Here is an 89,112-nt window from a genome sequence, read left to right on the forward strand (position 1 = left end):
GCCTGCCGCTAGCGTTCATCCTGAGCCAGGATCAAACTCTCCATTGTAAAAAAATGTTTAGTTATAAATCTTTAGCTCTAATCTCAAAGGTATTGTTTGAAATCACTCTCTTGCGAGAGTGGAAAAAACTTTTAGCTGCTCAAATACTTCAAAGAACGCCGTTCCGTATATTACTATAAGAACAATTTCTTTTATTTTGCCGGGATTCGCCCTTCGGCTTCACCCGTCGTTCTGACCGCAACTTTTCAGCGGAAAGTGGTGCAAAGATAAGTGTTTATTTTCGAACCACCAAATCTTTTTGAAAGAATTTTTCAGAAATTTTTCAGAACCTTTTTTCGTATCGTTTCGAACCGTGTGTTGCATTCGAAGCGGGTGCAAAGGTAAGCCTTTTTTCTGAACTTCCAAAGGATTTCGGAACTTTTTTTCAAAATTTTTCAGAACCTGTTTTTTGTCGCTTTCAAGAGGTGTTTCTCTCAGGAAGCGGATGCAAAGATAAGAACTTTTCCTGTCAACTTCCAAATTATTCGAAAACTTTTTTCAAACTATTTTCACACCAAATTCACACCCGACTATGGATCAACAAGTTAGTTGTGAAAATATTTTAATATCTTTGCACCTGTAATCTCAAAACAAACGTCATGAGGTCTTTATTATATATAGGTATCCTATTATCCGGCTTTTCCTGCGCCCGAAACACCCCTTGCCTGCACCCGGGAGATCTACTGTTTCAGGTCGGAAAAACATCGGAAATGACCGGAGCGATCACGGCCGCGACTGGCCAAGAGCGCCAACTGAACTACACGCACGTGGGCATAGCCGTGCAAACGGGCGGGGTCGACTCGGTATTGGAGGCCACGAGCGACGGAGGCGTTCGCCTGACGGCGTTGGGTGATTTTCTGGAACGCACCGCCCAAATCGACGGGCGGCCTGCCGTTACGGTAATGCGTCTGCGCGACACGACAGGCGTCGCAGCAGCTGTAGAGCGGGCACGAAAATTCATCGGACAACCCTACGATTACTCGTTCCGACCGGATAACGGCAAGATGTATTGCAGCGAACTGGTGCGGGAAAGCTACCTCACCCCGGAGGGCTGCCGACGTTTTCCGGCCCGGCCGATGAATTTTCGCGCGGCGGACGGATCACTACCCCGCTTTTGGGCAGAGCTGTTTGCCGAATTGGGCGAGGAGGTTCCCCAGGATATCCCCGGAACGAACCCCAACGACATGGCACACGATCCGCAGCTCAAGGAGGTCGCCCGCTACTATTGACAGGGTTTTCCCCGAAAGGGAAGACCGACTGCTGCCCGGGCGCCATGACCGCAGCAAAGCGCAAACGACAGAATGGCCACAGACGCAATAGCGACAGGACGGCTACCGGATCGGAAAAGCCCCCAACGCCGTACGCAAAGTCCCGGAATGAGCCAACGAATCAAAGGTTCAGCCCGACGGGCCAAGCTTTTGCAGGTAACCGGCAGAACAGAAAAGCGAGAAGATCGCCCCCCTCCAGCATAGGCCCGAGCAAGGAAATGGCGCAATCGGAATCGGTTCAAGGTAAGACATGTTACCCATCCATTGTCCCGATCTATCGCATCCCCGTTTTTCCCTGACAATCAAACCGACTTCTACAACTTCCTGCCCTTTGGAAGGAACCGCCACCTCCGATTAATGGTGTGGCACATGAGCCTACGGCAAACAAACTCCGTTTTTTGCCAGCTCAGGGAGTGGAATCCACCCCACTTCCCAATTCCCAAACATCCCCTCTTTTTCCCGAAACAGCCTCCATGCAAAGCTCGGAGAGACTGTTTGTTAACATCATAACGCCAAAGCCTGACATGGTCGTCAAAAGATCAAAGCAAAAAAGAAATAAAAAACTTATTTCCCAAATAAGGGCTTTATTAAAAAAAGATTATTCAATAAATTCACTTTATAGTAATTATATTTAAATCCAAACAACTCAATAGGTTATATCGATTACTATCATTCCCCGAGTTCAGTAAATAAAAAAGTAGCTTTTTTAAATAATTTTACGCTCCAAATTATCTGGCTCATTGGAGAATACTTTCTATTTTTGTTTTGAAAAGTGAAATCAAACCGGACAAAAGCATCCTATCCCAAATTATGAATCTTTAAAATGCACCAAAAAGACGTCCGTTCCCAAATCAATGTCAACAGAAAGATGAAACTTAAAATCCTTGGCTTCACCCTGCTTGCTGCCAGCCTATGCAGCGTGTGCAGCATATGCTGCAGCGATTCGAAAACACCCGACTACGAATTCCCCGAAGGCCCTGATCCCGCCCCTCAGCAAGGCGATTATCCGCCGGGACTGACCGTAACCGAGTTTACAGACAATCTGCCCGGCGGAAAACAATGCCTTGGATTCGTGGCCGTAGCCGACCTGAAAGCCAATCCCAAACTGCGCTTCAACGCTGTGTACCTGCCTCGTCAGAAAACGCCGTCGCGCATTCATGCCGAATTTGCCTCGGCCAACCGAGGAACGGCCTATGTGACGACCAACGCCGGCTATTGGTGGTCCAGAAAATCGCTGAGCCTGCTCGTTAGTGGCAGCGTCGTTGAGTCGATCGAGAATCAAACAGTCGAGCGCAACAACCAGACAGTCTACCCCGTGCGTTCCTCGTTCGGGCAGATGGCGTCCGGAGAATTCGAGACGCGCTGGGTCTACTGCGTTCTCGACGACGGCAACAAGCCTTATGCCTTCCCGTCTGCCCTCAACAACGACGAACGCACGAATACGTACATGTCCGCACCGCCGACTTCGAAGACGCCCGGTGCCGAGTTTTGGACTCCGCAGGAGGCCGTCGGAGGAGGTCCGATGCTGGTCAAGGAGGGAAAGAACGTCGCCGTGGAGAATTACTGGAAAGAGGTGTTCGACGGCGGCGGCGTTGCCGGGACTTCGCGCCAGCCGCGGACCGCAATCGGAGCCACAGCGGACGGAAAACTGATTCTACTCGTGTGTGACGGGCGCAATATGCGGCATAGCGCCGGATTTACGCTGGCGGAACTGGCCGACAAGCTGATCGCACTGGGGGCTGTCGAAGCGATCAACCTCGACGGCGGCGGCTCTTCGACCATGGTCGGCAGCAACGGCAAGGTACTCAACCGACCCAGCGATACGGGCAGCGCCGAAGTGATCATCGAGCGCAAGATTCCGACAGCCGTCGTCATCTCCGAAGTGAACTAACCCATAAAGAACCTGTATGAAATGAAAAAACTTCTCCTTCTCTGTCTCACGGTCTTTGCAGCGGCCTCCTGCACACACGAAAAACAGCAGTCGAAGCCACTCTACATGTGGTTCGACTGCCAAGGCAATTATGCGACACTGAGTCATCCCGATTCGATCCGTTACTACGTGGCCAAGCTCCATGACATGGGCTTTACCGATGTCGTCGTAGATATGAAGTCGATCATGGGCGAAACGCTCTACAAGAGCGGCATAGCACCTTACATGGGCGAATGGAAAGGCGTAACCCGTCCCGAGGACTACGACCTGCTGGGCCATTTCATTGAGGAAGGCCACAGGCTGGGCATGCGCGTGCACGGATCGCTCAATGTGTTCGCCGGCGGTCACAACTATTTTGATCGGGGAATCATCTATGGCGATCATGCCGACTGGCAGTCGCAGGTATACACCGAAGGTAAGATCAGGCCCATCAGCGAGATAAAGAGCAACTACAACGGCATGCTCAATCCGGCGAATCAAGAAGTGCAGGAATACGAGCAGGCGATCCTGAGGGAGTTCGTCAAAAAGTATCCCGATGTGGACGGCATCATTTTCGACCGGGTGCGTTTCGACAATATCACCTCCGACTTCAGTCTGCTGTCGAAGGAACTTTTCGAAGCTTATGCCGGGACGCAAGTCGCCGATTATCCCGATGATATTCTCCGCTGGGCGCAGGATGCCGATGGCAAGTGGGAATGGTCGCAGGGCCCCCTTTTCCGCAAATGGATCGAATGGCGCGCTTCGGTGATCAAGGACTTCATGACCACAACCCACAGGCAGCTTAAGGAGATCAATCCCCGACTGCTGATCGGCGACTATACGGGCGCATGGTATCCGACCTATTATTACGTGGGCGTCAACTGGGCCAGCGAGCAGTTCGATCCCTCCCGCTATTTCGATTGGGCGACACCCGAATACAAGAACACGGGTTATGCCGACCTGCTTGACATCTATATGACGGGCCTTTACTATACACTGGTAACCAAAACCGAAGTCGACCAGGCAAACAGAGCCGTAGGACAGCGCACCGAAGCGGGGATGTCCGACGAACAGAATTACTGGTACTGCATCGAAGGCGGCGCCGAATGGGCGAAAAAAATCACCTGCGGCGTGGTCCCCGTGACGGGTTCGATCTACGTCGAGCAGTACGAGGGCGACGCAGAGCAATTCACCCGAGCCGTGGCACAGACGCTCCGCGATACCGACGGTCTGATGATCTTCGATATTATCCATATCATCAACCGCAACTGGTGGTCGGAGTTGGCGGCCGGAATCGCCGAAGGACGCAAATGAACTGCAACCAATATAAAACATCAAAAAACTTAACTTAAATGTAATTCTATGAAAGACTTCAAGAATTCCCTGACAAGGAAGTGCATGGCGCTTCTGATGTCATTGCTTGTTGTCGGTACGGCTTCCGCCCAGACACAGGTGACGGGAACTGTTACGGACGAAAGCGGGCAGCCTCTGCTGGGTGTAACTGTTATTGTCATAGGGACAAATACGGGAACCATCACCGACTCCCAGGGCAAATATTCGATCACCGCCAAGTCTGGCAATATACTTGAGTTCCAATTTTTAGGCATGAAATCCGAGCAAAGGACCGTGGGAGGTGGAGTTTCTGCCATTGATGTCTCCCTCAAGGAAGACTCAGCCAAAGTAGATGAGGTCGTTGTCGTCGGTTACGGTACGATGAAACGTGCAAGCATTACGGGCGCCATTTCTCAAATCGACGGTAAGGAACTGCTCAAGGCGCCGATGGGAAATGTGACGAATATGTTGGGCGGACGTGTCGCCGGCGTGGTGGCCCTGCAGCAGTCGGGACAGCCCGGCAGCGACGGCGCCAGCATTTTGGTACGAGGCAGCGGCGCAAAGTATATTGTGGACGGCGTGGCCCGCGATTTCAGCCAGATTGACCCCAACGATATTGAAAGTATTTCGGTGCTCAAGGACGCATCGTCGGCTGCGATCTACGGCATGGATGCTTCGGCCGTTATCATCGTGACGACCAAAAGGGGAAAGGCCGCTCCGGCCAAAATCTCCTACACCGGCACTTTCGCTTTGAGCCAGAACGCCGTAATGCTCGAAATGCTCGATGGCCCGGGGTATGGCTATTGGTATAACAAAGCCCGCGAAATGGACGGAGACACTCCGATTTTCACACAGCGCCAGATCGACATGATGCTCAACGGCGATCCGAGCGACGGCTGGGGCAACACAAACTGGTACGAAAAGACTTTCGGCACGGGATACAACCAGTCGCACAACCTCAACGTGACGGGCGGAAATGAGCGAATCAAGTATTTTTCTTCGATCGGTTACTTCGATCAAGAGGGTAATGTGGAGAATTTTTCATTCGACCGTATCAATATCCGTTCGAACATCGAAGCCAAAATCGCCAAGAACTGGACCCTTGCCGTGGATCTGTCCGGTCGTGTGCAGCGCAGCAATCGCCCCGGATTTTCGGGCGATCCCAGCGATTGGAACAACATCGCGCAGCAGGCCATGCGCGCACACCCCTATGTCCCCGAAAAATATAACGGGCTCCCTGTTTCGACCAATACATCGAGCGCTATCGTAAATCCGCTCGCTTCATCCGAGGAGTCGGGCTATGCGAAAAACAATACATTCTATTTCCAGTCGAATGTTTCGCTTAAATATGATTTCCCGTTCCTGAAGGGTCTGTCGGCCAAATTCATGGTGGCCTATGACTATGCGCAGACCTATTCCAAGATTTATTCCACACCCTTCCGAACAATGGTCGCCACGCTTCCCACGACTCTTGACGGCGATATTTCCTATACCGAGAGCTGGGATTCGCGTAAAAAATCAGAAAATTCGCTGATGGAGGGACTCACGCGCAACACGCAGATTACGACAAACGCTTCGCTCAATTATGCCAATACCTTTGGGAAGCATAATGTTTCTGCAATCCTGCTGATGGAGACCTACTCTAACGACGGCAATAATTTCAGCGCCTACGGAGAAGGATTTTCGATCAAGGAACTTGCCGAACTCAAATACGCCTCTATTCCTGACAAGATGACGATCAACGGCATGAGTTCCGTTTCGCGCAAAGCCGGTTTCGCGGCCCGTATCAATTACGATTATGGCAATAAGTATCTTGTCGAATTATCGTGCCGGTATGACGGCAGTTATCTGTTCGGCGGGATGGTTTCGGGAAAACGCTGGTCTCCCTTCCCCGCCGCATCGGTCGGATGGAGAATATCGAATGAGCCCTGGTTCGATTCCAAGGCCATCGACAACTTGAAATTGCGTGCAAGTATTGGTCTCACGGGGACAACGGGCGGCATCAGTGCTTACTCGTACCTGAATACATTAGGTTTTCTGAACACTCCGGGCGTTGTACTGGGAGGCATCGGAGCCAACGGCCTGCTCACATCGAGTTTGGCGAATGAGAATCTGACATGGGCAAAGAACCTGCAGTATAACGGGGGATTCGACCTAAGCATGTGGGGCGGCAGACTGGGCGTCGAATTCGATGTATTCTACAAATATATCTATGACATTCTGAGCGGAGTGACAGCCACCTATCCCAGTTCTTTCGGCGGTTATTACCCAAAGTATGAAAATAGCAACAAACAGGCTCACAAGGGTTTTGAGATCACGTTGAGCCATCGCAACCGCATCGGTGATTTCAATTACAACGTGAGTCTGACCGGTACATACACCAAACGCAAATGGCTGCACTATAACGATGCCGCCAATACGCCCGATTGGCTCAAACTTACAGGCAAGGAAGTCGATGCCCAGGTCGGCTTCATCTCCGCAGGATTGTTCCAGAGTCAGGACGAAATCGACAATTCTCCGACAATTGTGGGCAAAGCCGTTCGTGTAGGCGATATCAAGTACGTCGATCGCAACGGCGACGGAGTGATTTCCTACGAACAGGACCGCGGTTATGTCGGGGCTGCCGCCTATCCCAAATTTGTAGGAGGCCTCTCTTTTTCGGGTGATTGGAAAGGCATCGACCTCTCGTTCCTGTTCCAGGCCGGCCTTGGCCGGGATGTGGCTCTGACGGGTGTATACAGTGGAGGAATCATGGACAACACCCAGATGACCAAGCCGTTCTACCACGGAGGCAACTCGCCCAAATACCTTGTGGAGAACTCGTGGCGAGAGGATCACACCAATGCCGAATTCCCGCGTCTGAGCATCGTTCAGGCCAGTTCGAATAATGCCTATTCGTCGACATTCTGGTACCGAAGCGGCGATTATCTGCGTCTGAAGAATTTGCAGATCGGATACACTTTCCCGCAGAAATGGATGGGCCGAATCGGCATCGACCGTCTGCGCATCTATTTCGAAGGACAGAACCTCTGGACCGTCAGCGAACTGACCAAATTCAACATTGATCCTGAACAGCCCGGAGTGTCGAACGGTTACTATCCGCAGCAACGCATCTTCTCGTTCGGAGTAAACTTGGCATTCTAACATGAAAAACGAAGCAACAATGAAAACAGGAATCAAAATAGCCATGATATCGTTACTGACGTTCTCTTCAGTCGGTTGCAACGATTTCCTCGACACCACGCCGCATGACAGCATTTCGGACAAGGTGGTCTGGAACGACCTACAAACGGCGACGCTCTACCTCAACGGATTTTATCCGTACATTGACCGTTACGGACAGTTTGGCTCCGCTCAGTTTCAGGGCAATCTGACCGAGGGACTTACCGAAACGTTCAAATACGGTTCGTACGTTCCGGGTAATAAGGCCGGAGACTCCAATAATTATGTGTTTACTCCTGAAACGATGTCGTCGACGGGCAACCTGCTCGATGCCTGGACGAGTGGATATGAGCGTATTCGCCGTATCAATGAGTTTTTGGAATCCATGCGGAAGCATTCGACTTTCCCAGCAGAGGAGAATGCCAAACTTGAGGCTCAGGCTCGCTTTTTCCGCGCATTCGTCTATTTCCAGTTGGCCAAACGGCATGGAGGGGTAATCCTCTATACGGACATGAATCTCCAGAAGAATAAGGACCGAAGCACTGCCGCTGAAACCTGGGATTTGATTGCCTCGGACCTCAAATATGCCGCATCGGTATTGCCGGTGCACTGGGACGCGGCCAACAAGGAGCGCATAACGTGCGGTGCAGCTTGGGCCATGCTTGCACGGGCCATGCTTTATGCCGAACGCTGGCAGGATGCCAAAGATGCGGCGGACAAGGTTTTCGAACTGCAGGTCTATTCCCTGACCGACAAGTACGAGGATGCCTTCAGAGGAGGAAACAGCGAGTCGATTCTCGAATACAACTATCTGGTAACAGGCCCCAATCATACTTTCGATAATGACTACGTTCCTTACGGCGACATGGACAACGACGGCGGCAAAGGCTGTCCGACGCAGGAGATGGTCGAATCGTATCAATCGAAAGACGGAAAAACCGTAGATTGGAGCAAATGGCACGCCGAGACGACCGAGTTGCCTCCCTACGATCAGCTGGAGCCGCGTTTTGCCGCAACTATTCTTTACCACGGAGCGCAATGGAAGGGGCATACAATGACCAACAGCGTTGGAGGCACCCATGGGCAGTATATGGATTATCGCAGTGACACCTACCCGAAGGGACGCACCACTACCGGATATTATCTGCGCAAATACCTCGATGAAAGCCACACCGATTTTTCGGTCATCAAGACCAGCACGCAGACTTGGGTAGAACTTCGCCTGGCCGAAATCTACCTCATCCGCGCCGAGGCCAATTATCATTTGGGCGATTCGGGAGCCGCCTTGGAGGATATCAATGCCGTAAGGCAGCGTCCGGGAGTGAATCTGCCGGCTCTTTCGGGCCTTTCGGGGAAAGATCTTTTCACGGCCATACGCCTGGAACGCAAGATCGAACTGGCTTACGAAGGGCACCTCTATTGGGATATGCGCCGCTGGAAACTTGCCGACAAGAAGTACAACGGTTACCGTGTACACGGTCTGAAGATCTCGCCGCATCAGGGCGCTTTTAAATTCGAGTATGTCGACTGTGACTTGCAGGACCGTAAATTTCTGGCAAAGAGCTACGTATTCCCGATTCCATACGATGAGTTGGCGAACAATTCGGCGATCGAACAGTATGACGAGTGGAAATAAACATTGAACTACAATTATGAAAAATAGCATATTTTCTTTTCTGACGGCGACCAGCCTGCTCTTTGCTGGGTGTCACCAGCCTGACGAGCTGTTACCATCCGTGTCGCGTAACGGCATCAACAGCATAACAGCCCAATTCGTAAAGAACAATAGCGCAGGAGCAGCCGAATTTTACGGCGAATTCAAAGGCTATCCAGCAGAGGGCTGTGACGAGATCACGATCGAGATTCCGTGGTTTTATCCGGAGAACAGCGATAATGTCGTGAGCGACCGGATGCTCGACAAAATGCGTATCAGTCTCAACCTCGACGACAATGTTACGATAGAGCCGGCTGTCCTATACATGAATTTGAACGAGGATAACAGCATTACGGTTACCGATCAACTCAAGCAAAAGAAGGTTTATAAAGTCAGGGGGCAGATCGTGAAGAGCAAGGAGTGCCTGCTGGAGGAGTTGTCGCTCCCGTCTCAGGGGCTGAGTGCCATCATCGACCAGGAAACCAAAGAGGTGTCGCTGATCGCAACCGACAATATCGAGCCCTGTACAGGAACCTATCTGCTTTCGCATCATGCTACGATTTCACCCGATCCAGCAACGACGCCCATCGACTGGAATGCATCGCCCAAGCTGACGGTTACCGCATATGACGGAGTAAGCAAAACGGTTTACACCGTGAAGAAAGAGGTCCCGGCAAAGGTTCCAACCGGCATTCGTTCAGGCAGCCAGAAGAACCTGTTTGCTTCCGAATCATTCAAGACAAGTTACGGGATGAGCGAAAAGACGAATTATACACTGGGCATTTTAGACGATTATCTGCTGATCTGTTCTGGAGAGAGCGAGGTCGTTTATGTCAACAAACTAACCGGCATTAAGGCCGGAACGGTCAACATGGGCGGCATCAACCTCGGAGGAGGCGCCATTACATCAGACGAAGCCAACCACATCGTGATGTGTTCGATTGCCGCCAACGGTGCGTCGCAGACCATTTATCGTCTGGATCATGTTACCGACACCCCGAAGGAAGTCATGACCTGGTCCAATGCCACGGGCGGCAAGATCGGCAGCAAAATTTCGATCAAGGGCAATATCGATACGGACGCCGTCGTCACGATCAACAGCTGGGCTTGGGCAAGTCCCGCAACATGGAGTTCGTTCGTCCGCATCATCGTGACCGATGGTGTCTGGGGCACTCCCGAAAAAGTCACGATTGCGGGTTGCGGACTCTGGAACGGCGGCAATGTCGATGTGGAATATCTGTCGACGAATATTTCCGGACCTTATTTTAAAGCCAGCTATTCGACCAATGGGGCCGAGTGGATCGACGGAGCGACCAATTCGCGTGTGGCATTCATCGACAAAGGCACGAACGACGCCAATTCCAACTTTGCCAACGTATCGTGTATCGTATTCAACAACAGCCCGTTCGTCGCTGTATTCGGCGGTGCACACTTTGCCTACAGCGCATCGCGTGCCATCCTGCTCGATGTCGGAGACCGCAATCTCTTCGCCGGAACGTTCGACGACACAAAAGCCCAAATTTATACATCGACGCCTAAATATCTGGCTGTTGCCGGAACGGCAAGCTGTGACATCCTGCTGAGCCAGTCGACCGACGGTTATTATCTCTATCTTTACTGGATCGACGGAAATACCAACTTTATCCGTGCCGAACAGTGGGATTGCGTCGATAAGTAATCACCCTTTTGCCTGCATCCCTCTGACCAGGGATGCAGGTCCTGAAACAGAGATAATTTTGAAGATGAAAAAGAAGATCATTTGGTTTGCAGCGGCTCTGACGCTGGGATACGGGAGTGTTTCGTGCAGCCCGGATTCAAAAAATCCCGAATGGGAGTGGCCCGATCCTGATCCTAATCCGAAGCCGGGGGTGGAGAAGCCCCGGTTTATCTGGGTTGACGCCGCCGCCAACTTCCCCGATTTCGCCAACAGCAAGGAGAACATACGGCGCGATCTGAGCAAAGCCAAGGAGGCCGGATTCACCGACGTTGTAGTCGATGTACGGCCTACTACCGGCGATGTGCTTTTCCGTACGTCGGTGGTCGATCAGGTGAAGTGGCTCGGCGCATGGTTACCGGGGGGATATTCCAAAGTAGAACGCACGGCCACATGGGACTACCTGCAGGCGTTCATCGACGCCGGGAAGTCGCTCGACCTGCGCATTCACGCCGCGATCAATACCTTTACAGGCGGCAATCAGACTTCGCTGGGCAATGCCGGAGTCGTTTTCCGGGATGAGGTCAAGCGGTCATGGACGACCGATCTGAATTTGGCGAACGGCATCACGAACATCATGTCCACGTCGCAGCCTGCCAAGTTCTTCAATCCGGTATTGCCCGAAGTGCAAGAATATCTCTGTTCGATGCTCAAGGACCTTGCGGCCTACGACGGACTGGCGGGAATCTTTCTCGACCGGGGACGCTTCGACGGTTTTACCAGCGATTTTTCGAATTATACACGCAGAGAATTCGAGAAGTACATCGGCCGGTCGGTAGCGGCTTTTCCCTCCGACATTCTGCCTGCCGGCCATACTTCGGGCATACCCTCGCCGGAGCCCACACACATGAAGCAGTGGCTCGAATTCCGGGCGAAGGTGATGCACGACTTTATGGAGAAGGCACGCGCCGCCGTCAAATCGGTCAATCCGTCGCTCAAGTTCGGTGTATACGTCGGGGGCTGGTATACCAGCTACTATGAGGTGGGAGTCAATTGGGCCAGCCCCAATTACGACACTTCGGCCACATTTTCATGGGCTACGAAAAAATACATGAACTACGGCTATGCCGACCTGATGGACCAGATGCTGATCGGCGCCTACGCCTCTCCGACACATGTTTACGGCACGTCTGAATGGACCATGCAGGGATTCTGCCTGCTGGCGAAGGAACGTACGATGGGCGCATGCCCGATGGTGGCCGGCGGCCCCGACATCGGAAACTGGGATGCCGACAACAAGGTGCCCCAGGAGGAGGAGAACCGCGCCGTCACCGCCTCGGTCGCAGCCTGCATCAATGCCTGCGACGGTTATTTCCTGTTCGATATGATCCATCTGAAAAAAGCCGATCAATGGTCCTGCGTCAAGATCGGGATCGACCGAACAAAGAGCTCGAACCGCCTCGCTCCTGCAGGAAATACACCCTGCAGCGATTCGTACAAGGATCCCGAAAACCTGAAATAATACGCCAAGCAGATGGCAAAACGAGCTTATACGATTGATTTGCTACGAGGTTTGGCGATCGTAGGAATGGTGCTATCAGGCCAGATCCTGTGGCATGCCGAACTTCCGGCATGGTTGTTCCATGCACAGATACCACCACCGTCGTTTCGCTTCGACCCGTCGGTGCCGGGAATTACATGGGTCGATCTGGTCTTTCCGTTTTTCCTCTTCTCGATGGGGGCTGCTATTCCGCTGGCCCTACGCAAGAGGCTGGAACAACGAGGCGAATCGGAAACCCAGATCCTGACGGTCGTAGTGCGCAGGTGGGCCTTGCTGGCACTTTTCGCCATTGCCCTTGCCAATCTGCGTTCCGGAGTTACGGGAACACTGCCGGGATGGGGCTCCTCGCTGCTGCAACTGGCGGGCTGGGGCTGTTTTTGTGCACTCTTTATGCGCTTCGCCCGTCTTTCGGCTCTACAAAACCGCTTGGTTTGTCTGGCCGGTGCCGCCGGCATCGCAGCCTTGCTGTTGGCTGCCCGATGGGGCTTGGGGCTGCCCGTCTCGGCGAAACAGAGCGACATCATCATTCTGATCCTTGCAAACATGGCGCTGTTCGGCAGTCTGGTGTGGCTCTACACGCGAAACAACCTGCTGGCGCGGCTGGGCATACTGGCTCTGCTGGCAGCACTGCGTTTGGGCAGCGACATCGCAGGTTCGTGGAACGAAGCGTTGTGGAACTGGTCGCCCGCGCCGTGGCTTTTCCGCTTCGACTTCCTACAATACCTCTGCATCATCATTCCGGGAACGATTACGGGAGACCGCATCTACGAATGGATGACGCAGGAGGGGGAAGATACACCGGGAATATCCCGGCAGCTGGAGGTTTGGACATTCCTCCTGCTCGTGACGCTGATATGCCTAAACATGTGGGGGCTTTTCGCACGGTTTCTGGTCGTGAATCTCACAGCGAGCATCCTGATATGCCTCCAGCTCCGGCATCTGTTGCGCGGAGACGGCTCCGCAACCGGAAGCCTGCACCGTTTTCTTTTCAACTGGGCCTTTTTCTGGCTGGTCCTGGGATTGACACTGGAAGCCTTCGAAGGAGGTATCAAGAAGGATTACGCGACGTTCAGTTATTTTTTCATCACCTCCGGGCTGGCTTCATTTGTTCTGCTCGCCGCCGGAATCGCGATGCACCGACTGAATGTACATTTTCCAACGTTGATCAAATGCGGACAAAACCCAATGGTGGCCTATACGGCGGCCGGATTCCTCATCATGCCCCTGCTGACGCTGTTGCATCTGTCTTCCTGTTTGCAAACCTTTGCCGAACTATGCCCGTGGATGGGCGTGGTGCGGGGTGTGCTGGTCACGGCTACAGTTATGGCCGTTACGATCTTTTTTACGGACCACAGGCTTTTTTGGAGATCATAAACGGAAGTTCCGACAAAGCCACCTCTTGGCGTGTCACGCCGTCCGAAGGATCAAAGCACGTCAAGGTCCCGGCTACGGACTGCTTCGGGCCGATCATCCGGACCGCATGGAAGGGATTTGATCTTCGAGAAGTTCGATTGTTTCGAAGGGATGATCCCCCGGAGGACACAGGCCCCACGATTACACACCCCGCCAGCCCGGCGACATCTCCGGGACAAGTTCCAGCCCGAACCCACCATCGGGACGAGAAATCGAAGAAAAATGCCCGGATTGCGAAGAATTTTCGACGGGAAGGTTGCACTGTGGGAAAAAATTCGTATTTTTGCAGGCTATGTTTAACTAATTAACTATTTACAACAATGCCGAAAATGAAAACCAATGCCGCTGCGAAGAAGCGTTTTACCTTCACCGGCACAGGAAAGATCAAGCGCAAACACGCTTATCACAGTCACATCCTGACCAAAAAGACGACGAAACAGAAGCGCAACCTCTGCTATTCGGGAACCGTTTCTGCGGCCGACGAGGCCAAAATCAAGAACCTGCTCGTTAAGTAATTAACCCGCAGCATTTTATTAATCGGGACGAACCAGCCCCAAAGAATGCGGGAGAACCGTATCGCTGGCAGTCCTCAAAAAACTTTACAATATGCCACGTTCAGTAAACGCTGTCGCGTCACGCGCACGTCGAAAGAAAGTTTTGAAACTTGCCAAAGGTAACTTTGGTTCAAGGGGAAACGTTTGGACCGTTGCGAAAAATACGGTCGAGAAGGGTCTGTGCTATGCTTATGCACACCGCGCCCTCAAGAAGCGGACATTCCGTTCGCTGTGGATCACGCGTATCAACGCCGCCGTCCGCGCCCAGGGAATGACCTATTCACAATTTATCGGCAAACTCAACGCCAAGGGAATCGTCCTCAACCGCAAGGTAATGGCCGACTTGGCAATGAACGAGCCGAAGGCATTCGAGGCAATAGTTAAAGCAGTTAAATAGCCCTTCACCAGAAGGGTTTAGCGCGGCGGATACCCTTGGTATCCGCCTTTTTTCTTCGGGGCCATCCGGGGAAAGCCATCGGGTAAAACGCTCCCGCATGCCCCCTGGTTCCACCCCTGTCGACAAGCTCTAAGCCGCGACACCCATTCGGTTCTCCGGAAAGCAACCAGATCGACGCCGCCGAACGCAGCCCCGACAGCCAAACAACGGGCAACAGCCCCGGCAGGCAAGCAACGGACAACAGCCCCGGCAACCAAGCGGCGAAACGCGCAGGCCCCCACCGTCCCGGAGCCCATACCAACAGGCGGCAGACCCAAACCCCATACCGCCGAACACAGCCCCGACAGCCAAGCGGCGGAACGCGTAGGAACCCCTCCGTCCCGGTGCCCATGCCGACAGGCGGCAGACCCAAACCCCATACCGCCGGGTGGCAGCCCCGACAGCCAAGCAACGGGCAGCAGCCGAGCGGCCGAGCGGCGGAACGCGCAGGAACACTGCCGACCCGCCCCCCAAATTCTAAAAAGAGAGACCACACCGTGGAAAGCTGGAAAAGAACATTCGCCGTCATCTGGAGCGGACAGCTGGCCTCGATCCTCAGCAGCGAGGTCGTGGCCTACTCGATCATCTTCTGGATGAGCCTCGAAACCGGTTCGGTCGAAGCGCTGGCCCTTGCAGCCATTGCCGGGATGCTGCCCCAGTCGCTGCTGGGGCCCTTCGTCGGGATCTACGTCGACCGCTGGAACCGCAAGCGCACGATGATCCTCGCCGACAGCTTCATCGCCCTCTGCACGCTGGCGCTGACGGTGCTCTTCTGGCTCGGCATTGCCCGGATGTGGCACCTCTACATCCTGCTGGCCTGCCGCTCGGCCTGCGCGGCCTTCCACATGCCCGCCATGCAGGCGTCGGTCCCGCTGCTGGCCCCCACGTCGAAGCTCACGCGCATCGCCGGAGTCAACCAGATCATCGTCTCGCTGTCGAGCATCGCAGGCCCGGCCCTCGGGGCACTGCTGCTCAACCTCTCCTCGATCGGCAACATCCTGCTGCTGGACGTGGCGGGAGCCGCCATCGCCTGCATCTCGCTGCTGTGGGTTCGAATTCCCAACCCGACACGCGACACGATGCGCAAACCCGAGCTGTGGCGCGAGTTCCGCGAGGGATTTGCAGCCATGTACGCCATTCCGGGCATGGGCTGGTTTTTCTTGCTGGCTGTCGTCGCGTGGTTCTTCATCATGCCCGTCGGGGTGATGTTCCCGCTGATGACGCTCCAACACTTCGGCGGGGGTGCCTTCGAAATGAGCCTGATCGAAATCGTCTGGGGCGGCGGAGCACTCGTCGGAGGCGCCGTCATGGGCGCCCGCACCTATCGCGTCAGCCGCATCGTGCTGGTCAACCTGATGTACCTCGTCGTGGGGCTCTCGTTCGTGCTGTCGGGGCTCCTGCCGCCTGAGGGATTCTTCTGGTTCGCACTCTTCACGGCGGCGGCAGGAGTCTCCAGCAGTGTGTTCAATGCCTCGTTCGTCTCCGTGGTCCAGACCCGGATCGAAGCGGGCATGCTGGGACGCGTCATGTCGCTCCAACACAGTTTCGGACTGCTGCCAGCAACCCTCGGGCTGCTGGGCTCGGGATTCCTGGCCGGGAACGTGGGACTCTCCGAGACCTTCATCGCCGCCGGAGCACTCATCGTCGCGGTGGGCACAACGGGATTCTTCATCCCCTCCGTCATGCGTCTCGACGACAAAGACCGCAAAGACTGATCGCCCGCCCGAGCCCGCACTTCCGACTTCCCGCCCGAATCCCGTGCCCCGCACATCCAAACCCGCATATCCGACACCCCGCACTTCCGGCACACCGCACTTCCGGCACACCGCCCGAATCCCGACACCGGCACTTCCGGCACCGCGCCCCGCATATCCAACTCCGGCATACCCGGCTCCGGCATATCCGACACACCGCCCGAATCGTCCGCCCCCATACATCCGGCTCCGGCAAAAAAGGAGAGGCGCAAATGGAACAACCTCCATTCGCGCCTCTCAAGCAAGTCGGAACGCCCGTTTCTCAACCCCTCGGATAAATGGATCCGTTATAGCTAATCCTCCGGGAGACCGTATTGGACGAACTGTCGTACATCCATTCGTAGGTCACCGACGCGGCGGGGAACTGGGTCGTATCATACTCCAGCGGGGAGAGGAACTTACACTCCTGCGTTCCGCCGATAATCTGAATCCCGCGGTAAACGCCATTGTTCACTTCATAGCCCATCTGTACCGAGCGCGCCAATTCGGACGAATAGACAGTCGGACCCGAAGCGCTGCCGTCGACCTTGAAATCCTTGCCCGCGCAGAGCGAATAGGCCAGACTCGAATCTTCGGCACGCAACGTATAATCTCCGTTCCAGTTGGAGTACGCATCCACGTTGTCAATGTGGATTCTGAACATCGAGAGCCTGATTCTGTAGGAATCAACGTCGTCGAAATAGAGCGAAGTCTCACCGCTATCGAAATTGAATGCCTGCTGCAGACCGGTATCCGAGGGAACGATCACCTTGAGGTCCCGCATCTCGACCGTCCAGGGAGCAGAATGCGTGGCTTCGTTCAGCACCTTTGCCCCGTTGGTTTTGACCAGCACGGACCCCCTCATGAAGAAACCGTCGGGCAACTGGGTCTCGCCGCTGTAAGTGATCAGATAATCTCCGTTCTGCCGTTCGAGTTTTGTGTTCGTACCGAACAACGTGTCCCAGACCTTGACCGAGACTTCGCCCTTCTTGACCACAATCTCTGTCAGATCCACAGATGCCAGGTCCTTGCCCTGCTTCTCCGCTTCGGCCAGCACCATTGCCAGACGCAGAGCGGCATTGGCCGGCCGCATGGAGAGTTTATCCTGATTCGTCGCCAGTTGATAGATGTACATTCCGGGTTGCACGGGACTCATCTCCTTCCAGGTGTCGTTTTCATTGATACACCCCGTGAATGCGAGAGCCGCCAGTGCGATTGTTGCAATAAGTTTATTCATACGCTGTGTTTGGTTAATTTATTCAAATAAACGGACCCGACAGGGATATACTGCACGGCAGCCGTAAAAAAATTTGCCTTCATCCGATTTCCGCCCGACAGCCCCAACTGGCCCATCAGACCCAAATGGCCCGACTGACCCATCAGACCCGACAAGCCCCGACCGCAGAAACCCGCGTCAAGCCTCCGGCCCACCGCATCGGGATTTCCAGCCCCGGTTCGGAAGCCTCATCGGGATTCAGCTACCACAAAGATAGATTTTTTTTTCGCGGATGCGAAATCTATTTTGCCGTTTCGCAGCAAATTTGTACCTTTATTCCATAATGCTCCGACTGACGACGCTCCTTTTTGCCGGACTGCCGGTCAAATCCCCGCAGAGGGCAGATTTCGCGCGCAGACGGTCATGACCACCAACAACCATCCGTACTTATTCTTATGTCACTACTCTCCATTTTCGGCTACGGCCGCACCAAAGCCCCCGAATATCCCGCCGACCGGCTCTCCGCCCGCGACGGGTCCGAATTCACGATCACCTTTTTTAAGCATGCCTCGCTCGCCGTCTCCGTGGGCGACAAACACATCTACGTCGACCCCGTGAGCGCCAATGCCGACTACGGTGCACTACCGAAGGCCGATGTCGTGCTGATCACCCACTCGCACTACGACCACCTCGACGTGGAGGCCGTCGAGAAACTGCTCACCGCCGACACCGAGATTCTCTGCGACCGGACTTCGGCCGAGGCTTTCGAGATGAACTGCTACACGATGCGCCCGGGCAGCGTCGCCACGCCGCGCGACTACCTGAAGGTCGAGGCCGTCGCGGCCCACAACACCACGCCGGGACACCTCCAATTCCACCCCCGGGAGCGTGAGGACTGCGGCTATGTACTGACCATCGGCGGCACGCGCATCTACATCGCGGGCGACACGGAACCCACCCCCGAACTGAAGGCGCTCCGCAAGATCGACATCGCCTTTCTGCCCGTGAACCAGCCCTACACGATGACCGTCGACCAGGCCGTCGAAGCGGTGAAAGCGCTGAAACCCGGGATCTTCTACCCCTACCACTACGGCGAGGTGGACGAAAAGACCGACATCGACCGCCTGGCACGCGAGTTGGAAACCGTGACCGAGGTCCGCATCCGGCCGATGGAATAGCCGGCCGGCCCGCAACATGGCTGGTCCGCACGACATGCCGCCCCGCACGGCATGCCGGCCCGCAACACGGCCGACCCGCACAACACGGCCGACCCGCACAACACGGCGTCCCGCACGATACGGCCGGTCCGCAACATGGCCGACCCGCACAACATGCCGGCCCGCACAACATGCCGGCCCGCACGCCGGCTGCACGCCCCACCCGAAGCGGGGAGAAGACCCAAGTAGCGACGCATCGTCTCCTCCCGGAACAGAAAAACGGGGGAACCTTCCCAAGGAGGTTCCCCCGTTTCCGATAACAAACCCGCCGAAGCTATCTCTTCGCAGGGGCTTTCTTGGGTTCGGCCTTCACCTTGATCGTGGCGAATCCCCGGATGATGTTCTCGTCGTTGTTCTTCGAAGCATCGTACACCACGGTGACCTCCTTCTTGGGCAAGTCCACCTTCACGTCCTTGATGCCCTTTCCGAGCGACGGAACATTGTTCATGATCTTCTTCACACAGTGCTCGCAGTCGATATCCGTAACAAACACCGTCGTCACCTCCTTTTTCTGCGCCGGTTTGCTGGCCGCAGCGCACATGCCGAAGCCCATCACCAGAGCCAGGCAGAACATAAACAGCTTTTTCATCTTTTTTTATTTTAAGGTTTTACAATTTTCCCGTCTTTTGACACGGGGCGCAGCTCCGCGCCGGACTCTCCCCGGCCTGCCGCCCCCGAACCGCGGAGGATCAATAAAGGTTGAACCGCAACCCGGCATAGAACTTGCGTCCCATGAGCGGTCCCCAGACATTCATCGAGTTGAACTTGTAGTCGTAGGGATCCTGCGCATGGAGGATCGGATTCTTCTGGCGGTAGTCGGCGATATTCTCACACCCGACATAGATGTCGAACTTGCCCACCTTGCGGCTCACCTGGGCAAAGAACATCGGATAGCGGGGCGAATAGTAGCTGTCGTCGAGGTTGCCCGTCTGCGTGGGGATACGTGCCGGACCGTTGAGCTGCGCCGTCGCGTCGAATACCCAGCGGCGGAACTTCGTGGCATACTGAATGTTGAACAGCGTTTTATACTGGCTCACCAGCGGACGTTCCACACGGGCCGTCGCGCCGCCGTCGCGCCGGATCGTCATTTCGCTGTCCGTGTAGCGGAACGTGGCGAAGATGTCGAGCCGCTCGACCGGCGACCACGAAAAGTCGATCTGGTAGGTGTCGGTGTACGAACGGCCGTCGGTGTTGTAGAAGACGATCCGGTCGGCATACATCTCCTGATCGGCCACGACCGAGTTGTAGAACTGCGTGCGGAAGTAGTCGAAGCTCAACGTCGCATCGCCGGGATTCACCAGCCCGAAGGTCTGCGTGAGGCTTCCGCCGACGGTCAGGGCCTTCTCCATACGGTCGAATTTGCGGAAATCGCTCCACCCCGTTCCCTTGTCGAGGAACGAGATGGCCCGGCCCGTGGCCAGAATGCCGATATTGTCGGTGATGACGTTCGTCGAACGGTAGCCCAGACCCGCCGAGCCGCGGAGCGTCGTCGAGGGGGTGATGTTCCATTTCAGATGGCCGCGGGGCGTAAGGAAAAAGCGGTCGTAATAGTGGTTGTAGTCGCCGCGCAATCCGGCCACGATCGAGAACTTGTCCTTGATGGCATAGGTATACTCGGCATAGGCTCCGGCCTCGCGCTCGCTGCGGTCGAAATCGTAGTTGCGGAGGCTGTTGGCGGCGATCCACGGCGTCGGATTGCGCAGTTTCTCGCGGTAGTAGTCCAAATGCCCCTGCACGCCGACGATGAGCGACGAGCGGTAGGTGAAATAGTGGTTGTACATCAGGTTCAGCGCCAGCGAATTCTGGGATCCCGTGTAGTCGTTCAGACCGAAATAGGCGTCTTCGTCGAAGTGGTCGAAGTCGGCGACGAAAGCCAGGTTCGAACGCATCTCGTCCTGCTCGTCGGGGTCGTATACCCCCGGACCGACCGGCATGCCGATTTTAAAATAACCGTTGGCGTTGCGGTTGCGGATGTGCGAACCGTAGAGCGGCATCTTCTTGTCGCCGGCCTTCCAGTCCCAATCCTGCTCCATCGCCTCGCGCATGGCGCGGGTATCCTTGAAGTCGAGCATGCCGCCCAGACGGTTCTCCTGCACGAACTTCCAGCCCCAGCGGATCTGCGTGCCGTTTTCGGCAGCATAGAGCCACTTGTTGGCCACATTGATCTGGTCGGATTTCGGCAGGTCGCGGAATCCGTCGTGGTTGTGGTCCATCTTCCGGGCGTCAGTGTCCATCGAACCGTGGAGCAGGATGACGCTCGACAGTTTCTTGTCCTTCGTCACGGGGAAAGCCGTCGAAATATTGGCCTCGGGACGCAGTTCGTCGTCGAGGTAGAGGTTGACAAACAGCCGCTCGGAATCAGTGGGCTTGCGGTGTTCGAGGTTGATCTGCCCCGTGATAGCCTCGTGGCCCGCCGTCACCGAAGCCACACCCTTCGACACCTGGATCGAGTTGAGCCACATGCCGGGCGTGTAGCTCAATCCGTAGGGAGCGCTCAGACCGTGCATGATCGTGCGGTTCTCGTCGAGAATCTGCGTGTAGGTTCCGGCCAGCCCCAGCATCTTGATCTGGCGGGCTCCCGAAATGGCGTCGCTGTAACCAACGGTCACCGAGGCCGAATTCTCGAACGACTCGGCCAGATTGCAGCAGGCCATCTTGCACAGACCCGCAAAGGAGATCATCTCTCCCTTGACGATTCCGTCGCGCTTAACGAAGTTGCCGCTTAAATTACCCGCGACGACAACGTCTTCGAGCGCCACTCCCTCCGAACGGAGTGCGAATGCGACCTGATCGACGTCGTTTTTCACGTCCAGCGTATCGTTGACAAAGCCCAGATACGAAGCCACGAGTCGGTCGTAGCCCTTTACACGATGGAGGAGGAATGCACCCCGGGCGTCGGTGCTGGCTCCGATGGTCGTCCCGGCCCAGTAGACCGAGGCACCGACAAGCGGTTGGTTATCGGCATCGCGGACCACACCCCGCAAATCCTGTGCGTTCAGCGAACCGCACACGGCAAGGGCCGAAAAAGCTAAAAATGAGATTTTCAGAAAATGCATGTAAATTCCGTTATTGGTTAAAACCGATTACAGACCGATGTACACACGACACCGGTCCCGAAAAAGAGTCTTAAGCCAATACGGGAGGACCTCGGAAGCCGACGGGGAGTACCGTGGTCTTCCGGATGAAAGGCGTGCGCCTCTCGGCAACCGCCTCACGCAGAAGAGGTACATGCGCGGGGCACGGACACTCTGCGGCCAATGCGGACGGCAGGTCGATGACGACGCAACGGGTATAGCGTTCGTTGTTGTCGGAAAAGGTGGAGATGTAGAGTCCGATTTCGGTCGAATGGCGGTTGCCGCAGCAGGGTGCGCGCATCTCCCCGTCCGCCGGAGCCGGAAGGTCCGCCACATGGAGGCAATGGCAGCAGCAGACATGCTCCGTGCGGGCCCTCATGGCCACGCACTTGCACGTCAGCGACGCCAAAGCCGCCCCGGCCGTCGCTAAAAGATAGACGGCAAACAGCAGCAGCGATATGGACCTTTTCAATTTCATCTACTCTTCCACGATTCCACATGCGGAGAGGTCGGCAATCCAACGCCCGGCATCCTTGCGGGCCGTTTCGGCATCGACCTCGTAACGTTCAGTGAGCAGCAGCGCGACATCCGCAACCGTAAATTCGCGTTCCCGCAGCTTCTCCCACAGATACAGCGACGAAAGATTGAGCGACACGACGCGTGTCCCGTCAGCGGTCTCTCCGCCGCCCGGCAGCACGATCACATGCCCGCCGGCCATCTCCCGAACTTTGAAATCTTCGCGTAACTTCATTCGTCGAACGTTCTGATTTTTGCAAAAGTATAAAAAATTCTCCAAACCGCCTAATTTTTCCCGAAAACGGCCCGCAAGCGGCTCTTGCCTCCGTGCGCTCTTTTTTATACCTTTGTATCATGAATCCCGAACCGGACAGGATATACGACACACTGAAACGCTACTGGGGCTTCACGGAATTCCGTCCCGTGCAGCTGGAGATCATCCGCTCCACCCTGGAGGGGCGCGACACACTGGCGCTGATGCCCACAGGCGGCGGGAAGTCGCTCACCTATCAGGTCCCGACCCTTAGCCGCGAGGGGTTGTGCATCGTCGTCACGCCACTCATCGCCCTGATGAAGGACCAGGTCGACCACCTCCGGGCACGGGGAGTCCCGGCCGTCGCCATCCATTCGGGTCTTTCGCCGCGTCAGATCGACATCGCACTGGACAACTGCACCTACGGCGACGTGAAATTCCTCTACGTGGCCCCCGAGCGGCTGGCGACCGAGGCGTTCCGTCTGCGTGTCGTGCGCATGAACGTCTCGCTGATCGCCGTCGACGAGGCGCACTGTATCTCGCAGTGGGGCTACGACTTCCGACCCTCGTACCTGCGCATCGCCGAGCTGCGCGAAAAGCTCCCCGGCGTCCCCGTGCTGGCGCTCACGGCCTCGGCCACACACCCTGTGGCCGACGACATCATGCGCCACCTGAAATTCCCCGAACCGCACATTCTGCGCAGCAGTTTCGCGCGTCCCAACCTCTCGTACAGCGTCCGCCGCACCGACGACAAGAACGGACAGCTGCTGCGCCTGGTCCGCAACGTCCCCGGCACGGGCATCGTCTACGTCCGCACCCGGGAGGGTACCGAGCAGATCGCCGACTTCCTGCGTCAGGAGGGCATCCCGGCCGCTGCCTACCACGGCGGACTGGGTCACGCCGAGCGGTCGCTGCGCCAGGAGAAGTGGCTCTCGGGCAAGACTCGCGTGATGGTGGCCACCAACGCCTTCGGCATGGGCATCGACAAACCCGACGTGCGCTTCGTGGTCCACTATTCGATGTGCGACTCGCTCGAAAGCTACTACCAGGAGGCGGGCCGCGCGGGCCGCGACGGACAGCGGGCCTATGCCCTGCTGCTCGTGGCTTCGGACGACAGCGACCGCATCGCGCGGCGCTTCGAGCAGGAGTTCCCGCCGCTGGACAAGATCAAGGAGATCTACGAACGGATCTGTTCCTACCTGCAAATCGGCATCGGCGACGGCGGCGAAGCGTCGTTTCTGTTCAACCTCCACGACTTCTGCGCCCGCGAGCACCTCTATTCGGGGACCGTCACGAGCGCCCTGAAGCTGCTCCAGCAGAACGGCTACATGTCCCTCACCGACGCACAGGAGAACCCCGCGCGGGTGATGTTCTGCGTCAGCCGCGACGAACTGTACAAACTCCGCGTGCAGCGCGACGAACTCGACCACTTCATCCGCACCCTGCTGCGGCTCTACAACGGGGTCTTCACCGAATTCCGCCCCATCAACGAGGGTGAACTGGCCACCTGGAGCGGCTACACCGTCGAGCGGGTCAAGGAGCTGCTCAAACGGCTCTGGCAGCTGCGCGTGATCCGCTATATCCCCTCGAACCGCTCGCCGATCCTCTTCATGAACGAGGAACGCCTCCCGCGCGCCGACCTCTACATCGCCCCCGAGACCTACAAGCGGCGACAGGAGCTGATGCGCGAACGCTTCGAACAGATGATCGCCTACGCAACCAACGAGCAGGAGTGCCGCAGTGCCGCGCTGGAGCGCTATTTCGGCGAGGAGAACCCCGCGCCGTGCGGAGTCTGCGACATCTGCCTGGCCCGCAGAAGGGCTGCGAAAGCCGCCGCCCGGGCGGCCGGACCGGCATCCGGGAGCCCGAATCCCGGAGCATCGGGCGATGCACCCGGCGCCGCAATCTCCCTGCGCAAAAAAATTCGGACACGCCTGGCCTGCTCCCCGGCCGACCCGCACCGGCTCTCCGACGAACTGGCCTGCCCGCCCGAGCGCCTGGCCGAAACGGTGCGCGAACTGCTCGCCGAGGGCACGGTCCGCACCTGCGCCGACGGATGCATCGCGCTCTGCAACACGTCCGCCAGCCCCGACGAGGCAAAATAGCACCCCGAAGAGCCTCTTTTCTGAAAATAAATACCTAAATTTGTGGGAATTTTCACCGCATGACCACAGTAAACAATTTCATCGATAAAATCAGCAACGAGCAGACCGCCCTGCTCCCGGCCGTAGAGTTCCGGGGGGAGATCCGCATCGTCGAACACGAACGCGACATCGAGGCGGCCTGCAAAACGCTCGCCGAGCAGCCCGTCATCGGCTTCGACACCGAGACGCGTCCCTCGTTCCGCCCGGGCGTCACGTTCCGCGTGTCGCTGCTGCAACTCTCCACGCCGACGGTCTGCTACCTGTTCCGGCTCAACAAGATTCCGCTGGCCAAGCCCATCCTGCAGCTGCTCGAAGACAAGCGGGTGCTCAAGATCGGCGCCGACGTGACGGGCGACCTGCGCTCGCTGCGCCAGATCCGCCACTTCCGCGACGGGGGCTTCGTCGACCTTCAGGTCATCGCCCCCGAGTGGGGCATCGCGGAAAAGAGCCTGCGCAAACTCTCGGCCATCGTGCTGGGTCAGCGCGTCTCGAAAGCCCAGCGTCTGAGCAACTGGGAGGCAACGACGCTCACCGACAAACAGCAGCTCTACGCCGCTACCGACGCATGGGTCTGCACGTGCATTTACCGGAAACTGCTCCGTACACCGAAAAAAACGATCCGCAAATGATACCGCAAATTTACCTGCGCAAAGGCAAGGAGGAATCGCTTCTGCGCCGCCACCCGTGGATTTTCTCGGGCGCCATCGATCACATCAAAGCCGAGGAGGAGTCCGATTTCGCCGAAGGGACGCTCGTCGAGGTCTACACGCGTCAAGGCGAATTCATGGCCCAGGGCCACTATCAGGTGGGGTCGATCGCCGTGCGTGTGCTCTCGTTCGAGCGCGAGACGATCGACCAGACGTGGTGGAACCGCCGAATCGCCATTGCCCACGACGTGCGCCGCACACTCGGCCTGACGGACAACCCCGCGACGACCTGCTATCGACTGATCCACGGCGAAGGCGATTCGCTGCCGGGTCTCGTCGTCGACATCTACGGCCCGGTTGCCGTCATCCAGTGCCACTCGGTGGGCATGTACCACGCACGGATGCTGATCGCCGAGGCGCTGCGCACGGTCTACGGCACACACCTGACGGCCATCTACGACAAATCCTCGCAGACGCTCCCCTTCAAGGCCAGCCTCGGAGCCGTCGACGGCTACCTGTGGGGAACCTCGGACCATGCGTCGCACATCGTTCTGGAAAACGGCGAACAGTTCTACGTCAACTGGGAGAAGGGGCAGAAAACGGGCTTCTTCCTCGACCAGCGCGAAAACCGCCAGCTGGTCAAACGCTATGCCAAGGGCCGCACCGTGCTCAATACCTTCTGCTACACGGGCGGATTCTCGGTCTACGCCCTCTCGGGCGGTGCCGCCGAGGTCTGCTCGGTGGACTCCTCCGAACGGGCCGTGGCTCTGGCCACGGAGAACATGCAGCTCAACTTCGGCGACAAGGCCCCCCACACGGAGGTCGCGGCCGATGCGGTGGACTACCTGAAGGAGATCGGCGACAAATACGACCTGATCATCCTCGACCCGCCGGCCTTCGCCAAACACCACAAGGTGCTGGGCAATGCCATGCAGGGCTACAAGCGGCTCAATGCCCGTGCCTTGTCGCAGATCCGCCCCGGAGGCATCCTCTTCACATTCTCCTGCTCACAGGCCGTGTCGAAGGAGCTGTTCCGCACGACAGTTTTCTCCGCCGCCGCCATCGCGGGCCGCAAGGTGCGCATCCTGCACCAGCTGACCCAGCCCGCCGACCACCCGATCAACATCTACCACCCCGAAGGCGAATACCTCAAGGGGCTGGTACTGTACGTGGAATAAGCCGGGGCGCAGGCGACACTACCCGATACCGCCGCCGTTTGCCAATATCGCTGTTGTCGCCGTTCACTGCCGCCATCCGCCGCCATTCGTCGCCGCCTGCGCCTGCGCCTGCGCCTGCGGATCCGAATCTTTGAAACCGCCAATCCCCTCCTCCCCCCCAAGGGGTGGACCTAACTGAACCCACGATGAAAAAACCGCTCATTACCACCCTGTTTGCACTCGCCGCAGTGCTGACGTCCGGCGCGCAGAGCCGCACCGAAACATACACCTTCGCGAGTGCGATCCTCGGAGCCGAAAAGAGTTGCACGGTCTACCTGCCCGACGGCTACGACAACACACCGGAGTCCTACCCCGTGCTCTACCTGCTGCACGGCGCCAGCGGCTGCCACACCGACTGGACCCGGAAAGGCGACCTGCGCCGCATTGCCGACGAAGCCATCGCCGCAGGCATGGCCCGCCCGATGATCGTCGTCATGCCCGACGCCTCGGGCGAAGGTCCGGACCTCACGGACAAGCACATGGGCTATTTCGACATTCCGGGCTGGGCCTACGAGCGCTTCTTCTTCGAGGAGTTCCTGCCCGCCGTCGAAAAGCACTACCGCATTGTCTCCGACAAGGCACACCGCGCCATTGCGGGGTTGTCGATGGGCGGCGGCGGCACGGCGGTCTACGCCCTGCGCCACCCCGAGCTGTTCGGCTCGGCCTGCTCGATGAGCGGCCTGCTGGACACCTTTCCCGGCAGCCGAAGCAACGACAACACCTTCCGTCAATCCGTCGCGGAGAACTCGCCCGTCGAGTTGCTGCGCCGAATGAGCGACCAGCAGCTCGACGGCGTGCGCTCGGTCCGCTGGTGGGTCGACTGCGGCGACGACGATTTCCTCTGGAAGTGCAACGTCGCCTTCTACACGCTCCTGCGCGAGCGCAACATTCCCCTGCAATACCGCATGCGCGACGGCGGCCACACCTGGCGCTACTGGCAGACAGTGCTGCCCGATGCTCTGACATTCGTTTCGACCGGATTCGGCAAATAGCCGCGCCAGCCCCACCCTCCCCTCAAAAAAAAGATGTGTCCAATTTTCCAATTGGACACATCTTTTTCTCCTTTCCGAATTTTACTTCACCTTCTCGAAGACGTAGACTTCGTGCACCTCGCCGTCATAGCCCGGGTAGAAGCCCCGGGGCATGCCCAGCACGATCCGCGCCCCGCGGTTGGCCAGCACCAGCAGTTCGCCCGTCGCAGGATCCACGGCCAGCCCCTCGATTTCGCCCGGACGGCGGAAATCGTCCATCGAACGGAACGGCAGCACCGTGGCATAGGATTTTCCGTCGCGCAGATCCGCGACGTAGAGGTTGTCCGGTTCATCGAGGTCGGCATCCCCGTCGTCCGCAGCGATCAACATGCGTCCGCCGACCATGAAAATCCCCTGCTGCCACTGGGGCACGGGACGCAGGTGGACCTTGCGGACATACTGCCCCGTCTTCCGGTTGTAGCCGTAGACATAGCGTCCGTCGACCCAGTCGGCCATCCAGATCATGTCGCCGTCGCGGTCCACTGCCAACCCGCACACCTCGACCTGCCCCGACGAAGGTTCCCAGTCGATCGAACGTTTCCACTTCAACGTGTTGGCATCATAGACCGCCACCTGGATATTCTCCCCGCGGCCGTCGTTGAAGGATTCGATCCCGGCGTAAATCTCCCCGTCCCACACGTCGATGTCGCCGATGTGGTTGGCCTCCAGGGGCAGCCCCTCGAACGGCTGTTCGTTTTTGGCCACCAGCCGCCCCTGCTTGTCGTACTTGTAGAGCGCCGTGCTCCCCGAGACGTAGTAGCAGGCCGAATCGGCGGCCACCCCCTGCCGTCCCTCGACGGGAATCACACGTTTCAGTCGGTACTCCGACCCCAACTCCTGCGCCCCGAGCGGCATTCCTGCCGCCAGCAAAAGCGCCAGCATCAAAATTCGTTTCATCACGATATCGTTTTTCATACGCTTCCCAAACAAAAAAGGGGCCGGAGCGTTCCCAATCCGGAATCCGCTCCGCCCCGAGTTCAAAGCGGTGGGTGTTCCGCCTATTTTCTCTTCGCGTTCTGCCGCGCCTCCTGCTGACGCATCAGCTCTTCGTAGCGCTGCTGGAATTTCGATTTCTTGCCTTTCGACTTCTTCGCGGCGTTCGCCTGCATGATCGCGTGGATCTTGTTGTCGTCGACCATGCGTCGGATGACGAGCGTCTGCCCGATGGTGAAGAGGTTCGACAGCAGGTAGTAGTAGCAGAGACCGCTCGAATAGCTGTTGAACCAGAAAAGCATCATGATCGGCATCATGTAGACCATCATGAACTTCATGCCGGCCATCTGGGGCTGCGACGAAGCCGTCTGCTGGTAGTTGAACCAGGAGTATCCGAACATCGACAGGGCCATCAGCAGGGCGAACAGCGAAACGTGATCGCCGTAGAAGGGGATCGAGAAGGGCAGATTCAGCACACTGTCATACGACGAGAGGTCGTCGGCCCACAGGAAGGGCTGCTCGCGCAGCTCGATCGAGGCGGGGAAGAAGCGGAACATGGCGATCAGGATCGGCATCTGAATCAGCAGCGGAATACAGCCGCCCATGGGGTTGATGCCGACCTTCTTGTAGAGTTCCATCATCGCCTGCTGCTTTTTCATGGCATCCTCCGGCTTGGGATACTTCTTCGCCAGTTCGTCGACCTGAGGTTTGACCAGACGCATCTTGGCCATCGAGACGTAGCTCTTGTAGGTCAGCGGCGAGATCACCAGCTTCACGAGGAGCACCAGGATGAAGATGATGATGCCGAAGCTGCCGATGTAGTTACGCAGGAAGTCGAAAACCGGAATCACACACCAGCGGTTGACCCATCCGAAGATGCCCCATCCCAGCGGCACGAGCCGCTCCAGATAGATGTCCGTACCGCTCGGCTCGTCGACCTTCTTAAGGATCGAGTACTTGTTGGGACCGAAATAGAATGCGAAGTTATATCCCTCGGTCTGCGGCGTATAGGGCAGTCCCATCTGAGCCGTGAAGGTCTTGAGCAGCGTCGACTCGGGAGCCGCCGTGTCGAAGGCCAGGTTGGCATAGGCCACGTTGTCCGGAGCGATGAACACCGACGAGAAGAACTGCTGCTTGAAAGCCACCCAGTTGACCTGCGTGGTGATGTTCTTCGACTTGGCGCCCTCGCTCATGCCCAGCTCCTCGATCGACGATTCGTCGGGGAATCGGTACGAGAGCGTGGTGTACATGTTCTCGTTCTGGAATCCCTTCTCGTTCTGGAAGGTGGTGTTCGCCCAGTCGATCAGAATCTGCGTCTGGTTGGCCATCTCCGGGGCCATGTTCACCATCCGCACGTCGAAGTCGACCAGATAGTCCCGCTCGGGCGCCTGCGTATCATAGATCAGGTAACGATATTCCAGATAGGCCCCCTCCGCGACCGGAAGACGCATCACGACACTCTTGGCACCGTCCGCCTCCCCGACCACGGGCTGGGGCGTGAACACATAATCCAGCGTGTTGACCGGCACGTTCTTCAGCCCCTTCTTCAGGTAGAACGAAAGTCCGAAACGCGCCGTGGCCGGGTCCATCATCTCGATCTTCCGGTCTCGTTTTCCGCGCGGTCCGTATTGGGTATAATCCTTCAGCGTAACGCCCTTGATCTGGCCGCCTCGGGTGGAGAAGAGCACCGCTATCACGTCGTTCTCCACGACGAATTCTTCGGCCTCGGCCTCGCGGGCCGCCGTCAGCGACTCGCCCAGCGTCTCCACCTGGCGCTCGCGTACCGCCGCCGCAGCCTCGGCTGCCGTCACTGCGGCCTGCAGGCCGTTGGCCGACACCAGCGAATCGACCGCGGGAGCCGTCGCCCGAGCCGCTGCGGCTACCGAATCGACATAGGCCTCGTATGCGGCTTTCTGGTCGAGATACTCTTTCTGCTGCTTGCTGTTGAAGTAGGCGAATCCCAGAAAAAGAACCGCTACGATGGCAATGCCGATGATTGATTTTTTATCCATTAAACTGTCTTGCTTTTTTATCTTTTCAGAAGATGATTACTTCGTCTCCGCATACGCCAGTGCGGCCTTCACAAAGGCTACGAACAGCGGCGAGGGGCTCAATACGGTGCTCTTGTATTCGGGATGGTACTGCGTACCGACGAACCAGGGATGGTTCTCGATCTCGACGACCTCGACCAGGTTCGTGTCGGGATTCACACCCACGGCCTTCATCCCGGCCGCCTCGAACTGCTCCAGATAGTCGCTGTTGAACTCGTAGCGGTGGCGGTGGCGCTCCGAAATGTTGAGTTTGCCGTAGGCGGCAGCGGTCTTCGATCCCTTTTTCAGCACACAGGGATAGGCCCCCAGACGCATCGTGCCGCCTTTGGCCGTAACCCCCTTCTGCTCCTCCATCAGGTCGATGACCGGATGCGGCGTCTGCTCCATCTCGCTCGAATTGGCATCGGCCAGCCCCAGCACGTGACGCGCGAACTCGATCACCGCACACTGCATGCCCAGACAGATGCCCAGGAAGGGAATGTTGTTCTCGCGGGCGAAGCGCACGGCCTCGATCTTCCCCTCGATGCCACGGTTGCCGAAGCCCGGGGCCACCAGGATGCCGGACATCTTGCCCAGCAGCGCAGCCACACTCTCGCGGGTGATCTTCTCCGAATTGACATAGTGCAACTTGACCTTACAGTCGTTGACCGCCCCGGCGTGGATGAACGATTCGCAGATCGACTTGTAGGCGTCGGGCAGCTCGGTATACTTGCCGACCAGCGCGATCTCGATCTTCTTCGAGGGGTGCTTCACCTTCTCGACGAATGCGCTCCAGGCGGCCATGTCCGGCTCCTTGTCGGCCGGGAGTTCCAGTTTGTCCAGCACGACCTCGTCCAGATGCTGTTCGTGCATTTTCAGCGGCACTTCGTAGATCGTCGGCACGTCGATCGACTCCATCACGGCATTGGCGTCGACGTTGCAGAACAGGGCCACCTTGCGCTTGAGGGCCGCCGACAGCGGATGGTCGGCGCGCAGCACGAGAATCTCGGGCTGAAGACCGTTCTCCAGCAGGGCCTTCACCGAGTGCTGCGTGGGCTTTGTCTTCAACTCGCCCGAAGCGGCCATGTAGGGGATCAGCGTCAGATGTACCAGCGCCGTATTCCGATACCCCAGCGAGTAGCGCAGCTGGCGCACCGACTCGATGAAGGGCTGCGACTCGATGTCACCCACCGTGCCGCCGATCTCCGTAATGATCACGTCGTATTTCTTGGTCTGCCCCAGCAGCTGAATGCGGCGTTTGATCTCGTCGGTGATGTGGGGAATGACCTGCACGGTCTTGCCCAGGTACTCGCCCTTGCGCTCCTTCTCGATGACGCTCTTGTAGATACGGCCCGTCGTGACGTTATTGGCCTTCGACGTGGGCTGGTTCGTGAAGCGCTCGTAGTGTCCCAGGTCGAGGTCCGTTTCGGCGCCGTCCTCGGTGACGTAGCACTCTCCGTGCTCATAGGGATTGAGCGTTCCGGGATCCACGTTGATGTAGGGGTCGAGTTTCTGAATGGTCACCGAGTAACCGCGGGCCTGCAGCAGGCGGGCGATCGAAGCCGAAATAATACCCTTACCGAGCGACGAGGCCACGCCGCCCGTTACGAATATGTACTTGGGTTTGGAAAGTTTCATTACTGTTCTATTTATAAATTTCGTTGTAACACCGTTCAGGGCTTTTTCCGCCACATCCGCCTCGGCGGCTGTGACCCGGGGGACGGCTTGGGCCCGGCTGCGCGCCCTTGCGCCGCGGCCCGTCCTCCGGAGCGACCGGGCGATCCGATCGTCAGGCGTTGCTGTTTTCGTCCTGCTCCTGCCTGTCGATCAGCTTCACCTTCTCGATCGTCGCGGCCATCTCCTCGCGGGCGCGGTTGATCTTGGCACGCACGTCGGCCACCAGGGCCTCGGCATTCTTCGACTTGGCAAAGAAGCCGATGTTGTTCTCCAGCAGCCCGATCTCCTGCTCCAGCTGACGCACCTTGTTGTAGAGGCGCTCGCGTTCCGAACGCAGCCGGCGGTCGCCCGAAGCCTTGATCGACGAGAGTTTCTCGCGGAAGCGGCCCATCGAACGGTCGCGCTCCGAGCCGCGCAGCGTGTCGAAGAGCCCGTCCACGGCGGCCTTGTATTTTTTCTGGATGGCATCCTTCTGTCTGATGGGCACAAAACCGATCTCACCCCAGCGGCGCTGGAATTCGCGGATCACCTCATAGCCTCCGGCCTTCACGTCGGCCGCAGCCATCTCTTCCAGCAGGGCGAGTTTCTTCCGCAGGTTCTCCTCGTGCTCGCCGTCGACGCTCGCGAAGTGTGCCGCCTTGCGCTCGAAGAACTTGTCGCAGGCATGGCGGAAACGCTTCCAAATGGCGTCCGAATGGCGCCGCGACACGGCACCGATCTGCTTCCAGCGGGCCTGCAGGGCGATCAGCTCGTCGGTGGCCTTCTTCCACTCCTCGCTGTTCATCAGCGACTCGGCGGCCTCGCAGATCTCGACCTTCAACTGGAGGTTGTGCTCCATCTCGGTCTTCATTCCGGCATAGAACAGCCGCTTGGCCTCGAAGAACCGGTCGCACGCCGTGCGGAAACGTTCGTAGATGCGGTTGTTGTCTTTCTTCGGCGCGAAACCGATGGTCTTCCAGGTCTTCTGAATCTCCAGCAGGCGGTCGCTCGCCCGGTTCCACTCCTTGCGGGTGGTGAGCGGCTGGGCCGAGAGTTCCTCCGTGGCGACACACAAGCCGGTCTTGAGTTCGAGGTTCTTCACCTGCTCGTTCTTCAGGGCTTCGAAATACTCCTGATGCTGCTTGTTGATGCGGCTCGACGCGGCCTTGAAACGCTCCCAGAGCACCTCCTTGTACTCGTTGGCTACGGGACCCGTCTCGCGCCACTCGTCGTGGAGTTTTTGCAGCTTGTGGAACGCCTCGACGACAGAAGGCTCCAGCACCAGCGCCTCGGCCTGCTCGCAGAGGGCCACCTTCTGCTCGTAGTTCTTCTTCAGATCGAGGTCGCGCAACTCCTTGTTTATCTTGATGAAGCTGTAAAAATTCTCGACATGCAGGTTGTAGGTCTCCCACAAATCCTTAACATGCTGCTGCGGCACGATGCCGGTATCCTTCCAGCGCTGCTGCAATTCGCGGAACTTGTTGAACGTATGGTTGAGCGTCTCGTCCGAATCGACCAGCTCCTTGAGCTCCTCGATGATCGCCTGCTTGACCTTGAGATTCGCCTCCTTCTCGGCTTCGAGATTGGCGATGAACACGTCGCGGCGGTGGCGGTACTCCTTGAACAGCTCCTTGAGCTGCGTCTCGGCGCCGTCTACCGAAGGAGCGAAATTCTCCTCGGCGCCGCCCTCCTCGATGAAGCGGCGGCGTGCAGCCTCGACCTCGGTGCGGCGGATGCGGTAAAAGGCGATCTTCAAAGCCTCCACATCCCGGCGGATCGACTGCACGGGCTGCTCCTCGAGCATCCGCGCGAACAGGGCCACCAACTCCTCCTTGCTCTTCCCGGCGAACTTGTCCGCCTCGGGCTTCTGCGCGGCGAGTTCCTCCGCGGCCTCCTCCTCGGGCGTCGCGTCCTCGATCTCCAGCCCGGCATGCTGCGCCACGAGTGCAGCCTCCTCATCGGCAAAGTCCACCGCCATGTCCCGGGGTGCCTCCTCATCCTCCGCTTCGGCCGGCACCGACTCGGCGGCCGGCTTGATCCGGGCACGCTTGGCACGAGGTGCAGCCTCCTCCCCGGGGATCGGCTCCCCGACGGGCTCCTCCGCAGACATCCCTGCAGCGGACTGCTCCGCACCGGCAGACACTTCGGCAACTCCGGCAGACGCTTCGACAGACGCTTCGGCGGCGGGCTCCTGCGTCACGGCCGATTCCGCGGACGCATCCGCAACCTCCGCAACAGGTTCTTCCGCAGCAGCGGACGCCTCCGCATCCGGTTCGGCAGCGGGCATTTCGGGTTCAGGAACTCGGGCAGTCACGGCAGAATTCGCTTGCTTATCTTCAGCCGCAGGGCTGACTCGCTGCTCGGGAGCAGGAAGTGTCGGTTTTTCAGTAGCCATTTCAGTACACGTTTTTGGTTCCCGCATATGCGGGAGCATATAAATCTCGCAAATATAACCATTTTATGCGGAACGCCGAAAAGATTTCGTCAAAACATGCAACCGCGCCGCCCTCCGGGAGTGCGAAATGGCTGCATCCCGATACGGCGGCGCGATTTTTCAGTCCGTTGCGGCCCCTCGTCAGCGCTTGCGGCCCTTTGCGGCAATGCGCCTGGGTGCAGCCTGACGGCCCGTCGTCACGGGACGGCCGCTGCGGCGGACGCTCCGGGTTCCGCCGCGCTTGGGCTTCTCCCACGCCGCGGCATCGTCGTAACGCTGAAAAGCCTCCCAGTCGAAGCCGTCGTTGCCGCCCGTCGGAGGCGTACTCCAGTCGTTTTCAGCCTTTTTGCGGCTCCGTTTCGCGGGAGCCCGCTCCCCGGCCTCCTCCGCCGGTTCCGCATCGTCCCTGCGCGGCCGCCGTTCGGAGCGCAACTCCCCGGCGCCTTCCGGTCGTTCCGACCACTCCGACCGCTTGCGTCCCCGCACGCCGGGACGCCACTCGCCGGCCGATTCGCCGCCGGACACGCCCTCGCCGCCTTCCTCAACAGCCGGCCGGTTCCGCTTCCCGCCGCCGTTCTTCGCGTCGGAACCGTCGATCTTGGCGATGCGCCGACGGCCTCCCGAAGCGTTGAGCTGTCCCACGACCGCCTCGGCGTCGCTGAACGGCACACTCACCAGCGAATAGTTCTCGAAAACGCGCACGTCGTCGATATGTTTGTCCCGCAGCCCGCACTTGCGCTTGAGCATCTCCACAATCCGGCGGGCCGTATATCCGTCGCGGCCTCCAAGGGCCAGGAACAACCGCGCCTTCCCCTTGCGGTCGACCGAGAACGAGCGGATTTCGGGGTAGCTGTTCTGATCCAGCTCACTGCGGAAAGCCAGCCGCAACAAGGCCCCCAGCGCCACTTCGGGCGCATAGCTTTCGAGCAGTTCGGCCGCGATGTCGGCATAGTCGCCGTAACTCTCATTGGCCACGATCTCCTGCAAATCCTCCTTGATTCTGGCGCGCTTCATCGCCACAATATCCTGCGGCGACGGCAGCGTCTCCCGCTTGATGTCGGCTTTGATGTCGCGCATCATCCAGTTGAAACGGCGCAGTTCGGCCCCCGAGATAAAGGTGATGGCCGTGCCCTGATTCCCGGCGCGGCCCGTGCGGCCGATGCGGTGGACATAGCTCTCCGAATCCTGCGGCAGCGAGTAGTTGATCACGTGCGAAAGGTTCGACACGTCGATACCCCGCGCCGCCACATCGGTGGCCACCAGGATGTTGACCACCTTGTCGCGGAACTTGCGGAGGATCTTCTCGCGCTGGGCCTGCGACACGTCGCCGTGCAGCCCCTCGGCCGAATAGCCCTGGGCCACCAGACGCGTCGCCACCTCGTCCACACTGATCTTCGTGCGGCAGAAGACGATGCCGTAAAAGTCCGGCTCGATGTCGATGATGCGTGTCATGGCGTCGAACTTGTCGGCCTCGCGCACCTCGAAATAGATCTGATTCGTAAGGTCGGTGATCAGGTGCTGCGACTCCACGCGCAGCATCTCCGTATTGCGCATGTAAGCCTCCGAAAGACGGACGATCCGCTCGGGCATCGTGGCCGAAAAGAGCAGCACGCGGCGGTCCTCCCCCGTGTGTCCCATGATCTCCTCGACATCCTCCACGAAGCCCATGTTGAGCATTTCGTCGGCTTCGTCCAGAACCAGGAAGCGGACCTTGTCCAGGTGGAGCGTTCCGCGGCGGATGTGGTCCAGCACACGGCCCGGCGTGCCGACGACGATGTCGACGCCCCGCGACAGACGGCGCAGCTGCTCGCCCATCGCGGCCCCTCCGTAGATGGCCGTGATCGACAGCCGCCGCTGGCGGTTGTAGCTCAGGAGTTCCTCGGCAGCCTGCACGGCCAGCTCGCGCGTCGGGACGAGGACGATGGCCTGCACGCCCTCTTTCGAGGGCTCGATCTGCTGGAGTATGGGCAGCCCGAAAGCCGCCGTTTTGCCCGTTCCGGTCTGGGATTGCGCAATGATGTCGTTCTCTCCCGTGAGCAGACGGGGAATCGTAAGTCGTTGGATGGAGGTGGGTGTTTCGAACCCTTTTGCATGGACGGCCGCGAGCATCTCCTCGCTAAGTCCCAAGGCACCGAAATCAGCTTCGTTGATCATATATGAATAGTTGAGGGGGCAAAGGTACGACAATTTATTGAATATTCGCCGGAAAATCATTATCTTCGCAAAAAGTTACACACACGCCCCCTGTGGGCATCAGACCGAAAATCGACACCATGAGCCACCGCATCCTGCTGGTCGACGACGAGGTGGACATCCTCGAATTCGTCCGTTACAACCTCGTACGCGAGGGTTACGAAGTCTTCACGGCCGAGAACGGCGCCGAGGCGCTGAAAGTGGCCGCGGCATGCCGTCCGCACCTGATTCTGCTGGACATGATGATGCCGGTGATGGACGGGGCGCAGACCTGCCGTGCGATCCGCCGCAACCCGGTTCTGAAGGATACCATGGTGGTTTTCCTCTCGGCGCTGGGCGAGGAGGGGCAGCAACTGGCCGGCTTCGACGTGGGAGCCGACGACTACCTGACCAAACCGATCAAGATGAAGCTGCTGGTAAGCCGCGTGCAGGCCATCCTCAAGCGCATCGACGCCGACAGGCCGCCCGAGAAGGCCCCGGCTCCGGGAATCACGGTCAACCGCGAGCGCTACACGGTGATCCGCGACGGACAGGAGATCGCCCTCCCGCGCAAGGAGTTCGCACTGCTGGACCTGCTCTACTCGTCGCCCGGCAAGCTGATTCCCCGCGAGGAGATCTACGCCAAGATATGGGGCACGGAGGTCGTCGTGGGCGACCGCACGATCGACGTGCACATCCGCAAGCTGCGCCAGAAGATCGGCGACGAACGCATCGTGACCGTGAAAGGCGTGGGCTACAAATACGACCCCTCCTGAACGCAGGCTGCAGAGCGAGGGGGGGGCTGCTCCGCTGAAGCCGACCCTCCTGCGCCATACCCTTCTCTGCCGACTCCATATCCCCTTGACCACACCTCCGTTTCTCCCACGCCGCCCCTCCGAAGACGAAGACAAACCGTCTCCGACGTCATATATGACAAATTTTCCCCTTATTTCGGCAACCAAATAGACGATCCGTAATCATTTTTTGCTTAAATTTGCACATCCGTAAAATAATACATATATTTAAATTATGATTCGTGAACTTTTTGCCGTGGGCCTGGGAGGCGCCGCCGGGAGTATCGCCCGCTACATGCTCTCCGCCTGGCTGCTCGGAGGACACACGCTTCTGGGTTTTCCGGCTGGAACGTTCGCGGTCAATGCCGCGGGATCGCTGCTGATCGGCATCCTGCTGGAGACCACAAATTCGGCTGTGGCAGGATGGTTGCTCATTGTAGGGTTCTGCGGCGGGTTCACCACCTTTTCGACCTTTTCGGCCGATACCGTGCGGCTGCTGCGCGCCGGGGACTACGGTTCCGCAGCGGCCTACATGGCCTTGAGCGCCGCGGTCTGCATCGCCTTCGCGGCGCTGGGCATGTGGCTGGCGGGGTTGCGAAGCCGGATTTAGCCTGCCCCCGTAAGCCGACGACCCTTCCCGGCCCACCGCGCACTCCCGGCCCGGAAATCCGGATTGCATTGGAGAACCGGCTCCTGGGAACGGAAGCACAGAATCGGGTCAGGACGCAGAAAGGCCGCGTCGCCCCGAAAACCCGGCCATGGACTGGGCAGGCCAAACGTGCAGGCGCCGCAAAGGCGGCAAGGGCACCGGCCGACGACAGAATAACGGACAAAAAACATAAAACTTAAATAAGACTTATGGTAATTCTAGTTTTAAACTGCGGCTCCTCTTCGATCAAATATCAGGTGATCGACATGGAGGAGTCCTCGAGCAAACTGCTCGCAAAAGGCATCGTGGAACGCATCGGCCTCCCGGAAGGCGATCTGACCCATAAACCCGTCGACAAGAATCCCTTCGAGCTCCACCAGCCGATTCCCGACCACACGACCGGCATCAAACTGGTGCTCGACGCCCTCACCGATCCCACCCACGGCGTGATCGCCTCGCTCGAGGAGGTGAAGGCCGTCGGCCACCGCGTAGCCCATGGCGGCGAGTTCTTCCCCGAGAGTTGCATCGTCACCGAGGATGCCAAGGCGAAGATCCGCTCGCTGTTCGAGATCGCCCCGCTGCACAACCCCGCCAACCTCGAAGGCGTGCTTTCGATCGAGAAGGTGCTGCCCGGCGTTCCCCAGGTTACGGTCTTCGACACCTCGTTCCACCAGTCGATTCCGGCGGTGAACTACATGTATGCCCTGCCCCACGCCTACTACGAGAAATACCGCGTGCGCAAATACGGTTTCCACGGAACCAGCCACAAGTATGTGGCCAAGGTGGGCGCCGAACTGGCCGGGCTCGATCTGCACAATTCGCGGATCATCACCTGCCACATCGGCAACGGCGGTTCGGTGACGGCGATTCTCAACGGCAAGTCGTTCGACACCTCGATGGGCTTCTCGCCGCTCGACGGCCTGGTGATGGGCACGCGCTGCGGCCAGGTGGACGCCAGTGCCATCACGTTCATCGGCGAAAAGGAGGGCATGAGCTATGCCGAGCTGAACACGATGATGAACAAGAAGTCGGGCGTGCAGGGCCTCACGGATATTTCGAGCGACATGCGCGACATCGACCGCGCCTACGACGAGGGCAACCCCCGTGCAATTCTGGCGCGCGACATGTACTACGGACGCATCAAGAAGTTCATCGGCGAATATGCTGCCGAGATGGGCGGTGTCGACATGATCATCTTCACAGGCGGTGTGGGCGAGAATTCGTGCGAGATGCGCGAGGAGGTCTGCTCCGGTCTGGAGTTCATGGGCGTGAAATTCGACCCTGCCGCCAACAAGGGAGCACGCGGGGTGAACATGATCCTCTCGGCCCCGGATTCGAAGGTCCTGATCGCCACCATCGCCACCAACGAGGAGCTGGTGATCGCCACGGATACGTATAATCTGGTCAAATAACACCCGCCGCACCCAAGCCCCCGCGGGCCGGAGGCAGATCCGATTTGCAACCGATCCCAAGGGAGAGAGAGGGGGGGGGGAAAAAAAAACCAATGGTCGGCAACATACCGACACCCATAGACAACCAACAAATTTTTAAATAGAACAACATCATGATTCAGCATCTTAGCGAAATCGTCGAGGAGGCGAGAAAACAGGGTAAAAAGCGTCTTGCCGTAGCCTACGGGCAGGATTCGCATACACTGGAGGCGGTCTACGAAGCCTACAAGGAGGGTCTGGTGGAGCCCACGCTCTTCGGCGACAAGGAGATCATCAAGAAGGTCTGCCAGGAGAACGACATCGACATCAACGCATTCAACATCGTCGACGAGCCGAACGACATGAAGTGCGTCCAGCAGGCCGTGGCCTCGGTCGTCTCGGGTAATGCCGACGTACTGATGAAAGGTCTGGTCTCGACCGACAAGTACATGCGCGGCATCCTCAACAAGGAGGCCGGACTGTTCCCTCCGAAAGGCGTCCTGAGCCACGTTTCGATCGTCGAAATGCCCTGCTACCACAAACTGCTCATCATCTCGGACGTGGCGGTTCTTCCGCTCCCCGACTTCAAGCAGAAGATGGTGCAGATCGGCTACCTGGCCCGCACGGCCAACCTGCTGGGCATCGAGCGTCCGAAAATCGCCTGCATCGCCCCCTCGGAGCAGTTGCTTCCCAACGTGATCTCCTCGACCGAAGGCGCACTGCTGGCCAAGATGGCCGACCGCGGCCAGCTGGGCAACGTCACCGTCGACGGTCCGCTGTCGCTGGACGTGGCCCTCTACAAGGAGGTCGCCGAGCACAAAAAGGTCAAGGGTTCGTCGGTGGCCGGAGATCCCGACTGCCTGCTGTTCCCCAACCTCGAATCGGGCAATGTCTTCTTCAAGTCGGTCTCGCACCTCTGCGGCGGCGAACTGGCGGCGATGGTCATGGGTACGAAGGTTCCGTGCGTGCTGACCTCGCGCGGCGACACGAGCAAGACCAAGCTTTTCTCGATAGCGCTGGCCTGCTTGGCTGTAAAAAAATAAAATTCCGGACTTCGGACCTAACCTAATCTTAAATCCATTCGACGAGCGAAGCGACGCATCCCGGTTGAACCATCCCGACCGCGAGTCGTTGCGAATTCGTCGGACTCACGTAAAAAACGAACCGAGAACTTATGAGCTACAAAATTTTAGCAATAAATCCCGGCTCAACGTCTACAAAGGTCGCCCTCTACGACGAGGAGCGACCTTTGTTGGAATTGAACCTGCGTCACTCCACCGAGGAGATCTCCCGCTTTGCCTGCGTGAACGACCAGCTGGACTGGCGCCGCGGACTGATTCTCGCGGCACTCCGCGAAAAGGCGTTCGACATCAAGGATCTCTCGGCGGTGATCGGCCGGGGCGGGTTGATACGCCCCATTCCCTCAGGAGTCTACGAAGTCAATTCGCGCATGCGCCACGATCTGCGTAACGCGCAGATGAAGCACGCCTGCAACCTCGGAGGACTGCTTGCGGCACAAATCGCCCACATGGCGGGCGTCAAGGCCTACATCGCCGACCCGCCGGTGGTCGACGAGATGGACGATGCGGCACGCATCACGGGCATGCCGATGTGCCCGCGCAAATCGATCTTCCACGCCCTGAACCAAAAGGCCACGGTGCGTCTTCACTGCGAACGGACGGGCCTGGTCTACGAAAAGTCGAATCTGATTGTGGCCCACATGGGAGGCGGCATCTCGATCGCGGCCCACAAGCAGGGGCGTATCGTCGATGTCAACAATGCGCTCGACGGCGACGGTCCTTTTGCCCCGGACCGTGCGGGCAGCATCCCTTCGAGCGAACTGATCAAGGTCTGCTTCTCGGGACAATATACGAAAGAGGAGCTGCTGAAATTCATTTCGAGCAAAGGCGGACTGGTGGCCTACCTGGGCACCAACTCCATGCTTCAGGTCATGGAACGCATCGCCCAGGGCGACCAGCAGGCCCAAAAGGTTCTCGATGCCATGTGCTACAACATCGTGAAACAGATCGGAGGTCTGGCCGCAGCCCTCTCGGGCGACGTTCAGGGCATCGTCCTCACGGGCGGCATCGCCTACAACGAGCCTGTCGTGGAGTACATCCGCGAACACTGCTCGTTCATCGCGCCGATCTCGGTCTATCCGGGCGAGAACGAACTCGAAGCACTGGCCACCAACGCGCTGTTGGTGCTCCGGGGCATCACCACCCCGAAAGAGTACAAGTAGCGGGACATACCCCGAAAAAAGACAGGTTGCCTATCTTCGGGCAACCTGTTTTTTGATGATGGACGTCACTTCGCGGAAGGCCTCCAGCCGGAACAGCGCCGAGAGCGCAAGGTAGCTGACCACCCCCGTCACCAGTTCGGCCGCCAGCCGCAGCAGGTCGCTGCCCGGAATCGCCGCTGCGGCGATCCGCACGAGGAAATACATCGCTCCCGACACCAGCACCACGGGCAACAGCGTCCGGACGAAACACCGGAGCGTCAGGGTGGTGAAACGCGTCGTCGCCAGGAAGTTGACCGCCATTTCGCAGAACGCAATGGCCACCAGTCCCCAGACCACGGCCATCACGCTGTGCGGAATCGTCACGGCGAAGATCGCCGTCATGATGATCTTCTTCACGACTTCGAGACGCACGATAAGCGGACCCTTACACTTGACTTTCAACACATTGTACGCCATCAAGGCAATCGGATAGAACAACCCCGCCAGACACACCGCCTCGAAATAGGGGACCGTCGGCATCCACTCCTCGCCCAGCAGCACGGCGAACATGTCATGCGCCACAGCCGACATGCCCAGCATGATCGGAAACATCACGTAAGCGACGACCATCACCACCTGCCGATAGCTCTCGGCAAACCTCGGGGCGTCGTCGCGGATCTTCGCCAGAGCCGGGAATGTGACGTTCTGCACGGCCTGAATGCCCGTTGCTGCGGGCATGTCTTTGAGTTTCACCGCCTGGTCGAACGACCCGAGCACCGCAGGTGAATAGAGTTTTCCGAGGAAAAACAGGGGTACCCTGTTGTAGAAATTCGCAATCAGGTCCGTCACCATCAGGCTGCATCCGAACGGAGCCATCTCCCGCAGGGGTGCCAGTCCGCACTTGCCGCAGGGGCGCCAGTCGCTCAGCCACCACAGCAAGGCGGTGCGTATCCCGACCGCGATCACGCGCTCGGCCACGAGGCTCCAGATGCCCCACCCGGCCAGCGCCAGCACAATGGCAGCCAGCCCGCCGGCCAGCGACGAGAGGAAGGTCACCTTCGAGAGCAGCGCAAAACGGAACTGGCGGATGAAGATCGTATTCTGAACGGCACACAGGGCGTTGAGCGGCAGCAGGAGGAAGAAAACCGGGGCGATCCGTGCAATCTCGGGCATGTCGTACCAGCGCGCCGCGAAGGGCGCCACCGCCACCAGCAGCCCATACAGGACCACCGACACGGCCATGTTGAAGAGGAAAACCGACTTGTAATCTCTTTGCGAAGGCCCCTTGTGACGGACCAGGCTCTGCGAAAACCCGCTGTCGACGATCACCAGCAACACCGTCACGACGGCCGACGGAATGGACATGAAGCCCAGAATGTCGCGCGTCAGCAGGCGCAGGATGACCAGCCGCACGGCCATCGTGAGGAGCATCGAGCCGATCTTCTCGGCCATGCTCCACGCCACGCCCTGCGCGACTTTCTCTTTGAGTTCGCCGCCCAAAAAAACTAACCGTTGTGCTGCGCTACGATCTCCTCGTTACGCTTGCGGATATTCTGCACGTTGGCAATCTCGACATACGACGCACCGCCGTCGGGACCGAAACTACCGCCCACGATGGCCATCAGGTCACCGTCGTCGAGCTTGCGGTACTGGTCGAGGAACTCCAGGGCATCGACCAGGAAGTGGTATTTGTCGGAGAGTTCCTGCGTCCGGAGAATCGGCACGACACCATACGACAGGGCCAGAATACGCTGCGCATGCAGCTGGTAGCAGACGGCCATCACGGTCTTGCGGCCTCGGAACGCCGCCAGATAACGGCCTGTGCGGCCCGTCTTAGTGTCGAGCACCACATATTTGATCGGCAGGTTGGTCGAGGCGCGCACGGCCGAACGGGCCAGCTGTGCGGTGATCTCGTGGTTCACCGAAACCATGTCCATGTCGATCATCGGCTTGAAATGCGTCTCGTCGCGTTCGATTTCGCGGGCGATGCGGGCCATGGTCTCCACCGACTGCACGGGGAAATCGCCCATGGCGGTCTCGTCGCTCAGCATCACGGCATCCACACGTTCGTAGATGGCGCTGGCCACATCGCTCACCTCGGCGCGCGTCGGGCGCGGGGACTTGACCATCGAATAGAGCATCTGCGTGGCGATGATCACGGGACGCTTGGCGCAGATACACTTCTCGACGATACGCCGCTGCGTGTTGGGAATGGCCTCGGCCGGGAGCTCCACGCCTAGGTCACCGCGGGCAACCATGATGCCGTATGAAGCCTCGATGATCTCGTCGATGTTGTCGAGTCCCTCCTGGTTCTCGATCTTCGAGATGATCTTGATGTTGCTGCCGTGGGCGTCGAGAATCTCCTGCACGGCCCGGATGTCGCGTGCCGAGCGCACGAACGAATGCGCAATGAAATCGACGTCGTTCTTCACGGCCCATTCGATGAAGCGCCGGTCCTTCTCGGTGACCGACGGCAGGTCGATCGACACACCCGGCACGTTGACGCTCTTGCGCGAACGCATGGCGCCTCCCACGACGAACTCGCAGTCCAGCTCCGTGTCATTCTTGCCCACGACGCGGATTTCCAGCTCGCCGTCGGCGATCAGCATCCGCGCCCCGACGGGAATATCGTTCACGATCGAGGGCACGTTCATGTAGACCACCTTGCGGGTCGTGAAGTCCGAGCCGTCCGAACCGCGCACGGCCACCCGGTCTCCGGGATGGAAATTGATGCTGTTGCCGTATTCGTCGGCGATCGTCGTGACACGGATTTCGGGTCCCTTGGTATCTATCATGATCGGAATGGCCGGGTTCACCCGGTGCACCGTCTCGACGATATGTGTGGCTCCGTCCTCAGTGACGTGCGCCGAATTGACGCGCACCACGTCCATCCCCGCGTCGAAAAGCTGTTTTACAAACTCCTCGTTACAACGGAAATCCGACATCGTTGCGACAATCTTGGTTTTTTTCATGCGATACATACAGAAATATTTTTGGTTTTTTGTCCTTTCAATTTTTCAATCCGCCCCAGAGGGTATCCGGACGGCCCCAGGTACCGTTTGCAAGTCCGGCCGCTCCCGCAACCACTCTCCGCGGCCCGGGGGAGGGGCGAAAATCTGTCCGACGGCACTCTCCCGGGCCCTCGGACCGAACCGCTACCTTTCGCCGATCAGCAACAGGGCTTCCGTTCCCAATCGGTACGAATCCAGCCCGAAGCCCATGATCGAGCCCCTGACCACGGGAGCCAGCAGGGAGGTGTGGCGAAACTCCTCGCGGGCGAGGATCGAGGAGATGTGCACCTCGACGACGGGAAACGACACGGCCGACACGGCGTCGCGCAGCGCCACCGAAGTATGCGTATATCCGCCGGCATTGAGCACCACGCCGTCGTAGAGGCCCTCGGCCTGCTGCACGGCATCGATCAGTTCGCCTTCGATGTTCGACTGGAAATAGCCAAACTCCACCGCGGGGCAGGCCGCTTTCAGCGTCTCGAAATACGACTCGAAGGTCTGCGATCCGTAAACCCCGGTGTCGCGCCGTCCCTGAAGATTGAGGTTCGGTCCGTTGAGAATCAATATCTTCATAGCTCCATTCATTAACCTGACGCCCCAAGCGGGCGATTCCCGGACAAAGATACGAAAAAGTCGGACGAGAACAAACCCGAATCGCATCCGCTCCGGCAAAATGCTGCGGCGGATAAAAGTGCGGTCGCGGCACCAAAGATACGAAAAATCACCGAAAAAATCGGTACCTTTGCACCATAACACCACTCTTCCATGACCGAATTCGGATTCATCGACAACATAAAAGCCCTTTTCGCCCCGCTTCCCGACAACGGATTCGAGGGCATCGGCGACGACTGCTCCGTGTTGCCTGTCGGCGGCGGCGAATCGCTGGTCTTCACCGCGGATCTCTTGACCGAAGGGGTTCACTTTCTGCGTGCGGCGACCTCGGCCCGCGAGCTGGGGCGCAAGTCCCTCGCCGTAAACTTGAGCGACGTGGCCGCCATGGGCGCCCGTCCCGTGGCGACACTGCTCTCGATCGCCCTTCCGGCCGATGCCGCCGATGCGTGGGCCGAAGAATTCATGCTCGGCTACCGGGAGCTCTCCGGGGAGTTCGGCGTGACGCTCGCCGGCGGCGACACGACCCGCTCGCTGTCAGGCATCACGATCAACGTCACGGCCATCGGCCGCGCAACCGACACCCACCTCAAGCGGCGCAGCGACGCACGCCCCGGCGATGTGATCTTCACCGCCGGGGAACTCGGCGCCTCGGGAGCGGGCCTGCAAGACATCCTCGCGGGGCGCTACGACACCCCCGCGGCAGCCGTCCACCGCAACCCGCAACCGCAGGTCGCCGAAGGCATCTGGCTCGGCACCCGCCCCGAGGTGCACGCCATGATGGACCTTTCGGACGGACTGGCCTCCGACCTGAGACACATCCTCGACTGCTCGGGCGTCGGCGCCGAAGTTGCCCTCGGGCAGATCCCCGTGGCACCGGGCACCGACGTCCGCATGGCCGCCTGCGGAGGCGAAGACTACAAACTCCTGTTCACCGCCGCTCCGGAGGCAGCCGAACGCCTCGCCGCGGATTTCCGCATCCGCTTCGGCACACCCATCCACCCCATCGGCCGCATCACGCCCCAACCGGGCTTCGTATGGCTCCGCAACGGAAAACCCGAGCCGCTGGACTGGCACGGGTTCGAACACTATTGATGCAAACGGGGATGAATGGCTCCATCCCCGCATGCCGACCGTATCGGGACAGGTCGCGTCCACACCCCGCGAGCGCCACACTCAGCGCTCCATGAAATCGGAAAAACTCAGTCCCGAATGATGTAGACGCGTTCGTTGCGTCCCTGCATGTGGTAATTCTCCCGGGCGTACTCCTCGAGATAATCATCGTACTTCAGCCGTTCGAGCAGGGTGCTGTCCTGTTCGATCTTCCCGGTGTAATAGATTTGCTCGCGGGCCAGGGCATTGATCTGCCGCTTGATCTTCACGGCATGCAGGGCATTGCGCCCCACGACGAACATCGTGAGGACGACAATGATCGCCGTTGCGACGATCCAGAATCTGCGGCCGAACCGAATTTTCATTGATCCAATTTATTACTCCCGAACAAAACGCGGCTCCCGGGCAAAATACCCCCAGGCAAAATACCCCCGGACAAAACGCTCCCGAGCAAAACGCGGCACCCGGACAAACTACGCCCCTCTTACTCCCGGACAAGGGCCGAAACGGCGCCTGCCCCCGACGGAACACGCCAAATGCCGGCATTCCGGGGTACAGAGCCTCCCCCTGCCGCAAATCGGCATCAGGGAATGTGCATGTATTTGTGCGTCTGAATGGAGATGTTCCATTGCGGATGCGCCTTGACATACGCGACGATCGCGGGCATCACCTTCTCGGCGACGCTCCATTCGGGCTGGAGGAAGAGCAGACTCTTTCCGCCTACGCGGGCGGCATTCCGCTCGGCCCATTCGAAATCCTCCTCCGACTCGACGATCACCTTCAGCTCGTCGGCCCGTTCGAACGCCTCGTCCAAAGGCGGCTGCCGGCGCTTCGGCGAGAGACACACCCAGTCGAAAACACCGCTGAAGGGATGCGACCCCGAGGTCTCCAGAAAAATCTGCAAGCCCTTTTCGCGCAGCGTCTCCGTGAGCACCCCCAGCGGATAGAGCAGCGGCTCGCCCCCCGTGATGACGATGGCCTGGGCCGGACACGACGTCGCCCGGTCGATCACCGTCTGCACATCGGTCGGCGGATAGAGTTTCGGGTTCCACGTATACTTGGCGTCGCACCAGCGGCAACCGACGTCACAACCTCCGAGCCGGATGAAATAGGCGGGTTTTCCGGTGTGGAAACCCTCGCCCTGAATGGTGTAGAAATCCTCGACCAGCGGCAACATCCGCCCGCCGTCGAGCCATGCGGGATCGGTTGCGGCTACCATCACTCGGTCACGACGTAAATATCCTTGAGACTGCGGCCCAGCTGGTCGTAGTCCAGCCCGTAGCCCACGATGAACTCGTTGCCGATCTCCATGGCGCGGTACTTGATCGGCAACGTCTTGCGGTACGACCCGGGTTTGAAGAAGAGCGTACAAACCTCGACCGACGCCGGATTTCGGGCCTCAAGGTCCTTGATCATGTGCTCGATCGACTCGCCGGTGTCCACGATGTCCTCGACGATGATCACATGACGGCCCTCGATCGAATTGTTCAGACCGATCAGACTTTTCACGTTGCCCGTGGAGCAGGTTCCGTCGTACGAAGCCAGCTTGACGAACGAGAGTTCGTTCTGGAATTCGATTTTCTTGATCAGGTCGGACATGAACATGAACGAACCGTTGAGAATCCCCAGAAACAGCGGAGTCTCCTTGCCGGCATAGTCGGCATTGATTCGCTGCGCCACGGCATCCACGGCCTTGTCGATCTGTTCGGCGGGGATCATGATTCGGAACTTCTTGTCGTGAAGTTGTATGATATTCTCCATTTCGCTACGGGATTTTTGGAATTATACCTGCAAAAGTAACTATTTGCGCGCAACAAACGAAGTCTTCGGAGAAAATAATCGCAAAAAGATCACCCGCCGCCCCCGGGCCGTTTTCCCAACAGCGCGGGACTGCCGCCGCGCAACGCCCCCTCCCGACCGGACAACACCCCGCCGCTATTTCGCAAAGCCCCTCTCCCGCGGACTCCCCCCGACCACCCGGCGCCGGACTTCCGCCGCGCAACGACGGCCTCCCTCGAGAAGGCTCCGCCCCTTCGCCCCCGCAGGAAACGGCCGAAGCACGGATGCCAAGGACTTCCGCACCCGGCACCGGACTGCCGCCTCCCCATTCCAACGCCGGCGGCGGACATCGGCCCTCCCCCCCCTGCAAACCCCTTTCCCGGTCCCAGATATCCGGCAGCAAACGGGCAAAGCGCCGATTCCGAGACATCGAATTCCCCGCAGCATGTAACAAATGCCTTCCGCGGAGCGGTTTGGTATAGCCGCGCGCCCATTTCATACACTACCCTGCCAAACGGGCGATAACCCCGGCGGGAAATCCCATCTTTGCCGCAAGAATAAATCCCAAAAGATGAATTATTTACCCATCCTGTTTCTGGTGTTCGCCGTCGCGTGCGGCGACACGCAGCCTCCGTCCGCCACCGAAACCCTCCCCGCCGCGGGCATCTACCACTGGAAAACCACCTTCTCGACCTCCGGATGGGAGTCGGCCTTCATGGAGCGCCACCGCATCGGCCGTCTCTACCTGCGCTTCTTCGATGTGGACCTCGACCGCTGGAACCCGGCCTCCGCCCCGCAGATTGTGCCCGTCGGCACCACCCGCTTCCCGGAGAGCCCCGGCAGCGGGATGCTCGTCACGCCGACGGTCTTCATCACCGTTGAGGCTCTGCAGGCCATGAAGGGACAAACGGCCGACTACGCCGAGAAAATCACAGGCCGCATCATGGCCATGAGCCGCCGCCACGACATGCTCCGCCAGATCCGCGAGGTGCAGATCGACTGCGACTGGACGCGCTCGACCCAAACGCTGTATTTCGACCTCCTGCGCGAGATCCGCACCCGACTGCAGAAAGACAGCATCCGCCTCGGCGCCACCATCCGCCTGCATCAGTTGCACCAGGCGGCTCCGCCCGTCGACCGAGGCATGCTGATGCTCTACAACACGGGCAATGTGCGCGACGACGACACCCGCAACTCGATTCTCGACGAGGAGGATGTCGCGCCGTATCTGCGCCGTAAGCCGACCTGCGATCTTCCCCTGGACTTCGCCTACCCTGTCTTTGCATGGGGGATCTGGTTCCGCGACGGGGCGTTCAAGGCCATCCTCCACCATACGGACTTCTCCGACCCCGACCGCTACGAGCCTATCGGCAACAACATCTTCCGCGTGCGCAAGTCCCATTTCCTGGAGAACCACCAACTTCGGCCCGACGACCGCATCCGCCTCGACGCGCCGAATCCGGAGCAGATTCTTCGCGTGAAACAGCGCGTCGAACGGCTCTATGCCACGGCGGAGAGTGCCGTCGTCCTCTATCACCTCGATTCGTTGCACCTTTCCCAATTCACCGACCATGAAATTGAAGCTCTTTATCGCCGTTAGCCTCCTGCCGATCCTCGTCCCCACCCGCCTATCGGCCTGCCTGACACCTGTCTACAAAGCCGCCGACTACCTGATGGTCCGCCTCTACGACCACGCGGGCGAACGGAGTGCCGACCTCCACGAGAACTGCCGCCTGTGGCAAATCCTCACCCGGAATGCGGCGGATACGGCCGCCATCGCGGAAGTACTCTGCCAGTTCTCGGCCGAAGGGTTGCGTGCGGCCACCTCCAACCGGTCTGCCGACACGCCGTCCGGCCGCAATTCGTTTGTCGGCTGGCTGTCGCACCCGGAGAACGGCGACGCCCGACGTCTGCTCCTGCTGGCCAAGCAATGCGAGGAGGTGCGCGCAAATCGAAATTCGCCGTGGTATTACCCTTGCGAGGGCGACGATGTCACGACCCGGCTGTGCGCAGTCAGAGACTCGTCGCTCACCTGCACCGAAGGGCCGCTGCTCGACCGCTACACGCTGCAGGCCGTGCGGGCGATGTTCTCGCTGAGCGAATACGGCGCCTGCATCAATCTGTGGCAGGAGCGGCAGGCGTCATTGCCTGCGGGATGGGTGCGCGACAGGATAGAGGGCTATGTGGCCGGGGCCCTGCTTCGCACGGGCGAAGCCAGCGAGGCACTGGAGATTTTCGCTCGTCACGAAGATGTGGAGTCTCTGATTTTCTGTGCGCGGCAACTAGGCTTTTCCACCCGTGACGACGCGATGAACCGCCTCCTCTACCGGCTCAATCCCGACTCGCACCACCTGCTCCGCCATGCCGAACAGGTGCTGCTGGGGGCCTCCGCAGATTCCGATCGAATGACACAAACCGACTATAAGGAGCTGAGGGCATTTGCCGACCGCGTGTTGCGCGAGGGGCGGTGCCGCAACCTTGCCCCGTGGTACTACGTCAAGGCCTGCTGCCTGGATCTGGAGGGCCGGAGCCGCGAGGCTTCGCAGGTCCTGGCCCGCGGCGAAAGGTGCGCAGCATCGGAATTTCTGCGTGCGTCGATGCGCGTATTTCGCCTTTGTCTCAACGCCCGACTCCTTCCGGTCGACGCGACCTACGATGCGATGCTGCTCCGGGAGATGAAGTGGCTCGACGCGAAAATCCGCAACAACATCACCCCCGAGGTGCGGGAAACCGTCATCAACCACACCAAAACGCTGTCCCACAGCAGTTTCTACTATTGGAACGACATACTGCGCAAGGTGCTGGCAGGCATTGCGGCCCCCCGTTACCTTGCGGCGGGGAAGCCCGAGCGGGCCCTTCAGGTCACCAACATGGCCGATTACCGCCTGGTGCATCTGGTGGGATATTGCACCACCGACGACGAGGGAAAGCCCGTTGCGCTGGAGCGGCTCCGCACCTCCGCGCCCCGCAACGCCCTGGACTACACCACCGACTGGTTCCACATGGCCGACACGATCAGTGTGCGTTCCCTCATAGCCTATGCGCGCCGGACGGCACACCCCCAGTCGGATTTCGACCGCTTTGTCCGCGAACGCGGTTACGTTTCGGAGGATCTGGTCAACGAACTCATCGGCACCAAATACCTGAGAATGGAGCGCTACGACAAGGCCGCGGAGTACTTCCGCAAGGTACCCCCGTCGTATTTCTACCGCCTGAACACCTGCCGCACGGGATGCATGCACTACGATCCCTTCGACACGGAACACCGCGTAAAGGAGGTTGCGGACTACAAATACCGCTTCGCTGTGGAGATGGACTTCCTGCAACGCGAGATGCGGACGGCGGCCGATGCCAACCGCCGTGCCATGATGCAGCTGCGCTATGTCATCGGACTGCGCAATTCGCGCGGGAAGTGCTGGGCGCTGACCCAATATGTCAAAAGCAGCGACGAGGATCACTACCGCACCAACCGATGGTACATCCCGCCCCATCCCCGTCAGTTCGACGCCTACTGCCGCCGGCTGGAGCAGCAGGCCTTCGCCCTGATTACCGACCGGGAGACCGAGGCGCAGGTACACCTCATGATGCACCGCTATACACGCCTCCGCACCGAAGCGTTGTCCGCCACGACGGCCGGGCGCTACGTCCGGACACACTGCGACACGCGCCGCGACTATCAGGAGAGGTAATTTCGATCTTTTTCATCGGATAGATCCGGCCCCCTGATCGGGTAAAACATAAGTGGATTTAGTTTAGGAGATTTATAGAGAGGAATGGATGTTGATTTTTGTCTAAAAGTTTGGAGACAGGTCTAAATTATTGCAATTTTACGCTTGTCGGGATGGATGCTCCCCTTGGCGCGGGCCACTCTCCAACCGATGAGTTTGAAAGGGAAACAGAGCATGACAGAGTTTATTTGATGCCCCAAAGATGGCAAACTTGATATTCCAATTAGTGCACCTCTTCCAGAAATTCCAATATTTCCCTGCGAATCTGCCGGAATCGAGACACCGATGTATCGTATCGGTCGAAATCGAAGATAATCGCATTAACAAAGGATTGTGCACGGATCGAATCTCGGCTTTCAACCATTTTCAACAGGTCGTAGTCACGAATACCATCACGCATAGCCGCCAGACGAATCGACGGGTAGAGCTTACGGTAACCGGGGTAGACTATATGCGAGTCTCCGCCAGGCCAATCATTGGCGGGGGCGGAAACATCACCAAAAGGATCACCATTCGCACCCCATGCATTAAATCCCCAGTGAAGGTATCCCGGAGAGTTGTATTTGTAGTTGATCCAATGCAGCAGGCGAGTCTTGATGAGCGGCAGTGTTACATAACGATTTGCGAAACTCCCCCGGGGATACATACAGGTATAGAACCAGCAACTGTGCCCGGCAGGCATTTTTCGATAGACGTCCCAAGCAAATTCGTCGAGTTGCGGTACCAGAATGTCAATCAACGCAGGGTCGTAGGCCGAGGAACGGTAGGCTTCGATAATGCGGATGTCGGGAGCCGTCTGCTTCACTTGGCGGGCCAATCCTTCCCACGAAGCTTTGTTCGCATCGAGAGGTTCGTCGCCGATATGCTGCGTGTAGATGTCGAGCCAGGTGCGTCCGGTCCCGTCGTCGAGTTTTTTGGAGCGCAGGTGTTCCTGCAAGGCCGGGAAATAAGTAGAAATGTACTGTTTCACCTGCGGATCGTCGTGGGGCAACCGCTTCCGGACATAATTGCCGTTGCCGTTGAGAACCGGAATTTCCGCCCAGAAAGGATCGGTCCATCCGTTGTGGGAGCGCTTGGCAAAATGGTTGGCCTCAATCAGCCGAACATCGGCATGCCGAAGCAGAAATTCGATCATTTTGTCTATCCGGGAAAAATCGAAACTCATTCCTTTGCCATCGGCCGTCGGAACAGGAACTCCCGTTTCATAAAGCAACCAGACATTCTGGCCGTATGCCGATGCCGTTTCCACGAGTTGCCGCATGCATGCCCAATAGGCGGGCGAATAGGCCTCCACCGGGTCTCCGCCGTTCATGAAAGGAAATTTATCGGGGAAATACCAGTTGGTAACCAATAACGATTGCTCGGGAAGAGTGATGGAATAGACTTGTATGGAGAACTGCCGGTAAGCAACGATCCGCGTTCCGTTCTTCAGCCCGGAAATGCGTATTGTTCCTTTGTAAAGCCCCGCCTTGGCATCGGTCGGAATCGGAATGTCCAGCCAAAGCACAACAGTGCCGCCAGCGGCAATAGATATAGAGGAGTCGGTCAGGATAGGATCGGGATATTCTCCAGACGAAGATTGCAGAGCGTCTGGAGCTGCCGGCTCGTACTTATGGGATGCCTGCACATTCCGAACCCAACCGAAGACCTTTTTGTCTAACGAGGCTCCCTGCTCCGTTTTAAGACTCTGAAGAACAGGGATCATTTCCGAGACAGAATCTTCAGAGGAAATGACGAATTGCAGCACGGCGTTCTCACCACGGGCCACACGAACGGTATCATCCATCTCTGGAGGACAGACGCCTCCGGGAAGAACATTGACTAAAGGATCAACGCCGCGGATTACGAGTTCCCCTCCACGACCGACTATCGGCAGCAGCAGGAACGCGACACAAAGGGTTCGAATCATTCGATTAACGAATAGTCGGAGCTGGGAAATATGCATTTTGGATTCGGTTTGATACTTAATTGCATTTCGGAAAAACAGTAAGCCGGAGTTCAGTACATCCGTAAGGGGTCAATTCGAGGTATTCGATATGGTCAGATACGGCACAGACTTTCCCTCCGGCTGGAAGGCGTGGGGTGTAACGTCCTTTTTCCAAATCCCAGGCAATCTGTTTGACAGGAATCGAAATTCTCACAGGTGTATGTTCCAAATCGAACGGATAGCTTCCTGCGGTTGCTGATTTTGCCCGAGTGACCTTTAGCGGCATGTCCGGATCGGAATAAAGGGCATAATTCCAGGGACCCGCAGGCTCGATGCTCCAGCATTCGAATGCAGGATTATCGGAAACCTTACCATTCATATTTGCATAAACCGTCCGATCAGCAGTTTTCCGTTGGGGAATAGGGTAAGAAAAAAGCAAAGCCCCACGCTGCACATAGATTCCCTGTCCGGGAACAGCATGCATGACGGGTTGCATGCCAAGACTCAGGCGAATTCGATCGCCATTTCTGAATTTGCGTCGGAGAGTCACATATGTACCAGCCGGACACGCGTCCCGCCATAGTTTGCCATTAACAAATATTTTGGCTTGCGTACACCAGCCGGGAATACGTAGCAGAAAGGGAATTTCCTCCCTGTCTTTCAATTCGAAAGAGAACTCGATTTCTCCATCGAATGGATACGAAGTCTGCTGTACGATGCGACATTGTTGACCGTTCGGCAGGTCGAACACTGCAGCCGAAGGTCCATAGAGCACGGCAGCAATAGAGCCATCTTTTCCGCGCAGCCACATATGTGCGACATAATTAGGCATGAAACGATGAATATTTCCGGCGCAGCACTCCGTTTCATGCGTCGGGCGGAAAGCCATCCAGGTCGAACCTCGAAAGAACTCGTTATGATTTGAACGTCCTGTAGCGATCACCTGATTCACAGAGGAGAAATACTGCAACGATCGAAAATCCTTGGTAATGGCTCCCGGTCCGGCATTGAAGACAGCCTTTTCTATTTTGTCAGCCCACCGGGCTTCGCCCGTAGTCAGAAGAAATTGCTCCAGGGTCCAGGTATAGTCGGAAATGTTACAAGTTTCGTGGCTGTTGATGACATTCCCGTTTCCAACAAGCGCCTCTGCACTAGCAGGGACTCCATCGGGGAGCATATGATCTCGAGAGAGTTTGCGTTCGGCATTGAGTGCAAGATCCAGATAATATTGTTTGCCCGTATAGGCATAGAGCAGCATCGGGAGTTTCAGTTCTTCCATGCAGGTGACACCATGCATGACGAATCGCTCATCGCCGGCCGCAACTGCTGGTGTCAAATCCCCGAATTTTCCGGCATTATAAGTTTTCTCGCAAATATCCAGCAGTTTCACATTGCCGGTTTTGCCATAAGTCCACAGCATTCCCTCAATGCTGACGATGTTGCGCCATTGCTCGACCTGTTCCTGCGTAAAGTTCATATAATGCCTTTCCAAAGCTGCGGGAATTGCCGGGTCTCCCGTCCGCTCATAATAGGCTTGCAGCACCCGAAAATAGACACACATAGGCCACATTGACTCGATAGCCTTATTCCCCAAAACACCGGTGGACGACACATTGTCCAGCGTGTAGCGAATTCCCTCCTCGGCTTTGGTAATCATCTCCGGGTCGTCGAGCAGGTAGCCCAGGCGGAGCAAACCGTCGGTGTAATAAGCCGTCTGCTCGTAACGCCACCAATCGCTTCCGTAGGTTTCGGTATTACGTCTGATCTCACCCGCCCAAAGGCAGGAGTCATACGGGTAGGACATCGCTTCGGGGTGCCCCGTAAGCCCAGTCTTTTGACGAAGCAGGAATTCCTCGATCCATCCCAGTGGCTCTGTACGACCGATCATACCTCCCTGAAACTGTGCATAAGGGGCTTGCGCTTTCGTTGTGATACCGACAAGACAAAATGCAATAATTGAAAACAACTTCTTCATGCGATTTCTTGATTATTTGTATTTTTCAACTCTTGCATCCCGAATGACACCTTTCCAGTCGAGCCCAAAAGCGAAATCATATGTATACCCTTCCGAATCCGTATAACAAACCATATCTCTCGGAACGTCTTCAAACTGCAACTCCACGGTTTTCATATCCGCCGGCAACTGCATCGGCAGGAGTGCCGATGGCTCCCATCGCCCTGAGATAATATCCAGCACAGCTTGATTCTGAACCCCGAAAGCAATCAGTATGGCATCGGCCGAAGGCTCAAATTCGGCCGGCACAAACGGCTTGGTCGCGGAAATAACAACCACGACGGGTTTGTTCCCCATCAGCCGCTTCGTTTCAAGGACCCGTTTCAGCTCTTCCCTGTTGGAGCTTCGGATGGTTTTTCCTCGGTAGCTTCGGTCAATGAATGGTTCTTTCGGATCCCCGCCGGCGATACTCTCAGAGCGAGCATAGCAGGCCGTATAGTCTCCATATTGCAGGCTAATCGGAACATAGCCGTTACCTCCCTTTTCCCGATCCGTCGTATCATATCCACAGCCTCCGTCGGGTTCATCGATAAAAACAATGGCGAAGTCGGCTTTTTCAGGGCTTTTTGTCAGTTCATAATATTGTTTTACCAGAGTAGAGTCTACCGACAGGCAGGAATGTCCGTACTCGGGCAGATACACCCTTCGGCGGGTTGATGCAGGCAGAGTCCCTGCTCGGTTTTTCAGTAGAACGACCGACCGGAGCTGCGCTTCGTAACCAGCCTGCATAAATTCCGGATTCCCAACCGTCGCTTCCGTCCGATCCGGATCTACATAGGGATTTTCGAACAGTCCGGTCCGAAAAATATTAAGCAGCAGCCTTACGGCGGAGCGTTCGAATCGATTCCGGGCAGATTGTGCGCCAAATTCGGTGACCCACATTTGGTAGGCTTCCAATACGGGCTCTTTATCGTTATTCCCGCCAAATTGGTCCACTCCGGCCTTAAGAGCTTCATAATGCCGCTGCGCAACACTCAAATCTTCGACTCCCCAGCATTTACCTTCAGCCACCTCAATGCCGGAATAATCGTGCGTAATGCCCCAATCCGTACATACAACTCCGTTATATCCGTATCTGTTTCGCAACAGGTCGGTGACGATATATCTGCTAAAACCATTGCCGACCGTTTTCCCAGAGGGATCAATTCCATGGGAGACCGTGTAATAGGGCATGACGGCTGCAGCCTTGCATGTCTTTCCGTTAAGACGGAAAGCCCCTTCTACAAAGGGTCGAATATGCTGCTCAAAATTTTCCCCGGGATAAACCGTGTATTTTCCGAAACTGAAATGAGCATCCCGACCACCTTCTTCCGGGCCACCTCCCGGCCAATGCTTGACCATGGCATTGACGCTTTCATACCCCCACCCGTCTGCAATCTCGGCAGTTCCGTCGGATGTTTGGAATCCGTCAATATAGGCCCGCGCCATATCGATATTCAGATCGGGATCCTCACCGAAGGTTCCATAGAACCGGCACCATCGAGGTTCAGTTGCCAGATCGATCTGTGGCGACAAGGCTGTGGCGATGCCAAGAGCACGGTATTCGATGGATGCAATATGCCCAAATCGTTCCATCAAAGCGGGATCGAATGTCGCTGCCAAACCGAGTGGATTGGGCCACAGCGAAATCTTTCCTCCCGCCCCTGCATTGTATTCAGCCCAAGCCCGGATTTCATTCCGCGGGTCAGAACTGATGTTGACCGGAATCCCTTGTCCGAGCCCCTCAACAAAAGCCTGCATGTTATTATTCCATTCAGCCGCAATACGGGGACTTTCGACCCGAACGACGAGCACAGCCCGGAGATTATCGTCTCGAAGAAACATCCGCTGTTTGTCCGAAACAGCCGAGTGGGAAAGGCCGCTCTCCCGAAGCGAAGTCCCGTTGTAGGTAGAAGACCAGTATCCGATCGAATCCGTCGGAACAGCCTGGTGGGAACTGTATAACATCAATCCGGCGATCTCTTCAACGGAAAGGCGTCCGGCAAGATCCTTGGCCCGTTCCTCCGGGGTGAGCCTCCAGTCTTCATAGCGGTCGAGAACACCGTTTCGGTTCAGGTCTTTGAAAGCATATCCGCCGGAAGAGAGAATTTGAATACCAGACTTCGGAGAATATCCCAAAGTCTGTCCCCCATTTTGCCAAATCAAACAGAAGGCGTCATGCGACTCGACCATCCATTTTCGGCCACAAGCACAGAGTAGAGGCAACACAAACACCAAGAATATTATTCGAGGTGCAAAATCTGGTTTTATTGTCATATTGTCATTAAAGAAGATTCATTATTTTTTGGAAAGAGATCATCGAAAACCCGTGACAAAAGAATGAATTTTTATCGGCCGCCGGGTTGAATATTTTCCGGAAATATTCTTTTCCCAATGCGGGCCTTCTGTTGAAACAATTGTAAAAGATGGCGATACCGGCGCTTCTGACCGCATTATACTGTTCTTTTTCGGCCGAATGTTATTGTGATTCGATTGAATGCTGTTGTGCTTTCCGAAAAAAATGTATAATTTAGTTTTCGAAAAATACCGTTATGCATCGTTGTTTTCTTATATTCCGGTCTCTTGTTATTTGCATCGGATTTGTTCTTTCCGAGATACAGACCATTGTTGCCGAACCATTTTCACAAGTGCGCTTCGTACCATTACCATTCGATATTCTGCCATCAAATGAGGTGCGCAAGCTGTATCAGGATTCCGACGGATATATCTGGATCCCCACTTATAACGGATTGGCCCGCTATGAGGGATACGGGGCTATCACCTATGGCATGCGAGATGTCTCAAACGGCTTATTCAACACGTTCGTCAATGTTGTTGCCGAGGATTGCGACAAGAATCTATGGATTGGAACCGAACACGGCCTTTTTCGGCTCGACAAAATTTCGGGCAACATCATGGCTGATGAATACCCGGAATTAGCGGATTGTAATATCGCAGTCATTCTATGCGATACAGGCAATGGAATTTGGATCGGAGGCGACAAGGGACTTTTCCATAAAAGTAAGCACGATCGTAATTTTCACTTTGTTTCAATCTCCAATTCAGCGGGAGAGCCAGTCAAGGCTATCACCTCTATCGTCAAGGATAATAACCGGAATTTATGGATCGCTGCTTTCGATCAGGGTTTGCTGCGTTATGATATCCGCGAGGAGCGCACCTATACTTTCGATGATACCGTGCTGCGTAAAGCACATGTTTTGGCCCGCGATGTTGCAGGCAATATCTGGGTGGGGACATGGGGTGCCGGAGTAGTACGATTGCTTGATCCCTTGGCTCCAGGACCGATTCGTTACTTGCATTATAAACATGTACCGGGCAAATCACACTCGCTGCTCGACGATATTATTTATGATATTGAGGAAAATCCCGAGCAGAATACCATCTGGATCGGTGGCCGCAGCGGACTGAGCATCCTCCACGACATTGACAATCCAAATTCGTTCCAGAACTTCTTCCCCGGAGATAATGTAGGAGACCTACCCTACAATGAGGTGAATTCGATCCTTCGGACTCGCGACGGACTGATGTGGATCGGTTTATTGGGCGGAGGAGTCTGTAAGGTTCAAACCAGCGGAACCAAGTTCGAATCCGATCGGCTGGATCCAATCAAGGCTCGCTACAACACCAACTCGGTCCGAAGTATGCATTACGCCGGGAATGGCGACTTCTGGTTGGGACTGCTCGATTTCGGTCTTATAAAATACAACATTCGAAGCGGGAAAATCGTCGATTATCATGAACATCCAGACTTGAAATCACTACCCTACACTTCGACCGTCAACACGATCATCCGCCGTTCAACCACCGGGGAATTGTATTTCGGAACGCAAAATGCCGGTATCTGGGTGTATAATGAAGCGCAGCATCAGGTTCGGCAGATCAACCATTTCAACCAACCGATTTTTGTGGACGACTGCGTGATTGCCCAATGCGAGGATACACACGGCAACCTGTGGATAGGGTCACGAACAGGAGTTTACATCGAATCGGCAGACGGACGGTTTTACTCTCTGGCCGAATGGCTTGGATATGCTACACCGTTCGACCGGACTTGCGTATTCGATATCTGCTGCGACAAGGCGGGTGATGTCTGGATCGCCTCGAACGGTCAGGGTATTCTGCATATAAGTATAGCTGACGGCAGCTGGCGGCAGTATACGCGCAATAACGGCATGACTTCCGATCATGTCTATTGCCTGCAGGGCGACGATACGGGTTGTATCTGGGCCGGAACCTTTGCGGACGGGCTTGCAGTCCGTATCCCCCCGGAAGAGCACTTCAAAACGGTGTCTGCCTTCCCGAATCTGGAGAACAAGGGTATCAGCAACATAATCCGGGATAAAAACAGCAGGATGTGGATCACAACGAACAATTCTGTTTTTTCTTTTTCGCCGGATAGCCAAGGTAACCCCGAACATATCAATCCCTATATCATATCGACCGACATGCAACCGTTCTTCTTCAACCGAAATGCTTCGGCACAGATCGACAATGGGCGCATTGTCTTCGGAGGATCCAATGGACTGATGATATTCACGGGCAATCGTACACAGAGCCACCAGACGAACCTACCGATCGTACTCACTGATTTCAAGGTGCACAACCGCTCGTTGCGTGACCTTCCCTCACGGGAGAGATCGCGCATTTCGCTCCATGATATTGACTACACCGATACGATTACACTTACACACAAACAGAACAATTTTCTCATCGAATTTTCGATGCTCTCCTATGCCAATCCGCGTGATCATATTTTCAGATATCGGCTCGATGGATTTGACAAGGAGTACATCACGGCCGATTCGCACCATCGTTTCGCCTCCTACAGCAATCTGTCTCCTGGAATTTATACATTTCACCTGCAGGCTGCCGGAGAAAGCGGCGTATGGAGCAGCAATGAGCGCATTCTCACAATACGGATATTTCCGGCCCCATGGCTTTCATGGTGGGCGTGGACGATCTATTTCCTGTTGTTGCTGGCGATTGCTTATGGAGTCATGCGATTCCTGCGCTATCGGTTACGGCTGCGACAGGAAGTACAGATTTCGAAAGTGGAGCGACAAAAAAACGAAGAGTTGAATCACGCCAAACTCCAGTTTTTCACCAATGTCACTCATGAATTGATGACTCCGCTGACGATTATTCTCACTTCACTCCAGAATCTGAACAACGGTACGGGAGACAAACAAACTCTTTACGGTGTCATGTCGACCAATGCTACGCGGCTGATGCGCTTAATTCAGCAAATACTCGAATTCCGGAAAGTCGAGAGTGGGAATCTGAAAATCCGTGTATCGTATGGCGATGTCGTCCAATTCGTTCGTCGATGCGTGGAAGCTTTCGCTCCGCTTGTAGCCCGCAAGCAACTCAAGGTTTATTTCCACACGTCATCAGAACAGATCGACGGCTGGTTCGATCCCGACAAACTCGACAAAATCGTCTACAACCTGCTATCCAATGCGGCAAAATACACTCCCGACAAGGGAGAAATTATCATTCGGATCGAACCCGGAGACTCCTGTTCTGTCTGCATTTCGGTAGCCAACAGCGGAGAACTGATGACCCGACAGACCATCGACGGACTCTTTCGGCGATTTTACGACGGCAATTATCGAAAACATCACACGATTGGAACCGGTATCGGCCTGTCGTTAGTCAAGGATCTCACCGATCTGCATCGGGGCTCAATCCGGGTATCTAGCGACGAGCGGGACGGGAATTGCTTCCGCGTCACACTACCCATAGGCCGGGAGACTTACACCGAAGAGGAGATCGACGATGATGCCGACAACAATGCTGCGGAAATAATTTGCGACGGGACAGGAGAATTCATTCCGGAGCAGCCCGACGCAATAATGACCACTCCCCCGACACATGCTGACCATACGCTGTTGGTCGTCGATGACAACGAGGAATTACTCTTGTTAATCACCAATCTTTTAGCTCCCTATTTTCAAATTGAACGAGCTTCCAACGGCGAAGAAGCGCTCCGCATATTGGCGCAACAGGCGATCGATTTGGTTGTTTCAGATATCATGATGCCCGGCATGAACGGTATCGAATTGTGCCGACGAATCAAGCAGACCTTCGAATATTGTCATATTCCGGTCATCCTGCTCACGGCCAAAAATGCCGATGAGAACCGAATTGAAGGGTATAATTCAGGAGCGGACGGCTATGTCACCAAACCCTTCAACCTGCAACTGCTCTACGCTCAGATAGTCAATCAACTCCGCAAATCGGAAGCCCGGGGTCAGCACTTCCGCAACCAACCGGTATTTGAGGTTGAAAAACTGGAATATACCTCAATGGATGAAAAGTTCATGCGTCAGGCTATGGCGTGTATCAATGCGCATATCGACGATTGCGAATTTGCGCAAGCTGATTTTACCCGTGAAATGAATATGTCCCGTACGGTTCTTACCGAAAAACTTAAATCGCTCACCGGGTTGACTCCGACCGCATTTATCGTTGATGTACGACTGCGCGCAGCCTATCATTTGCTCGAAGAGCAGAAGAAGATGCGTATTGCTGATCTGGCCTATGCTTCCGGATTTAACGACCCGAAATATTTCAGTACGTGTTTTAAGAAGAAATTCGGATGCTCTCCCAAGGAATTTATTGACAGGCTGAACAAAAAAGGCGACAAAATCGCTTAATTGCCCGCAGAAGCGGACGTATATCCATTTTTCGGTAAAAATTCAACCTGCATGATCCATGTCAGGCGTATTTTCGTACCCCGTAGATTGTGTTTCGGCGAATGGATAGAATCGGACCAATTCATAGGATATTATCATGAACTTCATTTTTGCAAATTCCATTGCCTTGCTTTCCGTCTTCAGCACTGCCGGTCAAAGGTCTACCGGAGGAATGATTCTGGGGCCGATATCGCAAGAGTTAACCGTAGCGGCAAACAACTTTGAAATGGATAGATACCGATTCGTGCAGCGTAGAGGCGATTGGGCCGTTGCCAACCGAATCAATCGATCAGTTCCAGCCTCTTATCCGGAGGGGACGCGATTGAAAGAGGCTTGGCGGGCAATTGATCTTTCACCCTCGATTTCTGTAAAACTGCTCCACAACCGACAGACTCTGTACCAATCGGAAATTACGCAGGGGATTTCCCGTGTGACAATCATCGATAACCCCCGCTTTAGTCATCAAAATGTTCAGTTCGATATTTTGCAACACTTTTTTCCCGTAGGTATACTATTTCGTTGTCTTGATGAAACGGAACGGGAGGAATGCAACAAATTTCATTCCTCTCCGGCAAATAACAGCGACTGGCACATTCAACCCGATGTTCATCCGGTGCTGATCAGATTGAAATTATTTCACACAAAGCCCGACCGGATCGATTGGCAGCATTACGGCGAAAGGCATTATATCCTCAAAAGTACATCGGGAGCCTATGGCAACTACTACACGGAAGAGAGATTGCGCAGTATCGTTACCTGTGCGGCAGGCTGCTGTCTCAAAGAAATTCCTGAAATCGGACTCCACGTACATTCCAGCGTAATTCTCACGGTTTATCCGGAAGGCAGTTGTTCTGATCGAACCTATGGTTCCGGCAAGTTCTGCGTCAACAATCCGCAGTCGCTGCAATTCAAGGCCGACATGCTGCCAGGAAACCAGAAGCAGTATTCCCGAGAATACATCCCCTTCGACGGCAACAAACCCCTCTGGCGAATCCCGTACCTGAGCCAAGAATCGGAAGGGATAGATAAACAGCTTGGGTCCATGCTTTCCCCGCATCGGCCTCTCGTTTCCTATCAAGCCCGAATTCTGCAGAAACAGAGTGGACGGGGCACCTCACTCCGTCGCATCTGCATACAGATTCCGCTGATCCTCGCAGACAAAATCGCAGAAGTCCTATTGAGCGACGATATCTCGGCTTCACACCATGCTCTTCCTGAGATCAAAAAGAGACGGATGATACTCGTCGCCGAAAAATATTTCACAGAGAGGCGTTCCATGCCCAACAGTCCGAATCCGATAACAGGATCGCCCCTTTACAACAGAGCTTTCTGCCTGGAAGATAATATGATCACCGGGGCAGAGTCCGTTTCCAGCAGCAAAGCCACAGGGAGTATAACATAACTCCATATCGATGTCCGCCACCACGTAGAAAACCATAATACCTGTCTGACATCAGGGATTACTCCTCAACAGACTTTTAAACTAATTCACCATGAAACAACTGCTCATTATTCCATTCGCACTCTCCGCGGCTACAGCTGCAACTGCTCCACCGGCAAAACCCCAACTGGGCGAAGTTCCGGTCCGGAAGATTGTCGCAGCCATGAGCCTTGAAGAGAAAGCGTCGCTACTCGTAGGAACCTCAATGGAGAATTATGGCGGCCAAGGGGCCGTGACAGGCCGTACGCTGAAAATCGTTCCCGGCTCGGCAGGGGCCACCTGCTCCCTGGAAACCTATGGCATTCCGCCAACAGTAATGGCCGACGGACCCGCCGGCCTCCGCATCGACCCGCGGCGTGCAAACGATCCGAAGACCTATTTCTGTACAGCTTTCCCGATCGGCACGATGCTCGCTTCGACCTGGAACGAAGAGGTGATCGAACGATGCGGTGCGGCCATGGGTCGCGAGGTGCTCGACTACGGCTGCGACGTGATTCTCGGTCCGGGCATTAACATCCACCGCCATCCGCTGTGCGGCAGAAATTTCGAATATTACTCCGAAGACCCGCTACTGAGTGGCAAATGTGGCGCGGCAATGGTTCGAGGCATCCAGTCACAAGGTGTAGGGACTTCGGTCAAGCATTTTGCCGCCAACAATCAGGAGTCGATGCGATTGCAAAACGATGTACGGATATCGCAGCGCGCTCTGCGCGAGATTTACCTGCGCGGATTCGAAATCGCGGTCAAGGAGGGCCGTCCGTGGACGGTTATGTCCTCTTATAATCGGATCAACGGACCTTACACTCAAGAGAACCGCGACCTGCTGACTACCATCCTGCGCGATGAATGGGGCTACAAAGGCATCGTCATCTCGGACTGGATTGGCAAGCGCAACACCGCAGCGCAGGTACATGCCGGCAATGATCTGATGATGCCGGGAGAACCGGCTCAGTCGGAGGAGATCGTTGATGCAGTACGTAGCGGAAAACTATCCGAAGCAGATGTCGACAAGAGTGTGGTCCGCGTGCTCGAATACATTCTGCAGACACCCCGTTTCCGGGCGTGCGCCGTGTCAGAGGCTCCCGATTTGGAAGCCCATGCCGCTGTTTCACGGCAGGTGGCTGCGGAGGGAATGGTCCTGCTTCGCAACGAAGGCGCCACCCTGCCTCTCTCCGCAGGGTGCGACCTCTCGGTATTCGGCGTCAACGCCTATGACTGCATCGCCGGAGGCACCGGAGCCGGGCATGTCAACAAAGCCTACACGGTTAATCTGGACGAAGGATTGCACAACGCCGGATTTCGGCTGAACGACCGCACAGCCGATCTCTATGCCAAATACATGTCCTTCGGCCAAGCACTGCTCTGCGAGCAGAACGCCCTACGGCTCTTGGGCGAAAAATGGTTTGTACCAGAAACAACGCTGACCCCAGAATTCATCGCCTCACGCGCCCGGGAGAGCGATGCTGCCATCATTGCCTTCGGCCGCAATTCGGGCGAGTACAACGATCGGCCGACATCGGATTTCTACCTAACGAACGCTGAAAGGGTGTTGCTCGAGTCAGTCTGTTCAGCCTTCCATGCCGCAGGCAAGAAGGTGATCGTGGTACTCAACATCGGAGGCGTCATCGAAACCAATTCATGGAAAGAACTTCCTGATGCGATTCTACTGGCCTGGCAGGGAGGCTTGGAGGCTGGCAATGCCACCGCCGATGTCCTAAGCGGACGAGCCGCACCATCGGGACGGCTGCCGATGACCTTCCCGATCGATTATTCGGATCATCCTTCGTCAAAGAATTTTCCGCTCGATTATCGAGGCCGCCGCGGCGACTGGGCCGACGATGCCCCGGAGCGCAATGTACGCAACCTGGGATTCACCTGTTACGAAGAGGATATTTGGGTGGGTTACCGCTATTTCTCGACCTATGCCCGGGAGAAAGTTTCCTACCCATTCGGCTATGGTCTAAGTTACACAACTTTCGATTGGACGGATGCTGCCATCAGGCGTTCGGGTGCCGGTTACGAGGTGACGCTCCGTGTAACCAACACCGGACTGCACTCAGGTCGGGATGTCGCTGAACTTTATATCGCGGCTCCGAAGAGCGCATTGATAAAACCCGTGCGCGAACTAAGATCCTTCGCCAAAAGCCGCGAATTACAGCCTGGAGAGTCACAGACACTGAAACTTTGGTTTGCGGCCTCCGATCTGGCCTCATTCGACGAGCAAGCCTCGGCTTTTATCGTCGAAGCGGGCGATTACACGGCCGAACTGGGACGCTCGGCCGACGAAATCATCCTGCGACTGCCTTTTACGGCCAAATCATCCGAACGCAAGGTGCATGACGTGCTGAGGCCCCAGAAGCCCTTGCAGTTGCTTAAATTCTGATGCGATGAAAAAACACGTTGCCTATTATCGTTTTACCTGGAGCCTGATATCCCGGTTGTACCCGTGCCGTTCACCATCCGGCTTGATGCAGGAATCGAGACCTGGATTGAGAAAATAACATTTGAAAAGAAAATCAGACAGATGCGCCAACAAAGAGTCTGTATAACAACCAATGTAAATACCGCCTAAAATTTGTATATCAGTAAAACATAGTCATGGGCATTATAAGGTCGGATCACGCCTCAACGAGTCTCTAGATGTGGCCGCACACCGGAAGTATGGGCTGAAATAATCGGCAAAAGCTAGCATTGTTCGAACATCTACCTCGGGGTTCCCCACATTTACGGCGTCGACCAGCAACCATAAAATCCCAGACATTGCAGAGATCGTACCCCGCCCCCAATGCCGCCAACCGCAGTAGGGCCATGCACATCAAAAACGCTACGACAAATATAACGAATCACCATATCCTCTGTTTTTGAAGAGAGGAGACTGTTCCGTTGACACTAAATAAAACACATTGTGACAATGAACCCGAATGTACGACTTTTATCTCTGGACGCCCTGAGAGGCTTCGACATGCTCTTTATCATGGGTTTTTCCGGACTCATCACTTCGTTATGCGCACTAAGCCCAGGATCTTTTACCGATATGCTCGCACAGCAGATGCAGCATGCGGCATGGAATGGGCTAACGATTCAGGATACCATTTTTCCTCTGTTTCTTTTTATTGCGGGAGTAGCATTTCCGTTTTCTTTGGCCAAACAACGTACAAGAGGTCTCGGAAAGGAGCGCATTCTGGGACGAATTGTCCGTCGTGGAGTGACTTTGATTCTTTTGGGGCTGATCTATAACGGACTATTCGATCTTGATTTTTCTTCGTTGCGTCTGGCAAGTGTATTAGGGAGGATTGGTACGGCTTGGATGCTCGCGGCGCTACTTTGTGTGTATTGCGGCATAAGGACGCGGATTGTCATTGCCGGAACTATCCTGGTCGGCTATTCGCTGTTGTTGAGTCTGGTCATAGCTCCCGATGCCCCGGCAGGCACCGTCCCCCTTTCCGTGGAAGGAAATTTGGCTGGATGGATTGATCGGCAATATCTCCCTGGACGCATCCTTTACGGATCGTTCGATCCGGAAGGAATCCTGAGCACACTGCCGGCTATTGTATCAGCACTGTCGGGAATGTTCACCGGTGAATTTCTGCTCGATAACCGGCGAGGATTGACAGGTTCGCGAAAAGCACTGTATATGGCTGTTACCGCAATCGTGATCACATCTGTAGGGCTGTGCTGGAATCTTATGATGCCGATCAACAAAAATATCTGGAGCAGTTCGTTTACCTGTGTCGTTACCGGATATTCGCTGGGAATGATAGCTTTGTTTTATTACTTGATTGACGTGCGCGGATACAAACGCTGGACGTTTGCCTTTCGTGTCATCGGATTAAATTCCATTACGATTTATATGGCACAGCGGATTATTCCTCTACGCTATGCCTCCGATTTTTTTGTCGGCGGGCTCGCCTCCAAATGCAGCGAAACAGCAGGGGCTGTAATCTACGATATCGGCTATATTGTGCTCTGCTGGCTATTTCTCTATTTCTTATATCGAAAAAACACCTTCCTTAAGGTATAACCGACAAATAACCCCAAAAATTCAATAACCCCATTTAAACAAATTTAGCATGAACCAAATTCTAAAGTTCTCATTTCTGAACTTATTTTTATCCGGTCTATGTTTGTTGCTGTCCGCATGCAATGGAAATCCGGAGATAACCTCTCCCGACGGTCGTACACGTCTTTCGTTTGTAACGAATACCGACGGCAGTATGGCCTATAGCATCGAACGCGATGGCAGACCTTTGATCCAGCCCTCCATGCTGGGACTCGCAACCCAAGAAGAAGACCTCACCAAAGGCTTTTCGGTACAGGAGATTATGAAAAAAACCGTAGACGAAACATGGACACAACCGTGGGGTGAAAATAAAACCCTGCACGATTGCCACAACGAAATGGCCGTGCTATTGGAGAAGGAAAACAACACGTTACTGACACTTCGTTTCCGGGCTTTTGACGACGGCGTAGCATTTCGCTATGAATTGGAGATATCAAATCTTGATTCGCTGACTGTCACCGATGAACAGACCGAATTCCGTTTTGCCGGAGACGGTATATCATGGTCGATTCCGGGGAATTTCAACACCTATGAATTATTGTATCGCAAACTGCCGATTTCGTCCGTCGAAAATGCCAACACGCCTTTCACGTTCTGTGTGGACGGCACATACGGTTCGATTCACGAAGCGGCGCTGTACGATTTTCCTGAAATGAATCTCTACCGGACCGATTCATTGATGTTCAAAGTAGAATTAGCTCCGTTATCCGGAGGCATAAAGGCCCGTATTCCCTCAAAATTCACAACGGCATGGCGCACAATCCAAGTAGGCGACAAAGCCGTAGACCTGATCAACTCGTCGCTGATTCTCAATCTGAACGAACCTTCGAAGATTGCTGACACGTCGTGGATCAAACCTCAGAAATATATCGGCGTATGGTGGGGCCTGCATCTCGGCTCACATACATGGACAAAAGGTCCCCGACATGGAGCGACAACGGAGAACGCCCTGCGTCATATTGACTTTGCTGCTGCGAATAATATCCAGGGAGTGTTATTCGAAGGATGGAACGAAGGCTGGGAGAACTGGGGTAAAACGCAACACTTTGACTATGTGAAACCCTATGACGATTTCGATCTGGACCGCATTGCCGCATATGCCCGAGAGAAAAAAGTCGAATTGTGGATACACAATGAAACGGGAGGCAATATTCCCGAATATGAGGCAGTTTTGGAAAGGGCCATGCAACACTATGCCGGACTGGGGGTGCATACAGTCAAAACAGGATATGCCGGAGGTTTCGCAGGCGGTCAACTTCACCACTCACAATATGGAGTACGGCACTACCAGCATGTCATCGAAACTGCTGCCCGTTATGAGATCGTCATTGATGCCCATGAGCCAATCAAGGATACAGGTATTCGCCGCACATGGCCCAATATGATGACCCGGGAGGGAGCACGCGGTATGGAGTGGAACGCATGGTCGGAAGGTAACTCCGCAGAGTATCTTTGTACACTGCCTTTCGTTCGGCTCCTGAGCGGTCCGATGGATTACACTCCGGGGATATTCGATCTGGATTATTCTCACATCCGGAATAAGGAAACCGGAATGCAGGAATGGAACGGCGACAATAATTCCAGTTGTGTCAAGACTACATTGGCACGTCAGATAGCCAACTGGGTGATTATTTATTCGCCACTCCAGATGGCGTCTGATCTGATTGAAAACTACGAGGGACATCCGGCTTTCCAATTCTTCCGAGACTTCAATGCCGACTGCGACTGGTCCCAAGCATTACAGGGAGAGCCGGGTAAATATATTGTCGTTGTGCGCCGTGCAGGCGACAGTTTCTTCCTTGGTGCCGGCACAAACGAAGAGCCCCGAATATTGCCCCAGAAACTTGATTTCTTGAAACCTGACATGACTTATATGGCAACAATCTATGCCGATGCTCCGGATTCTACGGAGCATCCCGAAAACTATCGTATCGAAGAACGAAAAGTGACTTCTGCCGATATGCTTGAACTTGCAATGTCGGCCCGTGGCGGACAGGCTATAACATTTATTCCCGTAAATAGATAGAGATATGATAAAAATTGTTTTTTTAGTCGGGCTGCTGGCGATCATTCCCCAGTTGGCCGATGCCCACAGCGAAGGGAGCGAAGGATGGGTAATTACTGCAAGAGATACCACTGCAGATTATTTTGCCGTTGCCATGGCCAACGGAGAAATTGGTGTCACTGTAGGACGGGAGCCTTTTTCCCTTGGGCCCGTAATTCTGGGAGAAAGTTATGAACCGGGGAGCAAAGATGATGTAAGCCGTATTTTGGAAGGGATTAATCCGATGGGGCTAACAATGGCTATCGATGGCCGTCGGTTCAACCCGTTGGAGGTCCGCCCACAGCATCAGTCGGTCGACATGCGGCGTGCCGTACATACGACCTGTTTTTCGACAGACGGCGTGACGGTCGTCTGTCGTATACGAGCCTTGCGGAATATGCCTTACGCACTTATGACGGAAGTCGAGGTGACGGCAGAGCGTGATGCCGAGCTTCTTTTCTCAAACAATCATAGCATTCCCGAGACACTCACCGACACTCTGCGAGAGTCGCGCACGGTCGCCTGCGAGGATGGCAGCCGCATCGCTCTGCAACGCACATCCGGCAGTTACGGTCACGGACTCGACCATATTGCCGTTTCATCAACCTTCCTCTGCAGCAAAGGGTGTGAACAGGTCACTCCAGGATGCGTGAAGATGATTCTGCACAAGGGCAGCCGGGCTGCGTTCTCTCTTGTAGGAACAATCTGCACTACGTCAACTTTCACCGATCCGTGGAATGAATCGGAAAGACAGGCTATCTATGCAGTTCGCGAGGGAGTGCTGCAACTCGTTGCGGCACATGAACAGAAATGGGCAGAGTTATGGCAAGGAGATATTGAGATCGAAGGCGATCCCACTGCACAATTGGACATTCGTTTCGCCTTGTTCAATCTCTACAGTTCTATCCGCGAGGGCAGTCGCCGGAGTATTCCACCGATGGGCCTTTCGACCAGAGGCTTCTACAACGGTCATATCTTTTGGGATTCTGAAATATGGATGTATCCGACACTGCTGGTACTCCAGCCCAGTCTGGCACAACAAATGCTCAACTACCGAATCGACGGACTCAATGCAGCTCGCCGTCGGGCCTATGCCCATGGTTATCGGGGCGCGATGTTCCCATGGGAAGGGGATGCCCGGGGAGAAGAAGCCACACCCACCTTTGCCCTTACCGGACCGCTCGAGCATCATATTACAGCCGACATCGCGATTGCCTGCTGGAATTATTTCTGTGTGACGCAAGATCAGAAGTGGCTATGTCGTGAGGGATTTCCGCTGATGCGCGAGGTAGCGCTTTTCTGGTGCGATCGTGCTACGGCAAATGCAGACGGCAGCTATTCGATCCGCAATGTAATCGGAGCCAACGAATACGCCGTCGGAGTCACGGACAACGCCTTTACCAACGGCGCGGTCCGCCGGGCATTGGAGTATACAACGGCTGCTGCCGAACTTTGCAGCGAGCGCCCCAATCCTCAGTGGAGTGTGCTTGCCGAGGGCCTTCGCATTCCGCACTTCGCCGATGGGACAACGCGTGAGCACGCCGACTACAACGGCAAAATGATCAAACAGGCCGATGCCAACCTGCTGGGCTATCCACTGGGTATTGTAACCGAACGCGAGGCTCTATTACGCGATCTGAAATACTATGAACACCGAATCGACCCGCATAATGGTCCGGCAATGAGCTACTCGGTTTTCGCCATCCAGTACGCCCGTCTCGGAATGGTTGAAAAAGCCGGCGAAATGTTCCGTCGCTCCTATTTGCCAAATCTGCGGCCACCGTTCAGGGTGTTTGCCGAGACGGCCACCAGCGGCAATCCTTATTTCATGACGGGCGCAGGGGGCATGCTACAAGCAGTGCTGTTTGGATTCGGCGGGCTGGAGATTACGCCAGATGGTCTCATACAGCGACCGTCCATCCTACCACGGCAATGGAAAAACCTGAAAATCAAAATAAATGGAAAGATCTTCCAAACAGCAAAACAATAAACATTCCGATGAAAAAGACGATATTTTTTTTACTGCTCACGTTCTGTTTTTCAAATTCAGTTCAAGCCAATCAAGATACGGAATCTATCAAACTGATTTCTTTCAATATGCGTACCAGTTGGGGTCGCGACGGAGACAACAGCTGGCCGAACCGTTGTCATGCCACGACACAGATGCTTCGACAGGAGGCTCCCGATGTGATGGGGGTACAGGAGGCCATGCAAGACCAGTTGTATTATATCGACACCGAATGTCCCCGGTATGCCCGTGTCGGCGAGGATCGTGACGGAGGAGCCGAAGGCGGAGAAACGATGGCGGTATTCTATCTTCGCGACCGATTCGACCTGCTGGACAGCGGGACCTTTTGGATCAGCGAAACACCCGACAAAGTGTCACGTGGGTGGGATGCAGCCTGCAATCGCACGGTAACATGGGTCAAATTGCGCGACAGGAGATCCGACAAAGAGTTTTTCTACTTCAACACGCATCTTGATCACCAAGGGGAAATTGCCCGTGAAGAGGGGGCGAAACTGATCGCAATGAAGATTCGACAGATTACCGGAAAAAAAGCAACGGTGATCCTGGGAGGAGATCTCAATACATATATTGAAAATAAACAACTTAAGCCGATAACCAAACTAATGGCTTCAGTTCGAGACACGGCTGCGGAGACCGATCACAAAGGAACTTTCAATGGGTTTGGATCTGCTCCGGACACGATTATCCTCGACCATCTTTTCTGCCGTGGCAGGATTAAGTGTCTAAAATTTGCCACCCTTGATGGAGATTACGGAGTGCCTTACATTTCGGATCACTATCCGATAGCAATGGTTTTTACGCTCCGAAAGTAACGCATCCGATTTATCAATCCAGCCCCATCATCGGCCTGGGATTCGAGCCCCAACTATTGGAGTGTCTGAATCAGTTCTGTTTGTGTACCCGGTATTTCATCAAGCGAATAATACCTGTGAACGATTGTCTGGTCTTTGATAACAATGATCCTTACTCCCGAAAGAGCGTCACCCAACTGTCGGCCCACGGCACTCGAGGTTATCATTCCGATATTGTCGTACGATGCCTCTGCATTATCGTGCAAATGCCCTGCAAAGACAGCTTGCACACCGGTTTTCCGAAAAAGCTCGAAATATCTCCGGCGTTTTTCCGGCGAAATAGTCGAATATCCGCCCAGCTCGTCAATTTGCCGGAGAAAGAACGGGTGGTGTGTAAAGACAAGGGATATCCGCCTGTTTTTTTTGAGCGAACGGGTCAGCCACAGGAACTGATTTTGTTCTTTCGAAAGATCCCGGATCTCGTCTTTCAGATAATTCGAGTTTATGCCGGTCAGTAGATTTCCGTTCACCCGAACGCAGAAGTGATCGGCTCCAAGGCGTTTCGTGTAGGGTTCCACATCGACAGAACCTTCTTTCAGCCGGACGTCATGGTTACCTGGGAGATAAAGGGTTTTGATGGAGGGGGCTATGCCTGCAACGATCCGCAGAAATTCCATCCATTGTCCCTCGTCCGCCACATCGTGCACGTAATCACCGGTGAAAACGACAACATCGGGACGAAGGTTGTTTATCGCTGCGACGGTTTTTGTGAGGGTCCGAATTTCATAGTCCATGTTGCGGTTATCGGCATAGAATCCCATTTGGGGATCTGAAACCTGCATGATGACCGTAATCTGAGACTTTTCTCTTGCAAATGAGAATACGGCCGTCAGGCAGCAAAGAATTGTTAAAATGTTTTTTTTCATTGGATTATAAATGAATAGACAGTCAAAAATAGCGAATGGATTGCCTAAATCCAAAAAATATCGAAGAAATTCCTCGTTCTTTTCTTTAAGGGTATTTTCCGGTAAAAATTCAACCTTTTTTCTAAATATGAAGAGAAATTTGCAGCGTCATTTTGACCAAAACTACTTTATCTGAAAATTATAAAATGAAACATGCCCATGACACACGTTTGCACCACTCCCTATTATCCCGTTCTCTATCTGCGGACTCCATCTCTAAAAGTCGCTAATGCTTGATCCCGAAAAATCATGAAATGTATTAAAATTGATAATCTGCTGCGGACTGCATGGTTGCTTGTATTCACCATGTTCTTCGGAGGTATTCTCGTTGTTCCCTGCGAAATACATGCTCAACCAGTTTCCCGAACGATTTCCGGTACGGTCACCGATGCAACGACCGGAGAACCGCTGATCGGGGCTACCGTACAGGTAAAAGGCCTCTCCGTCGGCACTACGACAGACTTGAACGGAATATTCTCAATCAACCTGCCGGAAAACCGGAAAACATTGCTCTTCTCTTATGTCGGATACGAGACACAGGAGATCGCCGTTGGACGCGACCGAAATCTGAACGTGGCTCTGAAACAAGACGCCAACGCGTTGGATGAGGTCGTGGTAGTGGGCTACGGCCAACAGAAGAAAGGCATGCTGGTTAGTTCGGTTCAATCCATTGTCCCTACCGAACTGCGAATGCCTTCATCAAGTCTGTCGACGGGATTTGCCGGGCGTCTTGCCGGAGTTATTGCCGTACAGCGCAATGGACAGCCCGGTGCCGACCAGGCGGATTTCTGGATACGCGGTATCTCCACGTTCGGGTCCGCCACCAAACCGTTGATCATCCTTGACGGAGTGGCGATCGACGCCAATGAACTGAATGGTCTGGACCCGGAGATTATCGAAAGTTTTTCAGTGCTCAAGGATGCTACTGCGACCGCTCTCTATGGTTCACGAGGAGCCAACGGTGTGATGATCGTTACGACGAAAAATGGCAAGAACCTGGATAAACCAATCATTAATTTTCGTTTCGAAACGGCATTTTCTACTCCAACGAACCGCCCGGAGACAGTTGATGCCGTGACTTATATGCAGATGTACAACGAATCGGTTCTGACACGCGGCACGGGGCAAATTCCCTACACACAGGCAAAAATTGACGGAACACGGATTGGCAGCAACAAATATATCTATCCCGATGTGGATTGGTACGATGAAATGTTCAAAAATTTGGCTATCAACGAAAACTTTAACTTCAATATCCGCGGAGGCAGTTCGAGGGTCGACTACTTCATGAGTGCTACCGTTCGTCACGAGGAGGGTATGTTGAAGAATCTGAGCCGAGATTACTTCTCCTATAACAACAATTATTCGGTTTGGCGTTATGCTTTCCAGAACAATGTCAATGTCAATTTAACAAAGTCGACCAAAGTATCGCTGAAAATCAACACACAACTCCGGGATACGCATGGACCCGTGAAAAGCAGCGAGAGCATTTTCGGAATGATCATGAACGGGAATCCAGCCGATATGCCGATCACCTTTCCCAATGATCCGACCGTAAACCACATCCGTTGGGGAGGTAAATCCATGGTAAAAAATCCCGTAGCAGAGATGGTTACCGGCTACAAGGACGAGTTCCAGAGTGTATTGAATGCCAATCTGAGTCTGGACCAAAATTTTGATTTCATCACGAAAGGGCTTTCCGCTTCGGCTCTGATTTCTTTTAAAAACTATTCCTATACCCAGACATCGCGTTCGGCCGGTTACAATTCCTATGAAATTTCGGGAACGCATACAGACAATGACGGATTGGAAAACTATGATCTGGAGATCCGCGGCAACGAACAAAGTACAACACTCGCTACCTCCAGCAGTACCGATGGCGACCGCAAAATATATATCCAGGGCATGATCAATTACAACCGCAGTTTTGGACGACACGATGTGGGTGCCATGATAGTGTATAATCAGGAGGAGACTGCACTCGGAAACCCCAACGGGTTGTTCAACTCTTTACCCAAACGCAAACAGGGTCTCGCAGGCCGTCTGACCTATGGGTATGATAATCGTTACCTTATCGAAGCCAATTTCGGATACAACGGCAGCGAAAATTTCGCTACGGGTCGACGATTCGGTTTCTTCCCGTCGGTAGCCGTGGGATATGTGATCAGTCAGGAGAAATTCTGGGCATCGATCAAGAAAGCAGTTTCTTATTGTAAACTACGAGGTTCCTATGGCCTTGTGGGTAACGATAGTGAAGAAACACGCTTCATGTATATGTCAGACCTCTCCCTTTCCGGAGCCGAATATACGACAGGTGTTGACGGGGAATATACGTTAAGCGGGCCAGTCTACAATCGTTTCGAAAACAAGAAGATCACCTGGGAAACCGGAAAAAAACTCAATATCGGCGTCGATTTGCAATTCTATAACCGCCTGAATGTAATGGTCGATCTGTTTCAGGAGGTTCGGAGCGGCATTTTCTTGGAACGAGGAACGGTTCCTGCTTTTCTCGGGACATCAACGACCAAAGTGTACGGCAACTTGGGCAAGGTAAGAAACCGCGGTCTGGATCTCTCGATGGACTATAGCCACCAGATAAGCAAGGATTTCTTTATATCTGCCAAAGGAACGTTCACCTTCGCACGCAACCGAGTCCTCGAACAGGATGAACCGGATTACTTGCAGTATCCCAACCTGTCCCGAGTCGGCCGTTCGGTCAATTCATTTCTGCTTTACGAAGCACAACGCCTGTTTATCGACAATAACGAGGTCAAATACAGCCCGGAGCAACTGCTGGGCGGCGAAATCATGGCCGGAGACATCAAATATGTCAACCAGCCCGATGCGAACGGCAACTATGACAATACGATCAATTCAAATGACCGTATCTATGCCGGATACCCCGAAGTACCGGAAATTGTCTACGGGTTCGGATTCTCAGCTCAGTGGAAAGGATTCGATTTTTCAGTCTTTTTCCAGGGTACGGCCAACACATCGCTGGTGATGAGCTGCTTCCATCCGTTCGGTATTAACAACAATGTCAAGCGTAATGCCATGCAATTTGTCGCAGACGATTATTGGAGCGAGAGCAATCCGAATATCCATGCGGCTTATCCACGGTTGAGCGTGGTGGAATACGGTAACAATACGGTAGCTTCAACCTATTGGCTCCGCGATGCATCGTTCCTGAAGCTGAAAAACGCGGAGATCGGCTATACCTACAAGAAGATGCGTTTCTACATCAGCGGCTCCAACCTGCTGACCTTCTCGAAATTCAAGTTATGGGACCCGGAACAGGGTGGCGGATCAGGCCTGAAATATCCTACCCAGCGGGTTTTTAACATTGGCATCCAAATGACTCTTTAAATCAATCCCAAACAAAATCCCATGAAATCTTATATACATATTCTGTTCCTGATTTTGTCGGCTGCATTTTTGTTCCAGGCATGCAGCTATCTGGACGTGGTACCCGACGAGACCCCGGACGAAAAAGATGCCTTCCAAAACCCTACAATGGCCGAACGCTATCTCTATTCCTGCTACTCGTTCCTGCCCAATCCGCGTCACGAAACAGCGTCACTGGATCTGATGACTGCAGATGAAGTAGTGACCCCGTGGGAACATGAAACCTTTGCCAACTTTCCGAAGGGTAACTATAACGCCAGCGAACCGGTAATCTCCTACTGGAATACGCTTTTCGGAGGAATCCGACGCTGCTACATTCTGTTGGAGAATATCGATGCCGTCCCGAACATGACGGAAGCCAACCTCCGGACCTACAAGGGTGAAGCAATGTTTCTGATTGCCTATTACCACTTCCTGCTTTTGAAGAACTACGGACCGATTCCGCTTATCAAAGGTGTGATGTCCATCGATATGGACAAGGCGGACTTCCCCGAACGCGAACGTTATGACGTATGCGTCCAATGGCTCTCTGACCTGTTTGATGAGGCGGCCGGTATGCTGCCGGCAGAGCAAACCTCCACGGCCTATGGCCGAGCCACGAGTGTTGCCGCCAAAGCTCTGAAATCACGGTTATGGCTCTATGCCGCATCCCCACTCTTCAACGGCAACAGTGAATACTATGCAAATTTCGTCAGTAAGATAGACGGGCGGCATCTGATCAGCCAAACTTATTCGGAAGCGAAATGGGAAAAAGCAGTTTCTGCTGCAGAGGAGGCCATTGAGGCTGCAACGGCCGCAGGTTATAAACTTTACACCGAAAGTCCGGCGGAGACATCAAAATTCGCGCAACCGGTCGATCCTGTTCACCGGGTACTTCGTCTGAATTTCCTGGATTACAATACCTCAAAGGAAGTCCTATGGGCCGACACCCGAAAAGAGGGCCATTATGGGCTGCAATACAAGTCTACGCCTTACCGCGTGGGGCCATCATCAGGCAACGGAGTCGGCGTGACATTGACGATGGTCGAGATGTTCTATTCGAAAAACGGCCTCCCGATCGATCTTGACCCTGAATACGACTATGCCGGAAGGTACCGTTACGGAGAGTATCACAACGATGTCTGCAACGGTGTGACCATGAACCTGAATATCAACCGCGAACCCCGGTTCTATGCATGGGTAGCTTTCCAGAACGGATATTACGAAGTACTCCGTCGCGACAGCGCCGATGACAATGCCAACATCGTACAGACGAAGTTTCGCAAAAACGACGTCTTCGGCATTAAGGAGCGGACGACAAACTACACCCCCACAGGGTATCTCAACAAAAAGGGGTGTTCCCCCCTTTACAACAACATTCAGGAGGATGTCGCCGCTCCACATTATCCATGGCCGGTGATTCGCATGGCGGAGCTGTACCTGAACCTTGCGGAGGCCTGCGCCAATTTAGGCCGGATAGACGACGCAGTGGCAGCCTTGAAACCGATTCGTGATCGGGCAGGACTGAACTCGGTGGACAAGGCTTTTGAAAAAGCAGGACTGACGCTCGGACGCGACGAAATGATCCGTATGACACATCAGGAGCGAACCATCGAACTCTATCTGGAAGGCCACCGTTTCTGGGATGTGCGTCGCTGGAAGGAGGGAGACAAATACTTCAATGTCCGCCCTAAGGGAATGAACTACAACGGGGAGTCTGACGCTGATTTTTTTCAGGTCACCGAGGTGGTCGTACAGCGTAAGTTTGCAACACCCATGCACTACCTGATGCCAATTCCCAAGGATGATATTAACAAAAACGAACGGAAATTCGTTCAGAATCCAGGTTATTGATTCAATTACAAATTCTGAAATACCGCATCTATGAAAATCATGCAAAAAATATTATTGGCCTTCGTCCTTTCTGGTTGTATCTCATGCAGCGGGGACGAAGATCCGGCCATGACGGCACTTGCCGTACAGGGAATTCGCGCCGCAGCATTCCCGGGGGCAATCCGGCTGACATGGAATCGGGTCGAGGACCACGATTTCCTCTATGCCGAGGTTTCCTATTACGATTACGGCACACAGCAACCGGTCACGAAATTGTGCAGCCGCTATACCAACTCGCTCTATATTGACGGACTCCTGAACAAATATGGGAAATACCGTTTTACGTTCACGGCCTACAACGTGGATAAAATTCCGGGACAACCTATATATATCGAACAGCAATGCCAAAAAGCAGCATCCTATTATGTGGATATCGCAGAGAATCCGATTACTCTTTGCGTTGATCAGCTGACGACCAATGCCCAAGAGCCGAGCGAAGGCCCCCTGAAACATCTTGTGGATGGAAATCCGGACACTTTTTTCCAGAGTTTCTGGGATGAATACACTTATCCAGAGCTCAAGCCGTCTGGTTATCATTGGGTTGCATTCGATTTCCGTCGGGAAGTGACAGCCTTCAAGTTCTGTTATTGGAACCGAAAAAAGGGCGGTTCACGGCCTAAGTCCGTAAATATCTATGGCAGTACGGACGGTAGGATGTGGGAACTGCTTTCACAACTCGACAACCTTCCGAATGACCCAGGTTCTTCCTATACTTCGGACCTGTTCCTGCCCAATAAACCCGTTTCGCAGGTCAAATTCGAAATGGTGAAGGGAACCGATGCTTACCAGCCTTATTTTTCGCTTGCAGAGATCGAATTTTCCGAGATCGTAAGAGAATTGGTCGATCCCGAAGCCAAATAACAATTTGAAAAAGCACCGATAAAGATGAAAAATCTCTTGAAACATGCATTATCGTTCGCAAGCATCGTTCTGATGGCTGCGTGCGGAGAAGATCCCGGACTGGATGAAGTATTTGCAAACAAACCTTTTGCCTTGGTGACCGCCAGCGACGGCGAACGAACATCCATTTCGGCGGTCATCGACGACTGCAAACGAACGATTAGTCTTACCTTCGACAAACAGCAGAATGTGGATGTCGTAGAATTGACATTCCAGCTGAATCCCGGATATAGGATGGTTTCCCCGAAAGAATCGGAGACGCAGATGGACTTGACGCAACCTCGGATTGTGACTGTCAGCTCGGGAGCCGGGGAGATTTCCTACGAAATTTCAGCCCGGAATGAAACCCCTATTCTGTCGGCATCTTTCCTGTTTCGCGGTAAACCGATCGAGGGGATTATCGACCATGAAACGAGAACGATTTCGTTTCCGATTACGACAATCTATACTTCGGAATATCCGGATGTGTTATTGGGAGCCGTATCTGTGGATGTCACACTTTCCGACGGTTATCACCCGACAAGCGAAAAAGGTTCGTACAATCTCTTAACTGGAGAGAAGTTTTCCATTTACAAAGGCCGTAATACGTACGCTTATAAACTGATTGCCGACATAGCTCCGATACAGGTGGAGAATAATCTCGCGGATTTCCAGTTTCGGCGCGGCGTGAACCTCTCTTATTGGATGACGGAAGCCGATCGCAATTGGTTGGGCTACGTCACACTTGCACAATTTCCATTGTGGAAAGAATTGGGGTTCGACCATTTCCGGGTACCTGTTGACGAGTTGTGTATTTTCGATCCGGATGGTCAATTTAATGAAAAGGCCATAAACAAATTACACGAACTTTTTACATGGTGCGAGCAAAACGGCATGTATGCGATTCTTGACATGCACACACTGGCTCCCCGCAAAGGTTCGGATAGTTACCGGGAAGAGGAGTTGTACGACCCGGCCTATCCCGAATTTCGCGCCCACTTCATAAATATTTGGCGCAAACTTGCTACGGAATTCAAAGGGCACAATCCGAAATACATCGCTTTCGAATTGCTGAACGAACCCCATGACGGGACACCGGATGCAACCGGTTGGAACAAGCTTCAGGATGAAGTTCTGACGGCGGTCCGAGAACAGGATCCCGAACGCATCGTATTCATTCCGGCAATGGGTTGGCAGGACTACAACTACATCAAATATGCCCGTGTGGCAGGAGAAGATCCCAATGCGGTTGTATCGTTTCATTATTACCTCCCCATGCTGTTGTCTCATTATAAGATGCTGGCATGGATTGGCTACCAGGGCTCCGTACAATATCCGGGAGTAGTCATTCCCAGTAAGTCGGATGCAGACAAATACCCACAATATGCTTCTTTCCACAAAACGACCTACAATGCCGACCGGATTATGGGAGAAATGTCCAATGCTGCCATTAACGGCCGGAATGCAGGACTTGCAGTACATTGCGGCGAATTCGGATGCAGCAAAAACGTTGCGGAAGAGATGCGTTTGGCGTGGTTCACGGATATGGTGACAGCTATGGAGGCAAATAATATTCCCTGGACGCTTTGGGAATGCCTCGACGGAGGATTCGGATTTATCGATATGGAATATGGCATTTACCGGATCAACCGTCCCCTATTGAACGTATTGACCGGTCATGAATTGACCGAAGCAGAAGCAAACGCTCTGCTGCAAAAATATGGATTTAGAACCGAATAGGAATGTTGCTGAAAATTGAACGGGGCATATTCTGGATACTTGTCGTTTGCCTGATGCCCGAAATGACATATGGGGAGCAGCGGGATATTTTACCCCCAAATGCCGATTATGTGGTTGAGATTTTCCGAGACGGAACTTGGGAGGAGATTTTCGTTTACAACGCTCGCGTCTCCGATTATGTCGGAAATCCCGAGGCGGGATATCCCCAATATACAATGGGGGTCTCCCTGTTTACGGACTCGTTTCGGGAGCCATTGAAGGTTCGTGTAACCCGCCGCTCGAAAACGTTTTCGAAGGTGGAGATTCGCCCTCTTTCTTACGGCATCACACCGACGATACAGACATCCAACAGTATCGAGTTCGAACTGGACGATCCGACAAAAAAAGTTTCGGTAGAATTCGATGGTAACCGGATGGAAAATCTCTTCATTCTCCCTGATCGGCCCGACGTTGCAATTCCCACGGGTTCTAACGTGACCTATTTTGGTCCCGGGGTACACAATGTGGGAGTAATTCATATTGCCAATGAACACGATCGCATTCTCTATCTTGATGAAGGAGCCGTCGTGCTGGGACGTGTTGAGGCTGAAGATGCCTCCAACCTCACGATTCGCGGACGGGGTATCTTCTGTTCATCACAGGAAAACCACGGTGAAGGCCGACGGCCACAGATGGAATTCCGCAATTGCGACAATCTGAGGATCGAAGGTATCCTGCTGCGCGACACGCCGAACTGGACGCTCAAGATTGTCGGAAGCACGGGCGTGCATATTGACAACATCAAGGAGATTGGCTGGATCATGAACTCCGACGGCATGGATTTCATCTGTTGCCGCAACGTGCTGGTCGAAAACACCTTTCAGCGCAACTACGACGACAATGTAACCATCAAAGCCTTCAACGCCACACCCGAATACATCGCTTCCCGAACGAATGCCGATGGCTCCTGTTCCGACGGAGCAGTCTGGATGGTTGCCGGGCTTCGCAACTTTGAGGTCTGCAACTACGAGATTCGCAATTGCGTTTTCTGGGCTGACAAGGCGCACAACATGCTTGTAGGGCCCGAAGCGCGGGGGATTGCATTCCGGAATATCCGCTTCCATAACAACATCGTATTGGAAAACCGCCAGGACGACGAGATTTATCCCGGGGCGATGGCGGTGATGATCGCCGACAACGGCACGTTCGAAGATATCTCGTTCGAAAACATTATTGTTGAGGACATCAACGGCGGGAAGGTCTTCTGCGCGCATTTCACCAACGCCTGGGCTTTCGGCAATCTCTACGGACAATGGGCTCGCAACATCACTCTACGCAATATCTCCTACACCGGAACGCGTGCGACTCCGAGTTGGATCAGAGGACGAAACAACACACAATTGATCAACGGGGTAACAATCGGGAACTTCTCGGTCAATGGTATCCCCGTGATCAACGGTTCAGGGCCTCACCTAGAGATAAATGAATATGTTCGAAACGTGGTATTTGAATAACCCCCTGAAATCAATAACAAATTTTATCAACCACCTTAAACGCATAATTATGAAAAAGTATTCCTTTTGCACATTTACCGCTGTTATTCTGACCGGTATGATTCTGATGGGGTGCTCCTCTTCAGAAAAGATTCCGGAAAGCATTTCCGGAAACGGCCCGAAATTGAAGATCGAAAACCGCTCGGCGAATACCTCTGAAGCGGCCTATGCGCACCGGGCGATTTTGGTATCGGACGGCAACATTACGAATGCAAAGAGTGCCGCCAACGCCGCGGCTTTAGAGCCTTTCTCCGTTGAGCCAGGCAGCTATACTGTTTACGCCACTGCTTCCAGTGACGAGGCGAACCTCACGTTCATGAATGTCGCTGTCTCAAATGCCATCGCCAATGCCCGAGTCAAAATAACCGATATTTCAGCCCAGATACCCGAACTGTTGGTCGGAAGTTCCGAACCTGTCACAGTCGATACCGAAGGTGCAACAGCTTCGCTTCAGCTCAAGCGCGTCGTAGCATCGGTCAAAGTGACAGTCAGCGGCCTGGAGCATGTCTCTGCCGAAAACATCACTTTGACGATCGGCAACATGTACGATCAAGTGAGTCTCGACGGAACGCTTTCAAAGAGTGGACCGGCATTTGCATCGAAAACCCTCGTTCTCACCAAGAATGCCGAAGGCAAGTTCACGGGCAACGCCATTGTGATGCCCACCGATGCCGAGGCTTCCAACCTTGTACTGAGCTACGGCGTAAACGGTACGGACTACACCAGCACCCCTGCAGGCCGAATCGCAGCCAACGGGCAGTATGAACTGGCTACGAGGGTCGAGGCGGGCGGATCCTCCTCGAAGATCAAGCTCAACTCGGCGATTAGCTATGCAGCTTGGGATACCACGGTTGTGAATCTTTCCGACAGTTTCATCTTCGACAAAGATAACTCCGACAAACAGTGGACAGGACCGACTCTCCTTCCGATCAGCGGTTCGGCAGCCCCTGGATACGATAATTTCTGGGCCTCGTCCGACGGAGGCGATTCCGGCTGGGGAGAGACATTCTGGCAGTACAACCTCTATGACGGGAACAAAACAGACGGAAGCAACTATTGGTGTCCTGCCGAATGGGACCGCACGGCTCCCGTCTGGTATATCGACCTCGGCTCGGCAAAACATGGTGTGACCATCGATTACTGGAACAAAGCCGGCGGTAAGGGCGGTCAGAAAATCAAGACAATGGACATTTACGCAAGCAACACGAAATCCGATTACAACGGCGGTAATGAGGATTGGACGAAGATCACGACGTTCATCTCCAACAAGACAGCTCCGACCACGGATGCCGGAGCACAGGTGACGACGGACAAGATTGCATTTTCGGAGGATGGCAGTGTCTCCTATCAGTATGTAAAATGTGTGATAAGATCAAAAGTCACACCTGACGGCGCAACAGTTACCGATGTCCTCGACGTGAATGTCGGAGAACTGGAAGTTTCGACTTGGGAGTACAAATAATAGCATAAGTGGGTATTCTCCTACTGCAACACACTGAACGGGGATCTGCAGAGACAGTTTTCAATCTTCCGGAACCAATCTTCCCCGAACAGTTGTCATGTGGCCTGCGGAGCCTGAAGATATAAGGTAATAATATGAAATACACGATGATAAATAAACAGAATATCAGAAATATCCGCAGATGGGCGGATCGCCTTGCATGCCTTTTGTCGCTGCCTGCACTCGTTCTCACACTGCTTTGCTCTTGCGACGAAGACGAGGCAAAATCCGAAAGACCGAAAGAGAAAGATTTGCTTTGGACGATCACCCCCGTTCTTGTCCCCGACAATGCAGGCTTCGAGAAACTTGGTGAGTACGGGGTGTCACTCTATCTTTTCAACGACATGTCATCCGACTGCTACAAATACCAGTATGCCGACACGTTCGGGGATCTCGAACCTTTCGTGGTGGAAAAAGCAGCTTATTCACTTGTAGCCCTGATGATGGACTATGATGCCCCCCATATTTCCTATAAGGCCTCGGCCGAAACCAAAAAAAACGGGAGCATAACCATAACAGACATGAACAAAGCCATCCCTGATATGGTCCTCGGCACGGCATCCGTGTCCCAGAATGTTGGTCCGACGGTCCCCATTTCCAACCTGCAACGACTGGTCGGAGCCTTGGATGTTCGCCTGACCGATGTTCCGGATGATGTTACGGCCGTGGAGCTCACCGTGAGAGATCTCTACGATCGGGTTGACTTTACGGGTCAGTATGACTTTTCGACCGCCGAGCCAGCTTCGAAGAAGATCAATCTGACGAAGGAGGGAACAACTTTTTCAGCCAGAAGTGTGCTGATGCCTTCGGACAGGACAAAGACCAATGTGCGGATAAATTTCCGAGTGTTTCGGGGTGCTGCACATGAGGACTACGTTATACGCCTTTCCGGAAGTATTCCGGCAGACAAACTCACTCGCCTCGAAGGTCGCGCGGAAGATATTCTGAAGAACGCAGAACTAACGTTGGGACTAACCTATACTCCGTGGGATGCCAGTATAACAATCCGGGATCAATTCCAGACCGACGATGATCTGAACAAGGTTTGGTCTTCGTCTCCACTCCCCATCAGTGGTGCAGCCGATCCCGGATATAACAATTTTTGGGCCTCGTCCGCATTCACCGATTGGGACGGTTCCATAAAATACGATTCGTATCTTTATGACGGTATTATGGATGGGAGCGACGAGCATAAGGACCTTTACTGGGGTCCAGACACGGATGCAGAGGTCGCAAACGGCACAATTCCATCGTGGTATGTGGATTTGGGAAGCGGCTATCAAGGTATTACGCTTACCTACTGGAACAAATTCGGAGGCAAAGGAGGGCAGAAACTCCGCACGATGAACATCTATGGCAGTAATACCTCTGGCGACTATCAGGGCGGCAACGATGACTGGGAGCTGATTACAACCTTTACTTCCGACAGGACGAGACCTACGGCAGATGCCGGGGCAGAGGTCACAACCGGGCGTATCGAATTCGACAAGGGCAATATGATCTATCGATATATAAAATGTGAGATTACCTCCCGAGTGAATTCCGACGGCAATACAATTGAGGACTCCGACGTAAATGTTGCCGAAGTACGGATAACCGTGTGGTCTTGCAAATAGGAATGTGACGGCCCGGTGTGACGGCCGGGACGTATTTTACAAAACCCAATGCCATGAATAAACAATTGTTCCCGGAGCATATCCATCCGGGCTGGAAAATTTCTATTTTTCTTCTTTGCTTGACAACTCTTTCTTCCTGTATATCAAGCGAAGACGCCTGCATAAACATCATTCCGCACCCTGCAAAGATGGAGGTGCAGTCCGGGTATTTTCAGCCGGAAAACATGACGGTAAACGATTTCACAACGGTAGTTGTGGACAATTCCCGGATGGATGCATTGGGAAGAGAAGGGTACGAACTTGAAGTCGACTGCTCATCGGTAAGACTCACGGCCGCCACCCAAACCGGGATTTTCTATGGAAAACGAACTCTGGAACAGTTGATTACCAATAAGGGGATTCCTTGTATAAGGATCAGCGATCGCCCCCGATTTCCCTACCGAGGTTTACACATGGACGTATCACGACATTTCTTTCCGAAAAGTCAGATATTGAAAGTATTGAACGAAATGGCGCGCTATAAACTCAACGTCTTTCATTTCCATCTGACGGACAATGGAGGTTGGCGCATTCAGATCGACAAATATCCGCGCCTCACCGCAGAAGGGGCATTCCGTACACAGCAGGATTGGTATGCATGGTGGGACCAGAACGACCGTCGCTATCTACCCGAGGGAACTCCGGGTGCTTACGGCGGATATTTCACCAAAGATGACATCCGTGAGATCGTGGCATACGCTGCCGAACGACAGATTACAGTCATTCCCGAGATCGAATTTCCGGCACATTCGGATGCTGTATTCATCGGCTATCCGGAGTTATGCTGTACAGGCAAGCCCTATACGACGGGCGAATTCTGCGTCGGCAACGAGCGGGTCTATACCTTTATGAAGGATGTACTTACCGAAGTCATGGAACTTTTTCCTTCGAAATACATCCATATCGGAGGAGACGAAGCCCGAAAAGTAGCTTGGGCGACATGCCCGAAATGTCAAGCCTTGATAAAGAAAGAAAACCTTGATGGAATAGAGGGACTACAACCCTATATGATCTCCCGTATCCAGGATTACCTTGCATCGAAAGGACGGATCATGGTCGGTTGGGATGAAATTCTGCGCAACGACTTACATCCAGAGACCTTGGTTATGTCATATCGTGGACAAAAAGGGGCTATCGAAGCAGCCAATAAGGGTAATTATGCTGTTATGACACCTGGCGAAGTACTCTATTTCGACTGGTATCAAGCCGATCCCTCAACGCAGCCGCGCGCCATGTACGGATATTCCCCCATTAAAAAAATGTACGCTTTTGATCCGGTGCCGGATGATCCGGAATCAGCTGTTAGAAATGAATCGATCATCCGGGCCAAATCCGTAAATTCCACAGTCGTGGAGTCAATCCGCCCGAATTGTGCCAATAACATTGTCGGTGTACAGGGATGTATGTGGACTGAATATATCGAAGATGAAGAACAGTTGGAATACATGGTCTTTCCACGTTTATTGGCTGTGGCTGAACTGGCATGGACACCGCAGGAAAAGCGCCAATGGAATGATTTCAAAATCCGTATGAACTCCCATATTCCCTTGTTGCAGCAACGGAACCTAAATACCTTTACGCTAAGCGATGAAGTTGAGATCACGACTCATATTCACCCCGGAAACAAAACAGTTGAAGTAACTCTCGACTGTGAAAAATATCCGGTAGAAATTCGCTATACGTTAGATGGAACTCCACCGACTCCAGACTCTTCACTTTACGAAGCCCCTTTTACCGTGACCGATTCGACGGAGGTCCGGGCAGCCATATGCCGGGAAGGGGTTATTCAGAGCCCTGAACGGAAGCAGCTGATTACTTTGGCTGCAGAAATCCGCAATTATTATCCATTCGAAGTCCCGGAGGTCTGGAAAGACTATTTCGAGTGATTGTCTAATCGGCCATTATGCATCATCGCTTTCTTCTATGGAACACAAGCCTTGCCCATTTCTATATGTGTCCCTGTAATTCGC

Annotated in this window: 59 protein-coding genes; 39 read left to right on the forward strand and 20 right to left on the reverse strand. The window is 55.1% G+C overall.

Going from position 1 to position 89,112, the window contains the following annotated elements; genetic code table 11:
- Positions 1-638 precede the first annotated feature (638 nt).
- The 11 genes from QZ460_RS07965 (at position 639) to QZ460_RS08015 (ending at position 16,697) form a co-directional block, all read left to right on the forward strand.
- Entirely contained in the window at positions 639-1,268 is a 630-nt protein-coding gene (locus QZ460_RS07965) for a YiiX/YebB-like N1pC/P60 family cysteine hydrolase (RefSeq protein WP_290541047.1), read from the forward strand.
- 907 nt (positions 1,269-2,175) lie between these two features.
- Positions 2,176-3,198 (forward strand): phosphodiester glycosidase family protein, encoded by a 1,023-nt coding sequence (locus QZ460_RS07970; protein WP_290541048.1) that lies wholly within the window; start codon positions 2,176-2,178, stop codon positions 3,196-3,198.
- 21 nt (positions 3,199-3,219) lie between these two features.
- A complete protein-coding gene (locus QZ460_RS07975) occupies positions 3,220-4,530 on the forward strand; it encodes an alpha amylase family protein (protein WP_290541049.1) in 1,311 nt (436 codons plus the stop codon).
- Positions 4,531-4,578: 48 nt separating this feature from the next.
- The gene (locus tag QZ460_RS07980; protein ID WP_290541050.1) at positions 4,579-7,692 is read left to right on the forward strand and encodes a TonB-dependent receptor; all 3,114 of its coding nucleotides are present in this window, start codon (positions 4,579-4,581) and stop codon (positions 7,690-7,692) included.
- A 19-nt stretch (positions 7,693-7,711) separates the two neighbouring features.
- Complete coding sequence (locus QZ460_RS07985) at positions 7,712-9,346, forward strand: RagB/SusD family nutrient uptake outer membrane protein (RefSeq protein ID WP_290541051.1); 1,635 nt, start codon at positions 7,712-7,714, stop codon at positions 9,344-9,346.
- A 16-nt stretch (positions 9,347-9,362) separates the two neighbouring features.
- Positions 9,363-11,042 (forward strand): DUF5018 domain-containing protein, encoded by a 1,680-nt coding sequence (locus QZ460_RS07990; protein WP_290541052.1) that lies wholly within the window; start codon positions 9,363-9,365, stop codon positions 11,040-11,042.
- 64 nt (positions 11,043-11,106) lie between these two features.
- Entirely contained in the window at positions 11,107-12,540 is a 1,434-nt protein-coding gene (locus QZ460_RS07995) for an alpha amylase family protein (protein WP_290541053.1), read from the forward strand.
- Between the two features lie 12 nt (positions 12,541-12,552).
- Complete coding sequence (locus QZ460_RS08000; protein ID WP_290541054.1) at positions 12,553-13,953, forward strand: DUF5009 domain-containing protein; 1,401 nt, start codon at positions 12,553-12,555, stop codon at positions 13,951-13,953.
- A gap of 359 nt (positions 13,954-14,312) precedes the next feature.
- Positions 14,313-14,507 carry a 50S ribosomal protein L35 gene (rpmI, locus tag QZ460_RS08005; protein ID WP_009598828.1) on the forward strand — a complete coding sequence of 65 codons (195 nt, stop codon included), beginning with the start codon at positions 14,313-14,315 and terminating at the stop codon, positions 14,505-14,507.
- Positions 14,508-14,598: 91 nt separating this feature from the next.
- Complete coding sequence (rplT, locus tag QZ460_RS08010; protein WP_010265672.1) at positions 14,599-14,943, forward strand: 50S ribosomal protein L20; 345 nt, start codon at positions 14,599-14,601, stop codon at positions 14,941-14,943.
- Positions 14,944-15,479: 536 nt separating this feature from the next.
- Positions 15,480-16,697, forward strand: a complete 1,218-nt coding sequence (locus QZ460_RS08015) for an MFS transporter (protein WP_290541055.1) — start codon at positions 15,480-15,482, stop codon at positions 16,695-16,697.
- A gap of 301 nt (positions 16,698-16,998) precedes the next feature.
- Here QZ460_RS08015 and QZ460_RS08020 read toward each other — a convergent pair whose 3' ends face one another.
- Positions 16,999-17,952, reverse strand: a complete 954-nt coding sequence (locus tag QZ460_RS08020; protein ID WP_290541056.1) for a hypothetical protein — start codon at positions 17,950-17,952, stop codon at positions 16,999-17,001.
- 434 nt (positions 17,953-18,386) lie between these two features.
- Here QZ460_RS08020 and QZ460_RS08025 point away from each other — a divergent pair, with 434 nt between their 5' ends.
- Positions 18,387-19,109 carry an MBL fold metallo-hydrolase gene (locus QZ460_RS08025; RefSeq protein ID WP_290541057.1) on the forward strand — a complete coding sequence of 241 codons (723 nt, stop codon included), beginning with the start codon at positions 18,387-18,389 and terminating at the stop codon, positions 19,107-19,109.
- Positions 19,110-19,422: 313 nt separating this feature from the next.
- Here QZ460_RS08025 and QZ460_RS08030 read toward each other — a convergent pair whose 3' ends face one another.
- The 4 genes from QZ460_RS08030 to QZ460_RS08045 form a co-directional block, all read right to left on the reverse strand.
- Positions 19,423-19,737: a heavy-metal-associated domain-containing protein gene (locus tag QZ460_RS08030; RefSeq protein ID WP_290541058.1), complete on the reverse strand. Its 315-nt coding sequence runs from the start codon at positions 19,735-19,737 to the stop codon at positions 19,423-19,425.
- Positions 19,738-19,837: 100 nt separating this feature from the next.
- Positions 19,838-22,204: a TonB-dependent receptor gene (locus QZ460_RS08035; RefSeq protein ID WP_290541059.1), complete on the reverse strand. Its 2,367-nt coding sequence runs from the start codon at positions 22,202-22,204 to the stop codon at positions 19,838-19,840.
- A gap of 70 nt (positions 22,205-22,274) precedes the next feature.
- The gene (locus tag QZ460_RS08040) at positions 22,275-22,700 is read right to left on the reverse strand and encodes a hypothetical protein (protein WP_290541060.1); all 426 of its coding nucleotides are present in this window, start codon (positions 22,698-22,700) and stop codon (positions 22,275-22,277) included.
- On the reverse strand, positions 22,701-22,973 hold the full coding sequence (locus QZ460_RS08045) for a PqqD family protein (RefSeq protein ID WP_290541061.1): 273 nt from the start codon (positions 22,971-22,973) through the stop codon (positions 22,701-22,703).
- Positions 22,974-23,092: 119 nt separating this feature from the next.
- On the opposite strand from QZ460_RS08045, the gene QZ460_RS08050 reads away from it, so the two are divergent.
- The 4 genes from QZ460_RS08050 to QZ460_RS08065 all read left to right on the forward strand — a co-directional run bounded on the left by QZ460_RS08050 (position 23,093) and on the right by QZ460_RS08065 (position 27,991).
- The gene (locus QZ460_RS08050) at positions 23,093-25,096 is read left to right on the forward strand and encodes an ATP-dependent DNA helicase RecQ (protein WP_290541062.1); all 2,004 of its coding nucleotides are present in this window, start codon (positions 23,093-23,095) and stop codon (positions 25,094-25,096) included.
- A 59-nt stretch (positions 25,097-25,155) separates the two neighbouring features.
- Entirely contained in the window at positions 25,156-25,764 is a 609-nt protein-coding gene (locus QZ460_RS08055) for a 3'-5' exonuclease (RefSeq protein ID WP_290541063.1), read from the forward strand.
- Complete coding sequence (locus tag QZ460_RS08060) at positions 25,764-26,960, forward strand: class I SAM-dependent rRNA methyltransferase (RefSeq protein ID WP_290541101.1); 1,197 nt, start codon at positions 25,764-25,766, stop codon at positions 26,958-26,960. The genes QZ460_RS08055 and QZ460_RS08060 overlap by 1 nt, the downstream gene beginning before the upstream one ends.
- Positions 26,961-27,145: 185 nt before the next feature.
- Positions 27,146-27,991, forward strand: a complete 846-nt coding sequence (locus QZ460_RS08065; protein ID WP_290541064.1) for an alpha/beta hydrolase family protein — start codon at positions 27,146-27,148, stop codon at positions 27,989-27,991.
- Positions 27,992-28,072: 81 nt separating this feature from the next.
- Here the strand turns inward: QZ460_RS08065 and QZ460_RS08070 are convergent, their stop codons facing one another.
- From QZ460_RS08070 to QZ460_RS08090, 5 genes are all read right to left on the reverse strand, one after another.
- Positions 28,073-28,927 carry a hypothetical protein gene (locus tag QZ460_RS08070; protein WP_290541065.1) on the reverse strand — a complete coding sequence of 285 codons (855 nt, stop codon included), beginning with the start codon at positions 28,925-28,927 and terminating at the stop codon, positions 28,073-28,075.
- A 101-nt stretch (positions 28,928-29,028) separates the two neighbouring features.
- Complete coding sequence (gene yidC, locus QZ460_RS08075) at positions 29,029-30,975, reverse strand: membrane protein insertase YidC (protein WP_290541066.1); 1,947 nt, start codon at positions 30,973-30,975, stop codon at positions 29,029-29,031.
- Between the two features lie 36 nt (positions 30,976-31,011).
- Complete coding sequence (locus QZ460_RS08080) at positions 31,012-32,631, reverse strand: CTP synthase (RefSeq protein ID WP_290541067.1); 1,620 nt, start codon at positions 32,629-32,631, stop codon at positions 31,012-31,014.
- Between the two features lie 151 nt (positions 32,632-32,782).
- Positions 32,783-35,044 carry a DUF349 domain-containing protein gene (locus QZ460_RS08085; RefSeq protein WP_290541068.1) on the reverse strand — a complete coding sequence of 754 codons (2,262 nt, stop codon included), beginning with the start codon at positions 35,042-35,044 and terminating at the stop codon, positions 32,783-32,785.
- A 180-nt stretch (positions 35,045-35,224) separates the two neighbouring features.
- Positions 35,225-37,237, reverse strand: a complete 2,013-nt coding sequence (locus QZ460_RS08090) for a DEAD/DEAH box helicase (RefSeq protein ID WP_290541069.1) — start codon at positions 37,235-37,237, stop codon at positions 35,225-35,227.
- Positions 37,238-37,356: 119 nt separating this feature from the next.
- Between QZ460_RS08090 and QZ460_RS08095 the strand changes: the two genes are divergently transcribed.
- The 5 genes from QZ460_RS08095 to buk all read left to right on the forward strand — a co-directional run bounded on the left by QZ460_RS08095 (position 37,357) and on the right by buk (position 42,370).
- Positions 37,357-38,031: a response regulator transcription factor gene (locus QZ460_RS08095; RefSeq protein WP_290541070.1), complete on the forward strand. Its 675-nt coding sequence runs from the start codon at positions 37,357-37,359 to the stop codon at positions 38,029-38,031.
- Positions 38,032-38,284: 253 nt separating this feature from the next.
- Positions 38,285-38,659, forward strand: coding sequence for a fluoride efflux transporter CrcB (crcB, locus tag QZ460_RS08100; protein WP_290541071.1), 375 nt, complete (start codon positions 38,285-38,287; stop codon positions 38,657-38,659).
- Between the two features lie 248 nt (positions 38,660-38,907).
- Positions 38,908-40,110, forward strand: a complete 1,203-nt coding sequence (locus tag QZ460_RS08105; protein ID WP_290541072.1) for an acetate kinase — start codon at positions 38,908-38,910, stop codon at positions 40,108-40,110.
- A gap of 152 nt (positions 40,111-40,262) precedes the next feature.
- Complete coding sequence (locus QZ460_RS08110; RefSeq protein WP_290541073.1) at positions 40,263-41,171, forward strand: phosphate acyltransferase; 909 nt, start codon at positions 40,263-40,265, stop codon at positions 41,169-41,171.
- A 131-nt stretch (positions 41,172-41,302) separates the two neighbouring features.
- Positions 41,303-42,370 (forward strand): butyrate kinase, encoded by a 1,068-nt coding sequence (buk, locus tag QZ460_RS08115; protein WP_290541074.1) that lies wholly within the window; start codon positions 41,303-41,305, stop codon positions 42,368-42,370.
- A gap of 30 nt (positions 42,371-42,400) precedes the next feature.
- Here the strand turns inward: buk and QZ460_RS08120 are convergent, their stop codons facing one another.
- From QZ460_RS08120 to aroQ, 3 genes are all read right to left on the reverse strand, one after another.
- The gene (locus tag QZ460_RS08120) at positions 42,401-43,849 is read right to left on the reverse strand and encodes a lipopolysaccharide biosynthesis protein (RefSeq protein ID WP_290541075.1); all 1,449 of its coding nucleotides are present in this window, start codon (positions 43,847-43,849) and stop codon (positions 42,401-42,403) included.
- Positions 43,850-43,854: 5 nt separating this feature from the next.
- Positions 43,855-45,330, reverse strand: coding sequence for a pyruvate kinase (gene pyk, locus QZ460_RS08125; protein ID WP_290541076.1), 1,476 nt, complete (start codon positions 45,328-45,330; stop codon positions 43,855-43,857).
- Positions 45,331-45,504: 174 nt separating this feature from the next.
- Positions 45,505-45,933 (reverse strand): type II 3-dehydroquinate dehydratase, encoded by a 429-nt coding sequence (gene aroQ / locus QZ460_RS08130; RefSeq protein WP_290541077.1) that lies wholly within the window; start codon positions 45,931-45,933, stop codon positions 45,505-45,507.
- A gap of 192 nt (positions 45,934-46,125) precedes the next feature.
- Between aroQ and thiL the strand changes: the two genes are divergently transcribed.
- Positions 46,126-47,064 carry a thiamine-phosphate kinase gene (thiL, locus tag QZ460_RS08135; RefSeq protein ID WP_290541078.1) on the forward strand — a complete coding sequence of 313 codons (939 nt, stop codon included), beginning with the start codon at positions 46,126-46,128 and terminating at the stop codon, positions 47,062-47,064.
- A gap of 107 nt (positions 47,065-47,171) precedes the next feature.
- Here the strand turns inward: thiL and QZ460_RS08140 are convergent, their stop codons facing one another.
- From QZ460_RS08140 to hpt, 3 genes are all read right to left on the reverse strand, one after another.
- On the reverse strand, positions 47,172-47,447 hold the full coding sequence (locus QZ460_RS08140) for a septum formation initiator family protein (RefSeq protein WP_290541079.1): 276 nt from the start codon (positions 47,445-47,447) through the stop codon (positions 47,172-47,174).
- Between the two features lie 218 nt (positions 47,448-47,665).
- Positions 47,666-48,301 carry a 7-carboxy-7-deazaguanine synthase QueE gene (locus QZ460_RS08145; RefSeq protein WP_290541102.1) on the reverse strand — a complete coding sequence of 212 codons (636 nt, stop codon included), beginning with the start codon at positions 48,299-48,301 and terminating at the stop codon, positions 47,666-47,668.
- A complete protein-coding gene (hpt, locus tag QZ460_RS08150) occupies positions 48,301-48,843 on the reverse strand; it encodes a hypoxanthine phosphoribosyltransferase (RefSeq protein WP_290541080.1) in 543 nt (180 codons plus the stop codon). Before hpt ends, QZ460_RS08145 begins: the two co-directional genes overlap by 1 nt.
- 589 nt (positions 48,844-49,432) lie before the next feature.
- Between hpt and QZ460_RS08155 the strand changes: the two genes are divergently transcribed.
- Both QZ460_RS08155 and QZ460_RS08160 read left to right on the forward strand, forming a co-directional pair.
- Positions 49,433-50,461, forward strand: a complete 1,029-nt coding sequence (locus QZ460_RS08155) for a hypothetical protein (protein WP_290541081.1) — start codon at positions 49,433-49,435, stop codon at positions 50,459-50,461.
- On the forward strand, positions 50,433-52,550 hold the full coding sequence (locus QZ460_RS08160; RefSeq protein WP_290541082.1) for a hypothetical protein: 2,118 nt from the start codon (positions 50,433-50,435) through the stop codon (positions 52,548-52,550). Before QZ460_RS08155 ends, QZ460_RS08160 begins: the two co-directional genes overlap by 29 nt.
- 262 nt (positions 52,551-52,812) lie before the next feature.
- Here the strand turns inward: QZ460_RS08160 and QZ460_RS08165 are convergent, their stop codons facing one another.
- The 3 genes from QZ460_RS08165 to QZ460_RS08175 are packed head-to-tail and all read right to left on the reverse strand — an operon-like array spanning position 52,813 to position 58,786.
- Positions 52,813-54,498 carry a glycoside hydrolase domain-containing protein gene (locus QZ460_RS08165; RefSeq protein WP_290541083.1) on the reverse strand — a complete coding sequence of 562 codons (1,686 nt, stop codon included), beginning with the start codon at positions 54,496-54,498 and terminating at the stop codon, positions 52,813-52,815.
- A 55-nt stretch (positions 54,499-54,553) separates the two neighbouring features.
- Positions 54,554-56,491, reverse strand: a complete 1,938-nt coding sequence (locus QZ460_RS08170; protein ID WP_290541084.1) for a beta-L-arabinofuranosidase domain-containing protein — start codon at positions 56,489-56,491, stop codon at positions 54,554-54,556.
- A gap of 12 nt (positions 56,492-56,503) precedes the next feature.
- Positions 56,504-58,786 carry a glycoside hydrolase family 3 N-terminal domain-containing protein gene (locus QZ460_RS08175; protein WP_290541085.1) on the reverse strand — a complete coding sequence of 761 codons (2,283 nt, stop codon included), beginning with the start codon at positions 58,784-58,786 and terminating at the stop codon, positions 56,504-56,506.
- A 275-nt stretch (positions 58,787-59,061) separates the two neighbouring features.
- Here QZ460_RS08175 and QZ460_RS08180 point away from each other — a divergent pair, with 275 nt between their 5' ends.
- The 7 genes from QZ460_RS08180 to QZ460_RS08210 all read left to right on the forward strand — a co-directional run bounded on the left by QZ460_RS08180 (position 59,062) and on the right by QZ460_RS08210 (position 73,614).
- Positions 59,062-63,189, forward strand: a complete 4,128-nt coding sequence (locus QZ460_RS08180) for a two-component regulator propeller domain-containing protein (RefSeq protein ID WP_290541086.1) — start codon at positions 59,062-59,064, stop codon at positions 63,187-63,189.
- 136 nt (positions 63,190-63,325) lie between these two features.
- Positions 63,326-64,630: a family 20 glycosylhydrolase gene (locus QZ460_RS08185; protein WP_290541087.1), complete on the forward strand. Its 1,305-nt coding sequence runs from the start codon at positions 63,326-63,328 to the stop codon at positions 64,628-64,630.
- Between the two features lie 202 nt (positions 64,631-64,832).
- The gene (locus QZ460_RS08190; RefSeq protein ID WP_290541103.1) at positions 64,833-67,052 is read left to right on the forward strand and encodes a glycoside hydrolase family 3 N-terminal domain-containing protein; all 2,220 of its coding nucleotides are present in this window, start codon (positions 64,833-64,835) and stop codon (positions 67,050-67,052) included.
- A gap of 528 nt (positions 67,053-67,580) precedes the next feature.
- Positions 67,581-68,690, forward strand: a complete 1,110-nt coding sequence (locus QZ460_RS08195) for a DUF5009 domain-containing protein (protein ID WP_290541088.1) — start codon at positions 67,581-67,583, stop codon at positions 68,688-68,690.
- Between the two features lie 49 nt (positions 68,691-68,739).
- Positions 68,740-70,755: a glycoside hydrolase family 97 protein gene (locus QZ460_RS08200; RefSeq protein WP_290541089.1), complete on the forward strand. Its 2,016-nt coding sequence runs from the start codon at positions 68,740-68,742 to the stop codon at positions 70,753-70,755.
- A gap of 4 nt (positions 70,756-70,759) precedes the next feature.
- Positions 70,760-72,763: a glycoside hydrolase family 65 protein gene (locus tag QZ460_RS08205; RefSeq protein ID WP_290541090.1), complete on the forward strand. Its 2,004-nt coding sequence runs from the start codon at positions 70,760-70,762 to the stop codon at positions 72,761-72,763.
- 8 nt (positions 72,764-72,771) lie between these two features.
- Positions 72,772-73,614, forward strand: a complete 843-nt coding sequence (locus tag QZ460_RS08210; RefSeq protein ID WP_290541091.1) for an endonuclease/exonuclease/phosphatase family protein — start codon at positions 72,772-72,774, stop codon at positions 73,612-73,614.
- Between the two features lie 53 nt (positions 73,615-73,667).
- On the opposite strand, the gene QZ460_RS08215 is transcribed toward QZ460_RS08210, so the two are convergent.
- On the reverse strand, positions 73,668-74,519 hold the full coding sequence (locus QZ460_RS08215) for a metallophosphoesterase (RefSeq protein WP_290541092.1): 852 nt from the start codon (positions 74,517-74,519) through the stop codon (positions 73,668-73,670).
- A gap of 288 nt (positions 74,520-74,807) precedes the next feature.
- On the opposite strand from QZ460_RS08215, the gene QZ460_RS08220 reads away from it, so the two are divergent.
- From QZ460_RS08220 to QZ460_RS08255, 8 genes are all read left to right on the forward strand, one after another.
- Positions 74,808-77,924 (forward strand): TonB-dependent receptor, encoded by a 3,117-nt coding sequence (locus QZ460_RS08220; protein WP_290541093.1) that lies wholly within the window; start codon positions 74,808-74,810, stop codon positions 77,922-77,924.
- 21 nt (positions 77,925-77,945) lie between these two features.
- Positions 77,946-79,796, forward strand: coding sequence for a RagB/SusD family nutrient uptake outer membrane protein (locus QZ460_RS08225; RefSeq protein WP_290541094.1), 1,851 nt, complete (start codon positions 77,946-77,948; stop codon positions 79,794-79,796).
- A 30-nt stretch (positions 79,797-79,826) separates the two neighbouring features.
- Positions 79,827-80,696 carry a discoidin domain-containing protein gene (locus tag QZ460_RS08230; RefSeq protein WP_290541095.1) on the forward strand — a complete coding sequence of 290 codons (870 nt, stop codon included), beginning with the start codon at positions 79,827-79,829 and terminating at the stop codon, positions 80,694-80,696.
- Positions 80,697-80,720: 24 nt separating this feature from the next.
- On the forward strand, positions 80,721-82,454 hold the full coding sequence (locus QZ460_RS08235; RefSeq protein ID WP_290541096.1) for a glycoside hydrolase family 5 protein: 1,734 nt from the start codon (positions 80,721-80,723) through the stop codon (positions 82,452-82,454).
- A gap of 2 nt (positions 82,455-82,456) precedes the next feature.
- Positions 82,457-83,947, forward strand: a complete 1,491-nt coding sequence (locus QZ460_RS08240) for a glycosyl hydrolase family 28 protein (protein WP_290541097.1) — start codon at positions 82,457-82,459, stop codon at positions 83,945-83,947.
- Between the two features lie 163 nt (positions 83,948-84,110).
- Positions 84,111-85,448: a FimB/Mfa2 family fimbrial subunit gene (locus QZ460_RS08245; RefSeq protein ID WP_290541098.1), complete on the forward strand. Its 1,338-nt coding sequence runs from the start codon at positions 84,111-84,113 to the stop codon at positions 85,446-85,448.
- A gap of 134 nt (positions 85,449-85,582) precedes the next feature.
- The gene (locus tag QZ460_RS08250; protein WP_290541099.1) at positions 85,583-87,103 is read left to right on the forward strand and encodes a hypothetical protein; all 1,521 of its coding nucleotides are present in this window, start codon (positions 85,583-85,585) and stop codon (positions 87,101-87,103) included.
- A 53-nt stretch (positions 87,104-87,156) separates the two neighbouring features.
- Complete coding sequence (locus QZ460_RS08255; RefSeq protein ID WP_290541100.1) at positions 87,157-89,028, forward strand: family 20 glycosylhydrolase; 1,872 nt, start codon at positions 87,157-87,159, stop codon at positions 89,026-89,028.
- Positions 89,029-89,112: the final 84 nt, after the last annotated feature.

Origin of the sequence: Alistipes sp. (assembly GCF_020026455.1) — a bacterium.
Classification (GTDB): domain Bacteria; phylum Bacteroidota; class Bacteroidia; order Bacteroidales; family Rikenellaceae; genus Alistipes.

What these genes read in the sequence shown, in the direction of transcription:
- QZ460_RS07965 (WP_290541047.1), top strand. Translation starts at nt 639, where the DNA reads ATGAGGTCTTTATTATATATAGGTATCCTATTATCCGGCTTTTCCTGC.
- QZ460_RS07970 (WP_290541048.1), top strand. Translation starts at nt 2,176, where the DNA reads ATGAAACTTAAAATCCTTGGCTTCACCCTGCTTGCTGCCAGCCTATGC.
- QZ460_RS07975 (WP_290541049.1), top strand. Translation starts at nt 3,220, where the DNA reads ATGAAAAAACTTCTCCTTCTCTGTCTCACGGTCTTTGCAGCGGCCTCC.
- QZ460_RS07980 (WP_290541050.1), top strand. Translation starts at nt 4,579, where the DNA reads ATGAAAGACTTCAAGAATTCCCTGACAAGGAAGTGCATGGCGCTTCTG.
- QZ460_RS07985 (WP_290541051.1), top strand. Translation starts at nt 7,712, where the DNA reads ATGAAAACAGGAATCAAAATAGCCATGATATCGTTACTGACGTTCTCT.
- QZ460_RS07990 (WP_290541052.1), top strand. Translation starts at nt 9,363, where the DNA reads ATGAAAAATAGCATATTTTCTTTTCTGACGGCGACCAGCCTGCTCTTT.
- QZ460_RS07995 (WP_290541053.1), top strand. Translation starts at nt 11,107, where the DNA reads ATGAAAAAGAAGATCATTTGGTTTGCAGCGGCTCTGACGCTGGGATAC.
- QZ460_RS08000 (WP_290541054.1), top strand. Translation starts at nt 12,553, where the DNA reads ATGGCAAAACGAGCTTATACGATTGATTTGCTACGAGGTTTGGCGATC.
- rpmI (WP_009598828.1), top strand. Translation starts at nt 14,313, where the DNA reads ATGCCGAAAATGAAAACCAATGCCGCTGCGAAGAAGCGTTTTACCTTC.
- rplT (WP_010265672.1), top strand. Translation starts at nt 14,599, where the DNA reads ATGCCACGTTCAGTAAACGCTGTCGCGTCACGCGCACGTCGAAAGAAA.
- QZ460_RS08020 (WP_290541056.1), bottom strand. Translation starts at nt 17,952, where the DNA reads ATGAATAAACTTATTGCAACAATCGCACTGGCGGCTCTCGCATTCACG.
- QZ460_RS08025 (WP_290541057.1), top strand. Translation starts at nt 18,387, where the DNA reads ATGTCACTACTCTCCATTTTCGGCTACGGCCGCACCAAAGCCCCCGAA.
- QZ460_RS08030 (WP_290541058.1), bottom strand. Translation starts at nt 19,737, where the DNA reads ATGAAAAAGCTGTTTATGTTCTGCCTGGCTCTGGTGATGGGCTTCGGC.
- QZ460_RS08035 (WP_290541059.1), bottom strand. Translation starts at nt 22,204, where the DNA reads ATGCATTTTCTGAAAATCTCATTTTTAGCTTTTTCGGCCCTTGCCGTG.
- QZ460_RS08040 (WP_290541060.1), bottom strand. Translation starts at nt 22,700, where the DNA reads ATGAAATTGAAAAGGTCCATATCGCTGCTGCTGTTTGCCGTCTATCTT.
- QZ460_RS08045 (WP_290541061.1), bottom strand. Translation starts at nt 22,973, where the DNA reads ATGAAGTTACGCGAAGATTTCAAAGTTCGGGAGATGGCCGGCGGGCAT.
- QZ460_RS08050 (WP_290541062.1), top strand. Translation starts at nt 23,093, where the DNA reads ATGAATCCCGAACCGGACAGGATATACGACACACTGAAACGCTACTGG.
- QZ460_RS08055 (WP_290541063.1), top strand. Translation starts at nt 25,156, where the DNA reads ATGACCACAGTAAACAATTTCATCGATAAAATCAGCAACGAGCAGACC.
- QZ460_RS08065 (WP_290541064.1), top strand. Translation starts at nt 27,146, where the DNA reads ATGAAAAAACCGCTCATTACCACCCTGTTTGCACTCGCCGCAGTGCTG.
- QZ460_RS08070 (WP_290541065.1), bottom strand. Translation starts at nt 28,927, where the DNA reads ATGAAACGAATTTTGATGCTGGCGCTTTTGCTGGCGGCAGGAATGCCG.
- yidC (WP_290541066.1), bottom strand. Translation starts at nt 30,975, where the DNA reads ATGGATAAAAAATCAATCATCGGCATTGCCATCGTAGCGGTTCTTTTT.
- QZ460_RS08080 (WP_290541067.1), bottom strand. Translation starts at nt 32,631, where the DNA reads ATGAAACTTTCCAAACCCAAGTACATATTCGTAACGGGCGGCGTGGCC.
- QZ460_RS08085 (WP_290541068.1), bottom strand. Translation starts at nt 35,044, where the DNA reads ATGGCTACTGAAAAACCGACACTTCCTGCTCCCGAGCAGCGAGTCAGC.
- QZ460_RS08090 (WP_290541069.1), bottom strand. Translation starts at nt 37,237, where the DNA reads ATGATCAACGAAGCTGATTTCGGTGCCTTGGGACTTAGCGAGGAGATG.
- QZ460_RS08095 (WP_290541070.1), top strand. Translation starts at nt 37,357, where the DNA reads ATGAGCCACCGCATCCTGCTGGTCGACGACGAGGTGGACATCCTCGAA.
- crcB (WP_290541071.1), top strand. Translation starts at nt 38,285, where the DNA reads ATGATTCGTGAACTTTTTGCCGTGGGCCTGGGAGGCGCCGCCGGGAGT.
- QZ460_RS08105 (WP_290541072.1), top strand. Translation starts at nt 38,908, where the DNA reads ATGGTAATTCTAGTTTTAAACTGCGGCTCCTCTTCGATCAAATATCAG.
- QZ460_RS08110 (WP_290541073.1), top strand. Translation starts at nt 40,263, where the DNA reads ATGATTCAGCATCTTAGCGAAATCGTCGAGGAGGCGAGAAAACAGGGT.
- buk (WP_290541074.1), top strand. Translation starts at nt 41,303, where the DNA reads ATGAGCTACAAAATTTTAGCAATAAATCCCGGCTCAACGTCTACAAAG.
- pyk (WP_290541076.1), bottom strand. Translation starts at nt 45,330, where the DNA reads ATGTATCGCATGAAAAAAACCAAGATTGTCGCAACGATGTCGGATTTC.
- aroQ (WP_290541077.1), bottom strand. Translation starts at nt 45,933, where the DNA reads ATGAAGATATTGATTCTCAACGGACCGAACCTCAATCTTCAGGGACGG.
- thiL (WP_290541078.1), top strand. Translation starts at nt 46,126, where the DNA reads ATGACCGAATTCGGATTCATCGACAACATAAAAGCCCTTTTCGCCCCG.
- QZ460_RS08140 (WP_290541079.1), bottom strand. Translation starts at nt 47,447, where the DNA reads ATGAAAATTCGGTTCGGCCGCAGATTCTGGATCGTCGCAACGGCGATC.
- QZ460_RS08145 (WP_290541102.1), bottom strand. Translation starts at nt 48,301, where the DNA reads ATGGTAGCCGCAACCGATCCCGCATGGCTCGACGGCGGGCGGATGTTG.
- hpt (WP_290541080.1), bottom strand. Translation starts at nt 48,843, where the DNA reads ATGGAGAATATCATACAACTTCACGACAAGAAGTTCCGAATCATGATC.
- QZ460_RS08155 (WP_290541081.1), top strand. Translation starts at nt 49,433, where the DNA reads ATGAATTATTTACCCATCCTGTTTCTGGTGTTCGCCGTCGCGTGCGGC.
- QZ460_RS08160 (WP_290541082.1), top strand. Translation starts at nt 50,433, where the DNA reads ATGAAATTGAAGCTCTTTATCGCCGTTAGCCTCCTGCCGATCCTCGTC.
- QZ460_RS08165 (WP_290541083.1), bottom strand. Translation starts at nt 54,498, where the DNA reads ATGATTCGAACCCTTTGTGTCGCGTTCCTGCTGCTGCCGATAGTCGGT.
- QZ460_RS08170 (WP_290541084.1), bottom strand. Translation starts at nt 56,491, where the DNA reads ATGAAGAAGTTGTTTTCAATTATTGCATTTTGTCTTGTCGGTATCACA.
- QZ460_RS08175 (WP_290541085.1), bottom strand. Translation starts at nt 58,786, where the DNA reads ATGACAATAAAACCAGATTTTGCACCTCGAATAATATTCTTGGTGTTT.
- QZ460_RS08180 (WP_290541086.1), top strand. Translation starts at nt 59,062, where the DNA reads ATGCATCGTTGTTTTCTTATATTCCGGTCTCTTGTTATTTGCATCGGA.
- QZ460_RS08185 (WP_290541087.1), top strand. Translation starts at nt 63,326, where the DNA reads ATGAACTTCATTTTTGCAAATTCCATTGCCTTGCTTTCCGTCTTCAGC.
- QZ460_RS08190 (WP_290541103.1), top strand. Translation starts at nt 64,833, where the DNA reads ATGAGCCTTGAAGAGAAAGCGTCGCTACTCGTAGGAACCTCAATGGAG.
- QZ460_RS08195 (WP_290541088.1), top strand. Translation starts at nt 67,581, where the DNA reads ATGAACCCGAATGTACGACTTTTATCTCTGGACGCCCTGAGAGGCTTC.
- QZ460_RS08200 (WP_290541089.1), top strand. Translation starts at nt 68,740, where the DNA reads ATGAACCAAATTCTAAAGTTCTCATTTCTGAACTTATTTTTATCCGGT.
- QZ460_RS08205 (WP_290541090.1), top strand. Translation starts at nt 70,760, where the DNA reads ATGATAAAAATTGTTTTTTTAGTCGGGCTGCTGGCGATCATTCCCCAG.
- QZ460_RS08210 (WP_290541091.1), top strand. Translation starts at nt 72,772, where the DNA reads ATGAAAAAGACGATATTTTTTTTACTGCTCACGTTCTGTTTTTCAAAT.
- QZ460_RS08215 (WP_290541092.1), bottom strand. Translation starts at nt 74,519, where the DNA reads ATGAAAAAAAACATTTTAACAATTCTTTGCTGCCTGACGGCCGTATTC.
- QZ460_RS08220 (WP_290541093.1), top strand. Translation starts at nt 74,808, where the DNA reads ATGAAATGTATTAAAATTGATAATCTGCTGCGGACTGCATGGTTGCTT.
- QZ460_RS08225 (WP_290541094.1), top strand. Translation starts at nt 77,946, where the DNA reads ATGAAATCTTATATACATATTCTGTTCCTGATTTTGTCGGCTGCATTT.
- QZ460_RS08230 (WP_290541095.1), top strand. Translation starts at nt 79,827, where the DNA reads ATGAAAATCATGCAAAAAATATTATTGGCCTTCGTCCTTTCTGGTTGT.
- QZ460_RS08235 (WP_290541096.1), top strand. Translation starts at nt 80,721, where the DNA reads ATGAAAAATCTCTTGAAACATGCATTATCGTTCGCAAGCATCGTTCTG.
- QZ460_RS08240 (WP_290541097.1), top strand. Translation starts at nt 82,457, where the DNA reads ATGTTGCTGAAAATTGAACGGGGCATATTCTGGATACTTGTCGTTTGC.
- QZ460_RS08250 (WP_290541099.1), top strand. Translation starts at nt 85,583, where the DNA reads ATGAAATACACGATGATAAATAAACAGAATATCAGAAATATCCGCAGA.
- QZ460_RS08255 (WP_290541100.1), top strand. Translation starts at nt 87,157, where the DNA reads ATGAATAAACAATTGTTCCCGGAGCATATCCATCCGGGCTGGAAAATT.